This is a genomic window from Peribacillus alkalitolerans (assembly GCF_010882125.1).
Lineage (GTDB): Bacteria > Bacillota > Bacilli > Bacillales > DSM-1321 > Bacillus_BN > Bacillus_BN alkalitolerans.
This window is the reverse complement of the sequence record NZ_JAAGVZ010000004.1, coordinates 1-115,343: the sequence shown is the minus strand read 5'-3', so window position 1 is coordinate 115,343 and position 115,343 is coordinate 1. Positions and strand designations below refer to the sequence as shown.

The following is a 115,343-nucleotide window of genomic DNA, read 5'->3' as shown; positions in this document are numbered from 1 at the left end:
ATCCTAAAAGGTGGAGGATGTGAAAATAAAAACATTCAATACAGCCTTCCTTGCGAACTTGAAGGTCTTGGAAAAGCTGGCCGTGATTTAGATGGAATTCGTAAATGTATCATGCACTCTGTTTACCAAGCACAAGGGCAAGGGTGTAGTGCGGGCTTCATAGGTGTTGGAATCGGTGGTGACCGTTCTTCAGGATATGATTTAGCTAAAGAGCAATTGTTCAGAAGCAATGATGATGTTAATCCAAATGAAGACCTTCGCAAATTGGAAGAGTATGTTATGGAAAATGCCAACAAGCTAGGAATCGGTACAATGGGCTTTGGTGGTGAAACGACTTTATTAGGTTGTAAGGTTGGAGTCATGGACAGAATTCCTGCAAGCTTCTTCGTTTCTGTAGCTTATAATTGCTGGGCATTTCGTCGGCTAGGAGTTCAAGTGAATCCTGAAACAGGGGAAATCTCAGAGTGGATGTACCAAGAAGGAGACAAAATCGACTTTTCACAAGAAGCAGAACTTGAAACAGCAGCAGCTATAGATACTGAGTGCGATGAAATCATCCTTCAAGCTCCAATTACGGAAGAGCAAATCCGTGAGTTAAAAGTTGGAGATGTTGTTAAAATCTACGGTATGATGTACACAGGTCGTGACGCTATCCATAAATACTTGTCTGACAATGATTCACCAGTTGATTTAAACGGTCAAGTTATATATCATTGCGGTCCAGTTATGTTAAAAGACGAAGAAGGAAAGTGGCATGTGAAAGCTGCAGGGCCGACAACAAGTATTCGTGAGGAGCCTTACCAAGGTGACATCATGAAACGATTTGGCATTCGTGCGGTAATCGGAAAAGGTGGTATGGGACCTAAAACATTGGCTGCCTTACAAGAGCATGGAGGGGTGTACCTAAATGCGATTGGGGGAGCTGCCCAGTATTATGCTGATTGTATCAAATCAGTTGAAGGGGTAGACCTAATGCAATTCGGGATTCCTGAAGCAATGTGGCATTTAAAAGTGGAAGGCTTTAAAGCAGTGGTGACAATGGATTCTCACGGTAATAGCCTTCATAAAGACGTAGCGATGAGCTCACTGGAAAAGTTGGCGCAATTTAAAGAACCTGTTTTTAAATAAGTAATAAAAAAGAAGCTTGGGAAAACCAAGCTTCTTTTATTTTGGCTCATTTTGTATAGATTGTTGTGATTAGACTATAAAGTTTGTCCGTTGATTGCGGCGAGAGGTTTCTTTGCTATCTATTTATGAAAGATCCAACACCCCATCACATCTTTACCATCTAAATTTTCAATAAAAAGGACTTTATTACTGTTTTGCGAAAACGTTATCAAAATGCCCACACCGCTTTAGAACTCGTACATACATTGATAGTGAAAGGAGGGATTCTTAATGGACTTTAAAGCATTATTCCTTACGATTCTAGCTGGTTTTGCGTTAATTTATCTTCCTACTCTAACTGAATCATTAACTTATGTTTCTGCACTTACTCCAATTCTTACTACCGTAGGTTACTTCACTGTCGGTGTCTTTTCACTTGTAGTAGTTTATAGAGCAGTGCGATCATTATTAAATAAGTAATATATTTGAATAATTTCTCCTCCTATTGCTGTCCGTCCGTGTTTTACGGACGGTTTTATTATTGTTTAGACATAAAATTTGAGTTGTTTTTTCCTGATAATATGTAGAATTTATGTTCTTCAATATTTTCCCTGTTATGCTTTCCCTTAATTCTGGAAAAATAAGAAAAACACGAAAGTTTACAGGAGGGAAAACGTTGATTAGGAAAGCGACTTTTATAACGACATTATTATTTATATTCGTTACATATAGTAGTATTGCTTATATTCCCAATTCACCATATCACTGGGGATTTAATAAAAGTAAAAATGGCGAACCAGCTGATGCAGGCGCGAAATATGAAGAAATGATCGCCAAATACGATGCAGTTTATAAGGATAATTCAAACAAGAAAACGGTATATCTGACTTTTGATAATGGATATGAAAATGGGTATACAGATGAAATTTTGGATGTATTGAGAAAGCATCATGTCCAGGCTGCTTTTTTTATTACAGGACATTATTTACTATCTGCTGAGGATTTGGTAATACGAATGTCAAAAGAAGGGCATATCATCGGAAACCATTCATGGCATCATCCGGACATGACACAGGTAACAAACGAAAGGCTATTTAAGGAACTAGATAAAGTAAAGAAAAAGACCGAAGAAATAACAGGGAAAAAAGGAATGCAATATTTACGTCCTCCGAGGGGAATATTTAGTGAACGTACGATGGCTGCAGCGAAAGAAGCAGGTTATGTACATGTTTTTTGGTCGTTGGCTTTTAAGGATTGGAATGTGAATGCTCAACAAGGACCTGATTACGCTTATCAGCAAGTAATGGCTCAAATTCACCCAGGGGCGATCATACTATTGCACACGATTTCAAAGGATAATGCTGAAGCGCTTGAGCGAATAATCGTCGAGTTGAAGAGACAGGGATATACATTCAAAAGCCTGGATGATCTGTACATGAAGAAAGAAATGGGAGAAAAGATATTAAAAAGGTAACCTTCCGTACTAGCGGGAGGTTTATTTCTTTCGCTTACCAACGCTAACAAAGTCATCCCTAAAAATGATATAATACGGAAAATGTACTAATGGGGGAAAGACTGTGTGGAATGAAACCATTTCAATACAAGGACCATATAATTTTGAGCTTGTACTAGAACGTTTATCTCTTGATCCATTGCAATGTATAGAGATAGAAAATCGACTTGTGAAGGTTCCTCTAAATGTTAAAGGTAACCCTGAAGTGATATCCATTCAAGCGATTGGAACAACGGATACGCCAAAATTTATTGTTTTAGGAGAAAATGTGTCGACAAAGGGTGAAGTATTTTCTCGAATTAAAGAAATCTTTCACTGGCACATTCCGCTTGAAAACATACATCAACATTTTTCAGGAACTAAACTAAATACTATTTTTGAAGAACATAAAGGGACAGCGCTGATTTTAGATTTTGATTACTTCAGTTGTCTGGTAAAATGTATTATCCATCAACAACTAAATCTTTCATTTGCCCATACATTAACAGAACGGTTTGTACACACTTATGGTTTCGAAAAAGATGGAACATGGTTTTATCCATCCCCTGATCGTGTGGCAGCTATTCCTGTAGAAGAATTGAGGGACCTTCAATTCAGCACTAGGAAAGCTGAATATGTGATCGGATTAGCAACAGAAATTTCTGAAGGCAGACTAGACTTGGATTCCCTAAAGGAAAAATCAGATAATGAAGTAACACAAACATTAATCAAGTTAAGAGGCATTGGAAATTGGACAGCGGAAAATTTCCTCCTATTCGGTCTAGGCAGACCGAATTTATTTCCAAAAGCCGATATAGGAATACAAAATGCGTTGAAAAAATTACTGCAGCTTCCAGAAAAGCCAACCATAGAAGAAATGGAGGTCCTATCGACAGAATGGGCTCCTTACTTAAGCTATGCTTCCCTTTACCTGTGGCGCAGCATTGAAAAACGGAGTGTAAAATCATGAAAAAGCAGCATGAAAGTAATAGAACACAAACAGCGATAGCCCTACAAATAGGACAAACTTTTCCATTAACGATAAAAAGGCTAGGTATCAACGGGGAAGGTGTAGGCTACTTTAAAAGGGGCGTTGTTTTCGTTCAAGGGGCGTTGCCAGGAGAAGAAGTGGTAGCAGAAGCGACTAAAGTCCACCCTAAGTTTGCAGAAGCTAGAGTAAAAAAAATCCGCAAAAAGTCCACTGAACGTGTTGCACCACCATGCCCTGTATATGATCAATGTGGAGGGTGTCAGCTTCACCACCTATCCTATGAAGGACAATTAAAGGAAAAACGCGACATCGTTAGGCAGGCATTTGAAAGGTATCTTGGTAAAGAAACAGAGAAATTAGATATCCATGAAACAATAGGTATGGAAGATCCTTGGCATTATCGAAACAAAAGCCAATTTCAAGCTGGTATCCGTAATGGAAAAGTCATTGCAGGTTTATATGGTTTGAATTCTCACAATCTAATTGACATTCCTGTTTGTATAGTCCAACATCCAGAATGTAATAAGGTGACTGATGAGATAAAAAAAATGCTCGATGAATTAAATATCTCAATTTACGATGAGAAGAAACGAAGAGGATCGATACGTACGATAATGGTACGAGTTGGATTCGAGTCGGGTGAAGTACAAGTGGGCATTGTAACAGCTACAAAGGACTTGCCGAAAAAAGATCAACTTATACAGCTTATCCAACAAAGGCTACCACAGGTGAAATCGATAGTCCAAAACGTTAATGATCAAGAGACCTCCTTAGTATTTGGAGAAAAATCGATTCATCTTTCCGGGGAGAATGTAATTAAAGAAACACTCGGCGATCTTTCATATGAGCTCTCAGCACGAACATTCTTCCAGTTGAATCCTATTCAAACGGTTAAGTTATACGATGAAGTCAAAAAAGCGGCTAGCTTGACGGGTAAAGAGAATGTAGTTGATGCCTATTGTGGTGTCGGGACAATCGGTTTATGGTTATCCGACGATGCAAAAGAAGTGCGTGGAATGGATGTCATTAAAGATTCGATAAAAGACGCGAGAATGAATGCAAAAAGAAATGGGAAAACCAATACTCATTTCGAAACCGGTAAAGCGGAAAATGTCTTGCCAACTTGGATTAAAAAAGGTTGGAAGCCAGATGTATTGGTAGTAGATCCACCAAGAAGCGGATGTGATGAGCAGCTATTAGCTACTATCATAAAAGCCAAGCCAAAAAAGGTGGTATACGTATCATGTAATCCATCAACTCTTGCAAAAGACTTCCAACGTTTGAGCAAGCTATATAATATTCAATACATCCAACCTGTTGATATGTTTCCTCAGACAAGCCATGTGGAGTGTGTAGTGCAACTCATTTTAAAGTAAGGCAACTAAACCGAGATAATAAAAATAGGGGATTAATTAAAAAGGTGGTTCCTAGCCACTAAATTAAGAGGGATTCCTCTTATCAATAATAAGTTATAGAGTGGGTGGTTATATCCCACTCTTTTTTTGTTTTCAAAAATGAACACCACAATTACTTTAAGTGTTCATGTACTGTTAATAAAATAATCTTTAATTTGCAATATTTTACAACAATCGGGTAGATTGTTTTCTGAATTAAAATGTATGACTACCACTTATGGGCAAATGAAGTTATTTTAAATCGCTTAAAAGAACTACCGCAAGACATTTTCCATAAGGAAGTTAAGAGTGGTTTTTCTTCGGTGGCAAAAGTAATGACTCATATATACCTCACAGATTTAGCCTGGCTTGAGATTATTCTGGTAAAAGGGTGCTCTAAACCGAACACTTTTAGCCCGGCAGCCTGGTTAATTTTATAAAGAATCAAGGTCATAATTATGATGAATTCAAAGAATACTGGGATAAAGTTAAACGATTGGCATCCAACGTATTCACAGATGAGGAAATTCTTAAGTATCAAAAAAAGATGTTAGTAAAAGCTTAAGTTGCTGGCTGAACAGGTGCTATTGTAGGATAACACCCTTTATTTTTGATTAAATAAGGGATTCATGTTGTATTAACGGGGGCGTGTTAGTTGAAAATTGCAGAGTTGTTAATTCAGCTCTTGTTTTATTTACGGGAAGGATCGTTATTCAATCAATATCATACAATATATAGATAAATAATAAATAGGTATAGGAGTGAACAAATGGGAGATTTAGGATTCATTCTATTAGGATTTATCGTTTGGGGATTAATTACTTTTGGATTGATTCATCTGTTATGGGGGCTTTGGAAAAAATCTTGGATATCATTCCTATGGAGTGGAATTGCTTTATTACCAACACTATTTTATATTGGTGGAGAGAGTTGGTATAAGTTAATCGCACTAACTCCTCTGATTCCATTTGCACTTGCTTATTACACAAAAAGAGCAAAAATAAAGTAAAAATAATAATATTCCGTCTTCAACTAACGCATGCTTTAGTTGAAGACGGATCTGGTAAACAACAATGAAAAAACTCGCCAATGTGGCGAGTTTTGTTTTTATATGCCAATAGCTATGACAAAGCAATTGTCATTATCGGCTTAAAATCCATCGCAGGAATTGCATATTTTTAAATTAATTTAAAAAATAATTGAATTTTATTAAAGAATATATTAACATTATTAAAAAGATAAGGGGGGAAGAACATGAATCGTGAGGATGTACCAGCTTGGATTTTATCTTTAGATAAAGAATCCATTGAATTTATAAGAAAATTCATTATAAATTCTGGTTCTTTAAAGAATATAGCTAAAATTTATGATGTTTCCTATCCAACAGTTAGGGCTAAGTTGGATACTTTAATACAAAAAATTGAGCTGAACAGCAAAACGGAAGATGTTGAATTTGTTAATATGATTAAAAATTTAGTAATCGATGAACGGATTAGTTTAGAAACTGCAAAACTGATTATTGATAAATATAAAAGTGAAAGGGATGATAATTGATGTTAGAGGTGTATGGATGGTTAATTGCGATTGTGATTATTGGGATTCAGTTTTATTTATCTAGTAGAACAAATGTATACTGGGGGGCTATCTTACCTGGTTTATATTTAGTGTTTATAGTTAGCTGGTTTTTAAAGAAGTTCGGGGAAGTAGATACACTTTCTCTTATATTAGCTGCTATTGGAGGATTAGCTTTTTTATTGAGCATCTGGATTAATGGTAGAGAATCTCTTAAAAAGAAAAGAAAAAAAGAATTAGAAAAAATAGACATACAAAATATTCAATGATGGAAACTAAGTAGTTTTTCTTCTTCAACTACCAATAAGTTTCTTCAAGATTAGAAAAATGGCAATACTTATAAGACCCAACTCAATCGTTAAAAAAAAGAGGAGAGCGATAATAAATAAGTCTATGGATTAGGGTTGACTGGATTAAGGTCAATATCAGTATTGACACTTCCTAACCATTTTCATTCTTTGTGGTGCGGCACTGATTTTGTGCTGCATGGATGGCTAACGGGGGCGTTTCTTTAAGACTTATAACGAAATTAAGTTCTTGATATATCCCGTCAAGGACATATTATGAAACAGTGCTTTAATAAAGGAGTTGTATAAAATGAATGAAAATAAAGGTACAGAAATAAAACGCTTTTCAAAAGCAGAAAAAATTCTACCTCAGATCAATAGTAAAACTAAGCTAGGCGACTTACGAAAAATCGCGAAGGACATTAAAAAAGAACACGAACTAGCTATGGAACTTTGGTCAACCGAAGAGTTTTTGCCCAGACTATTAGCAATCTTAATTATGGACAAAAAACTTCTTTCACAAGATGTGCTAAATAAGCTTGATAAGGATATGCAGACTCACACTTTTGATGAGCGAAATAACTTAATGGATTGGTTAATGGCTAATCAGCTCACCAAAGACAAGAAAAAAATTGCATTGATGGAGTCATGGGAAAATAGTCCTTCTGCTCTTCAAAGGCGAGCTTTCTGGTATTTTCAAGGGCGATTGAGATGGACTGGACAAATACCGCCTGATAACACAGCATACTTGCTATCTGCATTAGAAGCTAATATTACGCAGGAAGAACCGGAAGTTCAATGGGCTATGAATTTCACCGCAGGCTGGATAGGCGTTTATGATGAAAAGAATCGTGCACGTTGTATTAAACTTGGTGAGAAAACGGGTCTTTACAAAGATGAAATAGTAGCAAAAGGATGTACTCCCAGCTATTTGCCGGAGTTCATTACAATTGAAGTTAACAAAAGACATAATAATTAGTTACCTCTGAAAAATTTATTAGGGTTTAATGCAAAAAATAAAGGAATTCAAGTCCTCAATATGAAAATTGAAATAGGTGCTAGAGTTGAGGTCAGTGGCTGTCAATATGGCAGCCTTTTCTTATTTGACTAATGGGGCAGGATAATACAATAAGAAGAATATGTCTTATGTCTCATCAGACGAATATTATTTATTAAGAAAGGGATGATTACGATGACAAAATTATCTTATAGTGGTTTAAAATATGGGGAAAGTGATGTGGAAGTAAAATTACTGGTGGATATACAAAATGATTGGTTTGAGATAACGCATACGAAGGAAGTGTCTCATGTAATGAATAAATCAACAGGTGAATATATCATAGTAAAACGAAACACCCTGAAATTTGAGGTTGTTTCATAGTACGATGAGATTGTGAAGTATTGTACTTAAAGTAACGGGGGCAATAGCTCAATATAAAATTATTAAACTAGTATAAATTATGCTTTTAAGGTGAATACTGCCAGTAAAAAGAACTGGGAGTTATTACAATGATTGTATCTGAAGCGTGGCAACTATATAAAGCAGATAAACAAATTCAAGGCTATTCTTCTCAAACATTAAAAGCGTATAGTGTTCAATTATCCTTATTAATCAATTATTTTGGTGATGTCAATATTACTGATTTTACGACTGAATCTATTAAACTATATCTTGGAAAAGTAGCTACAGGGTTGAAGGCTTCTAGTCTTTGTCATCGGATACGTTTTATAAAATCTTTGTTTAAATGGGCTCAAGATGAGAATTATGTTACAACCAATCCAGTATCATCTATTAAAGAGCCTAAGCTCGACAGTAGGATTCCTAAGTTTTTAACAGAAGAGGAAATTGAATTGCTACGTGAAGCGTGTGATACTACTTTTGAGAAAGCATTATTTGAGTTTATGTATTCAACTGGTTGCAGGATAGGAGAAGTTGTAAGCATAGATAGACATTCAATCAACTTCACAGAACAGTCCGTTATTGTGTTTGGAAAAGGAAAAAAAGAAAGAGAAGTGTATTTTAACACTAGATGTAGTATATGGTTAAAAAGATACTTAGAAGAAAGAACAGATGATCAACAAGCTCTGTTTGTTACAATAAGAGCACCACATCGGATGGGCATTGCACAAATGAGATACGTTATAAAACAAATATCCAAAAGAGCAGGAATCAAAAAGTGTATACATCCACATCAATTAAGACATAGTTATGCTACTACATTAATTAATAATGGAGCACCTTTAGAAGTTATACAAAATCTATTGGGACATGAAAAGAGCGAAACAACAAGAGTGTATGCTTATCTAAGTGGACAACTGAGGCGTGAATTATATAAAAAGTTCTTTTAATTATTCCAATGCTGCTATTGCAGCATTTTTTATTGAACTATCGGGGCAGCATTCCTGTAATGACTGAAAATGAGATTTGAACAAAAAAATAACCTCTTGGTAGAATGAGAGAGTCCTGAAGCTGGCCAGCGAAAAGGACATTACTCAAATACCAGGAGGCCTTTAAATGAATTATAACCAAAATGAAAAGATTGCTCAAATTACTTCTCAGACTCTTATTATAGGTGTTGATATTGCCAAGTTCAAGCATGTCGCACGCGCGCAGGACTATAGAGGAATGGAGTTCGGGTCCCCTTGTTATTTCGATAATACTAAGCAGGGATTTCAACTATTTCTCCAGTGGATTTATCATTTGAAGCAAGAACAGAACATGGGAAAAGTGATAGTAGGCATGGAGCCTACTGGCCATTATTGGCTTAATTTAGCTCACATTCTAAAAGAGAATGAGATTAAGTTGGTCGCTGTAAATCCGTTGCATGTTAAGAAAAGCAAGGAACTCGACGACAATTCACCGACCAAGAACGATGTGAAAGATGCTAGAGTCATTGCACAGTTGGTCAAAGATGGGAGATACGCCGAACCTAAGATTCCGCAAGGGGTTTATGCAGAACTCCGCGTGGCGAAAAAAATTCGTGATCTCTTAACTGATGACCTTCAAACGGTCCAGGGACAGATTCATAACTGGATAGATCGATATTTTCCAGAGTTCCTAAAAGTCTTTAAAAAATGGGAAGGGAAAGCAGCCTTGCAATTTTTAAGATTAGGAGTCTTACCGCATGAACTGATTGGTTTCTCTGACCAAGATTTATTGAATCATCTAAGAAAAGCAGTGAAGCGTAGTGTGGGACTGAACAAGATACATGAGTTGAAACAAGCAGCCAATGAGTCCATCGGACTTCGACAAGGAGCTACAATGGCCAAGCTAGAACTGACCACCCTGCTTGATAAATATGATCTAATCCAAATGAAATTCGAAGAATTAGATACACAAATAGACAAATTGATTGAACATATCCCAGGTGTCCAACAAATGTTGGCCATCAAGGGTGTAGGGAGAGATACTGTTGCCGGATTTTTCGCGGAAGTGGGAGATCTTGGAGACTACTCTCATCCTAGACAAATCATAAAATTGGCTGGATTGAGCTTGAAGGAGAATACTTCTGGTAAGCATAAGGGACAAACCAAGATTACTAAAAGAGGTAGGAAGAAGCTGAGGGCCCTTCTCTTCAGGGTTTGTATGATTATGGAGAACTCTGCATTTAAGGCCTTACACGCTTATTATACGCAACGTCCAGATAATCCACTAAAGTAAATGCAGTCTCTGATTGCATTGTGTAATAAGTTAATCCGGATTTTCTTTGCCATTGGGAAGAAACAATTCGAGTTTAGCGAAGAGAGAATGTTAAAGGATATCCCTCATATGAGAGAAAGAATGGAAGTAGAAATAGCCGCGTAATCTAGCGAAGAACAGTTGAGTAGCGAGTAGTTTTTTTGTGTCATACGTCACGTACATTTGAAGCACGGATTAGTCAGCAAAGCAACTAAACTTCGGGCAAGGACCCTGTGGGGCAGCATGACTGACATCCACCTCATGGTAAGGTTGGACGAAGGAATTTGAGAGCGAAGACTCTGTGAGACATGGGAGGGTTGACCTCCATGAGATATGTGGACATCCACCAGTGCGATCATAATTTTACTCATCCACCATTTTTTGTAAGTTTGTGGCTGTTGAGCTATGAATCTTTTTTCTTCAAAGGTCCAAATTTATCCTTTATAGATAAATCCAACCACATTAATGACATAAAACACCAAATTATCTAATTGTGAAATACTGAGAAAACCAGAAAAAACGGGCGATTTCGCTTTCTTTATTGAGGGAGGTTAGTGAAAGAAGGTAATAGTTTATTTAAGTAGAATTTGAATAATGGGTGTAAAAATGAGGAGGTTGCAAGATGAAACAAAAAGTAGTAATCATATTAATTTTTGCATTAACTGTGATTGGCATTTATCTAATATTTAACCCAATGATTGTCTTGGATTTATTAGATTAACAGCACAAGGCTAAAAGATTAGGGGCGCTGCGGCGTTCTTTTTGTTGAACTAAACGGGCAGGTTAGTTAAAGAAGGGAAAATTTCCAAAGTTGTAGAATAAACCTCTAAGATATTGAAGTTTCAGGAAAACGGAGGTTGTTGAATGGAGATTATTATTGGATTTGCTGGAATGTTATTTATTTTGTTCATCATTAATTCCTTTTTATCAATAGAGAAAGAATTAAGGAAACTAAATAGGACAAATGAAAAGATAGTTGAGATATTAAAAGAAATAAAGAAGGAGCCATTCAACTAAAGGGGCTCTAGTTTAAATATAAGAAGGATTATAGCAGCTAAGAATGGAATTTTATTAAACCACTGTGGAAGAAATTAAGAAGATTTTGGTGTAATTTTGAAATGAAAACAAGGTGAAAGGATGATCAAAGATTAATAAAAAAATAATAGGTGGGTTAATTGCATTTACTGTTTTGTTAATTGGAATTCCCTTAATAATTCTTTTTTCATATGAGGAATCAGAAAAATTCGAGGGGTTTCCAGTACCCAAAACTGCTGAAATGACAGCTAATAAGAGTAAACTAGAAGCTTATAACTGGGGCCCAGCTTCAGAAGAAAATGGTCTGCCTTTAAGGTACCGAGCAATCATTAAACTATGGGGTTGGGAGAAAAAAGAGCAAGAAGGTAGTTTAACCGTTTACGAAAAAGATGGACAAGAAGTAGATGTTATTTCACAGACAGACTATTTATCTCTTAGCACTTCTGAAAATTGAACTCAAAGCTTTTAATTATCTTTTAACCTTGTTTATTTTATTTTTTTATCAACAATAGGGGGCAATAGTTGAACATCAGAGTCATTGAGGTGGATTTTCTTATTCCACAAAAGGGGCAGGATTGTCGAAGAAGAATATTTATAATTCTAATTCCAATTTTTTCCTAATGTTGTATAATTAAATTAAAAAATATTTTGTTTCTGATTCGTCTGTAAGTCAAAGGTTCTTTGTTTTCTATTGTGTGTAGGAATTTCTAAATATCATTTCTAGGGGGATGGAGATGAATACAATTGATATAAAGAGAATGAGAAAAAAGCAAATACTTGTATCAAATGTACTATTAATAACTGTCCTTCCAATCTACTTTTTCATCTTAAACCTTATTAATATAACATTTTCAACTCATTTTTTAATACTTAGTATTATGATGTTTATACAGGCAATTGTAAATTTGGTGAAACGTTATTCAACAAAGTCATTCATTCCTGTTTATGAACAAGTAGCACATTATGAAAAGAGCAAAATGGGAAAAGAATGGATGAAACAAAGAAAAAGTGTTTGGATTTTGAATTTTGTTTTAAGTGTTTCATTCTTTATTCAATATTTGGTTAATCGTAATTCAAGTAATGTGTTAGAATTCGAGTTATTTTTTATGGGCAGGTTACTCTTTCTTCTATTAGTAATAATGAATATTAGTATGTTATTGCATATCAGTAAGGTTGATCGTGCAACATCAGAATCGGATTTCAAAGGATATACTTGGAAATGGCAAATAATTAGTATTGTTTTTGGAATTGTTTTGGCTTTCTTCATTATTATGTTTACTATTTTTTATCTCCTTGCAACGATTTGAAGGTAAAATCAATTCTCAACGATTATTTGGAAAAAATAACTTTAACTAAACTAACAATTGAAAGAGTTTGTGAAGAAATGCACTTAAACAAACGGATGCTTGAGTTGAAGAAGGAGTTGCAGGCGGCAGCTCTTTTTTCGTTGATCAACTAACGAAGCAGGGCAGTGGAAGAAAATAGAAGGATTAAAAGGAGAATAAAAAGAGGTGATTTCGTTGAAAAAGTTTATAGGAGTTTTCCTTTTGGTAATTATTTTTGTCTTTGCTGGAACTTTTATGTTTTCTAATGATTTTTCAAATATCACCAAGATAGAGTATGAAAAATATAATTATTCTGAAGGTAAGTTCGGTGAAGTAATAATAATTGAAAACAATCATTCTATTAGTCAATTAACAAAGATATTAAATAAGGCAAATCACCAAAATAATATGTATGAGAAAACAAAACATGAAGACTTTAAAATAACTTTATATTATGAAGATGACACATCTGAAATCATTAGGGTTTGGAAAGATTTTGGTCAGGATTATGATTTATTAGAAAGTGCTACAAGGGTAGGTACATATAAACTAAAAAACAAAAAATCAAGAAAAGCATTATATAATATATTAAATTTACAAGGGAAAGAGTAGAAGATCTAGCTGCCACTTGGGTAGCTTTTTTTATTAACTAAAGGGGCAGTTGTGCGGCCGAGCCTAGGTCGTATCATATAACGGGTGGGATTCCCGTCGAGCAAGAACTAGCCATTCACTCGTAGCGAGTCTTGGAGGGCTAAAGGTAACTTTAGTCTTTAAGCGTAGACAGTTAGGTGGCGGGCCGAAAGCCAGATAGTTGAAGGGATTGAGCTCCATAAACTTTAGTAAATCTAGAGGGCTGATGCCTTACCTGCGCGCAGAAAGCAACATTTTATCCATCGTTTATGGCAAGATGGATAAAACCTCACTGGAGTCAGAGACCTTGGCACGTTACACATTGATATGATACGGCAACTCGGGAGACCCTACCGGTCTTTTCTTTCTTTTGAAGAAGAGTATGGTGTACAAGCGATAATAAGTAAGGAAACCAAATGCCAAGTAGGGAGTCGGATAGCAGCGTAGTACCAATGAAGTTGGGTAATGCCGATGGAGGGAAGGCTAGCTACCAGTTATCACCCTTACTAGGGACACATTTACTACACGCAGAGGTAGGTTTAATAAATGGAAACAAAACTACTAAGGATAGCAGAATTAGCAAAATCTGAGCCTAAAATGACATTCACATCCCTTGCGCATTTATTAAATGAACAAGCACTCATTCAATGCCATCATGAATTACCTAATAAGAAGGCATCTGGTGTTAACGGGACAACTAAAGAACAATACAGTGAAAATCTAGAAGAAAACATAAGGGACTTAGTAAGTAAGCTTAAAAGCAAAAGTTATCGCCCTGTTCCAGTTAGACGAATGTATATCCCAAAGCTTAACTCAAACAAGAAGAGACCATTGGGAATACCGGAACATGAAGATAAAATTGTACAGAAAGGCATTGCTAAAATACTAAATGCAATCTATGAAAATGACTTTCTAGACTGTTCGTTTGGATTCCGTCCTAATAGAAGTTGCCATGATGCGTTGAAGATACTGAACCATTATATTGAAATGAGATCAGTAAGTTATGTAGTAGATGTAGATATCAAAGGCTTCTTTGACAACGTGGACCACAAATGGATGATGGAATTCTTGGAACTTCGAATCTCTGACCCTAACTTACTGAGAATAATCAGTAGGTTTCTGAAAGGTGGATACATGGAGGAAGGTAAGAAATACAAGACAGACAATGGTACACCGCAAGGTGGAGTAATATCTCCGATATTAGCCAATGTATATCCCCATTACGTTCTCGACTTATGGTTTGAGAAGGTGGTTAGGAAACAATGCAAAGGTCAGGCATACATAGTAAGATACGCAGATGATTTTGTCTGTTGCTTTCAAAATAAAAGTGAAGCACAGCAATTCTTCCATTCATTAAAGTCGAGATTAAAGAAATTTAACTTGGAAATAGCCGAGGATAAAACTAAAATTATTCCCTTCGGGAGGTTTGCGGAAAACAATGCAAAGCAAAAGGGGAATGGTAAACCAGCTTCCTTTGATTTCCTTGGGTTTACACACTATTGTGGGAAAAGTAAACAAGGGAAATTTAGAGTAAAGAGAAAATCGAGCAGAAAGAAAGTCCAAGGTAAACTCAAAGACTCTAAAGAATGGATAAAGAATAATAGAAATAATGATATTCATATCATTATGGATAGATTTAAACGCTCACTAATAGGCTATTACAACTATTATTGCATCACAGATAATATCCCAACTGTTAACAACTTCAAAGACAAAATCGAGTACTTACTATTTAAATGGCTGAACAGAAGAAGCCAAAGGAAATCCTTTACATGGGATAAATTCAGGCTCTTTCTTAATAAATATCCATTACCTTCACCAAGAATCAAAGTGAATATATATGAATTAAGAAAAGAGATTAGCTATATTCAGTAAAAGATAACTAGGAGGAGCCGTGTGCATTAATAGTGCAAGCACGGTTCTGTGAGGGGGGAGGAACACAATCTACCGAAGGTAGAGAGGTTCCCTTCTACTCGACTAGCTTATGAAAAAATTACTCAGATGTGTTTGAAACTTTTTTCCATTTCAAAGCGTATAAATATAAAATGGAAAAAGGTGGGATTGGTTAGTTGCAGAATACAAAGATGGATATTTACGATATATTTGCATATTACCAAGATGAGGGATTTTATTATAAATATATCCCTGAAAAAATGTTAAATTACATAAACAAAAAGTATGAGATACCCACTGAAGAATCTATAATTGCATTTTTACATTGTGGATTTAAAACTGGACTCTGCTTTACAGAGAAGGGTGTCTATTGGAAATTGTTTGGGCAAGGGAAAGGAAAAGGGAAAGGTAGTTTTTCTTGGGAGTTTTTAAAGAAAATAGACCATTTCAAAATTGAAAAAGATGAACTATATCTAAATAATGAGAAAGTTTTAATGATAGCAGGTACTTCATACCCTCCAAACGATTTAGTAAAACTGCTTGAAGAAATCAAGCGAAATTACATTGAACATCAAGATTTCTTAACTTTAAATACAAGTAATATATGTGATTTTTCAATAAATATTGAAAATGTGCTTCGTATATGTAGTACGTTTAAAGGTAATGAGGACTGCTTGTTGTGTACAATGTTAAACGTAGATATAAGAACTTCAGACTCTCTTTCAGATAAAACAAGAATTTCTCTAATGAAGAAAAATAACTTAGGAGAAGATGAAAAATTAATTGCTTATGTTAATACCTATATGGGCATAGGAACAAATGGAATCACAATTACTGAAAAAGGGGTTTTCTTTTCTAAGGAGTTCTTATCGATATATTTTCCTTGGCACGTTTTTAAGCAAATTAGTTTTGTATACAACAATGAGAATAAGGAACTTATAATTAATGATAGAATTGTTATGAATTTAAGTTGTTCAATTATAGAAGCTAATGATATATTTCTATTTCTTCAACAGTTACAGAAGCAATTGTACAATCCATAGCTTTTTAAATGAATGGGTAGCGAAATTAAACAATGCACTGCCTTGTTTTGTTTCATTAAGAAGAAGATTGTGAATTATTACACTTAAAGTAACGGGGGCTTGTGTTAAACAACGGAGGTAGTTGCAACACCTCTTTTTCTTGTTTAACAAACGGGGCTTACTTTTCACTAACGATAAGCTTTAGTTTAAGAACACGAGTTGCTACGGCAGCTCTTTTTTCTTATTTAAGTAACGGGGGAAGTTTTATTGAATAATGAAATGGAATATATTTAATAGATTTGAAAAGAAAAAATTAGTTTAAAAGGGGGCTAGGGAATGGTGAAAAAAAATAGTAAATCCATTGCTTCGTTAATATTAGGGATATTGTCAATAATCATACCTACTATTGGATTAATTTTTGGTGTTATTGGGATTATTATATCTAGGAAAAGCATCAAAGAAATTGATAACTCCAATGAAACAGGAAGAGGTTTAGCTATTTCAGGTAAGGTTTGTAGTATTGTTGGAATATGTATTCAGGTTCTTTTGACTATACTAGCAATTTTAGGGATATTGTCATACTTCGTGGTTGATGAAACAATTATTAAATAACGAACATTGCTTTTTTCTTATTCAAGTAATGATTGGCGATACTTCCACAAAGAGTATCGCTTTTTCCTTATGGTGCTCCCTCAGTAAGATACGATTATCTCTCAAATACTCACTTATTCGCAGGATATCAAAACACTTAGGAGATCAAAACAGGACGTATTGAATGAGTTTTAGACTTGTGGGCTTCATGAAGGCGTACTTAAATAAAGGAGGTAGTAATTAACTCCAACAATTTCCATTTAATGTACGCATTCTCCACGCCACCCTTGGAGGTTTTCACTCCCATGTCTCAACGGGTCAATTGCCCTTTCATTCCTTCGTCACACCTATCCAAGTGGTAGAGGCCGGTCTTTAATTGCTCTATTTCTGTCCTATAGACCTGTGATAACTCTGTTCTCAGTTCTTCCAGCGTCTCATTGGAGAACGGTAAAGCCGGAAGCTGTTCTTCCTACGTCCCGCACGAATAAGTGTACTTTTGGAGATCCCTCGCACCATAGTAATATTGAAATCTTTTTTAGAGAAATTCCCATAAACTCCTCTCTTTGATTGAAGTGGGTCTAGAAATAAATGAGCATTTATCGCAAACGGACATCAAGACAACCATAACATTTATGCACATTTGGCTATTTTGAAAGAAAAGGCCACCCAGGATATTATTCGAAGCTCTTAGCAAGTTTCAATTCTTCTTTTTTGCGGCCACCGGGCTTCATCAGAGGACGAAAACGTTGATTCATCAACGATTAAAATGGACAAGTTGAGCCCCCTTGGGCCCCAAGGGGATTCGTATGGTTACTTCCTAACGTTATGATTGATTTTGTTAACCTCACATGGATATGGTTACATAATTAATTAATATTAGATAGGTATGGACAAGCATACAAGCAAAACTAGTAAATTTTAATATATTTGATATTACTTCAAAAGAAAGGAGGTAATTCTTTTGTCAAAGTGTAAGGATCTTTGTTGTTCTACAACGTTTAATGAATCTCGATGTGTTGAAACCATGGCAAATATATTTCAAGGTAATATAGGTTTTACTACTTTTCTTTTTGATAAAAGTGGTGCTTTATATACTGGAACTATAAGTGAAGTAATTGATAATTCTGTTCTTCTCCTTAGAGAAGTAGTGAAATTCCCTTGTTTCTGTACCGACCCAACTCGGAGTATAAATTCCTTAAACAGGTATATTAGTATTTGTGAAATTAATGATTTTGATCTTACACCTCCTCCTACTGCGGACCTATCGTTGGTGAAAACAGATTTACCGGATCCAGTAACGGTGGGACAGGACTTAACCTATACGGTAACGGTTGCCAATGGTGGACCTGGCACCGCAACGAACGTAACGTTGACCGACATACTGCCTAGTTCTGTGATCTACGGTTCTTCCAGTCCCTCCCAGGGATCATGCTCGTTTGCTGCAGGCACTCTCACCTGCACCCTTGGCACCTTAGCGAGTGGAGGAACGGCGACCGTTAATATTGTTGTCACCCCCACCGCAGATTCAGTCCCAACCATCTCTAACGAGGTCATGGTTATCGGTGATGAGATCGATCCTAATCCAGCCAACAATTCGGACACGGAAACCACTACGGTTAATCCTGTAACAGCGGACCTATCGGTGGTGAAAATAGATTCACCGGATCCAGTAACGGTGGGACAGGACTTAACCTATACGGTAACGGTTGCCAATGGTGGACCTGACACGGCAACGGACGTAACGTTGACCGACATACTGCCTAGTTCTGTGATCTACGTTTCTTCCAGTCCCTCCCAGGGATCATGCTCGTTTGCTGCAGGCACTCTCACCTGCTCCCTTGGCACCTTAGCGAGTGGAGGAACGGCGACCGTTAATATCGTTGTCACCCCCACCGCAGATTCAGTCCAAACCATCTCCAACGTGGCCATGGTTACCGGCAATGAGATCGATCCTAATCCAGCCAACAATTCGGACACCGAAACCACTACGGTTAATGATTCTTGAAATATATTTAAGAATAAAAAAAGCAATTGTGCATGAGAACGGATTTCGGTATTGATTGACGTATTAATTACAAGGACCGTATCATCTAAATCATTTAAATCGTATGCAAAAAGAGGGTTCTTAAGGAGAACCCTCTTTTAATTGACTAAAGAAACTAACTTATTATGTTCACTATTAAATGCTATATTATGTAAAAAAAGGAAGTGTGATTTTTGTTAAGAATCCATTTTCTCTATCCTGCAATATCAATCACAGTAATATGGCAAATTTTAAAGGCTGTTAACATTCTTTTTATTAAAAAGAAATTCGAGTTAAAAAGAGAAGTAGTAAATCTGCTTTATTACATAAGTGTGATGGGTGTAATTGGACCCTCAGATGAAGTAACTATTTCAAGTGGAAAAAGTGTTAGCCAAAACAAATAAACTAAGATTTTCTTGTTGAAATTAGAGAAGCTCCAGCTGCCATTTGGTGGCTTTTTTTTTTGAACTAAAGGGGCAGTTTAGGTCAATAAGATTAAGAGATTTAATTGGTGAAATTTGGTATAATGTAAAATGAGTAAAGGAGGGACTTATGAAAAAAATTACAATGCACTTTATAATATTAATGTTTTTATTGTTAAGTTTAACAAGTTGTAGAATAGATAAAGATTCCAGTAAAGATATTTTTCAATATAAGGAGTCTTATATCGGTAATAACAGTGCGGTAGGAGGTATTATAGATCAATTACCTCATAGTAAAGAATTCAAACAAATGACACTTCAAACTAAAAAAAAGCCTTATGGAATGGTTATAGAATATAATAATTCAGCTGGTGACACTAAAAGTATTGCAATAAATAATGCAACTTTTTTATTTGCTTTAGTTAAAAATTTAGATTGGATTACCTTTGGTTTTCCTGATGAAAAATATACTTTGGAAAGAGATCAATTACAACAATGGTATGGAAAAGATTTAAGTGATTATACGAATGAAAAAGACTTAAAGAATCTCATTCAAACTAATTTAAAAGATAAAACAAAAGTAAATCAGTTATTTATATAATAACGTTTTACTATACAACTATCGCATGCGTTAGTTTAAGATCATGAGCTGCCGTTAAGGTGGCTTTTTTACTTATTGAACAAAAGGGGCAGGTTAGTTCCAGAAGGAGAAAGGATAATTTAGATAAGAAATTGGGGTGTATAAATTGAATAATGAACATGAATCAATCGTAACTATTGATATAAGTAATGTCCAAACTACAAATGATTTACATTTGCTTCTTAAAGATAAGCTCGAGTTTCCTGACTTCTATGGTGAAAACTGGGATGCTTTTTGGGATGCTATAACAGGGCTTATTAGTATGCCCGATAAACTTGTACTTATCGGTTGGTCTGAATTTGAAAAAAGCTTGCCCTCAGATGCAAAAATAATGAAAGAACTTCTTTACAAACACAATGATGAATATCCTACTTGGAAATGTGAGTACTTCTTCAATTAATGAGGGCGATTATCCAGAAGGATTATCGCTCTTATTTATTGAATAAAGCTTACATACTGTTATGTTGCTAAAGGGGCAGTTTAGTTAAATAAGAAGTGTCAAAACGGGGATACTATTTCCAAAAAATCAGTTTGAATTGGGGTATTAATAAGATGGCACTTCTTTTTCGTCTATTACTCATCATAATCCTTTTAGTTAGTAGTCCAATGTTAAGTATGGCTAAAGGGATAAAGTATAACCACAATAGCGAAACCATACCAGAAATAAAGAAAAAAGTTGATTTTACCATTTTGACTCCAAGAAAGATTCCTGACTATTGGACATTAGATACTAAAACTTCCCCTTGGATAATGCTGCATTATATGGATAGTAAGGATACAAAGCTGATGGTCTCTATTGATTTGAGAAGAGGATTCCCATTATCCGATGAAGACTTTCCTCATTCTCAGAAAGTTGATATTAATGGAAACAAAGGTTATTTTCAGGAATGGATTGATAGTGGTAATGTTGATAAAAATGGAGAAACCATAGCTGGGGGTTTACTTAATTGGGTACAAGATGGTACTTATATAGAAATGAATAGTTCAAGGTTACCGAAAGAAAGAATGTTAGAAATTGCGAGGTCAATGAAATAACAGTTTTCAACTAATGGAAGCGATTCTTCAATAGTGAAGGCTCGCTTTTTCATCTTCAAGTAACGGGGCAGGTTTGTGGAAGAAGGATATTTATGTGATTGAATGTTTTTTTTAGTTATCTTATTTGAAGAGAAGTGATTTATATATGAAATTTAAACAAAAAGATTTTACTGACGAACTGATGGGGAAAATTAATAAAACTGAATTGACTTTAAAAAGCAACATCGAGAGATTGTTGACTAAATATAAACCTGTATTTGCGAAGAAAAATTTAGATTTTGATGCTAGATTCGAAAAAGATGGCAAAGACCCTTTTATGCCTGGATACAGTTCCTCAATTTCAATTGGAATTGCCGATAAAAATGAAGAACCAATTGATTTCCATTCCATTAAAATATGGGAATGTGAACGTTCTTTCATAGGAATCCCCACTTCAAAGAAGATTCCTGGTAGCAAAATTATAGGGGAATTACTTGATGAAACTTTTGAAGAGATTCAGGAGGAATTGAAGGAATATATTGAAGAATTTTTAGCAGAGTAACTTAAGAACTTCTTCAACGGATAATCCAGGAGGGATTAGAGCTCCATATAATTGAAATCCTTACTGTGCTAAAGGGGCAGTTTAGTTGAAGAAGGAAACTTATATAGAGAGATCGAATTTTTACTAGCAGACTAAAGATTATACAGAATTTATATAAGGAGTAATTCCAATGAAGGAAAAAATTTTTAGGTACATAGACAGTAATTTTCCTAGCCTAACAAGTGAAGTACATCTAAGGTTTGAACTAGGTGAACCATATGAAAACGGAACTAATGATAGAATTAATCAAGTTGTTACAAGAGTGACTACATTGTTTGAAGAAGTGTTCAAGCCTGATGATTTTATATATGTTTATATAAAAGATTGGGAAGTAACAGAGGATATTATGTTTGGAAATACCACTCCAGAATACATATATGGTTTATTATGTAACCAAAATATAGAAGAGGAAACTTTGTTCGATATAGATGAGGATTATGATGATATAACGGGTCAAACAATAGAAATAAAGAATGAATACAAAGTGAAAATTGTATACTCACAATTAAAGTCTATTATCTACAAGGATATACTTGAAGGTATAGGAAATTATGAACAAGGAAGAGAACCTTCTATTGGACAATCTGTTTACTTTATTAGCACCGAAAAGGACATAATATTTCATATGTATGATGATAGAGGTTGTATAATTCATTCTAATGAAGTTGAGAAATTAATACATTTATATCATAAATATAATAATTGGTTGGTTGATTATTGGCGTGATGATATTGATAGCATTTTCAAAAAATCATAATCTTTCTTAATGAATTAACGGGGCGTTAGTTGAAGATCAGAGCTGTCATAAAAGGCAGCTTTTCTTATTCCACTAAAGGGGCAGGTTACTTATAAATATCCTAGATGAAAAATTAGTTCTAATGAATAGAAGGAATCCATGGAGGACTCAAAATAGTGGGAAATGGAAAAGTTGTAATATCGTTAATAAGTTTGGTGGTTTTAGCATTACTTTCTAGTTGTTCTAAAGTTGATAACGTAAGAGATCCTATTTCTATTTATGATATTGATTTAGAATACTTAGAAAATAACTCTGACTCTTCCATAGAAGCATTTATGGTTAAAGCAGATGATTCAGTAATTGGTAAAAAGGTTGATATGTTACTCCACGGAGACTATACTTGGTTTTTGAATTTACTCCAAAAAAACAAATCTGAGATTTTTGAAAATCAAGAACCCAACTCCTATTCTGTAAATATTGTATTTACAGAATTGAACAGGAGTATCGACTATCTGCCTGGTAGGTATAATGGAAAAAAAGTTTCTTTTTATATTAGTAAAGAATTAACAGACAAATTTATAAAAATATTTATAAACAAGAATCCAGTTAATACAATTCTGAAGAATAATACTATTTCTTCTAATGGGAAATTAGAAGGGGTAGTAACGGTTAGTGCAGGTAAACGTTCAATTGTTTTAGATAGGATTACATTGGAAATGGAATTGCCAGAAGAAGAAACTCCTATTACATGGCTAATAACAAATAATATTGAAGTCTTACCAAATCAGGTAAAGAAATTCCCCTTTACATTTAAACTTCCAAAGATTACACGATCTCAGGAAAGTCAAGATCCAATATTTTTAGAAACAGTAGTTGAACCCTTTGAACTTTATATCAATGACTATGAGCAATTGGAATTTGTGAAATAATTTTATTTAAGCTTTAAAAATACATTGGTTAGGAACAAAAGCTATTGGATCTCCTAATTTTATTGAAATCCAAATAGAGATAGGGGTTGTTTCTATACCAAGACAACTCCCTTTTTAGTTCCATTTATATAGATGATTGTGAAATGATTCACTTAAACAAAAGGGGGCGTTGATCTAAGAAGGATTAATGCTCTTTTTTGTTGAAATTCTTATTGAGCTAAAGGGGCAGGATAGTTGAACAAGGGTTGGGGATAATATGGCTAAAAAAGGGTGTAAAGATAGTGAAAAGAACATTATGTATTTTTATAATCTTATTAACCTCTGCTAGTATTAGTGAAATAACATATGCCGAATCGAATGATATACCGAACCAATATGAGGATTTCTATCTTGGAATAGGTTATCAATCATCTGAGAAAGCATTAAAAGCCTTTGAGAACCATTTAAAGCAAGATGTGAAATTACCCCTCCGTTTACCCTCGATCGCTTTTACTCACCAATTCGGTAGGTTTATTAATTTAGAAGGGGACGTTAACGACTCATTTGAAGTTAAATACATAAATGATAAATTACCTGAAAATCATTATAAAATTGATATTCGACTAGTAGAAAATGGATTTCAATTAAGGGACCACAACATCTTAAACACCTATGAATTAAGGGATGGTAATAAAGCCTCGTATCTAAAAATTTTCGGATTTAATTTACTAGTCTTCAACAAAGATAATTTTCAGTATGTGTTGAGTATTGATAAAAGAATCGAGAACGAAGTAACTCCTGAAAATTTGGTTGAGATTGCTAATTCTATGGATTATTCTCATAATAAAATAAAGTAGTTCTTTAACTTAGGGGCGTTAATCTGAAAATGATTAGCGCTCTTATTTATTTAATTAATCATATGCTGCTATGGTAGAAACGGGGCAAGTTTGTTAAACAAGGAGTTATATATGAAAAAATCGAATATAATAATTCAACTACTAAGATTTGTTTTAGGAGGGAAATTTTGAACAATAAATACAATTGGTTTTATATTCCTATTACTGTCATTTCGATTATTGTATTAATGTTACAAAAGGCTGGACCGTTTACGGGAAGATTAACTTATGTTGCATTTGCTTTATTCACTATACTATGTGTAGTCTTAACTATTGAAAATAAAGACTCAAAAGGTAAAATGTTTGGGGTTATCCTATTTTTTCTTTTTATGTTTGTTGTTCTTTTAAATTAGCTTTAACATTAATAGCTTTTACAGTGTCAATTCCACTGAAAAGATCTAGTGTTTTGGAGTGATGGAGTTTAGGGAAATCAGGGTGTAAATACATAGAAAGGTGGTGTTTAGAGTTGCAAAAATGTGAAAACTGCAACACTCAATTTAGCTGGTACAAAATCTTTAAATCTAATGTATGGTCCTATAAACCTATTGAATGTGACAGATGTGGTTCTGAACATAAGATTACCTTTCTAGGTAGGGTGACATTTGTTAGTTTAACTATTATACCTATGATGATTTTCATTAACTTCCTTTCGCCCTTCAATAATATTATAGTGAGCTTTTTTATAGGAATCTCTATATTACTAATCGGTTCTTTGCTGGCACCATTTTTAGTGAAATATAAAAAGTGTGAGATAATACCTTAATCAAACTTTGGCGATGATCCAGAAGGATTATCGCTATTTTATATGAAGTAAGTAATATGCTTCTGTGGAAGTAAAGGGGCAGTTTACTTTCATAAGCAGGAGGATTTTTTATTAGCGTTGAATACAGTATGAGTGATAAATTTTGTTATTTGAACTTCTTAGCTGTAAAAATAGATGTATAAAATATTAATACTGAATTGAAAAAATATTATGTCTTAAGTTTCAAGGAGTGTTTTTATGTCTAATAAGGAACAGATTAATCGTTTAAAAGAATTAGTAAATGGATTAGCAAATTATGAGTTTGAGACCGAAGAAATATTAGATAGATGTACAGACATAAAAGAAATTACTAAGAACGTATGGGATCAAAGCTTTTCTGAAATCATTAGTAGCCTTACTGGATTAAGTAACAACAAGGATGATTATTATTTTAAAGGGGATTATCAATTATATTGGCTAGATTGTTTAGGTTTTCCCAATGAATTACTAAAACTTAAAGATAAAAATGGAAAGATAATAGATAGAATAGCATATCATTATGGCTCATTGCCTTCTGATTTCAATATGAATCATTCATTTGATGATTCATTTATTGAAAAGATTAGCTTAGAAGAAAACAATGTAACTAACCTTATTATTGATATTAAATTAGATTCACAAGAGTATAGCTTTGCTAGGGTAAATTTTAAGAACGTGAAATTGTTACTGCTTGATAGAGAGAATGATGATGATTTTAATAAGACTGTAAAAAGAAATGAAATGATTGATTATCAATCATTGATAGGTGTAGAAATCATATGTGCTTCTGAAATTCCTGCTATTGATTACTTTTTAATGGGTTATGACCTAGAAAAAGAGGATGAATTGAAACAATGCAGAGTATTTAATTTTTCTGTTTATTACAGGAATGATAATCGACAAAGGTATGGTAATTTATATGTTTTTAGTAGGAGTTGGGAAATTGATAAAGGTAACTCATTGGATCTCAAATAGATTTCCTTATTTAGCTAACGGGGGCAAGAGTTAAAGATTGTGATCGCTGCGGCGGTCTTTTTGTTTGACTAAAGGGGCAGGTTAGTTGAAGAAGATTTTTTAATTAAAACTAAATCATTTGAAGTTATGATTGAAAAGGGAGGGTCAATAATGAAGAATCTTATAGGTAATGTCATTTATGTTCTTATATTTCTTATTATTTATTTTGTCTATTTCAAAATTACTCAATATATATACAATGCATTCATTCCCTTTAATCCTACTTCAAGTCTATTTTCAATATTAATTTTAATTTTTGTTTTACCCCCCTTATCTTTTATCTCAACTGCAATAATATTAAAAATCATAAAGGAATCTTCTTAAGATAACGTGGGCATTAGTTTAAGATCAGGAGCTGCTGTAGGGTGACTTTTTTACTAATTGAACAAAAGGGGCAGGTTAGTTCAAAAAGAACAAAAAAATAATTCCTCGGATTATCGCATAGAGAAGAAAGAGCGATGCAGAAATTCTTTTTTAATCCATTTCCTAATTTCCTTTGAATGCTGTTTAGTATTAAACCTACAATCAAAATTACAATGAAATTACCTTCTCCATTAAATTAAACAGATAGCAACTGAAACAAGTTGCAATGGTCAGAAGGAACTTCTTCTACTAATGAGTCAGGTTAATTGAATAAAAAATTGTTTAAATTTTTTTGCAGTTTACTCTAATTGTGATGGAGTGTATTTTGGGGAAACCAAGAAGTAGTGTGTAATTTTCTACTTCTTGAAATATGTTTTAATTATTTACCCAAATAAATTTTACATTTAGGTCTTGTTTATTTTCTGAAAAAGTCTTATTGAATTCACCATTCTCGATTATGGTCTTAAATGCAAATCTCATACTATCTATCCATTGATTTATATTTTCATCATCTTCTTTGGCATAGATAGAAGGGAAAGTTTTGTTCAATCTAATAAGATCTTCCTTATCAAAATGATGGCTGAAATTGTACTCGGAGGATTCTGAGGATGACTTTAAAAGTAATGGTGAAATATTAATTTGTTTATTTTTTCGATAAAAAGAAAGGACATTTTTCTTTCCTGAGGTAATATTATCAATCTCAATAACAACTTCTTTAACTTGCATTACTATCTCTCCTTTACTATTAGATAAATATTAACAAACGAATGGGGAAATGGTACAGAAATTGTAAAACTATTTAATTTGAAGATTTCAGGATATGTTAATAAACAACAAAAGGGGCAGGATAGTTTAATAGTCTTAAAATCCTCTTGATCTTGCGAAGAATAACTTCTTTAATCTTCTTGTTTATTCTTCTTATTAATAGAATCAAGTGAGTTTATTATTACATACCAAAACAATGCCAGAATAAGAAGATTATTATAATCTGGGTTTCCTAAGAAAGGGATAAACCAAGGTGTGATGTAGGCTAGGATAAAGCAAGCAACAATCATTATAATTACTGTAATGATCTTCAAACCATTTTTCCTCCTTTATATCTTATTGTTATTTATATTATAAAGATAAAAGTATAAATGTGGGTAAATTATCCATTTGGTTTTGAGACCTTTTTTGTTAAACAAACGGGGCAGGTTACTTATAAATATCCTAGATGAAAAATTAGTTCTAATGAATAGAAGGAATCCATGGAGGACTCAAAATAGTGGGAAATGGAAAAGTTGTAATATCGTTAATAAGTTTGGTGGTTTTAGCATTACTTTCTAGTTGTTCTAAAGTTGATAACGTAAGAGATCCTATTTCTATTTATGATATTGATTTAGAATACTTAGAAAATAACTCTGACTCTTCCATAGAAGCATTTATGGTTAAAGCAGATGATTCAGTAATTGGTAAAAAGGTTGATATGTTACTCCACGGAGACTATACTTGGTTTTTGAATTTACTCCAAAAAAACAAATCTGAGATTTTTGAAAATCAAGAACCCAACTCCTATTCTGTAAATATTGTATTTACAGAATTGAACAGGAGTATCGACTATCTGCCTGGTAGGTATAATGGAAAAAAAGTTTCTTTTTATATTAGTAAAAAATTAAGAGACAAATTTATAAAAATATTTATAAACAAGAATCCAGTTAATACAATTCTGAAGAATAATACTATTTCTTCTAATGGGAAATTAGAAGGGGTAGTAACGGTTAGTGCAGGTAAACGTTCAATTGTTTTAGATAGGATTACATTGGAAATGGAATTGCCAGAAGAAGAAACTCCTATTACATGGCTAATAACAAATAATATTGAAGTCTTACCAAATCAGGTAAAGAAATTCCCCTTTACATTTAAACTTCCAAAGATTACACGATCTCAGGAAAGTCAAGATCCAATATTTTTAGAAACAGTAGTTGAACCCTTTGAACTTTATATCAATGACTATGAGCAATTGGAATTTGTGAAATAATTTTATTTAAGCTTTAAAAATACATTGGTTAGGAACAAAAGCTATTGGATCTCCTAATTTTATTGAAATCCAAATAGAGATAGGGGTTGTTTCTATACCAAGACAACTCCCTTTTTAGTTCCATTTATATAGATGATTGTGAAATGATTCACTTAAACAAAAGGGGGCGTTAGTTTAAGATCAGGAGCTGCCGTTAAGGTGGCTTTTTTGCTTACTGCACTACCATGAAAATTAACTTCTATAACTGGGGTTAAAAGGTAATACTTAAATAGACGCAGCTCATTCATTTTTTAAAAAGAGGAGCGCCTGATCAAGGTGTTTATGGACGGATATACTAGATTACGAGGCTTCGGTAATGGTGACGGTATAACCTAAATAATATAAAAACAATGGTTCACCCTAGACAAAAGGGAATTAGACTTTATATTGAACTTGAAACCACGGACCATCCTTTAGCAGTGGAATGTAGAAACAGAGTTACAATTGAACGGGTACAAGAGATAGCTAAGAACTGTGTGTGAATAAAGATAATCAAGAAAAAGAGCATTTGATTTTATATCAACGCTCTTTTTTCTACGATTTAAAGTGTTAATTTGGTGCTAATTATAATGATATAAATCTAATTTAAATTAGCTTTCCCTCCGAAAAGAGAAACCGTTAGATAATTTTAAATGGAGATTCTGAACCCACCAAATGCAGTTAAACATGGGTCCAATCTTTGAAAGATCTCTTTGAAGAGAACCAAATCAATGTTTTTATTTGGAACGGACTTCATTAGTATAAATAAACTAAATGACCATTTAATTGAATAAGGGATTAATATTAATTTTGTAGAATTATTAATTTATTTAAAATAAGGTTTGTGTAATATTGATGAAAAAACAAAAAATCAGCATCGAATGTTAGTAAGTTTCGGATATAAATTCCTTGTAGTTTGTCCAAATTGTAAATGAAGACCGCGTCCTATAATACATTAAAGCACATAGCGGGGAGTCAAGCTAAGTTCAACAGTGAGGTTACCAGGTTGACTGGAAAAAACCTGAATACTATCAAAATTATTAATCGTAAATGCAAAGGCTTCATTTTCCTGAAGTGGCTCAGAAGCGAAAAATGTATCCAAACCTAATCGGAAAGTAACGGTAACTTCTGCGTTCGGAAGCTGAACATTAATTAATTTTATATACCCTGTTGCAGTAACCGGCAAATTTGCAATATAAATTGTTTCTCTGTCATTTATACTAGTTATTGTTCTAGTAATTGGCAAACAGACTTTGTCTTGGACAGTGTCGACCTTACAAGCATCGTTCGCAAATCCAGCATGCACATTTCCAAAACATGACATAAACAAACAACTCCTTTCATTTTATTCTGATGGGTGAATACAATCTAAGTTTGTCTTCATATATATTCTATGAAACTACCATTTAGTTGGTATGGTCTAGCGTGGAATAGGTCGTCTTAAAATCTAGCAGATATTATATTTGATCTTAATAGTTACGGTAGTAGCCTTTTTTTGGATAAATAGACAACTATGGAGGGCAAAACAAATGGAATTAAAAGAAGACGATTTTGCTTTTGGATATTTTTGCTTTGAAATTCATAGTGAATAATCGGTTCTTCAACTAAAGTGGGCAAGAGTTAATGAGGGTGATCGCTGTGGCGGTCTTTTTGTTTGTTCGACTAAAGGGGCAGGATAGTGAGCATTCGAGAGATATTCGTATTAATCTGAGGAAGTTGAATCATTCTATATGATTGAATATCTATTATTCTTAAACTCTATTAAAAAAGGCGATTTTATTATATCTACTGATTTAAATTCACATAAGATACTAAGGAGATATTATCTCAAAAAAATATTATTTGGAAAGTAGATGATTGGTATGCCTTCAAATGGAAGACCAGATTTTTTTGTTCCAAGTGGGATTATTGTTATGTGGAGCGGATCTATTAACAATATTCCGCAGGGTTGGCTATTATGCGATGGTACCAATGGTACTCCAGACTTAAGAGACAGATTTGTAATGGGTACTGTCTCCGATCCAGAAATTGGAGACATAGGTGGAAGCAACAGCATTACTTTAAATGTACCTCAATTACCTTCACATTCACATGGTGGTGTTACAGATATCGCTGGAAATCACAATCATACGGCAACTACCGATCTCGCCGGAAGTCACACTCATACGGGAACCACCGATATAGAAGAAGCTCACGCGCATGTCTATGGTATATCTAGATTTGTAACTGAAGGTATTGCGGGTTTTACTGATGGTGATCGATTGTATGCAAACGAACTTAGTTTTAGTGTAGCTACCTCATTTGCCGGAAGACATGCCCATTCTGTCACAACCGATAGTAGTGGTAATCACGTTCATACTGTCACTGTCGCGAACGCGGGATTACATGACCACAGCTTTAATACAAATAATACGGGGAATGGAGCCCCAATTGACATAACAAATCCATTTTACAAATTAGCTTTTATTATGAAAACATAGCTTCTACTGTGTTGTAAGTGGAAATGTATTACAGCTTAGGTGTACAAATATGTTACGATATTCAGCCAATGGAAGTTTTTGAGAGAATCAAAATTCGAGCTTAATAATTAGCTTATTGGGGTCCCGGTAGCAAAAAGCGGAAAAAATACGCTAATCTATCGCGGACCAGAAAAAATCCTTATTTTTCTACTCTTAAAAAAATAAGGATTTCATCATTTAAATAATTAATGGTCTCAACGAACCCAAATTAGTGGTTTTGTTAATATCAAAGGAGTACTCCCCCAGGAAATTGATATGTTCCTAACCCAAAGGTGAAATATAAATGGAATTAGGGGTGTGTCTATGAAAAATAAGTTTATTATGTTTGCTTCAATATCCATTTTAAGTTTATTTTCTATTTTTCTATTTTCATCAAACATATTTTCCAAGAGTCCTGAAGTGAAGATAAGGGAAGCATTCTATATTTACGATGTTACGGATAAGAAGAAACTAGTAGGAAACAGTGAACATTTATTTATAGCTAAGGAATTAAGCAAGTAGGAACTGAATCGCCTCGAAAGATTCAACCACATACCCAATTAGAAGTCGAAGTAATCAGGAATAAACGGGGGCTTTAGTTGAACAACAAATAGAAATAGAGGATGATCATTAGTCGATCATCCTCTATTTCACTTTATGGCAGGTTAGTTCAAAAAGCTGCAATCCAGATTTATTAGGTTTTGACGCTTTTTTACATTTTATAAAAATTAATTAGAATCAACAACAGCACTTTTTTTATAGAAAAAGAACATCTTCTTGCAGCCCATTATCTTCCAATTTCAAACCAGCTATCACACTTGTCAAATGTATCTCCATAGCCTTTTCAGCTTCTAGTTTATCTCTTGATTCAAGGGCTTTTACTATAGTAATATGCTCTTCAATGGATGGGTTTATTTTTAATGTTTCCAGAGGATCAAATAATACAACGTAGATAGTAGTTCTGCTAACAATATCTTTAACATATTCGAACAATAGTTTATTTTGTGACGCTTCAGCTATGATGAAGTGGAAAGAGTCATTCATTTTATAATAGCTATCCGTATCTCGATGATCAAATGTTCGTTTCTCTTCATCTATTAAATTATAAAGCTTTTCAATATCTTCTTTGCTAATCCGCTCAGCTGCTAGTCCAGCGGATTGCTTTTCTAGAAGTAACCTAACTGAATAGGCATCTTTCATCTCTTCTGCAGTTGGTTTAATGACAAAAGCTCCCCTATTTGGGGTAACTTGCACATATCCTTCATGCTCTAATTTTTTTATAGCCGCTCTTACAGGCGTCCTGCTAACATTTAGCTTTTTTGCAATTGCCGCTTCCACAAGCTGACTCCCTGGCCGGATGAAGCGGTTATAGATTGATAATTTAATCTTTGTGTAAACCAATTCCTCCATATTTGATTTTTGAATACTGTCCTGACTCATATTGTAACCACCTAACGGATAGGAATAATTAATTCATTATTTCTTTACATTATATTATTTTTCCCTCTCATTTCCAACCAAGTAGAGGACAACCCCCTTAAATTAAAATTATGTTTTCATTTGAAAACCATAAGCTTATTAGGTTATTTCCATATAAAGAAATTTCAAATTTGAATAATCAGAATATTTTAATATCAATTGTATACTAATTTTGTATACCATGTTATCATTGTTTTTAAGTAATTTACCATTCTTCATTTTTTTAGAAATATTATTCGATAGGGGGGATTCAGCGGAATAGGTATTATAATCCAATAGCCATTTGTCATTATTTTTTCATTATGAAGACAAAACTTGCCGGTATAAAGATTGATCATGAGGATTCCAACTAGCTTTTTTATTTATTTTCTTAATTTTAATTAGTTTATAAAAAGTGAGGTTATGATATATGGAACATAAAGTTCACCCGGAGTTAAGACAATCGTACACGTTACCATCACGTCTATACACAGATGAGGCGGCATTGAAAATCGAACAAGAGAAAATTTTTGAAAAATCATGGTTATTTGCTGGTCACGTAAGCCAGGTAAAACATAACGGCGACTTTTTTACGAAAGATATTGCTGGACATTCAATTTTAATTGCCAAAGGAAACGATGGATTCATTCGAGCATTTTATAACGTTTGTACTCATCGTGCATCTAAACTAGAAGAAAGAGAATGCGGTAATAAGAAGATGCTCCAATGCCCTTATCACGCTTGGACATTTACACTAGATGGTCACTTAAATCGAGCACCAAATATGAAGGGACTCCAATTTGATGCAGAGGATTTTTGTTTAAAACAACCAAAACTTGAAATTGTGGCAAGTTTTATTTATATAAACTTAGATGAAAACGCTTCCTCCATGTCTGAAGTATTTGGTAATTTGTTTGACGGGTTAAAAGATTATCCTCTTGAGGAATTAAAAATTGCTCGTGTGCAAGAAGATATTGTGAAATGTAATTGGAAAGTAACTATAGATAATTATTTGGAATGTGACCACTGTCCAACTATTCATAAAGGATTTGTGAACACTCTGGATATGGACAATTATGAAATTAGGACATTTGATAACTACTCTTATCAAGGTGTTCCATTGCGCTCTGGTACTAATGAACCGGATAAATTAGGTCAAAGTGCAAAATATTACTTCCTATATCCGAATATGTGGATTAGCGTGAATCCAGGACTTCCTAACGTTTCTATTAATCAATCAATTCCAATTGATCACGAAACTACTAAATTAATTTATACGACATATTTCTTAGATTTAAACGACTTAGATGCACAAAAAAAATTCTATGCATTTCTAGATCAAGTTCGGGAAGAAGATTTTGTAATATGTGAAACCGTTCAAAAAGGACTTCAATCAAAAGGCTATACACAAGGACGTTTTTCATTAACGGAAAATTGTGTTCATCATTTCCATTTGTTAGTACAACATGCACTTGAAAGTGAGCAAGCTTATGTTCCATTAACAATAGGGGTGAAGTAAATGGAGAAGCAACAGTTAAAACGAGTATTAAAAACGCGCCATCTATCGATGATCTCGATGGGAGGAGTAATTGGAACTGGGTTATTTTTAGGGTCAGGTTTAACTATTAATAGTGCAGGCGCTGGAGGAGCGATTGTAGCCTATCTGATTGGTGGGTTTATGACGTATCTCGTAATGCTTTGCCTTGGGGAACTTGCAGTTGCCATGCCAGTTACAGGATCTTTCCAAGCCTATGCAACGAAATACATTGGTCCATCGACAGGTTTCATGGTCGGAATTGTTTATTGGATGAGTTGGGCGACTACAGTCGGTCTTGAATTTACAGCGGCAGGTTTGTTAATGAAGCGATGGTTTCCTGATATGCCGACTTGGATTTGGTGCTTATTTTTTATCGTTTTACTGTTCGGAATAAACGCGTTAACCACAAAAGGTTTTGCTGAAACAGAATATTATTTTGCTGGAATTAAAATTGTGGCGATTATTTTATTTATTATCATTGGAGGATGTGCCGTTTTAGGCATTATCTCTTTGAAAGGCGGTCAAGCGGCCCCATTCTTCTCCAACTTATACAATGACGGAGGTTGGTTCCCAAAAGGGTTTACTCCAATTTTAATAACAATGATATCTGTACTTTATGGATTCCAAGGAACAGAACTGTTGGGGGTTACAGCTGGTGAATCCGAAAATCCAAAACGTGACATTCCAAAAGCAACAAAAAATATTATTTTCCGCGTCCTTCTATTTTATGTGACAAGCATTATCATCGTAAGTGCTATGGTCCCATGGAGAAACGCAGGACTTGTAGAAAGCCCATTTGTAATGATGTTTGACAAAGTAGGGATTCCATATGCAGCAGACATCATGAATTTTGTTATTTTAACCGCTGTTTTGTCAGTGGGGAATTCGGGTTTATACCTTTGCTCACGTATGTTTTTCGCAATGAGTGAAAGTGGTCAGGTTCCAAAAGCATTCGGAAAATTAAACAAACGACAAATTCCTATGAACGCACTATTAGTTAGTTTGGCATTTGCCCTTTTATCATTGTTAACTAGCGTAATAGCAGCTAACACCTTATTTGTTGTATTGTTAGCAATATCAGGAATCGGAACGACTATTGCCTGGGCTGTCATTGCTCTTTCACACATAAACTTTAGACGTGCTTACATAAAAAATGGAGGTAAATTAGAAGATTTGGCATTTCGAGTGAAATGGTATCCATTTGTTCCAATCGCTTCGTTTATTATGTGCGTAGGGATCATACTATCACTTGTATTAGATCCAGACCAACGCGCATCGTTCTATTGGGCAACTGGATTTGTAGTTTCCTGTTATGTATATTATCTAGTACGATTTAAATGGTTTAATAATGTTATACCAATACAAGCAACTAAGATAGAAGAACATTTGTAATTAGTCTTATTACACTAGACTAGGTATTCTTAAATCCCAAAAATGGCATCAGAAGGACATGAAATTTATCTTATGGGGTAGACACTTGAAAAAGGTCACTTCTATAGACTCACTAAAAAATTCATTTGCTGTAAAAGAAATAAAAAAACGAACCGTTGTATTTCTTTGAAATTACAAAGGATGAGTTTATCTATGTAGATAAACGAATAAAAAAGTTATTACGTTCAGATAAATAGGTCATGGGGGAGGGCTGGTACCAAAAAAGTCTAGCAGAAATAATCTGCTAGACTCTTCTTTGTCCAAATTTATTAGAATTACATAGTTGTGTTACCCGAAATCTATTGTCTTCCCTCTGTTAACGGAATAGATTCATATACCTCTGGGTCAATATCATATACTGAACCATCAGTTACTCCATTAATTATACCGTATAAGCCTCTTTCAACAGCCTTAACGAGTTGTCCTTTTTTCTTTTGGCCCATGCTATGAGTTTGACCTCTCACTTCAAATAACACAGTTCCACTTCCGTTAAGTGCAAAGGATGCTAATGCTGTGCCAGGTAGGTTTTGACCTTGAGGATAAAGCGTAATATTTTTAAATGGTGAATCTCCGTATTCTTGTAATGCGTTATAAATTGCAACATTTAACTGTCGTGAAAAATCATATTTATAGTTTTCTGCATATGTTGCATATTTGCTTCCTGCATCCGTACTTGGATCTGGAACAAATTGACCACTGATTGAAAACGTTACTAAATCGTCAGTGCCGTCAACTTCATAATATGGTGCTTGATGGTGCAAATCTATGAAAACCTCTACCTTACCATACTCTTCTACGAGAGATTTATAGACATCACGAACTGTTTGCGATTCTGGTGTTATGAACCACCCTGGCTCAGAAGATTTTGCAGGGAAGTCTTTTGGTTGTGGCACATAATCTAGATTAGGGTTAAAGTCGCGATTCACATCAAAACCAGGCTGTGACTTATAATCAAAATTTGAATCTTTGTATGTATAGTAATTCCATGATGGAGCAGCATTTTCAAGCTGAGGAAAAGCCTTCACAACCTCTTGCCAAGTCATATTATTTCCGCGACGACTTAATTCAGATGCATCCGGATTCATCTTAGGTAATGCTACTAGTGTTATTTCTTCTCGTATTTTCTCAGCTTCTGGAGAGTTTCCACCTAGATACTGTAAAATACTTAATAACGCTTCAGTTCCAGTTGGTTCATTTCCGTGGATTTCACTTTGAATTAGGATTACTTTTTTACCAGTACCTACCGTAGCTTTCCAAATTTCTCTACCTTTATTCGAAAATCCCGCTACTTCAACAGCAACTTTCCCATGGCTGTTTTGTACAATTTGCTCAAGTTTTTTTCCCAACTGAGCATGGTTCGTAAATCCTTCTACAGATAAAACTTGTTGATCGGGTGTACCCGGTGAAGTTTGACCTGCAGCAAATGTTGGTGTTACTAGACTAGCAGTTAGGACAATTGCTCCTATAGTTGTAATAACTTTCCTTTTTTTCATTTAACAAAACTCCTTTGTATTATTTTGCAGAACTTACCCCTCCAATTAAGTACCTTTAGAAATTGCTTCTTTACTAACCGACTAAACTATTACTCATCTCCAATCCATTCCTAATAAAGTAGTTTTAATCTTATGAATTTTCACTACAATGTAAAGTATAGGAGAGTTAATAGAATTAGTTAATAGGAGTAAGCTCTTATTATTTCGCAAAGCTAAATATCTACCTATTAAGAGGAAAAAAATTGTCGAAATTAGAAAATGAATCACATTATGGAGAGAAAACAATTTATGAATAAATAGAGGGACTTTATTAAGAATTATTGGTTGTAAATACCAATAATAATGATTTTGACAAAATCTATTTTGACTGACTAAGAAGAAAAATCGAAAGGTCGATTTGTGTCGAAAAGAAAAAGAAAAGGTTACTACTATTTCATTTCTACCAATCTGTTAGTAGGATTTTCCATGAAGAAGGTCCTGGGATTATAGGGTAAATGCAATCGCTCATTTTTCGGGGAGTAATTGTGCGCTACTAAAGTCGCGGGAAGGAAACGAAAGGATAGTAATATGAATGCATGGCTATTCTGACTAATGCAGCAAGACAAAAAAAACTCCGAGTAAGGGTTTTGGTGTCCTTTACTCGGAGTAAAGTTCAGAATGTAGTGTCTTTACTAGTCATTGTTTGGCTCATTATGGTCGCGAGGATTTACTAAATGATGAACAAAAAAAGAACTTAGATCAACTTTAAAAAGAATCATACTTTTATAGAAAAGTTTAATCATCTTCAAGATGACCATGGTAATCAATTTTCATAACTTATTACCTGCTTTTATCCATTTTAGGTTTCTAACCATAGCATCTTTAGACCAATCAGCGGGCATTTCTTGATCAGTAATAACACAATCAATTGATGAGAATGACCCTATATGAAAAAGAGCCTTCTGATTAATTTTAGAAGAATCAGTTACAACATAAACACTTCTTGATCTTTTCATCATAATAGTAGATGCAGTTGCTTCATCAATATCGAAATCACATATTCCTTCTTTGCTTATTCCTCCACATGAAATAAACGCTTTATCAAAATAAAAGTGTTCTAATAAATGATTTGTTAATGGTCCACTGATTGAACGTTGTAGTGGATTAGTTGTTCCTCCAAGTACGATTACTTTGCCATCAAATAGTTGGTTTTCTAATCGATTATTTAAGATTTCGGCTGCTGCTAATGAGTTGGTCACAATCGTGATATTTTTTACATTTTTAATTGAACTCGCAATATGTAAGGTTGTTGATCCAACATCTAGTGCAATTGTTTCTCCATCCATAATGAAAGTTGCGGCAGCTTCCCCTATCATTTTTTTTTGATGATGAGAGATGCCGATTTTTTTATTAAAATGAGGTTCTTTAATCAAACCAAAATATTGAATAGCCCCGCCGTGAATTCTGCGTAATTTCTTTTTCTCCTCAAGCGCGCTTAAATCTTTTCGAATCGTTTCTGGTGTTACGTTTAATTTTATTGCTAAATCTACTACATTGATTTTATTTTTTAGCTCAAGTTCTCTAATTATTACTCTATACCTATCTGTAATTAAATACTTATCCATATAATCTTCTCAAAGCCTCCATCATTTTGATTTGTTTTGTTTTCACAAATTATAAGAAATGAAAATAAAAATATGACTAAGAAAAAATTAAGTTTTGTAAATTATTCAAAAATGGAAAGTAAAACAAAATCAAAAAGCATCTTTTTCATCTATCTTATCTACTATAAATTGAAACTTCACTCATTAGGGAACTTCTCGTTAATCTGCGATAAATAATCTAAATGTTTTCTTAGAAAGGCTTTTTGTGTCGTTTGCTTTGGTTTATTTGTTTTCTGTTTTTTCTTTGTTTTTTTTACATACCTTTCTAGTATGATTAATAATCTATCAATATTTTTATTCTATGATGTAAAGGTAGATTACGGGGATAATGGCGGCAGTTCTTAAATTATGATTGCTTGTACTTGAAACTGTATATTGCTTTTCCCCTATTTTTACTCTTTTCGATTGCTGGGCTCTATTAATTTTTAATAATTTGGAGGTAATTTTTATGAGTAATCAGGATCTAAACAAAGGGTTAGACAGAAGGAGTTTTATAAAAATAGGAGGAATGAGTACGCTTGCGTTAACACTTGCGTCAACTGGTTTGCCGGGAGATTTTTTTACTAACAATGTACATGCTGAAGAATTTGAAAATGCTAAGCTTCAATTTAACTCAGATGGAAAGTTTAAAGTTGTACAATTTAACGACACTCAAGATGATGAACGAATTGATCGCAGGACAATTGAACTTATGGAGAAAGTTCTTGACTCAGAGAAGCCGGATTTTGTTGTTCTTAACGGTGACAATATTACAGGCGGCTGTGATACGGAACTAGAGATGAAACAAGCCTTAAATAATGTAGCTCAACCAATGGAAAAAAGAGGAATTAAATGGGCAGTTACCTTTGGAAATCATGATGAAGATTCTTCTTCCAAGAGTGGAATGTTTGAGAATGACATGCTGAATTTCTATATGAAGTACAAAAATAATATGAATGAACCTGGAGAAAAGGGCATTACTGGAACAGGAAACATGAACCTCTTAATAAGAAAATCAAAAGGCAATAAAGCCGCATTTAACCTCTGGCTACTTGATAGCGGTAGATATGCACCAGCACAAATAGCTGGGCAAGATTTTAAAGGATACCCTACTTGGGACTGGCTTCGTTTTAATCAAGTTAATTGGTATTATGAGAAATCCAAAAAACTTGAGAAGCAGTACGGTTATAAAGTACCTTCACTCGTGTTCATTCATATTCCTCTTTGGGAACATCGTTTTATGTGGTATGGAAGTGTTGATAGCAGAACACAAGCTAACCATGATCTTGCAGCGACGAAACATAATATAGTAGGAGAAAGAAATGAAGATGAATGTCCAGGACCGGTTAACGGAGGTTTGTTTTCAGCCATGTTAGAGAGAGGCGACGTTAAGGGTGTTTTCTGTGGGCATGATCATATAAACACCTATTGTGGCAACTATTATGGAATTTTGCTTGGGTATGCTGGTAACACAGGTTTTGGAACGTACGGTCTTTCTGGTGCTGAAAGAAACAGACTTCGTGGAGCGAGAGTTTTCAATTTGGATGAAAATAAAGAAGGTGTTCTTGTAGAAACCCATATGGTTTTCGCTAAGGACTATGGAATTGATTTAACTGCGAACGATCAAAGTATGGATCCTTTACCATTAAATAATGAAGAAAAGGAAAAAGCAGTGAAAGGATAAATACAGTTCATCTTATCTGTCACAATCGTATAAAACTATTTTTAATGGAGGTAACAACATGTTACAAAACATAGGAGTACCTGGCCTGATTTTAATATTAATTATTGCTCTAATCATATTTGGGCCATCTAAGTTACCTGAAATTGGGCGTGCATTTGGTAATACATTAAGAGAATTTAAAAGCTCAGCAAAGGATTTACTGTCAGAGGAAAAAGATAGTGGTCATTCTAAGTAAGCGTATCGAAGATGTAAGTTCAAAGCTTACATCTTCCTCTTATTTCTAAAAGGAAGAAGGAAGAGCCTTATATGAAAAATCAAGAGTTAACGTTTGTGAATCACCTTGGGGAATTAAGGAAGCGATTAATCATAACATTACTCGCTTTTATCGTTTTTTTATTTGGATCATTCATGTTTGTGCAGGAAATTTATGAGTGGCTTATCCGAGATCTTAATCGTGATTTAGCAGTATTAGGACCATCTGAAATTCTATGGGTTTATTTTATGATTTCAGGAGTGAGTGCGTTCGCACTTACCATCCCAATTGCTGCACATCAAACGTGGTTATTTGTAAAACCAGGACTAACGAAAAAAGAACGAAAAATAACATTAGCCTACATTCCTGGATTGTTTACTTTGTTTATAACAGGGCTTTCATTCGGTTATTTTGTCGTGTATCCAATTGTTCTTAACTTTTTATTATCCTTATCTAAAGGCACGTTTGAAACCATGTTTACAGCCGAAAAGTATTTTAAATTCATGATAAACTTAACACTGCCGTTTGGATTATTATTTGAAATACCACTCATTGCCATGTTCCTTACCTCAATTGGTGTCATTAATCCAATACTTCTATCTAAAGCTAGAAAGATGTCTTACTTTTTACTAACCCTTATAGCTATTTTCATAACTCCACCTGATATTATGTCGGATATATTGGTTATCGTACCACTATTCGTTTTATATGAATTTAGTGTAACATTGTCTAAAATCGTATATCGAAAAAAAATCAAAAAACAACAATCAGATAATAATATTATTCCGCTGAAAAAAACATCATAAACAATTAAAAAGACAGCCGGTATTTCAAGAATGTCAGCGGTATTTACAGCTTATAGCTGCTAGAGTATGCGGGGTATAGTTATAAGTCAGTTTTGCCGAAGGGCAAGGGAAGACTCCTTTTCAATTAAAATGTCGGTGATGTTGGTGGGTTTATAGTTAATGTGTGCAGGTGTTGAGTTCAACTCTGTCATTTTTGTAGTTAACAAAGTGGTATAGATTCTTTTAATTTTTTGGAGAGGTTTAAAAACTTCTCTTTTTTTTATTGTAGGGTGCTCTGCCCGAGCAAGGAAACTGTATTTTTTGGTCTTAAGTGTGTTTATTTCTGAATAAGCTTTCCTAAAGGGAAGGCGGACAAATTTGGATATAGAAGTATTATTTTGGATTTTGCTTTGGGTTTTCATTCAGGTGTTTCCTAGTTCTCGAGATTGGGATCTTAAGCATACTAAGTCGCCTAATCCTGTTCGTATAACGATTAACCATAATCTTTTGTTTGCCGTTATATTTGGACTATCATTTTTGTGGATAATTTTTTGGGGCGATTCTAAAGTTAAACCGATAGCGGTTGGTTACGGGCTTGGTACATTAATATATGGTGTACCGCTATTGTCTTTCCCTTCTCAAGAGACGTTTAAACAATGAACCACGGAATTTGGGTGCTAAGAAGAAATATAAAAGAAATAAGAGAAATACAAGATATATGAAAAAGAAATGATAGTTTTGGTGGGAGGAGAATGGACCTGAACTTCTTTTTATGGTTTGTGGTAATGGTCTGTATTCACTGTCTATTAAGTATACGAATTTGGATAGTTAATTGTAAAAATGAACGAAATCCCTATGAAAAATTTGATAGGCATCTTCTGTGGATGATAGGTATTTTTGGCGTGCTCGCTATCTATATCTATGTACGTACAGACGGCACTGTAGGTTTAGCATATTGCTATGGAGCAGGGGCATTAATTGATTTTATTATTTTAATAGTCTTTCGGAAATATCGAACGAGGAGACCGAAATGGAGAAGAAGAACAAAGAGAAGAAAAAATTGATTTTTATGGGCATGTTAAGTGTGTTTCGCAACAAATATTAAAGAAAGGCAACTACCTTTTGGAAGTTGCCTTTTTTCGAATCTTGTAACCAATAAACAAAGAGTCATGTATTTCGACAATCACATTCTTCGGCCTTACTTGTTTTAACTCCCCAAAAACTATTCCACAAAACTAATTAAGATTTTTCATTCAAGATTATGATAATATAAGAAAAATCAGACACAGAAAAGCAGGGGATACCATCATGCTAGCGGGGAAGATTATTAAATTCTATCGAGAACAAAAAAATTTCAAGCAAAAGGATTTAGGGGAAGGGATATGTTCCAGTACCCATATTAGCAAAATTGAAAGGGGGCTTACAGAGGTCTCCGATGAAACGATGAACTTTTTGTCTCAGCGATTAGGGATTGATATGGAAGAGGAAATTTCTAATTACAAGAGGGTAGAATTATTATTAAAAGACTGGCATGATTCCATCGTAAAGAAACAACAGAAAAAGGCGGAGGATATCAAGAAGCAACTGGATGGAATAGACCTTTTACATATTACAGATTTTTATCACTCTTACAAGCTTGTCCTCACCAGATATTACTTGTCTGTTGGTGAAAATGAATTGGCCCAAGGTCTATTAAAGGAGATTGGTGTTTGGACTGATTTGTCTAAGTATGAGGAAAATATGTTATTGCACATAAAGGGAATCTTTCATCTTGCCGTGAAATATGACTATATGGGTGCGATATCGTTTTTGGGACAAATCAACATGGAGCATTACACCAATCAGGAATATTTTTATGATCTGGCTACTGCTTATTTTTATCTCAATTCCCCAGTACTTGCATTCTTTAATGCCAATAAGGCATTGGAGTTCTTCACAAATACACGCTGTTTCTCCCGTATTATCGATGCGGAAATGATTATGCTGATTCAACGAGAGCAAACGGAGGATTTTGCATTTATTAATAATGAATATCATAGGTTAATAGATATGACATGGGATTATGGGCAGGAACATCAAAGGGCAATCCTTCATCATAACCTAGCTTATCTCAATCTACAGCACGGCTATTACAAAGAGGCAAGCGAATTTTATAAAAAATCGATGGATGCACGAGATTCCGACGATCCAAAGTACTTGGGTTCATTGGAAGGGTATATTAACTCTTTGACAAAAGAGGGGAAGACATCTAAAAAACAACTATTAAAGCTGGTAGATGAAGGGATGACTCTATGTAAGAATTTGAAAGACAAGACATTCCATCACCTCTTTACCATGCACTATCATTCCATATTAGGTGAAGAAAAGGCGTACTACAAGTATCTCGAGACAAAGGCATTCCCTCATTTTGAAAAAATGGGATATCGATTGACGGAGGAGTATTATGCGGTCAAGCTTTTTGATTATTATATGTCCAAAAATGATACGGAAAATGCCAATCACTATGCAGGAATTATCATAAGAAAAATCCCTCGAAAAAATCTATTTGTATAGCAATAATGACTAAAAAAGATGCCCCTAATAAGCGAGCATCTTTTTTAGTGAATTATTTCAACCCGTATGCTTTGATGATCTCTTGAGAGATTTTGTTCCCTTTATCATCCCAAGCGCTTGCTTTGAGTGAAACGGATTTTGCAGATTTAGGATTTTCGATGGTAGCTTCGAAATTTTCTCCATTTCGTTTAAGTTCCACTGTTTTCCATGTCGTACCCTCATCGAAGGACACTTTTAACGAAGCACCTTCCACATTTCCATATCCAATAGCATTCTTAACCTTTCCTACTGATAGCTCAAGGTTGGTAGGGCCATCTGCTTTAACGTTTCCTTTTACATCTGTGTCCACTTGGTAATCCAGAGTAAGGAATGGAAGACTTGTTTCCCAAGCTTCTTTATTTTCTTCAGTCCAGAAGGTCCACTCGGTATGTGTACGGACCGACGTATTCCAGCGATTTTCATTACGTTTTGCATCCGTAACAAAGCGGAATTGTGTACGTTCTTTTGGAAGGCCACTAAATACATTTAGCGCCTGTCCGTTTCCTTTTTTCAGTAAGGTTTCTCCTAGGTACAATTCTGATGTTTGATTCTTTACAGATACATCATATTCGGTACCACCGGTGTTTCCTTTTCCAGCATCGGCCCATGCAGGGACATTAATCTGGAGGTTCTGGTAGATGCCACTACCTTGACGTTTTGGAGCCCAATAGCCTTCACCCAAGGTTGGACGGACGACAGGGGAGAACCAGTTCTCTGTTTTATTTTGTCCTTTTGTATAAGTGGCCAATGGCTGACGGATTTGCCATGTTGCATCTAACACTTGTGCCTGATGATACCATCTTGAATCCTCTGTTACCGAGACATATTCAGTTCGAGCAGAAGGATAGGCTATTTTGTACATGAAACCTACTGCTCCACGTGTGTGCGGGCGCAAGTCATATCGGAACTCTCCGCCTGCTGTTTCAATATGTGAATTATAACGACTGTCGATAGTCGCTAAATCGTTATTCTTTGGTGCATAAGCCAAATCGGTTGGAATAGATCCCTTATGGGCATCTACAAGGTCATAAACATAAGGAGAATTGGTATTTCCCTCAACCTGTAGCATTACATTTCCAGACCGTGCAGCTTGTACGAGCTTGTCACCTTCTTTTTTGCTGATGGCTGCTACTGCAATAGGATTGTCTGTGAATTCTGGAGTACCTGCATACTTACTAAATTCTTTATCTTCATTGTTGGCGATGATCAGTAGTTTGGCTCCAGCAGCTGTAGCAGCAGTTGCTTGTTCGGAAGGAGTCACTTCATCATTTCGCTCGACAACCACAGCTTTACCTTGCACATCCAATGCTGCCAAGTCTGCGGAACTACCCTTACCTGCATAGACGGTAGGTAAGTTATACTTTCCATCTAACATTGTACTTCCAGACAATGGAATATCATCCAGTTCCGTGCCATTAAATTTCATGGTCAGATATGGTTTTGTGAGGCGCCAGCGAGTGAGTTGCTCAAAATATCCAGTTTCAACTTCTTCTGTTGGGACTGCATACATCTTATCAACCCAAACCGGCAACAAATAACCACTGTTCAGTTTCTGGTCACCAAGGGTACGATAATATTCTAATCTTTGGTAGGTCGGTTCTACATCCTTAGGTACATCAACAGTTATCTCATTTGCTTTCCTAGCATCAAGCTCTACCGTTGTTGGACCGTTCAATTTCACTTCTGGATCTCCTACAAGGGCGACACCAGCGTGGTCAGTGTCAGCATCCACATCCATAACGGACATTGCGGAATAGGTGCCTGGTGGTAGTCGAAGCTCCAACGTACCATTAACAGCATAGACCCAAGGTTGCATATTCTCACTGAATAACACGACATATGCCAGTCCTGGAGTACCGTCACGGTCTGTTGCTTTTAATGTGAGCGGATATCTTTCTTCTTCCTTAACCATTCCCATGGTAGTACGTACAGCCGTTTCTCCATTAACCTTTGCAGTTAAATAGCCTTGATAACGGGATCCGGTTTCGCCCAATTTAGAATCGAGCGTCACTTTTACGTCTTTACTTCCTCCTGCTGGAACTGTGATTGTCTTTTCAGAAAGGGCCAACATCCCTGGTTTAGCTTCTGCGCCTTGGGCATTCTTAAATGTTGCTTCCAGCTCAATTGTCATATCTTGTTCACTATCATTTGTATACGTAACGACTTTTTCACCTGGAGTTGCTTGATCATGCGGCCATTTGAAGAAACCGAATGAGATTGAACCAGTTGCTCGTAACTGTGTGTTCAAAGCAGCAGTTACGTCCACTCGTCCAGTTCCTACATGAAAAGGCTCATACCCATCAAGCTTCTTTGTCGTGTTCATCAGGGCTTGTTTGATGGCATTTCCATCCCATTCAGGATGCTTTTGTGCTATGATAGCAGCAGCACCTGCGACATGAGGAGTAGCCATGGATGTTCCATTTAAACTTTTGTAAGATCCTGTGCCAGGAGAATATTGGGAGCGCGCTGCCACAATTCCTACGCCAGGAGCTGATAAATCAGGTTTTACACTCATATCTCCATAGCGAGGTCCCTTTGAAGAGAAGTAAGCAAGCTGATCAGATTTATCTACAGCTCCGACAGTTAATGCAGAATCAGCCGCACCAGGTGAACCGATCGTACCTTCTCCTCCGCTATTTCCTGCTGCGATAACAAATAGAGTCCCATTTTCTTCGCTAAGTTTATTTACTGCTTGAGCCATAGGGTCTGTACCATCACTTGGCTCACTGCTTCCAAGACTCATATTTACAACCTTGGCATTCTCGGATGCCCATTCCATCCCATCAATGATCCATGAGTCTAGTCCAAATCCTTCATTGCTTAATACTTTCCCTACAAGTAAACGTGCATCAGGAGCGACGCCCTTGTATTTAGTATCAGCTGCGCCTGTACCAAGCACCGTAGAGGCAACGTGGGTTCCGTGTCCATTTACGTCTTTTACATCTTCACCTGGCACAAAACTAACCGCTTCATCTATTTGATTGGCGATGTCAGGGTGCCCAGCGTCAATCCCGGTATCAAGGACAGCAACTTTTACACCTTTACCTGTGTAGCCTGCTTCCCAAGCTTTATCAGCATTAATTTGCGGAACACTTTTATCTAGGGATGCCTCTACACGGCCATCTAGCCAGATCTTTTCTACACCATACTCAAAGAGGGATGCTTTTTCAGGTTCATTACTGGTGCTTTCGACAGTAACATCTTCCCAGAATGTTTCCGCCTGTTTTTTCTCTGCTGAAAGTGCAGCACCATTAATGCTTTCTAAATCGCGAACCTTTTTAGATCCTTTTGGAGCTACGGCTTTGGAGAAGGTTCTTGCCTTTGATTCTCCATATTCTACGATAACAGGTAAAGATTCTAGATTCTTGTCATCATACCCATATTCCATCAATTTTGTAATATTAAATAGATCCTGATCCAGTTTTCCAGCCGCAAGATAAGGCATTGTAGAGTTCGGGAAAACAAATGTGTCCTCCCCGATGGTCATTACCCTAACACCTTCACCATTCTTTTGAGCGGGTTCCACGGTAATAATTTGTTTTCCGTTATCCAGGGTAGAAACTTTCACTACATCACCAGTGATGAGCGTAATGACCTGACTACCTTTTATATTATTATTCATTGCAACCGTAGGTTTTTCCAATTCCGCTCCATTCGTATTTGTCTCATAGGCATTTACTTGAAAAATGGACCCTGAAAGCATAATAGAAGCTAAGGAACCAGCTAGAAGCGTTTTCTTAGTTAGCTTTTTCATTGACATTCTCCTATTCCATAAAGTTTTAATAAATTACGAAGGTGAGAGTCTTGATGAAAATAAATGAAGAAAATATGTAGTTCAAAAAGGTCTCTAAAAATAGAATACTAGATTCAGAATTGTCACCACCTCTCAAAAACGGATAGAATGCATGTTGTTCTTTTTCTAAGGATGTAAAAATTGCGGAAGGATCTCTCTGTGAGGTAAGGTTAAACTGAGAAATTTAAAAGGTTAGTTGAATTGTAAAACCCATTGAATATGATTGACAAATGGGGTTTTTTTGGGGGGCTAAAGAACTGTATAGGGGAGAGTGAAACTGCAGATTTTATCTAAAATCAGTAAGTAAATACATCAAAAATACTAAAAATACGGGTAGGGATTTGGGGTTTTAAAGAAGCCGAACCCCTCATTGGAACCTTGAGATAATATAAAACGTAGGATAAGTATTAATATTAACAGGTGGATGAAAGGGAAATGGGAGTTAGTGATTATTTGTTAAATGAGTAATAAGTCATTATGGAACGAAAAAGATCAGAAGTGATTATGTTTTTACGAACATCTTACTTTTGATGGAAGGATTTTAGAAAGGCTGTAGAGTATAGATGGTAGGGTACATTCTATAAAATACATGGTTTAGATAATTTTTCTAATGATATAAAAAATGGCAAGTCTATTGTAAGATAAGCATTAATATTTTAATAAAGTAATTATTTCAAATTTGCTAGATATTAATATTAAAATTCTAAAAGATAAAAACCTCTTTAAGGAACAAGAATTATGGAAGGTAATTGGAATAACAAAAATGTAAAGGGTGTGCAAATATGCAAAATTTAAGATCTTCACTTATTCTGAACGAATCGCCTGATGGGAATTTGACCTTTACGTATGAAATCAAAAATGTAGGAAGTGAAATGGCTATTTTACATTTTAATACGAGCCAAATATATGAATATGAAATTTTTAACAAAGATCATGGAAGGGTATACCGGTATTCAGATGGAAAGTACTTTTTACAAGTATTAAAAGAAATCAGGATATTGCCAAGTGAATCTTTGTCATATGATATCAAGATCCCACCATTAGAAAAGGGTGAATTTACCTTTACAATCTGGTTAGTTGCACAAGATGGATATCAGTTGAAGCAAAGTCAAAGATTTAACGTTCGATAAAAGAAGATCTAAAACTTGGATACCGATTTTTTAGTATAGTAGAAACGTTTTTAAGATTGACTTATCTTTTAACAATACAGAGGGAAAGCGGTTAGGGGCGCTAAAAATACACAAAGTCACTCTGAATGGAACAGATTGGCTTTATACTGGAAACGGTTTTTTTATTAGCAGTCTCGTCAATAATGGCAATTTTTAAAAAATGGCCTTTCTATCAGGAGTGTCTGTATATATAAATTCACATACAGACGAAATAATTTCTTAATTTAATCCTCACCCAGGTGGTGAATGTTCAAAAATAGGTAGGTAGGCATTGTAGGATTTAAAAATGTTTATGTATTATTTTCAGAAAATTAAGTTAATTTAAATCACCTGCCTTTTCTACATGCATATTATGTAGAAAAGGGGTGATTATTAATGGACTTTGCACTTTCTGACTGGATGCTCTATACCATGTGGGGCGTATTAGGACTTATGTTTCTTGATTTTCTTATAGCATTTTTCCGATCGTTTTGGAAAGGCTCTTTCAATACAGCGTTTGTACTCGAATATTTGAAAGATGTTTTATACTTCGTAATACCATTGAACATTATTGTTTCCATGATACCAATGGATCCTACTGGATGGATTCTTGTGATATTTTATTTTGCTGGAGGAATCGCAGTAATTATCAAGTATATCGTTGATATTAAAGGTAAATTGATTAATAAATAAGTAGTTTGAGGGTCCTTCATTATTGGGGACCTTTTTTATCTTATAAAATAGGTTTCAATGTAAGCATCAATAATATATTACAAATTTATTAAATAAGGATGTCCTTTTTGAGAGATGCCCACTTTTCTAGGTAACATTAAGATGAATTCCTCATAAAATATTCAAAATATTCAGAAAGGATAGTGTTGTCATGAGGAAATTTCAGTGGATTAAGTGGCGGAAATTAATACTTTGGATAGCAGCACTAGTCTTCATTGGAACGTTGGTATGGAGAGGAGGACCAACATACTGGAAGGCTACATTCACAATTGTTGGATTTTTGTTTCAACTGCTTTTCGCTATGATGTTTATGATTATTCAGTTTGTAGCACTCTTTTGGTTCTTGGCACGGGGACGCACGTATTGGATTCTACCAGGCGAAACTGGGTCTACTTGGGACGATTATAGGGGTAACCCAGAAATCGTCGAAAATGCCAAGCGGATCGTAACCCTGCTTAGAGGTGTCAAGGAGTTCAAAGAGATGGGGGGAGAGGCAATCCGTGGACTACTTCTTTGTGGACCACCTGGTACAGGGAAGTCTTATCTTGCTCAAGTAATCGCGAACGAAGCCCAGGTGCCCTTCGCTTATGCCTCAGCACCTAGCTTTCAAAATATGTTCTTTGGTGTCGGAAACCTAAAGGTGATGGGCATCTATAAAAAAGCACGTAAACTAGCAAAAGATTACGGAGCATGCATCATATTTATCGATGAAATTGACGCCATCGGCATGAGTCGACAGGCTGGCGGTGGTGGAGGAGGTCTGTTTGGTATGGGGGGAGGTTCTGGACTTCTAAACGAACTTCTATTACAGATGGACCCGCCAAACATCGATAATTCTAAAATTGCTAAATTCCTTCGCTCATTAGGCCTTCGACGTAAAAAGGCAGAGCGTCCTGCAGTTTTAACTATAGCAGCTACAAACCTGCCAGACGTTCTTGACCCTGCACTCCTTCGTCCAGGGCGATTTGACCGAAAACTTTGGGTAGATTCCCCTGACTATGATGGACGCTTGGATGTCTTCCTCTACTACCTCCGAAAGGTAAAAAGTGACTCTTCTTTAACTCCAGAACGCGCTGCACTTGACACCATCGGTTATAGTCCTGCACAAATTAAGCATATCGTTAATGAGTCGGTAGTAATCGCCCATCAGCGGGGTGCAGACGTTACTACTTATGAAGACTTCCGTGACGCTATGGAGACCTATGAGTGGGGACTAAAACAGCCTCTTCGTTCAATGAGCGAAGACGAAAAAAGGAACGTTGCTTATCATGAAGCGGGCCATGCGGTAGCACAATACTTGCTAAAACCACATGATCGTGTCTGGAAGGTGACTATTATTCGACGGGGCGGTGCACTTGGTCTCGCTGCAACTAAACCAACGAAAGAACGGTATAACCGTAGTGACAGTGAAATCCTAGCAGCCATACAAGTTAGTCTGGCTGCAAGAGCAGTGGAAGAAGAGTTCCTGGGTAAGAAATTAAACGGTGTTACCTCTGACTTGAGGAATGCCACATTATTAGCCGGTGCATACCTTGGAATGGTAGGGATGGGTGATGAGCTATTCAGTTGGCTTTCTTTGGGCTCACAGGCTGAAGCGCTCAAGTCACTTCGACCAAAAATAAATGAATTACTAAAGGACCAGATGCTCCAAGTGAAGGCGCTAGTTACAAAACATGCCGATTTTGTCCACGCAATTGCGGGGGAGTTACTAAACAGGGGAGATTTAACTGGAGAGGAAATCGAAGAAATCTATCTGCAATTATATGGTCATAGTCGGCCAGAGCCGCCTGTTGTAAAAGCTAGGGTATTTATAGAAACAAATAGCCAGGAGGATATTTCAGGTAAGAAAAATTAATAATAAAACGAGTCAATTGACTATTTCTAATAGGTAAATACCTAGTTTTATTAATCAAGATGGATCCCAAAGAATTTAGATGTAGAATCGAGATACGTGCCGTTGGTATTTATCTCTTTTTTGCATTTAAAATGTACTTTTTTAGTTCCATTTATAATAGCATATTACTAAGCTCAAAATATGGGGTGTGAACCATTCACTGAAGAATGAACACAGCTTTCAAGTATGACTTAAGAGTTTCCAAAAATGGTTGCGCTTACATATTGTTTTTCTAAGATTTAGTGTTATGATTTAGGTAATAGTTAAATATGTTCACATGTTACTGATACGATCAGGCATGGTGGTAATAATAAAAGGTTTTTTCCTTTTTATTGTTTCCCCATGCCTTTTTTGTTGTCTTACTAGCATTTTTTAAGGAGGTGCATGGCTAAAAGGAAAATTTCTGATAATAAAGCCAAGTACTTATGCTGATAAGGAATTATTCTCAATTAGTATGCAATTTTATTTCATTCATTTATTTACAAACAAGAAAAACTGGATAAGACAGTAACTTTTTACAGGAGGAATAAAAGATGATGAAATATCTACAAAGAATTGGCCGTTCATTGATGCTGCCAGTAGCAGTATTACCTGCTGCAGCCATTTTGATGGGGATTGGTTATTGGATTGATCCAACTGGTTGGGGTGCAGGAAGCCCAATAGCAGCTTTCCTAATCAAGGCTGGGGGTTCCATTATTGACAATATGGCAATCCTGTTTGCTGTAGGGGTAGCATTAGGTATGGCTAAAGAAAAGGACGGCTCATCTGCATTGAGTGGATTGGTCGCATATTTAGTAGTAACAACATTACTTTCAACTGGCTCAGTGGCAATGCTTCAAGGGATTGACGTAGCTGAAGTGAATCCAGCATCTGCAAAAATCGGAAATCAATTTATCGGAATTCTTTCAGGGCTTGTAGCAGCATCCATGTACAATCGATTCAGTCATGTACAATTGCCAGATGCATTAGCTTTCTTTAGTGGGAAAAGACTTGTACCAATTATGACATCTGTTGCAATGCTAGTAGTTTCTTTAGTGTTATTCTTTGTATGGCCAGTAATCTTTACAGGATTAGTATCATTCGGTGAAGGAATTAGTAAACTAGGTGCTGCCGGAGCAGGACTATATGGGTTCTTCAACAGATTATTAATTCCAACAGGTCTACACCATGCATTAAATTCTGTGTTCTGGTTTGATGTTGCTGGAATAAACGATATCGGAAACTTCTGGTCTAGTAAAGGAGAAAAGGGAATCACAGGAATGTACCAAGCTGGATTCTTCCCAGTCATGATGTTTGGATTACCAGCAGCAGCATTAGCAATGTACCATACAGCAAAAACGAAAAAGAAAAAACAAGTGGCAGCCTTAATGATGGCAGCAGGTGTGGCTTCATTCTTTACTGGGGTTACTGAACCATTAGAGTTTTCATTTATGTTTGTTGCTCCATTACTTTATGTGGTCCATGCAGCATTAACAGGTATCTCTTTGGCTATTGCTGCAACATTTCAATGGACAGCAGGATTTGGCTTTAGTGCAGGACTTGTAGACTTTGTATTAAGTTTGCGGATCCCGATAGCGAACCAACCGTACATGTTAATCGTTCAAGGTTTAATTTTTGCAGTCATTTACTATTTCTTATTCCGCTTCATCATTACAAAATTTAACTTAATGACACCTGGTAGAGAAGACGATGATGAAGTTGAGGTTGAAGCAAAGGGAGCTTCTGGGAAAAATTTTGCTGTGTTGGCAGGTAAAATATATGATGGACTAGGCGGAGACGCTAATGTGACATCCATTGATAATTGTACGACTCGACTAAGAATTGAAGTCAAAGATATGAATAAGGTTGATCAAAACAAAATTAAATCAACAGGTGTGCCGGGTATAAATATTGTAGGCCCTCAAAGTATTCAAGTGATTGTTGGAACAAATGTTCAATTTGTAGCAGACGAAATGGTCAAATTACACAAATAATAATGAATTGAAAAACGCTTGGATAATTGTTATCCAAGCGTTTTTATTTTATTTATACTACATTGCTTACTTTTTTCTTATTCTTTCGATATGTAGTGTAAGGTATCCAAGTTCCTCTTCAGGAAGTTGAATTCCATACTTATCTAAAAGGTTAGTAGCAACTGATTTTGAACATTTAAAGGAAATGGGGAACTTCTTTTTTATCATCTTTAACATTTCATCGTCCATAGTATGTAGCTCGGAATTTTTGATTCTGGAAACTGTGAATCGTAGATGTGATATTAATCGATGGTAAGAAAGATCATCTTCTTCTATTGAAATATCGAGATAATCCCTAATCATTTGAATCATGTCACTAATGATTGCTGTTTGTCTTAGTGTTTGCTTCATATTGTTACTTTGAGGTTTTGAAGTATGGATATGCAGAGCAATATAAGCAGCTTCGTCAATTGGCATTTTTACTTGTAATTTATGTTCAATATGTTTTAATGCCCACATACCAATCTCAAATTCTTTTTTATATAGAACCTTTATCTCATTAAAAAGTTTATTTTCCAGTTGAATACCTTCCCGTACTCTTTCAATGGCAAAAGATAAGTGATCAGTTAGCGTTATATGTACATGGTCGTTTAATTTTAGGTCAAGATACTCTTCAGCATAGCTGATAATTTCCTCAGATAAGGAGAAATGCTCTTCAGGTATTTTCAGAAGAAGCTGCTGGAATTTCTCATTTTCTTTTAAAACAAATATCTTTTCTATATTATTTGTATTAATAATGTCATTTTTCTTTTTTTGAAAAGCAATTCCTGAACCGATTGCTATCTTCTCTTCATTGTTATCTAATATCACTACAGCATTATTATTTAAGATTTTTTTAATCTTCACTTAAAGCCCAGCTCCTTGCTTCTCCTTCATGATAGATAAAAATTGAGGATAATTAAAATATTATTATGGCGAATTTATATACTCTTGAAAACATTTATTTTATTTTTAGAAAATTTTGACACTTATTTTTTTCTCCTGCTTTTAACAATAATCTAAATAATAAGCTCTTATGTTTTGTATAAACTAACTAAATATGTAAAAAAAGGCACTCATTTGAGTGCCTTTCAATTAATACTAGGACCAACTATAGTTATTAATATATTTTTCTTTGTGGGATAATATTTCGTCTCTTAGCATTTGTAACTGAATAATTCGCTCATTAATTTCCTCGATTTTCTGATCAGCAAAATCAATGATTCTTTTTTTCTCAACTTCTCCTTCAGGGTTGGATTCGTAAAGCTTAATCATTTCTTTAATTTCTTGTAGGCTAAAGCCAAGCTTTTTTCCACGAAGAATCAGCTTTAATCTTCTTCGTTCTTTATGGGTATAGATGCGTTGCTGAGTTAGGCTTTGGCGATTCTCTGAAACTAGCATTCCAATTTCTTCGTAATACCGGATTGTTCTTGAGCTGATATCAAACATAGAAGCTAATTCACTGATTGAAAATAGACGTTCTTCTAACATATGTTTTTCCTCCAAGTTGACGTTAACGTATACTTAGCTTTATAATAATTCTGAATATTTAGATTTGTCAATAGAAATGAAGGAGGATTACTATGAACCTAGCTTCCCAAGAGACTGAAACAAGAGGGGAAAATTCATACACATTCGATGAATTTATCACAAAAAGAGAGCAGATGGACTGGTATCGAGATGATTCTTTTTTACAAAATGCAACGAAATATTTTCTTGGTTCTGAATTTGAGCAAGTCCATGAAAATGTATTATCTTTTTCTCCAACCGTTTCTTTTAAATGGAACAAACTAGCAGAACGGATCGCTAGGCCAGAAGTCCGTCCATACATGCTTCACTATGATGCTTATAATCACCGAATTGATCGTATTGTGCGACCTATGGAAGTGCACCAATTAGAGCAAGAAGTATTTGGAGAAGGTTTATTTTCTAGTAAAATGGCACCTTGGGAAAGCTTTGTCAAACGAATGTTGACTCATCAATTAGGTGAAGCAGGGGTTGCTTGTCCTTTAACTTGCACACACGGTCTGATTGGAATTATAGATCAATTTCCTAACGAAGAAATTCCAGAACTACAAGAGATCCTTGAACACACAAAGGAAGGGTTAAACGGAGTGTTTGCCATTGGAGCACAATTTATGTCGGAAATCCAAGGCGGTTCCGATCTCCCTGCTAATTTACTAGAAGCAGTTCCAGACGGAAAAAATTATCGCTTATATGGAAACAAATTCTTCTGCTCTGTTGCCCATGCAGATTATTCAGTTGTAACTGCAAAAATTACAGGCTCAAACAAAGTCTCAACCTTTATTGTGCCTTCATGGTTACCAGGGAATAAAGAGAAGGAAAAAAGAAATGGATATGAAATAAACAGAATTAAATGGAAGCTTGGAACTGCAGAATTACCTACTGGTGAAATTAATTACAAGGGTGCACTTGCATACCCAGTTGGTCCAAAGGATAAAGGGATTGCAGTAGCGGCAGGAATTGTTCTTACCTTATCAAGACTGGAAATTGGGATTGCTTGTGCAGGATTCATGCTCCGTGCATCCAGAGAAGCAAATCTGTATAGTGATTTTCGGACGGTGTTTGGTAAAAAGGTTAAGGATTTCCCACTTGCAGCAAGCAAGTTGAATTTCATTGAAAATGCTGCACAACGTACAACTGCAGGCGCTTTTAAAATCTATGATGCATTCTTAAAACTAGAAAGACCGTTGAATCCAGGTTTAGACTCGGATTACCCGATTGAAATAAGAAAACAGCTATTTCACCTTCGTGAATTGGTTTTATTACAAAAGATATGTACGACTAATGAGGGAGTAAGAGTATTAAATGAGGCAATGTCGATCTTTGCCGGACATGGAGTAATGGAGGAATTTTCTTCTCTTCCTCGAATATTCCGGGATGTTGTTGTAAACGAGCAATGGGAGGGACCTCGTAATCTTTTACTAACACAAATCTATAGGGATATTCAAAGAGTTTCTGATTGGTACTCACCATCAGAATTCGTTGCGGGTGTACTTAAGGGAGCGGCAACAGAAACGATAAAGGATTTCTCATTACAGCTTGAAGATTTATTACAGAGACCAGTCCTTGGGGAAGTTAATGAATCCTCTATGGAAGCAGCTACAAATTGGGATTCGTTTTGTGGTTCATTCTTTAAAGCTTATCAAGATGTTGCTTTAAAGGAGATAGAATCTAAATCTAAAGCTAACTTACTCTGAAAAATCCTTTCTTTGGCACCGTAATTGATGCCTTAAGGAAGTAGGAATTTGGATAAGAGAACCAAAACCTCATGCATCTATAAAAAGGCTATGTGAGAGCTCATTTTTGAAATGGCACTTTGTTGATTGGAGGGCCTCTCATTGCAATCAACAGGCTTACATAGCCGATCAAATCAAGCAGAAGAAAGGATAGATCTTTTCTTCTGCTTTTTTGCTTTTTTTAATAGAAGGAAGTATTGTGACAATGTATCATTGAATAGGACTAAAGCTTAGGAGAGAGAAAATGAACGAAGAGTATTATGATACATTACTCAATATAAAAACAGCAGGAAACCAAAAGGGGTTTAATAATTCATTACATTATCATCGTTATGAACCAACCCCATACCATGCACTAGACCTATTATTTCAACAATATGAACTCAAAAGTAGCGATCATGTGGTGGATTTTGGTTGTGGTAAAGGTAGACTTGTCTTCTATATCAATCATCGATTTAATGCTTCAGCTGTAGGAATTGATATGAATGAGACATTATATCAACAAGCGATGGAAAACCGTATCAATTATTTAAAGAAAACTAAAAAGGATTTAAACCAAGTACATTTTCTTATGTGCTTTGCAGAAGAATACGAAATTGATCCATCAGACAACAGATTCTATTTTTTTAATCCCTTTTCCATCCAAGTGTTTATAAATATTATCAATAAAATATTAGTTTCAGTGGAGAATGTAAAGAGGGAAGTTGAACTGGTCTTATACTATCCATCAGAGGATTATATTTTCTTCTTAGAAAACCAGACTCTTTTTGAGTTGAAAATGGAGATCAAGCTTTCAGGTAAATTTGCAAACAATCCTAATGAAAGATTCCTAATATATCAATTGAGCTATTAAGATCTATTGAAGCCTATTTATGTACAAACATTAGTTTATATGTATTACGAAAGCCATAATAACGAATCCTATACATAGACAGTAAAAAGGGGACGGTTAATTAATGGTTGCAGTGGCATATTCAATTCTTTGGATATTAGCAGTATGGAAGTGGGGCGACTGGGAAAACTGGAAGAAATATTATCCCACTATGCTTTTTGCGATCGTTGGTAATTTGTTATATGAAGTCATTTGCTTCAATTATCCAATGTGGGCTATGGAACCAAATGGGCTTCCCAATCAAACAATCCCAATCCTATTACTTGTGCTCGTTGGTATGCCACTTTCTGTATTTGTTTTTTTATCCCATTTTCCTGATAACGAATCCAAAATAAGGCAGGCATTGTATATTCTTTTGTTTGTCTGTATTTTTGTAGTGCTTGAATATGTGTCTGTGCAATTAGGATCCATTACCTATCATAATGGTTGGAATCTAGCTTGGTCATCTTTGTTCAATGTGATTATGTTCAGTATAATACGGATTCATTATAAGAAACCCATACTAGCTTTAATACTTTCTGCAATATTTATTGGCATATTATCAACTATTTTTGATGTAAGCCTTGATAAGATGAAATGAATAAAAGAGAATCAATAAAAAATGAGCATCCATGCAGGTATTAAAGGGATGCCCATGGATAATTGTTATTCATTTTCAATATCAGTATATTTAGCTTGTAATGCTTCGAGTCGATATTGCAGTTCACTTACGTGGTTTTGCAATTCTTCTTCCCTTTGATTAGCATTATATAAATCCGAGTTCAACCTGCTGACTCGGACTAATAAATTATGATAATACTCTTCTTCATTAGCCAACTTATCAGCTAATTCTTCGTTTTGACGTAGTAATTCTGCTTTCTCATCCTGAAAGGATTTCATTTTTTTCAATACTTTTTTCCACTGTTTTTCTTTCTTTTCGTACTCTGCAATTTTTTCTTGATAGTGTGTAATTAAAGAGTTAACCTCATCCTTTTGGAGTCTATCATCCTCTTCAATTCCAACACTTTTTTCAATTTCAGCCTTATGTTCCTTCAAGTTTTCGTGTACCACAGACTCAGTTTGAAGTAGTGTTTCGTTTACTACTGTCTCAGTTTTTAGTTGATTTTCATTTACTACTGTCTCAGTTTGTAGGTGATTTTCGTTTACCACTGTTTCAGTTTGAGGTTGTTTTTCATAATTATTGACAAATTCATTTAGCTTTTTATTTTCCTCAATTAATTTTTCCACTCTGCTAAATTGATAGCTTTCCCGAAAATCTTTCACTAAAGATTTATATTTAGAAAGCTCCGAGCTAAGGTGGATAATTTTCTGTTTAAGCATCACTTCACTGTACCGTTCAAATTGAGATGGGCTAGATTTTTCCATGAAAAGGGCCTCCTTCATCACAGCATCACAAATAAATTGATTTGTTACTTATCTATATGTAGGCAGATTCCTTTAGGTTACAATCCTAGAAAAAGCTTGTTAGAAAAGGATCTGGCAGCACATAAGAGCGGTATTGAAGTGAAAAGAACGGTAATGGAAATAGATGAGATCACAGAGGTAACCTTCCGAAATATTTATCAGCAATATGAGATACAAATTGAAATGGTTGATGCTTTACTTGAGATATATGAAAAGAAAAATGATAACGATACAATATCTTAAATAAATGAGGGTGGCTCCATAGCTTGGGCCACCCTCAAAAACTATATTTTTATTTGAACTCTCGTAATAGGTTCGCCATTTCGATCGCCGCAACAGCAGACTCATAGCCTTTGTTGCCAGCTTTTGTACCTGCTCGTTCAATAGCCTGTTCAATACTTTCAGTTGTGAGTACACCGAAGATCACAGGAATTTCACTTTGTAGGGATACTGCAGCAACACCTTTGGCTACTTCATTACATACATAATCATAATGGGTTGTCGCTCCACGAATTACCGTGCCTAGTGTTACGATTGCGTCATAATCGCCGGTTGCCATTTTTTTCGCGACTACTGGGATTTCAAAAGCACCTGGTACCCAAGCCACATCGATATCTGATTCTTGTACTCCATGGCGAACTAGTGCATCCATTGCTCCGCCTAATAATTTGCTCGTAATAAACTCATTAAATCTTCCAACAACAATTCCAACGCGTAACCCTGTTCCAACTAATTTTCCTTCAAATTTCATGATGATTTCCCCCTAAAATTGTAGTAAATGATTTAGTTTTGCTTTTTTAGTTTTTGGCTCTGTTAAACTTGCCAGTTGATTTCCGTTCCAGACGCTTGCTTTCCAGGGGGCGTTCGCCGAGCCTCCTCGTCGCTAGCGCTCCTGTGGGTCTCGCCTGTAACGCTAATCCCCCAGGAGTCAAGCGTCTTCCACTTCAATCAACATATAGCTTAAAATCAACGATGGACTTTAACACAGCCTAGTTTTTAAATAGTTTTCATTATCTTTTCTTGTTTCAAGCTTTGACGGTATGCAATTAAATCTTGAATCGTTACCATCTTTATCTGATGGTGATTGGCAATTTCGACTAAATCGGGGACTCGTGCCATCGTTCCATCCTCATTCATAATTTCACAAATCACACCGATTTCTTCACTATTCGTTAGCCGTGCGAAATCAAGGGCTGCTTCTGTATGTCCAGCTCTTTGAAGCACTCCACCATCCTTCGCAATCAAAGGAAAAATATGTCCTGGTCTACGGAAATGGGAGCCATTACTATTAGGACTCATCATTTCAAGAATGGTGTGGGAACGCTCGTAAGCGGAAATCCCAGTCGTTGAATCTTGATGATCTATACTTACTGTAAAGGCAGTTCCATGTTTATCTGTATTATTTGTAACCATGAGAGGTAAGTCTAACTTTTTAGCAAGCTTCTCTGAAACAGGTACACATATTAAACCACGTCCCCAGGTTGCCATGAAGTTTATATTATCTGGTGTTGCATGCTCTCCTAAAACGAAAAAGTCACCTTCATTTTCACGATCTTCATCATCGCAAATAATTATTATTTTTCCTTGGACTAAATCTTGCAAAGCATCTTCAATTCTTGAAAACATAGGACGTACCCCCTTAAAGAAATCCGTTATCGGCTAAAAATTGTGATGATATTTTATGGTCAGTTCCCTTAAAACTAAGTAGTCGTTCCACATGCTTTCCTAATAAATCAAATTCCACATTGACTTTGTTACCAATATGTTTACTGCCTATAACCGTATTGGCTCGTGTATGTGGAATAAGGGAGACTGTAATTATATCGTTCTGTACATCAAATATTGTTAAACTCGTTCCATCAATCGTGATGCTTCCTTTTACGTAACAATATTTGCAGCCCGCAAGTGGAATCTTTATTTGGTATAGCTGTGCATTTTCATTTTGAATAATACGGATAATTTCTCCTAAGCCATCCACATGACCTGAGACGAAGTGACCCCCGAAACGGTTATTGGCCATCATGGCTCTCTCAAGATTGGCAATTGAACCATTTTTTAAAAATCTTAGATTGGTAGCATTAAATGTTTCAGGCATAACGTCTGCAGTAAAAATGTCTTTCGTGTATTTCGTTACCGTAAGACAAACTCCATTTACGGCTATGCTATCTCCTAGTGCTACATCTTCAAGTATTTGACTTGCTCCAATCGTCAAGACTAAGCTCTTACCCTTTGAAGCGATACTCTTAATCGTTCCAACTTCCTCTATGATCCCAGTGAACATGGGACCACCTCATTTCTTATGACAATACGGTTATCATCCCGGATTTGTTCAAAAAAATTGACCTTAAGAGACAAAACATTTTTCATGTTCTCAAACTTCCTTTCAAATAAAATGAAAAAAGTCCCTTAGAAAATAATATTCCTAAGGGACTGTTTGGTAGTTTGATAGAAAAGCAACACAAATAAACATAGGCATAGTCCATTTTTTATGGAGATATCCTGTGTTTCAGAATAAAAAAGTGTGTCATGTATCAGAAAAAGGGCAGACTATCCCTAGAGATAGCTTCTATCATTTTTTGATACAATGCTTTTCATCCTTCTCCCATCCAGACTATACTGTCGGCTCTAGATTCTAACTAGATCAGCAAACATATGAAAATATGAAGCTCACGGGCTTAGTATTTTTCTGAGAAATACATCACCGCCGGTTGGGACTTTCACCCGACCCCGAAGGATAACACAATATAAAGTTTGTTCTTATTATGGGTGCAGATTTAATAAATGTAAAGTATTTATATATTGGAAATAGATAATGGATTTTTCAGGAAAATTTATATACAGTATTATTTAAAAATTTAAAATATTTAATAATTTAATTAGTAAGGACTAGCATAGTTGCTTTAGTTTTGGTTTCTGTTAATTATTGAAATGGCTTACCCGGTATCATTTTCATGACATTCACTGAGAGTAAAATCCTTATGCCACATGCTTTTCCACTTAGTTTGGTTTGCATATGAAAAAATAATTCGTAAAGAAATTAATATACCTATCCTTTTGAACTGAAAAAATAATACTGGGACGTAGGATCTGACACTTATTTGATGTTAGATCCCTTTTTAATATTTTTTTAAATAACCATTGACACAATTACTTACATTAAATAAAATCTAAATGACACTGATAATCATTTTCATTGAGAAATATATAAGACTATATATTTAAATTTCAAAGAATAGGAGGGATAATATGGCCAGACTTTTTACGGAGAATTTGAGAATTGGTTATGGTGAAATTGACATTGTAAAGAATTTGAATATTGAAATACCAGATGGCAAAATCACTACGATTATTGGTCCAAATGGGTGTGGAAAATCAACGGTCCTTAAAACGATGTCACGGATTTTGAATGCTAAATCAGGTTCGGTTTATCTTGATGGGAAAGAGATATTTAAAGAATCCACCAAGAAAATTGCACAGAAATTGGCGATACTACCTCAATCTCCTGATGCTCCTGAGGGTTTAACGGTAGCAGAGTTGGTTTCATACGGAAGGTTTCCTTATCAAAAAGGACTTGGAAAGTTAAAAGACGAGGATAAGGAAGTCATTGAATGGGCTCTAGAAGTAACGGGGATTGCACCTTTTAAGGATCGTGCAGTCGATGCCCTATCAGGAGGACAAAGACAGCGGGTATGGATAGCTATGGCCTTAGCTCAGGAAACGGACATTATTCTTTTAGATGAGCCTACAACTTATCTAGACCTTTCACACCAATTAGAAGTCTTAGAATTACTGCATCATTTAAATGTTGCAGAGAACCGTACCATTGTAATGGTGCTTCATGATTTGAATCAAGCTGCACGCTTTGCTCACCATATCATTGCCATGAAAGATGGGGAGATCATCAAAAAAGGCAAGGCAGAGGAAATTATGACCCCTCAAGTCTTACGAAGCGTTTTCAATATAGATGCAGAGATTGGAATTGACCCAAGGACGAGAAAGCCAGTTTGTCTCTCCTATGATTTAATTAAAAGATATCATGTAGTTGAAGGTTTGGCTTAGTCCGCTAATTGCGGTTTTTTTTTGAGAGTAATTGAGAATGATTTTTATTATCGATAAAAATGGAGATGAATACAATGAAAAAAAATATTTTGCTAGGGTTTATTGCCATACTGTTAGTTGGATTATTGGCTGCTTGTGGTCAGTCAACAGAAACAACTAAAGATAAAAGTTCAACTGCTGATTCTGAACCAAAAACACGTATATATAAAGGTGAAAATGGAGATGTTGAAATCCCAGCGAATCCGAAGAGAATTGCAATGCTAGGTGCTACATATGCAGGGAACTTGCTTGAATTGGGGATTACGCCAATCGCAGTTAATGAGTGGCCTAAAGGAAACAAGTTCTATGAAGGCAAGCTTGATGATGTTGAGGTTGTTACAGAAGATTCATTAGAGAAGCTAATCTCTCTGAATCCTGATTTGATTGTTACGTATTCAACTGATAAAAATATTAAAAAGTACGAAGAAATCGCTCCTACAATCGCATTAACATATGAAAAATATAACTATCTAGATCAACATATTGAAATTGGTAAAATCGTTGGTAAAGAAGAAGAAGCTAAGCAATGGGTAGAAGAATGGAAAGAGAAATCTGACGCTGCAAGCAAGAAGGTAAAAGAAGCAATTGGTGAAGATAAGACTTTTATGGTATTTGAATCATTCGGTAAGGATTTGTATGTATATGGTAACAACTGGGGACGTGGGACAGAGGTCATTTATCAAGCGCTTGGCTTAAAGGCACCTGAGAAATTAGAGCAAGATGTATTTGCTACAGGTTGGAAAGCTATTTCTGCTGAAGTCATTCCACAATACGCTGGGGATTACATCTTTGTAGGTGACGGTGGAGGAAATGCTGCCAATAACTCATTTATGGAAACAGATGTGTGGAAAGGCATACCTGCTGTTCAAAAAAATCAAGTGATTCAATTTGACTCAGCTTCATTCTATTTCAATGATCCAATTTCACTTGAAAAAGAGCTTGATTTCATTGTAGAAAACCTAACTAAAGGGAAGTAAAGGACTTAGCCCATGTTCAAAACCAAACAGGGACAAGAAAATGAAATCTATTCAAGGCCGGCAGTGGGGACATCAATATTAACATTAGGGTTTGTTCTTCTTATAGGAAGTATCGTTCTTGCCATTTCAGTAGGTGCCGCCAACATTGATTTTCTTACTGTCTGGAGATCGATATTTAACTATGACTCTAGTAACTCAGCAGATCAAATTATTCGCAGTATCCGGCTTCCTAGGGAGTTGGGTGCTGCTCTAGTTGGAGCAGCCTTTGCTGTTAGTGGTGCCATCATGCAAGGCATGACAAGAAATCCTCTTGCCGATCCAGGTTTGCTCGGTTTAAATGCCGGAGCAAGTCTGGCTCTTGCATGTGTTTTTGCTTTTCATGCAAGTCCTACCTATTTAACCGTCATGATTATATCTTTTATTGGTGCTGGAATCGGGGCAGGGATGGTATTTGGATTAGGATCGTTAAGTAGAAATGGAATGACTCCTCTCCGGATAACTTTGGCTGGAGCTGCCGTTTCAGCATTATTAGCCTCATTAGGAGAAGGAGTTGCACTTTACTTCAAACTTTCACAAGACCTAGCATTTTGGACGGCTGGTGGTGTGTCTGGAACAAACTGGCAACAACTGAAGCTCATCACCCCTGTAGTTATAGGGGGAGTTTTAGTAGCAATTATATTTTCAAAGGGATTAACCATCTTAAGCTTTGGTGAGGAAATGGCAAAAGGATTAGGACAGCGTACAGCCTTAACTAAAACAATACTAATGATAGTCGTTCTGTTGCTTGCAGGGACAGCCGTTTCTTTAGTTGGTTCGATTGCCTTTGTCGGTTTGATGTTGCCACATATTGTCCGATTTCTGGTTGGAACAGATTACCGTTGGATTATCCCATGTTCAGCAATGTTTGGAAGTGTATTGATGGTCCTAGCTGATACAACAGCTAGGATGATTAACCCTCCTTTTGAAACACCGATGGGAGCCATTATTTCCTTAATTGGTGTACCTTTCTTCCTGTATCTTGCTAGAAAGGGAGGAAGAAAATAGCATGATTAATTCCAAGCAACAAAAAAAAGTACGTCTAACGTTGATCGTAGCCTTCGCTCTATTAATATTTTCTTTTGTCATAAGCGTTGGAACGGGATATGTTTCGCTTTCACCAGCGCAACTTTGGCACACAATAATAGGGCAGGGGACAGCTAAGGAAAATTTAATATTATTTGATTTTCGACTTCCAAGAATCGTTATTTCCATATTGGCTGGAATGGGCTTAGCTATTTCAGGAGCTATACTCCAGAGCGTCACGAGGAACCCTCTTTCTGATCCAGGGATTCTAGGAATAAATGCAGGTTCAGGTCTTATGGTTGTTTTCTATGTTTTATTTTTTGGAAATGCTAATAATTTCTTATACGTTTTACCCTTATTTGCTTTAATTGGAGGATTAATTACTGCAGCCTTTATCTACCTTATGGCTTATAAAAAAGGTGAGGGAGCAGATCCTACAAGACTAGTGTTAGTGGGTGTCGGAATGGCAGCAGCTATGTACGGGGCAACCTTAACACTCGCAAGCCATTTTGACCAAGAGCAATATGCATTTATTGCAAGTTGGACGGCAGGGAAAATATGGGGAGATAACTGGACGTTTGTCTTGGCCTTACTTCCATGGATCCTTATCTTACTGCCTCTCGTTTTTATCAAATCTAACGTCCTGAATACATTGAATTTACATGAGAACGTCGCCATAGGGGTTGGCGTTCATGTTGAGAAAGAAAGAAGAATTCTGATCATTATTGCAGTTGCTCTCGCTTCAGCCTCTGTATCGGTTAGTGGTGGAATTGGATTTGTAGGGCTAATGGCTCCACATATCGCTAGAAGTCTAGTAGGTCCCCGTCATCAAGGATTCTTGCCTTTAGCAGCCATTATTGGTGCCATCTTGCTTCTTGTGGCGGATACAATCGGAAGAGTCTTATTAGACCCAAGTGGTATACCGGCTGGAATTGTGGTAACTGTCATTGGGGCACCTTATTTTATGTATTTATTGGCGAGAAAGTAGAATCAAATAATCGTTAAACTGTAGATTTACTAATCAATATTTTATCTGAAGAATTAAGAATAACCTTCTTGATATTGTATAAATGACTTATAACCCCCTTCGTAAATAAAGAGGGTGTCTCTAAGAGTTTGATCCACAGTTAACGGTGTAGAATCAGACCCAAATGAGTCACCCTCAATTTCATTTTGGCAGTTTAATTCACTTCTATCGAATCTTGTTGATGTTCATGAATATGATTTTTCTTGACATGGACTTTTACCTTATAGGTTCCTGGAGTAGGGAATAAGTTATTCACCTTATACCTTCCATCCGAACCCTCTACTGCATCAATGAAGAAAGGTTTCTTTTGATCTTTTTTCAAAATTTCAAAAGTAACAGTTGCACCTTCAAGAGGTTGTCCCTCATTTAGCACTTTTGCAGAAAGCGTTACATCTTTATTGGCTTTAATTGCAGTAGTAGGTTGGAAGTCAATGGATACTTGGCTGCTGTGCTCATGTTGATGCGTATGAGTTGCATTGGATTGGGTATTTTTATCAACTGAGGTTGCAACAACTTCTTTCTTTGGCATTGCATGCATATTTCTTGCAGTAACATGAGCGACAATGAAATATTTTCCATCCTCTTTAAAAATTGTTTCCGAAGAATAAATGCCTTTACCGAGAGGTCTACCATCTAGCATCTGGCGCTTATCTTGACCTGACTTCCATATTTCGAAAAGAACTTCACTAGCGTCGTTTACATTTTTATTGGCGAATGTAACTAGTGCCTCGATCTTAACCTTTTCATTTGTTTGTACGGTAGTGGGAGTTTGAATGGTTACATCGATCATTTCTACCGCTTTACTTGTTGGAACTACATCTTCTTTTGTTTGTGTACAACCAACCATCATTAGTAAGAATACGAATAATAGAATACTAAATTTTTTCATTTTTTCTCCTCTTTCTTTAATCTATAAATATTCTTTAAAGAGTCTTGACAGATTCTGAAAAATTTATAACTAAGAATAATAACATGGGTAATAAGAAAGGCCATTAAATTCCCTTTTGTATTAATGGTTGTAAAACTAGAGATTTAGTAATATATTTTAATTAAATGATAATGATAATCAATATTATTTAAATGAGGAGCGAGTGATTTTGACTATGCCTGATATTTACGATGTGACAATAATTGGAGGAGGGCCAGCAGGACTTTACTCTGCTTTTTATAGTGGACTTAGGGAAATGAAAACGAAAATTATTGAGTATCAACCAAAATTAGGCGGGAAAATTCATGTTTATCCTGAGAAAATGATTTGGGACGTAGGGGGTCATGCACCTCTCCCAGGAGCAAAGTTAATTGAGCAATTAGTAGAACAGGGATTAACCTTTAATCCTGAAGTAGTGTTAAATGAAAAAGTAGAATCGATAGAACGTAATGAGGACAAAATTTTTATACTTAAAACAGCATCAGGTCAACATCACTTTTCTAAAACAGTAATTGTAGCTGTGGGTAGTGGCATTTTAAACCCTCAAAAGTTGAACATAGAAGGTGCTGAGCGGTTTGAAGTGTCTAATTTAAATTACACAGTAAAATCAATTAAACATTTCAAAGATAAAACAGTGATCATTTCAGGTGGAGGTAATACTGCTATCGATTGGGCAAATGAGTTAGTACCCATTGCCAAACAGGTTTACCTAACGTATAGAAAAGATGCCCTATCAGGTCACGAAGCACAAGTGAAGCAACTAATGAATAGTTCTGCAGTTTGTATGTTTAATACTTCTATTACTAAATTAATCGCAGGTATGAATAATGAGTATATTGATATAGTAGAATTGACAAATAATGAAACTAATAAGATTGAATATTTGTCAGTTGATGAAGTGATTATCAATCATGGATATGAACAAGATGCGAGTTTATTAGCCAACAGTAAATTGAACCTTGAAATTTTGGATAATTTTTATATTGCTGGTAATGTAAATAGTGAGTCCTCAATCCCAGGACTCTACGCAGCAGGGGATATTCTAAAACACGATGGCAAATTGAACTTGATCGCCGGAACTTTCCAAGATGCAGCAAATGCCGTTAATAAAGCAAAACAATTTATTCAACCTGATGCAAGTGAAATTGCGATGGTCTCATCTCATAATGAGGTTTTTAAAGAACGTAATAGAGAATTGGTTAAACAATTGGTTCGATAACAATAAGGCATCCTGAATTGGCTGATTCGGGATGTCTTTTTTACAATATAGTAAAAGTTATAGGTTAATATTGGCTTATTTAAAATGCTGAAAGGAGAGGGATTGAGATGGAACAACTAGATGGAAGCCGTATCTATTTGAGAATTCTAGATGTCGATGATGCAGAGGATCTGTTGGATCTCATCATTAAAAATAAATATTTTTGGAGTTTATCCGAACCTGAACGAGATGAAAAATATTATTCTTTGGATACCCATATAGAGAATATACAGCTTGATTTACTTAGTACACATGCAGGGAAAAGCTATTCATGGGGAGTTTTTCTTAAAGAAACAGGTGAATTGATAGGAGACTTTTCTTTATATGGTGTAAAATCTTTTCCTTTTTATTCAGCTTCCATCGGGTATTCGATCGATCATGATCAACTTGGGAAAGGCTATGCAACCGAAGCATTACGTTTAGCAGTTGCATTTGCTTTCCAGAAATTACATTTACATAGATTAGAAGCTGGAGTGTTCCCTGGCAATCTTGCTTCTATTAAGGTATTAGAGAAATTAGGCTTTCAAAGAGAAGGACTTGCGAGGAAGAATATATTGATTAATGGAGAATGGAAGGACCATTTTCAATATGCTCTTTTAAAAAGTGATTGGATTATTGAATGAAAAAGGGATCGTATTTTAACATTCATCATGAAATTCTATACTTCTCTGGAATGGATGTTATCGAACCTTTTATAGTGCCATCTGGAGTTAGTGAACAGGAAAGAAAGGATTTTATAGAGTTATTAAGTGAAAGGATGGAAAGACTGGAGTTTTTGCCTAGAATTTCCTTTCATTCATTAGAAGATTACGAGAATGGACAATTGAAAGAAAATAGGATTGAATCCGAAATTAGCCGTTAAACTTAACCCGAAAGTAAAGTGGTCTTTAAATTTAGAGGAAGTGCCCTAACCTATAGATAGAAGCAGCTGAGGTATTGATTAAAAATAAGAAGGTTGTGTTTATAGAATATAGGGATAAAAGGATCAAAGCACGTGGGGAAATAGTATTGTTGGTCACAAAATAAAGACAGTTAAACCACCATAACCGGTGGTTTTTTTGCCATTCAATTATGGGTAAATCCCTATTTTTTTATGAAAAAGGGACTTGTACAAACCTTTTATATGCCATTGTCATAATGTAACTAGATGAACAATAGAAAATAAAGGACGTGTATAAATGGATACAAAAGGGCAGCATTCCATTATTGATGCATTTGAATGTAATCCTGAAATTCTTAATGATGCACCCAAATTAAAAGAATTAATGACTCAAGCAGTTACAGATTTAGAAATGGAAATCTTATCAACATTTTTTCATTCATTTTCACCTGAAGGGGTAGCTGGGGTATTAGTTCTTTCAACTTCACATATTTCTATTCACACATGGCCAGAACATGGTTATGCAGCGTTGGATTTATATACATGCGGGAATCAACAACTATGGCCTGTCTTAAGAGTGATGTTGGAAAAAATGGAGGTTAGAAGAGTAGTCATTCACGAGCTATCACGTGGCTTTGAATCTATTCCCACACCCATTATGAAAAAAATGAATTTAGTAACAGCAGATAGTGAAATAAATACGCCATTTATGGTTAGAGAAGATCTAGGGAACGACAAGGACTTAAAGCAGTTTAAAGAACTAATGACTGGAAATCATAATATACTTTATAATGGATCGAGTCATTTCCAGGACATTGTATTAGTTGAAGCTAAAGATCTTCGCTTGTATATTGGACAAGAGTTACAGTTTTCCTCTTTAGATGAAAGTTATTACCATGAAGCACTAATATTCCCTGCTATGGAGTTGACTGGTTCACCAGAACGAGTGCTCATTCTAGGAGGCGGTGATGGACTAGGTCTACGTGAAGTGTTGAAATATTCAACAGTAAAGCAAGTGGATCTTGTTGATATCGATTCTACTATCATTAATTTGGCCAAAACAAATCCCTCTCTTTTAGCTCAAAATAGTCGTTCTTTTTTAGACGATAGAGTTCAGATTCATATTGAGGACGCAAAGAGCTTTATTACGAATGACTTGCAACCCTATGATGTGATTATCATTGACTTTCCAGATCCTGTCGACGCAATCATCAGCTCCTTATATACAAAGGAACTATTTAGTCAAGTAGCAACTCTTTTATCTTCGGAAGGTGTATTAGTGTGCCAATCCAATTCTCCAGAAGATGCGCCGATTGCATATTGGAGCATTGGTGAGACTATTAAATCATCAGGATTAAATACGCTTCCCTATAATGTGATTGTACCTTCCTTTGGATTATGGGGATACCATTTGGGTGCTCATAAAGAATTGACAAAAAAACTTCCGGATGTGACTGTTCCTCATAAAACATTTTCATCCGAGAAAGACAAACTATTTCAAATACCTTCTTCTATCAAAGCTCTACGAAAACTAGCAATCGTTAATACCTATGACGAACTTAAGCTACATGAAATATATAAAGAAGAAATGGAAAATATGATATGATAGGTTATTGCCTATGAAATGCCTCCTAACCCTAGGAGGTTATTTTATGTTTCTTTATTATAATTTTGATTGAGGACAAAATCATTTAGCTTTACAGTGTGGTCTAATAAAATGACTAATTCACAAAAATAGGGCATTAAAAATTTCACCTTATTCCGATGGCATTTGTTCCATTGTTATCAAAGTTTGGACTTTTACATATTCTCCATATTAAAGCAGTGATCGTAAAATAGATGGTACAAAAAACCAGGAGGTTTAGGTTCTCCTGGTTTTTTGATTACTTCATTGGTTTTAATGCATTATAACGATCCATTGCTTTTTGATCGTCCGTTTTATCCATCTTATAATTGTATATTGCCGCTTCCCAATCACCGTACATTGGGTTTGGCAGCTGAATATATTTAGTACCGAGTTCGCTGGCAATTTTATCCACATTATCTTTTCGTGTTTTTAAGTCTGCTTTATAGAAGATGTCAGAAAGGTCATTTGCATTATCTCCGATAAGCATTACGATATCATTTGTTTTAGCGATTTCAGCTTGCCTAGGGCCTTTTTGGGACGTTGTTGTTTTCAATAACAAATGTTTATCATCCACATTAGGAAGTCCATGAAGTTTTAAGTTTTTCATCGTCGCCTCTTTTTCCGCAACAGTACGATTGGAGACATAAAAAATTTCTGCGCCCATCTTATCAGCTGCAAGCAAGAAATCTTTTGCCCCAGGGATGAGTTCTGCATTTGCCATATTTACCCATTCTTCCCAGCCAGCAGGATAAGCAGCGTTATTCTTAATTGCCCATGCAGTGTGTGGGGAATTGTCTAGAACAGTCTCATCAATGTCCAGAACTACGGCAGGAGGTAATCCCTTCTTTTTAGCTTGCTTGTCCTTCTTTTTCTTTTCTTCAATAATTTCAGCCAACTCTTCTTTTGCTTGGTTATAGGTTTGAATTTGTAATGCCTTGTTTTCCGCAGACGTTTGGAACCAATTCGTTGCCGCGACCAGATGCTCTTGTGTACTTTTCGCTACCTCTGCTTTACCAATACTAATACCAGCCAATGAACCGACCGTTAGAGTCGTAACAAATGCAGTTGCTAAGATTGATTTTTTCATGATTCTCTCCTTTGTGTAATAGATTGTTTTTGGTACTCTAGATTGAAAGATACAAAAAAACTGAACCTAAACATGATTAGGATAAGCTTTTGATATAAAAATATTCGTGAAGTGATTGTTATCATAAAGAATTAGTACATATTTCAAGCGAAAATATTCGAATTTTTAAGGGGAATTATATGGATATCAATAGTACTAGTGTTCATCTTAATGAGGTAAAGCATGAAGAGAGAATTCGATATATGGCTTACCTACTTATGGCTGATGAGAGTGAGGAAGTCATCACATTATATATAGATGAAGGAGAGTTGTATGCCATCCATAACGAAGGGGAATTTATTGGTGTTATTTTATTTATCTTTGAATCCTCAGAAGTAGTGGAGATAAAAAATATGGCTTTAATTCCAGAAGCAAGAGGAAAGGGATTAGGAAAAGAGGTCATAAAAAAGGCATTTCATCTATTTAGAGAAAAACAATATAAATTCATGAGTGTAGGAACTGCAAATTCTAGTATTGCAAATTTAGCTTTCTATCAAAAAGCAGGATTCCGAATGACGGATATCAAAAAAGACTTCTTCAAAAAATATCCGGAGCCAATATTTGAAGATGGAATCCGAGCACTCGATATGGTGATGTTTAGTAAGGAATTATAAGAACTATGAGCAAAATATAATAACTACTAAATACAAACTTGGAATTAGATCTGGAAATATAATGAAAAAAATCATAACTAAAAGAGATTCAATGAATCTTTATTCTCAATAAATAGGGTGCCTCAAAATCAAGGCACCCAGGGTAATAATTATTTATTTTGCATTTCATATCCATTAGCAAAGTATTCAAGTGTCTCGATTTCATCTTCGGTTAGTGGTCGTTCCACATAGGTTTCGAAGGCCTCTTTCATTTGAATAAAGTCTCCTTGGAACGTTTCAGTGATTTTTGCGACTGTTCTTAATAAATGAGCTTCCACTTCAAACTCTTCTTTTGAAATAGGCTTCCAATGGGAGAGGATATAGGTATTTGCGTCAAATGTTTCTAGTAAGGTTAATAAGGAAAGTGTGTTTTTTATTGTATAGTTTCTTTTTTCATTATAAATGTCAGGATAAATACTATCTGCCAAGAATAAGATTTTCTCCTCTTTTACATAAACCACTACAGAGTCATAGGAGTGGTCACCTCCTACGTGTTGTAAAATGCATGTCACTCCACCAAGGTCAATTTCAAGTCGATTTTTAAATGTAATGGTAGGTAACGAAATTTGGATGTCACGGTTATTTCCAAATTCCTTCTTTATTGCAGTTGAGCAAAATTCAATTTCTATTCCATCTTTTACCCGATCGTCCAAAGCCTCATCAGTCCACAAATAAGGAATCATTTTCTCCATTTCTATTTTTGTATGTATTGAAGAAATTGATGGCATTTTAAGAGCTGACAATCCAAATATATGGTCCCAATGCCAATGAGTGATGGCAACTAAATTTGGTATTGGAATGTTGCGTTCAGATAGTTCCTCTAAAAAATATTTCGCATGAGCTTCTGAGTTTCCAGCATCAATCATTAAAGTTTGTTTATCTCCCACTACAACTCCAAGAATGGGACGATCGGTTTCAGATACTGGAGTTTGAAACCAAAATTTATCTGAAATTCTCTCTAAAGTTTGCAAAAGACTTCCTCCTAAAAATAAACTAATTTCTCATTCTAAAATAGGTTACAATGTTCCTCTTAATAAAAGAGCAAGTTTCAATGATTTAATGTTACTATAATTTCAAACGCATAGTGTAGGTGAACAAATATGTTTTTAAAAAGGATCACCCTTGAACGAGAAAAGATAACATCATTTAACTACTATCCATTATCCATTCCTTCAATTAAAAACCTTGATCAAATTAATTTAAAAAGTCCTGTAACATTCTTTGTTGGAGAGAATGGTTCTGGTAAATCCACTCTCTTAGAGGCCATTGCAGATAAATGCGAGTTTAATACAGCTGGAGGGGGACGTAATAATAAATATGACGTACATGCTTCAGAGTCGTCCCTTGGGGAATTTATCAGACTTTCTTGGCTACCCAAAATTAGTAATGGTTTTTTTCTACGTGCCGAGTCTTTTTATCATTTTGCATCTCATATTGATGAGATTGATAATCGTGGATTTAAGGATTATGGTGGTCGTTCGCTCCATCAACAATCCCATGGGGAAGCATTTTTATCACTTTTTTTAAATCGTTTTAAAGGCAAATCGATTTACTTATTGGATGAGCCAGAGGCTGCATTATCCCCTCAAAGACAGCTGGCATTTATTAGAATTATCCATGATTTGGTAAATGGTGGCAATTGTCAATTCATTATAGCTACACATTCTCCAATTCTATTGGGTTATCCAGATGCGACCATTTTGAACTTTGACGATGGTGAAATATCAGAGATTGATTATGAAAAAACGGATCACTATCAAATTACAAAATATTTTCTTGATCAGAGGGAGCGGTTTCTAAAAGAGATATTAAAAGATAATTAATACATAGGGGCTTCTAAGTGACTTGAAAAAACGTCATCTGAGGAGCTCTTTATTTATTTCGTGATTTATCTTAGAAGTATATTTACAAAATTTATAAAATATCGATTTAATAACAAGAGTTATTGCCATCTACGACTAAAGACGTAATCTCATTTCAGTCAACGTTCTGATTTAGCTCCTCAATGCTTGAATTAAACTAAGGATATAAATAAAAACCTTAAAGGAGAGGGAAATGATGAAAAATGCTAAATTATTTGAGACTCATGTGAAGACGAAGAACCTAGAGGAGGCAGTGGCATTTTATCAAAATCTAGATTTGGAATTAGCCCACCTCATTGAAAAGCGCAGGGTGGCTTTCTTTTGGCTAGGGAATTCTTCTATTAAAGAACAGATGCTAGGAGTATGGGAAGTTTCAGCAGAACAATTTGTGTCTTCACATTTTGCTTTTTACGTTTCTTATGAAGAATTATTACAAGTACCTGAATATTTAACAAAAAAAGGGATTAACTTAAGACCTGACTTTGGTCTAGACACAAGTGAGCCAATTGTGCATGCTTGGATGCCTTCAGCAAGCTATTATTTTAGAGACCCAGACGGGAATTCTTTAGAATATATTACAGCATTGAATGGGGAACAGAAACCTGAATTAGGATCAATCCATCTCAGTACTTGGAAAAAAGCTAATAATATGTCTTAAAACATGTGCTTGAAGAAATAACAAGCAAATAAAGATTTAAGTAAGGTCAGCATAAGCATATGCTGGCTTTTATAGTTATCAAGAACTTTAAGATGAAGATAGTTTCAGCAAATGTTTATGGAAAGGATATTATTGGATGTTTAGAGAATATGATAAAAATATCTATATAAGTTAGGTAAGGAGGTCAATATGGAAATCTGGGATATTTATAATATTAATAGAGAAAAGACTGGTAAGACGATCGTGCGAGGAGAGAAACTGGAAGTAGGGGAATATCACCTTGTCGTTCATATTTGGATTATGAATAGCAGGGGAGAGTTCTTGATTCAAAAGCGGGCATCCACTATGCAGTTGCGTCCGAATATGTGGGCCATGACAGGAGGATCTGCTGTAGCAGGCGACGATAGTCATATTGCATGCGCCCGTGAAATGTATGAAGAAATTGGGATTCAAGCAGATATGGCAAATGCAGAAGTTGCTTTTACAGTTACAAGAAAAGATAACATTTGTGATGTATGGCTGATAAAGCAGGATTTTGAGATTAGCGAGTGCACTATGCAAGTTGAAGAAGTCAGTGATTTAAAATGGGCAACCATTCAGGAAATTAAAGATATGGTTAAACAGAAGATATTTATTAACTATTTTTATCTGAATGACTTGTTTAGATTTATTGATAGTAAAGATTCATAAAATATATCTATTATTTTGCTGTATGGCGATTGCTATACTGCTTTTTTATTTCCTTGACACTTTTCTGACACACTTTCCAAGTCTTAAATTTATGATGAGTGTGTTAAAGAAAGCCCCAAATATTGTTTTGAAAAATTGGTATAAAATACACGTTCTATTTTGACTAATATTCATTTAAAGTTTACTAAAGAAACCATGCTATGAATGTTGAAGAAAAAGATAGAGGTGAACAAATCTGTGGATATAGAATATCGAATTGTATGGTATGCAACAGTAGAAGATGGTAGTACACTTACTGGCAGAAGTTTACTTCATGCAAAAAATGAAGAGGAAGCTATTCAAAAACTTGTTTCACAAAAAGCTCAAGAGTATCGGGTAAAGCCTCAATGGGTTCAAGTTGAATCTGTCTATCCATTGAGTAAGAATAAATCATGATCAATATTTTACACACTCAAAATGGTGTGTATTTTTTTTTGCACTCGTGTTGTCCATAACAAGCTCGACATTAATAGCGTTTTTTTTTTGCACTACTAACAAGTTATTAACAGGTTTATCCACATGTTAAGTGTTAACAGACCAAACTTTTGGAAATTTATTAACATTTTTTATGGGTTGTGTGGATAACTGTTGGAAATAACCTGTGGATAAAAAGTAGTTCATATGACTTAATTTATCTAAATTATTCACATAATTCACATAATTGTGGATAAAATCTGTTGATAACTTCTGTGAAAATAGTCTCATATGTGGATAGGATGACTGTATTCCTATAAAAAATGAAATTTTATAGAACAGAATGAATTAATATCATTTCAAAAATCATATGTGAAAACATTGTGAAGTCCGTTGCAACAAGGGATACTTGGGAGTATGATGAAAGTGTAGAGGAGATAGAAAAAGAATCCATGCAGTTCATACTGTAACAGTTCATTCTATTTTCACTAATACAGATAGCTATCATTAAAGAAATTAGAAATTTTTTTATCTTTGTTTGTGAATTTATTCACAAATTATCTTCTTATTTTATATACCATAGGAGATGAGTGTAATGGGCACAAGTTGGAAGAATGGACCGATTGCTGGTGTGATTTGGACAGTATTAAGAGTTTGGTTAGGGATTGAATGGCTAAAGGCTGGGTGGGGGAAAGCTACTGGTGAATTTGATGCGGGAGGATTTATGAAAGGTGCGATTGCTAAGGCGACGGGTGAACATCCTGCAGTTCAAGGATGGTATGCTACTTTTTTAGAAAACTTTGCATTACCTAACGCAGATTTCTTCAGCTTTTTAGTGACATGGGGTGAAGTGCTCGTCGGTATGGGACTTATACTAGGGATTGCTACTATTCCAGCATTAATAGCTGGTGCGTTCATGAATCTGAATTTCTTGTTAGCAGGTACAACGAGTACGAATCCTATCCTTTACACTATTGCGGTAATTTTATTATTCGCAGGAACAGGTGCTTATCAATATGGATTAGATCGATGGACAGTTCCATTTTTGAAGAACCGTTTCGTAAAAAGAGACAACAGTTTGGAGCGATTGGTATGATGTAATAAAAACAAGGGCCGTTCATGTGAGCGGCCCTTGTTTTTATTTACGTCTTCTCGCTCTTTCGTCTGCAGCTTTAGAGCGGGCTTGTGCCTCTAAGTCGTCTTGATCGGCTAATTCTGCTGAATATTCCACATCGATACCGTCGCTTTTAAAATTCTCTGCGGCATGTGTTTTAAAAGTTTTATTCTTTTCCACTGTACTCACCTCAGTATGATATTTGGAAGAGCTAGGCTTCCTTATATAGTTTCTACGGAGAGGGTAAGTGCTATGTATGAAACGAGTAATCTTACCTTATTGTCTTTTTAGAATAACCACCAGCACGATCTGCCATTTTGAATTCATGTTGATAAGTGACCTCTTGAGTACTTGTAAGTGTACGTTTCATTTTTTCTGCTTTTTTCTTTTCCATGTTTATCACTCCTTCATCAGAACTACTATCCATTTTTTCCATGAAGATGAAAAACATACTTAGAAATTTTAATTAGGTTAAGAGATCGGCTAATGCCTCTTTTAATATTGGATGTTTATAAATGAAGGATTGTTGAATTAACTTCTCTGGAATGACCTTTTGACCTTCTAGCACTAGTATGCTCATCTCTCCTAAGACAGATCTTAATAATATCCTAGGTGTTGGAAACCAATGAGGTCTATGAAGTACATCTCCCAGGGTCCTGCCAAATTCGTCCATCTTAACTGGTTTTGGACCACTGATGTTTACAGGTCCTTTTAGCTCCTTAGTTAAAATAGAAAACTCTATTGCCCGAGCCACATCTTCAAGGTGAATCCAACTCATCCATTGATTGCCTTGTCCTATTGGCCCACCTGCGAACATTTTATATGGAAGCACCATTTTAGGTAGGGCACCTTCATCTTTACCTAAAATGATTCCGAAGCGCATGAGGGCAACACGAATCCCATAAGCTTCAGCTTTTTTTGCTTCTTCTTCCCAAAGATTTACGGTATTTGCTAGAAAATCGTCACCAGGAGTGGGATGAAGTTCTGTAAATGTCCCAATAGTAGACGTTCCATACCAACCAATAGCACTTGCGTTAATTAACACATCTGGCTTCTTTACCAGTGATTGAATGATTCTATTGATTTCAGCCGTAGTAGAAATCCTACTGTCAAGAATACGTTTTTTTCTTTCTTGATTCCATCTACCACTGTTAATCGACTCCCCAGCTAGGTTGACAATTGCATCTACTCCTTCAAGGTGTACTTCAGGAAGAGAATCAGTACTGAGCCATTTTACAAACTTGACATTAGGTTTGTTAGAATTTGTTTGCTTGCGTGTCAATATAATCACTTGATGATTTTGAGAAGTAAGAAGCTTTGTCAGCTCTTTACCGACAAATCCACTCCCACCCGCAATGGCAATTTTCATTGGAAGATTTCCTCCTTGAATCTTTATTATTTACCTAGTTCGATATCGTTAGGAAAGAACCCTTTTCTAAAATGTGCTACAGTATTAATTGAGGTGAGACTATTGGCAATCATCACAAAAATAGCCGTCCAGAAAAAATTAAAAGATCGATACAATATATATATTGATAAAGGTAACGGAGAAGAATATGGGTTTAGTGTAAGTGAAGATACACTAATTAAACTTGGTTTGAAAAAAGGAATGGAAGTTGATGAATTTGAATTAAGTGAAATAAGTTATCGAGAAAGTATTCAAAAGGCTTATACCCAAGCTGTTCATTATTTATCCATCCGGATGCGCTCAGAACAGGAGATTCGTCACTATCTTAGGGAAAAGGAAGCGGAATCACATGTAATTCAGGAAGTGATCCACAAATTGGCTGGACAAGGTTATTTAAATGACCTTGAATTTGCTTTAGCATACGTCCGAACACAAATAAATACGACGAAAAAAGGTCCAGTTGTCATCAAAAATGAATTACAAGAAAAAGGGATTAAAGGTGAGATGTTAGAACAGGCTTTAGAGCAATATACACCCGATCTTCAATTACACCATGCTATAGACCTTTTGGAAAAAGCGAACAAAAAACCTAATAAACAATCTATTATTCAATATCGGATGAAGGTCGAGCAGCAACTAACGCTTAAAGGATACCAGCGTTCCATTATCCAAAAAGCATTAGAAGAGAGTTTTCCAGAAGAAAATGAAAATCAAGAGTGGGGAAGCCTTGTATTTCAGGGAGAAAAGTTATCAAAGAAATACTCAAAATACGAAGGATTCGAGTATTTGCAAAAAATGAAGACTGCATTGTATCGTAAAGGGTTTTCCATAGATATGATTCAAAAATATTTAGAAGAAGATGAAAAATGACAGAGGGAAACCCCTTTGTCATTTATTTGATTCTATTATGATTTCATTGGTGGACTTGTATTGATGTGCGATAATTTCAGCGATTTCTTGGGGAGAACGCAATCTTGATTTATCCGAAATGTGTTCGGATTCGTCCCAGAATGGAGTGTTCATCCCCCCCATGTAGACATTGACAACTCTAACATTAGTACCTTCCAATTCCTTTTGCAAGCTCTCGGAAAAACCACGAACAGCAAATTTACTTGCGCAATAGACCGATTCATTCACTTTTCCACGTAATCCAGCAGTCGAGATCACCTGAATAATGGTGGATTTCTTTTTCTTTAAAAGTGGAAGAAAGGTTTTTGTCATAAGGATGGTCCCTAAAACATTTGTATCCAGCATTGAGCTAATCTGTACGTCTTCGATTTCTTCGATTGGACCAAAGAAACCCACTCCTGCATTATTAACCAATATTTCTAACTCAAAGTCTTTCGCGACAACGTTCATAAGTGAGACTATCTCTTTTGGATTTCGAATATCACAATTATGAATGGAAGACTTTCCTCCAAATGCTGAAACTTCTTGTCGTACTAATTCAAGTTTGTCCTCACTTCTCCCAGTTAGAATGACATGGTATCCATGCTTAGCAAATAGTAGCGCAAGTTCTTTTCCTAGTCCAGAACCGCCACCTGTAATTAATGCAGCTTTCATTTTCATCCTCCTCTTGATGTTAATCTGCCAAAAATTTTGTTATGCTATTAATCGTACACATAAAATCGAGGTGCAGTAAAGAATGGAAAAACGATATAGTCAAATGAGTTCATATGAGTTGCAACAAGAAATTGCTACTCTTCACGAAAAAGCCCGTAAAGCAGAACAAATGGGAATGGTAAACGAATTTGCAGTTTTAGAGCGTAAAGCCATCATGGCTAAATCATATTTAATTAACCCAGATGATTTTGAAAAAGGTGAAATCTATCCAATCGAAGGTGCACCTGGTTCATATTTTAAGGTAGACTATTTAAACGGTGTTTTCGCATGGGGTTATAGACTTGGTGGAGACGGTACGGAAGAGGCTCTTCCAATTTCTATGCTTAAATTAAAGGAGCAGAAATAAGACCCGGGAATTTTCCCCGAGTCTTTCAGCTAAATTAGGATCGTTTGCGGATGTAGTCATTAAGTTTAATAAGCGATTGGGATTGCTTCTCTTGCCCATTTACAAGGTCCTTTGCATGACTAGAATTGGTCCCTGCTTGGGTAAATGGATTAGAGGACCCAATAGCATGTTTTTTGCTTATCATTCCACTCCGCCTTTGAATAATAAAAACTGCAAAATGAGAAGTATTTTAAAGGCTATCTGATTCCCGTTGGCTCGAAGCTCTCATTCGTTCTTGTGGATGAGTATTGATGGTGCCATTAGCGCGTTTTGAAGCATATTCTGCTTTCGCTCTTGGTTCACCTTCGAATTTATTACCATGTTGCTTAGGGATTTTGTCTGCCAATTTAATTTCCTCCTCAAACGAATTGATTGGGTACGCGGTATGTGCGCGTACAATTATTATGATTCAAAACACAAAGAACTAATTAGATTAAATAATGGCAAGGAAGGTGGATTTCATGAAAGATATTTTTGAACCACTAGCACAGCTTTTAACTGAAAAAAATAAGCACATTACATTTGAAAAAGCACTTACTTGGGTTGAATTGCTTTGGGAGGATTTTGAGTCGACGTATGCCAAAGCTGGGTATGAATATGGCGGTCCAGAACGTACAGAAAAAGTCGTGAGGCAATGGATAGAAAATTATGGTCCATCCCTACATGAATTTGCAGGCAATAACCCAAAATATAAACATTTTTTAAATGAAGGTACTAAAGAATAAAAAAGGGAAATGGATCGAGCTCCATTTCCCTTTTTAATTTCAGCATTAATTGGACGTTATTAATTTTAGTTTTTTCTTTAATTTGTCTTCGCTGAAAATCCAGCCTGTATAGGAAGTGGTAATGTTTAGATTGGCATCGAGCTGTACTACTGCCACGAATGGATAGAAACCATTACTGCGGTAACGCAAATCGATAAAGCGGACCTCATAATGATTTTCATTCTCTGCGATTTCCCATCGATAAACGGGTGAGAAGGAAAGGAAAGCCGCGAGATTTTTATCATGTTTTGCGATATCCAATACCTCGTTATCAGGAAGCGGCACCCTTTCAAACTTATCTAATATGGTTATGTGATGTCCCGATGCCTTTGCAACATAGAAAAAGTTTTCGGTTGTGACAGCAATCCTCCATCTATCGAATTTCATAGTAGGTGAAAGGATGATCTTTCTTGCATCTGGAATTTTTCTTAAAACGGCATCCTTTACCAATCTACGTTCTCTAAAGCGGATCAAATAATAGAAAAACATTGTTATATATACCCCAATAAATGTGTAGCCAGGTGGCGCGCCAAATCCCCAAAGAATCAATCCTGCGACATGAATACCGAAAATAAACGCATCAAACGTGTTTATAACCCCTAAAGCGACCCATTTCGGGGAAATCGGACGTAATGCCTGTGTCCCATAAGCATTGAATATGTCGACAAAAACATGGAGGAAAACTGCTAAAAATGTCCAAATCCATAAATGTAGGATATTCGATTCCTGATGGAATACAAAAAGAACTGCTGTAATGAAAATGGGCCAAAGTAAAACAGCGGGAATGGAATGGGTTATTCCTCTATGATGGCGGATGTATACCGCATTATTTCTTAATTTTAAAATAGTATCAATATCTGGTGCCTGTGAACCAATGATTGTTCCAAGCATAACTGCTTGAGCCGTTACTGGATTTTGACCAATTACCGGATCCAAAGTCGCCAAAGCACCTAGACCTATCCCCATGACTAAATGTGTACCAGTATCCAACGCTCCACCTCCTTCCTTATATTCATGATAAGAAGTATTTTAGTTTTAGTGTGCCCAAAAGAACGGATAGCTTTGAATACTATATTTTGCTTTTATATATACACATATTACAATGGAGGAAAACCGTAAATGAATAAACAAATTAGGATTTATGTGGAATATAAAATTGAAGAATCTGCAATTCCACAATATCATATGCTTATTGATCAAATTGTTAATACTTTAGAACGGTTTGATGCAAAATCCATTGAATGTTGCAAAACTGAAGATCGGTATATGGAAATTTTCACCGTCCCGACTGAATCTCATTTTCATGCAATAAAAAAAATCCACAAAAATAAGAATCATTCTATTTTTGGTAAATTACATCAAATCGTTAATGGTGGGGCTGATCGGATATCATACCGGGCGCTTGTGCTTTGTGAGCAATCGTAATATTATATTCCCTTAATTAACGGTCCATTAACATCTTGGAGGCACAGCAGTGGAAAAATTTCAAATAGAAGCTTTGAATGAAATAGATAGAACCATATTTCAAAATGACTTATTGGAATGGTTTGGAAAAGAACAACGCGATTTACCTTGGAGAAAAGATCAAGATCCTTATAAAGTATGGGTATCTGAAATCATGCTCCAACAAACCCGTGTAGACACTGTTATCCCATATTTTGAAAGATTCATGTCATGGTTCCCGACAATGGAAGCTTTTTCATTAGCTGAAGAAGATAAGATATTGAAGGCATGGGAGGGACTTGGTTATTATTCTAGAGTAAGAAACCTACACTCAGCGGTAAAGGAAGTACAAGAAATCTACGGAGGAAAAGTCCCGGACACACTAGAAGTGATTTCGAAATTAAAGGGAGTTGGACCATATACTGCCGGTGCCATTTTGAGCATTGCATATGGGAAGCCTGAACCAGCTGTCGATGGGAATGTCATGAGGGTCCTCTCAAGAATCCTCCTAATTAAAGAAGATATTGCTAAGCCAAAAACGAGAAAAATATTTGAATATGCAGTGCGAGAATTGATTGCAAAACATAATACGTCCCATTTTAACCAAGCCTTAATGGAACTCGGAGCCTTAATCTGCACTCCAGGTACACCTTCTTGCCTTCTTTGTCCGGTTAGAGAGCATTGTTCGGCATTTAATGAAGGAGTTCAGTCTGAACTCCCCATTAAAAATCAGAAAAAATCATCTAAGACTGTTCATATGATATCTGCAATTCTAACCAACAAAGAAGGGAAGATTCTTATTAGAAAACGACCTTCAAACGGGCTATTGGCTAACTTATGGGAGTTTCCAAATTTCTCATATAATACGAAAATTTTATCTAATAGGGACTATTATATGGATGAGTTTAAAAAAGAATTTAATGTTGATCTTGAATTAGGCTTGCCTCTTTCAAAAATTGAACATGTTTTTTCTCATCTGCTATGGAAAGCAGACATTTATAGTGGAATTGTAGTGGATAATATCAATAATGAAGTGTTAAAGGAAAAGAGATTGAAATGGGTGGACCAAAAAGAAATCGAGGAATTAGCGTTTCCTGTTCCGTTCCAGAAAATGTACTCGGCATATTTGGAAGTAAAGCAAGGATGACCCATAGAAACAGGTCATCCTTTTGACGTATCAATACTTAGGCTAATCTAATCTTATATCGGTTCCATGAGTATAATTTGCCTCATTTCTATTCAATCCGCCACGACTTTCGATTTCTTCAATGATTTCTTGATGGATGGACTGTCCTTCTGAGTTCAAATAAGGTACCATTTGTTGAAGAGAGTGGTGGAAGAAAGCTAATTCGCTATCCTTCCATTTGTTCTTGGGAGTCATGGAAAGTTCAGTCATGTCTCTACCTACATACATAGTTAGCCCTCCTAAGGGAACTGCACCTAATCGAAGGTGCTCAGGATTTTATCCCGCATTAACGGGCAGTAAGATCCCCGTTTCAGAAGTTCAAGGAAACGAGAAATTAAGAATAGGGATAACTGCCCGTAAAAGCCCGATTGGTGAGATACAGTGAAACTTACCTCCTAGGGTTTTCAGGAGGTATAGTTGAACCAATCGGGTTCGTACTGTTGAATGATCGACGCGTTAGCAGAGATCTTAGCGACAGTAGAACGGGACTAACCATCAGTGGGGAATGAAAAAACTCCCACTGATGGAAGTCTCACTTTATTATTTTTCTTTTAGAATCAAAACCTTATTCATACAGAGAAAGGAAGAAAATTATGAGTCAAAAAGTAGCTTTAGTAACAGGGAGCAGTAGAGGAATTGGTAGGGCAACTGCTATTCGATTGGCTAAAGAAGGATACGATCTTGTTATAAACTATGCAAGAAGCAGGACAGCTGCAGCAGAGGTAGCTGCTGAAATCGAAGCGTTAGGCAGAAAAGTATTGCTTGTCAAAGCAAATGTGGGAGATGTCAGCAAAATAAAATCCATGTTTGAACAAATCAAGGAATACTATGGTCGTCTAGATGTATTTGTTAGTAATGCTGCATCTGGAGTACTTCGTCCAGCTATGGAGCTAGAGGAATCCCACTGGGAATGGACGATGGGAATCAACAGCAAAGCATTCTTATTTTGTGCTCAAGAAGCCGCGAAACTAATGGAAGCATCAGGTGGGGGCAAGATGGTAAGTATTAGTTCTCTTGGATCCATCCGTTATCTTGAAAATTACACAACTGTGGGAGTATCAAAAGCTGCTTTGGAGTCCTTAACTCGTTATCTTGCTGTCGAGCTGGCACCTAAAAACATCACAGTCAACGCTGTTTCTGGTGGAGCCGTTGATACAGATGCATTAAAGCATTTCCCTAATAGGGAAGAGCTGCTCGCGAGTGCCGCAAACCAAACTCCTGCAGGTAGAATGGTGGAAATAGAAGACATGGTAAACACTATCATGTTCTTAATTTCAGAACAGTCTAGCATGATAAGGGGACAAACGATCATCGTAGATGGTGGGATATCATTGTTAGTATAAGGTTTTTCGCTTGGTAAAAATTTCTTTTGTAATTTATAGGATAATAAAACGCCTCCTGGTTAAATTAATATTCGTGGAGGTGATTATCAATGGCAAACAACAACAACCCAACACAAGCTGGTACAAATGTTCAAAAAGTGAAGCAACAAAACGCTGCTTCAGCTTCAGCTGCAGGTCAATTTGGTACTGAGTTCGCAAGTGAAACAGATGTACAAGCAGTAAAACAAGCTAACCAACAAGCAGAGGCTCGTAAATCTCAAGCTTCTGGACAATTTGGTGCTCAAAGCAACCAACAACAATAATAATGTATTAATGTAAAAAGGCGCCCATTTCGCGAATAGGGCGTCTTTTTACTATAGAAAAAGGATTCGACAAAACTTCTATTAAGTCTACATTATTAGTCAAAGGATTCGGAATCGGAAACGCGAATTTGATTAGTAGAGTAAACCTAACCGGAGGAGGCATTTCTATGAACGAATTCAATTTGCTTGTTGGAGAACAATTGAAGACGATGGACAAGCTTTTGTTTTTACAATCGGAAATTGAACGATGCCAAGAAATAGAGAGTCAGTTAAATGCATTGAAAGAACAAAGTGAATTGCTCTCTGTCCAAGAAGAAATAACTAAAATGAAAGAAGAACTCATGGATATCCAACGATTGTTCGAGAAGCAGACCGAAGAAGTAATTCGTTCCTATCAGTCGCAGCTTCCTGCGACAGTTTAAAGTTGAGGGGAATTAAACTTAAAACTGATAGTTAGTTCAGGTACTTCCTTCAAGGAAATGAATAGTACACGATACGACGAGGCCGCTCATAAGAGGGTCTTTTTTTATGTTATTTTTACGTTAGCAGACTTTGAGGGCAGTCGATCCATTGACCAATACGGGAATATAGAATGAGTCCTAGCAAGACTCTTACTTAGCCTTAAGGCTCGATAAAACGAAAATTTTCTATCTTGTAACCAGTTATATATAGGCGAATTTAGGAGAAAGCTATGATTTTCCATCTCTTTTGTTTTAAATTTTCTTTTTAATCGCTATAATAAGGTAATATACAAACAAAACCAATTTAAAAAATTATGATCTTGACAAGTGTGGTATTTAATTACCGCATTTGTACTTTGAATCGTGTATAGCTTCTACACCTAGCCCAGATGCATAGGATATGTTATTACCAACGTTTCCATAGAACGTAAACTTGGTCGGTCGAATGTCTTAGCAACCCGCTACGGAGTCAGTAGTCTACTTGGTAGCCATCTTATGTCTGTCAGGTCTATGAATAGGAGGATACGCTTTTCGTTGAAAGTAGGGGAGAAGAATGGGTATTCCCATCGAAGGAGAAAGAATACAAATCCATAGTTATAAGCATAACGGCCATATCCATCGAATCTGGGAAGAAACCACCGTATTAAAAGGAACCCAAAACCTTGTAATTGCCGCCAATGATCGAACGATGGTGACAGAGTCCGATGGAAGGACTTGGATTACAAGAGAACCTGCCATTTGTTATTTTCATTCACAGTATTGGTTTAATATTATCGGTATGCTACGTGAGGACGGAGTCTATTATTACTGCAACATCAGTTCTCCGTTTGTGTATGACAATGAAGCACTGAAGTATATTGATTATGATCTAGACATCAAGGTATATCCAGATATGACATTTACCTTATTGGATGAAGATGAATATGAAAGGCATCGGAAAGAGATGAACTATCCAGAAGTGATTGATAAGATTCTACAAAAAAATGTGGACAAGCTTATTTTCTGGATTAGACAACGTAAAGGACCCTTTTCTGCGGAGTTTATTGATTCTTGGTATGAACGATACTTGACGTATCGAAGATGAAAGTGAATTGAAAGGCCTGTTGTGTCAACAACAGGTTTTTGTATTGAAAAAGGGTATGGTCCTTAAACCATTTTGGGGATATCCCAATATTCTGGATGAAGATTAGAGGCGAAAAAGTGAGTAGTATTAAGCGATATATGACGTTCGTCAAACCATATAAATGGCAAATTATTGGAACTATCATCATCGGTGTCATTAAGTTTGCCATTCCTCTCATGATTCCATTACTGATTAAATATGTTATTGATGATGTAGTAGGTAATGACAATTTAACCTCTGGAGATAAGAAAGAAAAGCTTGTGCAGGTAATGGCAATCATGTTAGTGGTGTTTGTTATTCTACGACCACCGATAGAATATTACCGTCAATATTTTGCGCAATGGACTGGCAGTAAAATCCTTTATGACATTCGGGATCAGCTTTTTTCACATATTCAAAAGCTTAGCTTCCGTTATTATGCGAACACAAGAGCTGGTGAAGTGATTTCTAGGGTCATCAATGACGTTGAGCAGACCAAGAACTTTGTGATATCTGGATTAATGAATCTTTGGCTTGATATAGCGACAATTATCATAGCTATTATAGTCATGGCAACAATGAATGTGAAGCTTACAATCGTTTCGCTAATTCTTTTCCCATTTTATGCATTTTCCGTCCGGTACTTTTTCGGTAAGCTTCGTAAGTTAACAAGAGAAAGATCGCAGGCGCTGGCGGAAGTCCAAAGCTATTTGCACGAAAGAGTACAGGGTATGCCGGTAATAAAGAGCTTTGCCATAGAACATCATGAGCAGAAGCGCTTCGACCATCAAAACAAAAACTTTCTTGTCAAAGCCTTGGAACATACCCGATGGAATGCGAAATCATTTGCTGTCGTAAACACCATTACAGATATTGCTCCTCTCTTAGTAATTGGTTATTCAGCATTCTTGGTGATAGAAAGGAACATGTCTGTCGGAACGATGATTGCTTTCATTGCTTACATTGATCGACTCTATAACCCATTGAGGAGATTGGTGAATTCATCCACAACGATGACACAGTCTATCGCTTCAATGGATCGGGTGTTTGAGTTCATCGATGAAAAGTATGATATTGAGGATAAACCAAATGCCAAGGAATGCAAGGATGTAAAAGGAGATATCACTTTTGATCATATAAGCTTTTCCTATAATGAAGGAGAAGAGAATGTTTTAAAGAATGTCTACCTGGATGTAAAACAAGGAGAAACAATCGCTTTAGTTGGTATGAGTGGGGGAGGAAAATCCTCACTAGTCAGTTTGATCCCTCGTTTCTACGATGTGACTGAAGGCAGAATTCTTCTGGATGGTACAGATATCCGGGATTTCAAGGTTCGAACACTTCGAGATAAAATCGGGATGGTTCTCCAGGATAATATATTATTCAGTGATTCAGTTAAAGAAAATATACTTTTGGGTAAACCTGATGCGAGTATGGAAGAAGTGCGTGCGGCTGCAGAAGCAGCCAACGCTCATGATTTTATCATGAATTTACCAGAGGGATATGATACAAAGGTTGGAGAACGAGGAGTAAAATTGTCTGGAGGTCAAAAACAAAGAGTTGCCATCGCACGAGTGTTTTTGAAAAACCCTCCCATCTTAGTTTTGGATGAAGCGACTTCCGCTTTGGATTTAGAAAGTGAGCACCTTATCCAAGAAGCTTTAGAAAAATTGGCGAAGGACCGTACGACCTTTATCGTAGCTCATCGTCTATCGACCATCACTCATGCAGACCGAATCGTCCATATTGAAAATGGAGAAATTACAGAAATCGGTTCACATGAAGAATTGATGAAGCAGCAAGGCCACTATTATAGGTTATTCCAAGTACAACAATTGGAAAGTTAATGTAACGGGTTCAAGACAAAAATGGTCTTGAACCTTTTTTTATTGGCTATAACCCATTCACTACTCCATTATGTATTTTCATCTTCAGTTCTGCCTTAAATCCTAATATCCTGTATGAAATTTAATTGTTTATTAGAAGGAAACCCATTTCTTTAATCGAAACTGAAGATTTAATATCGAAACTGGAAAAATACATTCGAACCAGGAAAAATAAAATCGAAACGGCAAAAATACAATCGAAAATCACAAAATATCGATTTTTCGACAATTCCAACCCAAAACCTAAACAAAAATTCACCCATGAGTTAAATCAATTTTAGTGAGGTTAAAGGTGTCAGGTACATTTAGAAGTGCCTGACATTCTAATAACTGACACTTATCTATGATATTTGGGGGCATTTTTAGGGTAGCCTTTTAAGGAAAAAACGTTTTTTCAATATTTTAAACAGTAGATAGAAAATGGAAATAAGTAGGTATAAAATCCTAATTCTATCGGCTCTTTGAATTAATGAAAACGTTCTGAAAATAATTTTGATATTCGAAGTTTGGTGATGGCAAATACCACGAATTAAAAAGAAATTCATATACTTATTATGTTGGAAAAAGGAATTGCAAAAGAAAAGGTTAATAACACTAATTAAACAGCGAATCTTCTCTATCTTTAAATAATTCAGAAAAATAAGTAGACTTATAGAATAGTTTTTTATAGAATAATAAAAGATATTATTCAAGTTTTTTTATCTCGTATCATACAATGTAAAACTATTAAAAAATAGTAATGGAACTTGGGACAAGCTAAAGGTGATAGTTAGCAAGTAACTTTTATCATCAAATAGTCTTACATAACGAATATAGATTGAAAGGAGTAAAGAGATTGAGTCAAGCTCCGGTTTTAGATGTTAAAGAATTAAAAACTACATTTATCTCATCAGATGGAGATATTCCTGCAGTTGACGAAGTTAGTTTTTCTGTTAATAAAGGTGAAATACTCGGGATTGTTGGCGAATCAGGGTGTGGAAAGAGTGTCACATCTCTATCCATCATGAAATTGATTCCACAGCCACCAGGGAAAATTGCTGGTGGAGAGATTTTACTTAACGGGGAAAACCTTGTGGATGCCTCAGAAAAAAGAATGAGGCAAATTCGTGGAAATGAAGTAGCGATGATTTTCCAAGAACCAATGACTTCATTGAACCCACTATTTACAATCGGTGATCAATTAACCGAAGCAATACAAATACATAAGAAAATGACTAAGAAAGAAGTCTTCCAACAAGCGGTTGAAATGTTAAAGCTAGTTGGTCTACCTAGAGCTGAGGCAATCATGAAGGAATATCCTCATCAGTTATCAGGAGGAATGAGACAGCGTGTCATGATTGCGATGGCATTATCGTGTCACCCGAAACTATTGATTGCGGATGAGCCGACCACTGCTTTAGACGTAACCATTCAAGCGCAAATCCTATCTTTGATGAAAGAACTGAATGAAAAGCTAGATACCGCAATTATCATGATTACCCATGACCTTGGCGTTGTTGCTGAACTATGCCAACGAGTCATCGTCATGTATGCAGGTAAGGTTGTAGAGGAAGCCACAGTTGAAACGATTTTCAAAGATCCGAAGCATCCCTACACTGTCGGGCTACTTCGTTCAGTCCCTGACATCCGAGATAAGAAGGAAAGGCTGTATTCAATACCAGGGAATGTACCGAAGCCAGGTTCCATTCAAACAGGTTGCAGATTTGCAGCACGTTGTGAACACGTACATGAACGTTGCTTAAGTGAAAGTCCTGATCTTTTCCAAAGTGGTGAGGAAGGGCATTATGTCCGTTGCTTCTTGCATCAAGAGAAGGAGGCGGTAGTATGACAGAAGTATTGCTGAAAGTTGATAATCTTAAAAAATACTTCCCGATTAACGCTGGTGTATTAGGAAAAAAAGTCGGTGATGTAAAAGCAGTTGATGATGTCAGTTTCTTCGTCAAAAAAGGAGAGACTCTTGGTTTAGTGGGAGAATCAGGCTGTGGAAAATCCACTACAGGTCGTATGTTAATGAGATTGATAGAACCGACTGAAGGACAGGTTGAATTTGAAGGAAAAGTCTTAACCTCTCTTTCTAGTGGGGAGATGAGGAAAGTACGTAAGGATGTGCAAATGGTTTTCCAAGATCCATATGCATCACTCAATCCCCGCCATACTGTTGAGAAAATTTTAGAAGAGCCATTGATTGTTCATGGAATCGGTAATGCGAAAGAAAGAAAGAAAATGGTCCATGAAATGTTAGAGACTGTCGGTCTGAGTAGTTATCATGCAAAACGTTATCCTCATCAGTTCAGTGGCGGTCAACGACAAAGGATTGGAATCGCACGCGCGCTGATGACAAAGCCTAAGTTAATCATTGCCGATGAGCCAGTTTCTGCACTTGATGTATCCATCCAATCCCAGGTTCTAAATCTATTGGAAGATTTACAAAAGGAATTTGGACTAACCTATTTATTTATCGCACATGATTTAGGGGTAGTCCGGCATATAAGTGATAGAGTAGGAGTCATGTACCTAGGCCGTCTAGTAGAAATCACGGATGCGGAAAAACTTTATGAAAAGCCGCTCCATCCATATACAGAAGCTTTATTGGCAGCTGTTCCTATTCCAGATCCAACGATTAAAAAAGAAAGACAGTTGTTAACAGGTGATATTCCAAGCCCGGCCAATCCGCCACTTGGATGTGCTTTCCACACTCGTTGTAAGTCTTGTATGGACATTTGTACTACTACTAGACCAGAGCTTAAAGAAGTTGAACCAGGTCATTATGCTGCTTGCCATTTATATACATAACCCTTAACTAGAATGGGGGTAAGCCAGTATTGACAATATAGTTGGCAGTTTCTGCCGAAAACAGATAAAGGGGGATAAGCATGAAAAAGCGCACTTGGATGTTGCTGATGTCCATTGTCATGGTCCTATCACTTGCTTTGGTAGGCTGTAGCAAAGACACAGCAGGAGAAAAATCTGATGGAAAATCAGATGGAAAAACAGAAGAAAAAGCTACAGGCGGTACGTTAGTATTTGGTCGTGGTGGAGACTCCACTTCACTAGACCCAGCTGCTACCACTGAAGGGGAAGCATTCAAAGTTACTAAGAACATCTACGAAACTCTAATTGAGTTCGGTCCTCAAGATACAGAATTACACCCAGGTTTGGCTACTGAGTGGAATGCAAGCGAAGACGGATTAACGTATACGCTTACACTTCGTGAAGGGGTAAAATTCCACGATGGTACAGATTTCAATGCTGACGCTGTTGTATTCAACTTCGAGCGTTGGAAAGCAGGAAACAAAGAGCAGTTCTATTACTATAACTCCCAATTCGGAGATCGTATTGATTCCGTAACGGCAGTTGACGCAAAAACAGTAGAATTTAAGCTTAACACTCCACTTGCACCATTCTTTAAAAACTTAGCAATGTCTCCATTCGCGATTGCAAGCCCTGCAGCAATCGAAAAGCACGGTGACAAATTTGCTGAAAATCCAGTAGGTACTGGTCCATTCGTATTCAAAGAATGGAAACGTAACGAAAAAGTTACACTTGTGAAAAATGAAAATTATTGGGAAAAAGGTCTTCCTAAGTTAGATGGCCTAATTTTCACAGTAATTCCTGAGAATTCCGCTCGTCTAAATGCGTTAAACGCTGGAGAAGTTGATCTAATCGATGGAGTAAACTTCAGTGATGTTCCTGGAATTGAAGCTAATGCAAATCTTCAAGTATTCAACCGTCCTTCATTAAACGTTGGATACCTTGGTTTAACTAGTACACGTGGTCCTCTTAAGGAAAAATTAGTTCGTCAAGCATTAAACCATGCAGTCGATAAGCAAGCTCTTATCGATACATTCTATGCAGGAAAAGCAACAGCAGCGAAAAACCCTATGCCTCCTGTAGTAGCAGGATACAATGATGACGTTCAAGATTACGATTACAACCCAGAGAAAGCAAAAGAATTGTTAGCGCAAGCTGGATACGCTGATGGTTTTGAAATGGAACTTTGGGCAATGCCAGTTGCTAGACCTTATATGCCAGATGGTAAAAAAGTGGCTGAAGCAATTCAAGCTAACTTTGCGGCTATCGGCGTAAAAGCTAAAATCGTTTCTTATGAGTGGGGTACTTACCTAGATAAAGCTCGTATGGGAGAAGCAGATTCATTCTTACTTGGTTGGACTGGTGACAATGGGGATGCTGACAACTTCTTATACGTTCTTCTTGATCAAGATAGCATCGAAAGCAATAACTATTCTTACTACAAAAACCAAGAAGTTCATGATTTGTTAGTAAAAGCTCAAGCTACAGTTGATGAAGCTGAGCGTGACAAGCTTTACAAGGAAGCTCAACTTATCATCAAGGATGACGCTCCATGGATTCCACTTGTTCACTCTGAACCAGCATTGGCAGGTAGTGCTAAAGTTAAGAACTTCCTTCCACATCCAACTGGATCAGATATTTTCTTAAATGTAGAAATTAAATAGCAAATAATTGGAAAGGGAGGTCAATTTTGACTTCCCTTTCCATTCAAATGGAAGTGTACAAGCTTTTAAGGTAGGTGGATAATGTGCTCGCATATACAATCAGAAGGATTTTACATTTAGTACCGGTTTTATTTGGACTTTCGTTGATCGTCTTTTTCATGATTCGTGCAATCCCTGGAGATCCTGCACAAATCATTCTAGGCCAGCTTGCGACAAAAGAAGCAATTGCTGACATGACTAAAGCGCTTGGGCTTGACCAACCATGGTATACACAATACATAAAATATGTCGGAGGATTACTAAGTGGTGACTTAGGAGAATCGCTTCGTACATCATCTCCTATCAGTGGAGAGATTTGGCCATACTTGGCAGCTACACTTGAGTTGTCATTATGTGCTATGCTAATCGCCATTTTCATTGGGGTTAATGCTGGGATTATCAGTGCTTGGTACCAAAATTCCTGGTTTGATTACGTTGCAATGATTTTTGCGTTAATTGGGGTATCCATGCCAATCTTTTGGCTAGGATTGATGGAACAGTGGGTATTTGCCATTAACCTTGATTGGCTGCCAACATCTGGACGTGATGAAGTTAGGAATCCAGTAGAGGCGATTACAAATCTGTATATTATCGATACTTTGTTACAAGGCAGAATGGATCAATTTGTAGAAGTTGTTAAACATCTAGTATTACCTAGCGTTGCCCTAGCTACAATCCCAATGGCAATCATCGCCCGTATTACACGTTCTACGATGTTAGAGGTGATGCGTTCTGATTTTATCCGTACAGCTCGCGCCAAAGGATTAAGAATGTTCTGGGTAGTATATAAACACTCATTAAAGAATGCAGTTATTCCTGTATTAACGGTAATCGGTTTACAAATGGGTCTACTGCTCGGTGGAGCGATCTTGACTGAAACAATTTTCAGTTGGCCTGGAATCGGTCGTTACATTTATGAAGCAATCAATTATCGTGATTATCCTGTAATTCAATCAGGAGTTCTAATTGTTGCTCTCATATTTGTATTGATCAATCTAGTGGTCGATTTATTGTATGCAGCCATTGATCCAAGAATCAAATACCGTTAAGAAGGGAGGATTTTCATACTATGGAATTATCAACAAATCCTAAATATCAAGCACCGATTATAGAAAAAGAAGAAAAAGTAGTTTCTCCATGGGTAGAAGCTTGGAGAAGCTTTCGGAAAAATAAGCTGGCATTAGTGGGTACCGTCATCGTTTTATTTTTTGTTATTTTAGCGATATTTGCACCGTTCATTGCACCTGAAGGGATGAATGATCAAAAATTGACTCAAGCCCTTCAATCACCATCTAGCGAGCATTGGTTTGGAACGGACGATTTTGGTCGTGATGTTTTATCTCGTGTCATTTATGGTGCTAGAATTTCATTATGGGTTGGTACCTTCTCGGTAGTTGGTTCGATTGTAGTCGGATGTCTATTAGGAATTATAGCCGGTTACTATGGGAAGTGGGCAGATGCACTAATTTCTCGTGTATTTGACATCATGCTTGCGTTTCCAAGTATTTTGCTTGCAATCGCCATTGTAGCGGTATTAGGTCCTTCTCTAAAAAATGCCTTGATCGCAATCGCAATCATTAATATTCCAACCTTCGGACGTTTGATTCGTTCCCGTGTTTTGAGTATTAAAGAAGAAGAATACATCGTAGCTGCTAAAGCAATAGGTATGAGTAATGCTAGAATACTATTCCATCACGTATTACCAAATAGTTTGGCTCCGATTATAGTTCAAGGAACATTAGCGATTGCCACTGCAATCATCGAATGTGCTGCGCTTGGTTTCCTAGGTCTAGGAGCAGAAGTGCCTTTCCCTGAATGGGGGAAAATGCTTTCGGATGCAAAGCAGTTCCTAATCCAAGCTCCATGGACAATGGTATTCCCAGGTCTGGCGATTATGCTTACAGTCCTTGGTTTCAACCTAATGGGTGACGGATTACGCGATGCATTAGACCCTCGTATGAAGAGTTAAAAGATACAGCTGAACTGATTCAGCTGTATTTTTTTCTTTAGGAAAGTATAATTTGGCAGTATAAAAGCAGGTTGACTAAGAAATCATTTTTAGAATGAAGTCCCTAAACAAAGAAAAGGAACATACCTTGTTTTGTATTCAAAAGACAAAGCAGGCAATATATCCAAGACAATAACAGTGCGTGTGCAATAAGAAAAAGCCATCGATTAAAGAATCGATGGCTTTTTTGCTAAAATGGTCAAATCATTTTTTAATTTGAACCTTCACTCATTATTCATCCACTCGAGGAGTGGGGATGGATACTTCGTTTTCATCTTTATGATAGTTTTGAAAGCTGGACACAAGTTTGTATAGATGCTCGATTTCATCCTCATATTCAATGATAGCAGCGACTAATGGCATCATATGATACAAGCAAGCTTCATTGTCGCCATTTATACACTCTGGTTGTTTAAGGAACATGTCTAGCAATTCTTTTTTACTTACAGTCGTACTCTCATGATAGTCTACAGTCGTTTTAATTTTTCCAATAAACTTTAGTAATAGTTGTTCATGTTGGAAGACAAGACAATCTAATTGTTCTTGTATTTGATTTTGAAAATCAGAAGGCATAAGGTGAAATTCATTTTCGAAACGATTTAAACGTCTTAAAACATCCAATGAACGCTTTAAAGTCGAAATCATTTGGCGATAAACCACCAGTTTTCTAGATTTTGCATAGCTGTCCTTCTTAAAGTACTCACGTTCTTCCTTAAACATTAAGTACAATTGTTCTAATTTAATGACATGTTCTTTAAGTTGGTTTACGTCATTTTTCAATAAAGAATGATCAGAAGCATGGCGTGTACTGATCCGAATCCATTTGAAAACATCTTCAGCAACTATAGATATTTTATGGTATAGCTTTGTTTCGTACTTTGGGGGTAGAAATACCAAATTAACGATAAATGCAGACAAAATCCCTAGCATAATGGTAGAAAACCTGATTAGAGCGAATTGTAGAAATTCACCATCCTGGTTCTCCATGATGGCAATGACCGTTACTAAGGATAGGATGATAGTATTGCCTGAATTTAATTTAAGATTGATAATGATGACGATTATGGCTGCCAGCCCAACGATAAAAATCTGATTGCCAAATACCAAAACAAATAGTATTGCGACAGCGGCTCCAATCAGGTTGGCCTGTAACTGCTCCAGAACCGAAAGATAAGAGCGATAAATTGTAGGCTGGATGGCAAATATAGCTGCAATTCCAGCGAACACTGGGGCAGGTAAATTCAACAGTTGTGATAAATATAAAGCCAAAATAATGGCGATTCCCGTTTTTAATATGCGGGCACCAAGCTTCATGAGAAAATAAGTCCTTTCTGAACATTCTATGGATGGATTAAGTTTACTTTACACCATCCCGTTATTTATTAAACAATAATGTAATATACAGGGTTTATGGAGTAAGTGCAAGGGAATCTTATATTCTAGCTTCTGATTTGCCTCAATTAGACTATGTATCTTAAATAAGTTTAGTTAATCCATTTTTTATTACTGTTAAAAATCAATAAAATATTCCTAGCAAGATTGTCCATCCAAAAGCATATACATAAATCCATCAAGTCGTTTCTGGATAAATTTGATATGGGGCAGATAAAAATGATATTAGGATTATTGATAATTTTCTTTCTTGTTTTGATCTTGCCGCTAACTTTAAATGTGGTGGAGAGGAATCTCGAATTATTTTTATTTGTAATGGGGTTAATTGCAGCACTAATAAGTGGGGTTTTAACTAGCTCTTTATTTGTTAGAGCTGCAAGTGATCCCATAAAAATTACGATTGCTGTATTTGTAGCTGGAGTATTGTTTAAGTGGTTACAGACACCTTTGGAAAGAACGATAACAGGATTTAGCCGAATTATTCCTTATAGATTGTTCATTGCACTTACTGTCATATTCATAGGCTTAATTTCAAGTTTGATAACTGCTATTATTGCAGCACTCGTTCTAGTAGTGGTAGTGACTGCTCTTAGACTTGATCGGATATCAGAGATTCGTTTTGTGGTGTTAACGTGCTTTTCGATAGGACTTGGTGCAGCGTTATCACCAATAGGCGAGCCACTTTCGACAATTGCCATAAGTAAACTTGATAAAGACTTTTTCTACTTAATGAGGTTGATTGGATCAGAAGTTATCATGTCTCTTGTTATTTTTGGAGTATTTGCAGCACTGCTAGTAAGACAGCCGAAGCGAGGAGAAGGATTGATAAGTAAAGAGACAAGCAGTGAAAGTTATGAGGAAATCCTAACTAGAGCTCTTAAAATATATTTTTTCATTATGGGATTAACATTTTTAGGTGGAGCATTTGAACCGGTAATCAATCTTTATTTTCTTGGGGTTGCTCCTTCGTTGCTCTACTGGATTAATATCATTTCTGCTATATTAGACAATGCTACACTCGCTGCTGCAGAGATTAGTCCGATTATGGACGATATTACGATCCGCTCTATTCTTTTAGGTTTGCTAATTAGTGGAGGAATGTTAATTCCGGGCAATATCCCGAACATTATCACAGCCGGAAAGTTGCAGATAACTAGTAAAGAGTGGGCTCAATTTGGTGTTCCCCTAGGCTTATTAATTATGATTGCATACTATATTGCAGTTTTTATCTTTTAAACATAAAAGGGTAACTAAGCTGACCGAATTGCGTCAAAATGAGTTACCCTTTTTAAAATAATAGGATTTATATTTTTCTTGTTTGATACTTTTTAACTGGGCGGTCTAGCTTTTCAATCACTCTGTAGATACAGCTGGGTCAGCTTGTTCTTTTACTGGAACAATTTGAACAAAATGATCTTTCACATTGCATAACAGAGTTTCTAGTTCCGATGCTTCTTCGGGTTGTTGTCTCTTTAACAGTTGTGTATACTTTCCTAAAAGTTCTTGAACATCGTGTATTCCTTTTTCTGAAAGTGACTGGACAGAAACTTTTGCGCCTTTTGCCATCCGGCTAACGATGGCATCTTTCGTATATCCTAATTCTGGTTGAATACGAACATAGATGACGCCACCTGTCATACCTGCACATGCCCATGGCCCAATATCCCCAAGCACTAATCCTCTTCCATTTGTCATATATTCAAACGCAAAACCTTTAATATTAGAATGGACACCAACATTTCCAGTTTCCACTTCTGGAATATTTCGTTTTAATTTACCACCAATAATCATATCCGCTCCAGACAAACGAATGCCTGCACGTGCGTCCGCATCTCCTTGGGCAATAAGTAAGCCTTTTTGGGCTCCATATCCAAATCCTTTTCCTACAGAACCATTATAAAACTTTCCATCTTTACCTTTAGATTTGAAAATCAAGATTTGACCACCAAAGGAAGTTTTACCGATTCCATCCTGGGCGCCACCATTTACTTCAATATCAATCCCACTACTATTGTAAGCCCCTAATCCGTTTCCTGGGATTGAACCATTTTTATAAGATAGTTTAACAGGAGTAAGAGAAGTGTACGATCCATCCAGGCGTCCTCTAACCCTATGACACGAAACGCGGCTGCCAAGCACTCGTTGTTCTGAGGTGATGGCATTATATTCTCTCGATTGCTGTAATTCATCTACGCTAGAGTCTAAATACTCCGCTCCGACTGCCACTTGCAGGGAATTTCCATCAATTGTAGCTGCCGCTTCTTTATGAGTGAATTGTCCAATTTCTAAAGTTTTAAGTAAATAAGTTAGATCCATTTGATCTTGCCCTTTTACTTGTTGAAGTAAATCTGATCGGCCTACTAGATCTTGCAAATTCTTTGCTCCTAAAGAAGCCGTTAAAACTTTCAATTCATTACCGAAAGCGGTGAATAGATTCTTAAGTCCGAGAACGGCAGAATCAAATTTCCTTGGAACGAAGCGACGTAAGCCATGTTCTTTCGCTTGGGATTCTGTTTCGATTTGGGTAGCGATGCCAACATGACATGTATCCAAATGACATCCGCGACAAGTTGTACAGCCAACTGCAATCATCGATAACGTTCCAAATCCAACCCGATTGGCTCCTAGAAGCATTATTTTCATGACGTCCAGAGCACTCTTCATACCGCCGTCTGCCCATAGTTCTACTCCGTCGCGAAGACCAGCTTCAAGTAGTGCATTGTGGGCTGCTTTCACACCGATTTCTACAGGAAGGCCAACGTGCTGTAGGGCGTGAATTCTAGCAGCACCGGTGCCGCCATCAAAACCAGAAAGGGTGATGATGTCTGCTCCTGCTTTGGCGATGCCCACCGCAATCGTACCGATGTTTGGAACGATTGGAACTTTTACGGCTACTTTTGCTTTGTCGTTGGCTGTTTTTAACTCATGGATCATTTGAGCTAAATCTTCAATTGAATAAATATCATGGTTATTGGAAGGGGAGATTAGGTCAGAACCAATCGTGGCGTTACGAGCCTCTGCAATTTTGGCTGTTACTTTAGATCCAGGTAAATGTCCACCTTCTCCTGGCTTCGCTCCTTGGCCTATCTTGATTTCTAATAGATTAGAAGAATTCAATAGTTCAGCATTGACACCGAAACGGCCAGATGCTACCTGCTGTCCACGTGTACGAGGATACCTCCCTAGCATGTCTTTGATTTCTCCACCCTCACCATTTAGGCTTATCATGTTCAATTGATCAGCTGCCTCGGCATAAGCTCGGAATGCAATTTCGTTTTGTGAACCAAACGACATGGAAGCGATGATGAATGGAAGTGCATGTTCGCCAACACCGATAGAAACCTCTTTTGTTGAAATGGCATTGCTTGCTGTTTTCAAAGAAGTTAAATGACGGATAGTTGTCGGATTACCTTGTTCCTGTTCTGAAATTTTCTCTTTATATGCAGTATAATCGCCTGTGGTTGCAACCTCTCCAATTGCTTTCCAAATACGAGGGAACAAGTGGAATGTCTTCCCGACGCGTTCTTTTTCATTTTGAAAATCAATAATCCTTTGTTTCGCGTCTTCCTTCATTGCTTCAAACCCATTCGTTAAATTCTCTGAGCCGAAGAAATTCACAATCTTTAAATAGGAAGCCACTTCTTCGTTCAACCCAATGCTTGAAAACAATCGTCCATAACCTCTTAATTCATGGATCCCGATGGTTGATATCACTTTCTCTAAGCCTTTAGTTAAGGCGTTATAAAGATTTACCACAGGTTCGATAGATGTTTCAGACACGGATAAGAACATATAGTATGGACTGATAATGTCTGCGCCAAGTCCGTAAGCAGTAATCAAATCATGCAATGAACGAATGGCTGCTGAACGAAGTAGCAGGGAGCCATCCCGACGTAAGCCAGCTTCAACCAAGCCTTGATCAATAGTAGAGATAACCACATGTGGATCAATCCATAGGTGGTTTTCTTGGTGAGCTTTCGCATCATCAAGAACGAGTAGTGTTTTGCCATTCTGTATGGCTTCAACGGCTTCATTAGATAATCTTTTTAATGCATCCGTAATGTTTTCGTTATCTCTACATGTCGTATCAATAAAATGAACTAATTGTTTATCTTGAAAGTGATGGACAAGTTGATCATAGCTTACTTGATTCAGAGATTTTGAGCATTCAAAGCCAACATGACCTTCTACTAGGATAGGTGATAATAGTTCAACCACTTGCGAAGTTTCTTCTTTTAAGAGGAGAGATGGCCGTTTCCCAATGATGACCCTAGTTGAAAAATGTTCAGTTTCTCGATCTCGATCGATTGCCGGATTCGTTACAACGGCTACACTTTCTTTGATGAAATCAGCAACGTTCTTCCGCTCGGGATTCAGTGCCGCAAGTGGAGCATCATGCCCAAGGGAACGAATTGGCTCTACTCCTTTTTCAGCCATTTGCTCCACTAATTGAACATGATCTCTTTCCCAACCGAACGCTTTATATTGACCAGTGTGAATTTTAGCAGGATGTGTTACAGTAACCATCTTACCTAATGTAAGAGGATTTAATCGGTCATGGACTTGGTCCAAATCATATCTTTCTTTGAATCTACTATATACAACTTCCTGGTATCGACTGTAATCGTAAAGTTGGATTTCTTCTCCATTCCATTTCAAGCCGATTTTTTCTCCAGGACCAAGAGGTTTCGGATCTCCAGTATAATCTGAAGAAGGGATGATGCCTGGTTCAGATGAGAATAAATAGGAAGTCTCGATATCTAGTTTCCATAAAGGACGTAAACCAAGCGCATCGACTGAAAATACCGCTTCATCTCCAAAACGCGAGATGATACCTGCAGGTCCTTGAGCGAAATGTCCCCAAGCTTCACGAATCAAGGTGTATACATCTTTTAGATGATCAGGATAAAGCTTTATTTCATTAATAATTGGCGGGAACACAACATCCATTGCCTCGAATAGTGAAAAACCATGTCTACAAATTAAAGTTTCAATAGTACGGCTTAAATCCTGTGAGTCACTACCGCCTTTTACAAGAGGCACCCCAATTAGTTTTGCTTCATCACGGAGTTTAGAAATGGTGTTAATCTCACCATTATGTCCAAGGACACTAAAAGGTTGCACACGGAAAAAAGAAGAAAGGGTATTCGTAGAATAACGATTATGCCCAAGAGTCATCGTCGAAGCAACAAGTGGGTCTGCTAAATCCTTATAGTACTTCGGTAAAATATCACCAGCCCCCATGACTTTGTATACCGCATGATATTGGCTTAAAGAAGCGACATGGATAAAGTCATTTTCTTCAATAGTATGAATCGAGTCAAAAACTATTTTAGACAATGATTCTTGATTCGGTTCGTTACCAATAAGAGCGATTTGCCAAAACAAAGGATTCTCCTGGAAGGCAATCGGACCAAGGGCATTTGGATTATGGACAGAGTCATTTTCGTAAAGAAGCGAGAATCCTTTTTGTTGAAGAATGTCTTTAATGTATGTTTGTAACTTCTTCGGATCTTCTTTTCTACTTAAGAAGAAATGACCTACGACAAATTGTGGATGGATAACTTTTTCAGAATCTATGCCTTTAGCATGGAGTTTCTTTTTCCACAGTTCATTTGGAATGTCGATATGGATTCCTACTCCATCTCCTTCACCATTAATGAAGCCTGCACGGTGGTTCATCTTCACAAGCGCATCAATGCAGGAATAAATATTTTCACGAGTTGGGACTTTCCTCTTTTCTATGCAAGCGACAATACCACAAGCATCATGTTCTTGTCTGTGAAACTCTTTAAATAAACTTGGGCTCCATTGTTGACTCATTATATTGGCATAATAGGTGGTTACCTATATCTGCCTTCACCTCCTAGGAAAATATCAAAAAGAAGAAATGAAAAATACATAATAACGTGGACATTAATCGATCATTTTATGAGTTTGCTTTGGGGAGAACTAATAGGCTCTAAGCAAAAATATACCAAGGTAACGCTGTGAAGAAATAAAGAGTTAGGATAGAAATATCCTAAGAAAATAAAACGGGGTGAAATAAGTGAAAAATTATAATTATTTGACTAATAGAATCATCTTACCATCTAAAAATTCAGAAATCAATTATTTATACAATAATATGGATAAATGTACTAGAGTGATAATTGAGTAAAAAGCCTTATTGAAAGCGTTTTCATGAAAGAATCGCAAGAAAAAACCCCGAAGAATAGTCTCGGGGATGAATAAAAAATGTATAAAAATTTATTTTTGAAGTTGTGAAAAGGCGAAATCGACGGCGGATAATGTTTCGTTGATATCATCTTCCGTATGTGCAACAGTTAGGAACCATGCTTCATATTTCGATGGAGCTAAATTAATTCCTTGTTGAAGCATCAGCTTGAAGAACTTGGCGAACATTTCACCGTCCGTGTTTTCAGCTTGCTCATAGTTTTCCACTTTCTCTGTCGTGAAATAAAGGGTTAATGCACCTTTTAAACGATTTATCGAGATAGGCATGTTATATTTCTGAGCTGATTCTATGATTCCTTTTTCAAGAACCTCACCTAGTCGATCTAGTTCCTCATATACCCCTTCTTGTTTCAAAACCTCTAGGCAGGCAATTCCAGATAGAATTGATGCTGGGTTACCCGCCATTGTTCCAGCTTGATAGGCGGGTCCAAGTGGTGCTACTTTTTCCATGATTTCTTTCTTTCCACCATATGCGCCAATTGGTAGTCCTCCACCGATGATTTTTCCTAGTGCAGTTAAATCAGGAGTTATACCAAGTAGATCTTGAGCACCACCATACATGAAGCGGAAAGCGGTGATAACCTCGTCATATATGACTAAAGCACCTGCTTGATGAGTCAATTCGTTGATAGCTTCAAGGAAACCAGGCTTCGGCTCGACAATTCCAAAATTGCCAACAATCGGTTCAACGAGTACAGCAGCCACTTCATGTCCCCATTTATCCAAAGCCTCTCTGAAGGGTTCAATGTCATTGAAAGGAACCGTGATCACTTCGTTGGCAATACTCTTTGGAACACCAGCAGAATCAGGGATGCCAAGGGTGGATGGACCTGATCCCGCAGCTACCAACACTAAGTCTGAATGACCATGATAGCATCCTGCAAACTTGATGATTTTGTCACGCCCTGTATAGGCACGGGCAACACGAATCGTTGTCATTACTGCTTCTGTTCCTGAGTTGACAAACCGAACCTTGTCCAGTGAGTGGATTGCCTCTTTTAACATTTTGGCAAATTTCACTTCATGTGGGGTTGGTGTCCCATATAGAACTCCATTTTCAGCAGCTGTCGTAATCGCTTCAGTAATGTGTGGGTGTGCATGTCCAGTGATAATGGGTCCGTATGCAGCTAGATAATCTATGTATTGATTGCCATCAACATCCCAGAAATATGCACCTTTCGCTCGTTCCATCGTAACTGGGGCTCCTCCACCCACTGCCTTAAAGGAACGTGAAGGACTGTTCACTCCCCCGACAATATGCTCAAGAGCTTCTGAGTGCAAAGCTTCTGATTTTGAAAAATTCATTTATAAATGCCTCCTATATTGTGTTGCTTTAACTGCATCTATTCTAGCACTAAACCCCAAAAAACTAAAAAATAAATGTGGGTTACCCCATAAAAGAAATAGATTACTCAAAGAATATACAAAATAAATAGAGAACCATCACTTTCAATACGGTTGTATATTAATGTCGAGCTCTTTCAGTTGTTTTAGGGATAGGGAACAGATACACTATTTGCTTGGGTAGTTGAGAGAAAAGAGGGGTTATTGATTTGGAAACAACTGCAATAGAAGTTCAGCATTTGAAGAAGGAATTTAAGGCGTTTTCAAGCCGTTCCGGTTTAAAAGGTGCTTTTCGAGATTTGTTTACTCGTAATTACAAAATCGTTCCGGCGGTCAATGATATTAGTTTTACAGTCAAAAAAGGCGAAATGGTTGCCTATATTGGAGAAAATGGAGCTGGTAAGTCGACAACCATTAAAATGCTTACAGGCATTTTAACTCCAACTGAAGGGTATGTAAAAGTGAATGGAATGAACCCGCATAAGGAAAGAGAAAGATTCACCAGTACTATTGGAGTTGTCTTTGGTCAACGTTCCCAGTTATGGTGGGATATCGCTGTACAAGAATCGTTTAGATTGCTGAAAAAAGTCTATAAAGTTTCTGATGAGCAGTATGAAGAGCATATGAACTACATTATTGAGACGCTAGATTTAGCTCCTCTTTTGGACAAACCTGTGCGCAAGCTTTCATTAGGGCAAAGAATGCGTTGCGAGCTAGCAGCGGCATTGATCCATAATCCACCACTTTTATTCTTGGATGAGCCGACCATAGGTCTCGACGTATTGGTAAAAATGAAAATTAGACAATTTTTAAAGGAAATCAATGAAAAATACCAGACTACTATCCTTTTGACGACTCATGATTTAGGGGATATCGAGGCATTGTGTGAACGTGTCATCATGTTAGATGAAGGAAAAATCATCTATGATGGCTCCTTGCAAAGTCTGAAAAGCCATTGGGCGGATGAAAAGGAAATTCACGTGCAATTTGTAAAGCCTACGACAATACAACAACTTCAAAGCATACCTGTTCCATTTAAGGTCCGTTGGGAAGAGGATGAAAAAAATCAAGGCTTTATCGCTTATATGGCCGATCGGGAAGACCATATTTCCATGTTCATATCGGCCCTTGTAACCGCTCATCAAATCAAAGATATCAAAATACAAGAAACGGCGACTGAAGAAATCATTCGAAACATCTATGAAAAAGGGATGAGCTAGAAGATGGATAAATATATGGAAATGGTCAGGATACGGTTTTTGATGATGCTTGCCTACCGGACGAATTATTACACAGGAATCCTAATTTATAGTATCAACATTGGCGCGTATTATTTTCTTTGGAATGCCATTTATGGTGGGAAAGAAACGATAGAAGGGTTAACTGCAGTCCAAATGACCACGTATGTGGCAGTCGGTTGGATGGCCCGTGCCTTTTACTTCAATAATATCGATAGAGAAATGGCTGCTGAGATCAAGCAGGGGAAAGTCGCTATAGAATTAATCAGGCCTTATAGTTATTTAGGGATGAAAACGATGCAAGGATTAGGAGAGGGGATTTTCCGATTATTTTTCTTCTCGGTTCCTGGAATGGTGATAGTTTCGCTCCTATTTCCTATTCAGCTTTCTGCGAACCCCTCTACTTGGGGATTGTTCGCTTTATCGATCACTTTAAGCTTTTTGATTAATACAGAAATCAACTTGCTTATGGGGATTACGACTTTCTTCTTCTATAATAACGATGGTATCATTCGTGCGAAACGAGTACTAATTGATTTATTTTCAGGTCTTTTGTTACCGCTCAGTCTGTTTCCAATCTGGGCCCAAGACATCATGAAGTACCTTCCTTTCCAAGGCATCTCCTATATTCCGAGTATGATTTTCACAGATGGGTTTTCTGGAAATGAAATGACTCAAGCTTTACTTCAGCAAGGGATATGGGCCGTGGTACTTTGGATTCCGATACAAGTGCTCTGGATATACGCGAAAAAACAGCTTGTCATCCAGGGAGGCTAACCATGTTTTATGTAACTATGTTTTTTCAATATGTAAGCCAATATTTAAAAACACGTTTGCAGTATCGGACGGACTTGTTTGTAAAATTCTTGTCTGATTTGTTATTCCAAGCAGTAAATCTGATTTTCATTCTATTAGTATTCGGTCATACCGATATGCTAAATGGGTGGAACCGAGACGAAATTATCTTTATCTATGGATTCTTTATGATTCCGTTTGCGTTGTTTTCCGCCTTCTTTAACATTTGGAACTTTAACGAACAGTATATCGTGAATGGTGAAATGGACCGAATTTTAACTCGACCGATTCACAGCTTGTTTCAAATCATTTTAGAGCGTATGGAATTGGAATCTCTGTTTGGGCTTGTTACAGGTTTTATTATCATTTTTTATTCTGGCAGCCGTTTGAATCTTGATATCGAGTGGTATGATCCCCTTTTATTTTTCGTATTTTCAATTGGAGGGGCTCTAGTCTATGCTTCTATTTTTATAGGCATAGCGACCATAGGTTTTTTCTCGGATTCCCGAACATCGATCATGCCGATGATGTACAATGTTGGAAACTACGGGAGATACCCAGTGGATATTTATAACAAAGCCATCCGTTTTGTTTTAACTTGGGTTCTTCCATTCGCGTTTGTTGGCGTCTATCCATCTGCATACTTCCTTGGCAAAACAGAATGGTATTCGTATTCATTCGCCACACCTGTTGTAGGTCTTGTGTTCTTTTCTATTGCAGTTTGGTTATGGAACCAAGGTGTTAAGAAATATCGTGGGGCAGGGAATTAACATGTAACCCTCTTGATCCATTCAGGAGGGTTTTTTGTATCATTAGAATTTATAACATTCATATCTATTAGTTGTTCAAAGTATGAGACACAAGTAGGTTGATAGTATAGTTAAGTAGAAAATCACCAACGAAAAGAGCATTGAGATAACCTAGTTTAATATATAAATAATCTTGTAGTTTTATCTCCATGGGTAGATAATGGATGTCATTAGGAGGGGATGATATGTTTGGAATATCTAATTTTGAATGGTTTTTAATCTCCAGTATTCTACTTAACATTACTCCAGGAGCAGACACCATGTATATTGTGAGCAAAAGTATTTCTCAAGGGAAAAGAGCAGGGATTTATTCGGCACTTGGTATAAGCTCAGGGGCTATAGTTCACACTCTATTAGCTGCTTTTGGTTTGTCTGTCATTCTAATGAAATCGGTCATGCTCTTTAACGTGGTTAAAATACTAGGTGCGGGTTATCTAATTTATTTAGGTATTAGAATGCTTTTGGAAAAGAAAAATAAGGTTAGTGATCAAGGAAGCTTAGACAAAATGACTAATAAAAAGATATTTCTGCAGGGCTTGATTACAAATGTGACCAATCCTAAAGTGGCATTATTTTTTCTTGCTTTCATACCTCAGTTCATTGATCCTGGAAGTTCAAGCCCTATTCCATTCCTTATGTTAGGTCTAACTTTTACAATGACTGGTGGGGTGTGGTGTACACTTATTGCCCTTTTTTCATCATTAGTGACTAAGGGTTTAAGAGATAGCTCCAATGTGCAATTTCTGTTAAATAAATTAACCAGTATTGTATTTATTGCTATGGGGATTAAATTATTTAAAACAAAAGCCACAGCGTAAGTTAATAGTAAATATAAAAACACCTCTCAACTCCAAATTAGAATCGAGAGGTGTTTTTATATAGATTTAATCATTAATACCATTTACAGTTTTCCATTATTGCGAATCTTAATGCACCAAAAGGGACTCCATCGACATAACATATAATAATCTTTTCTTTTCCGTCTTTGAAAGCTTTCTGAATCAAAGAAATAGGTTCGTTTAGAGCGCTCGATGGGACTTCCAGATGACGATATTCTTAGAAGGATTCGATCATCAATTGATGGACAGTTTTGACATCTTTTTCGTTACCTACTTTTATTTCAATCAGCATTATTCATTGGTCCTTTCTGTTTATAGATCTAAGCCTAGCTAATTTTAAAGTCGACGGCGTTTTTAACAAAAATGTAATTCCAAGAAGGAGTTTATATACTTATCAAAATTTTCTGTTAAAATATATTATAGGATTCTTTTCCAAAAAATTCGAATCCTTTTAGGGCAGTTTTGATTGTATTATAGGAGGAAGATTGATTGAATTTAGAACAATTAGGTTGGAATAACCACTTAGAGGAAGAGTTTGCACCATTTAATGGTAGTGGTTATTCAGTTGGTAGAGTCGCACTAGAGCATAAGCATATGTACCGTATTCTTACAGAGCAAGGTGAGTTGTTAGGTGAGGTGTCTGGGAAATTCAGGCATGAGTCATTCGAGAAAAGCCAATTTCCTGCAGTCGGTGACTGGGTGGTTATATCTGCACGACCAGATGAGAAAAAAGCCACGATTCATAAAGTGTTACCTCGATTTAGTAAATTTTCCAGAAACTCTGCAGGTTTGGTAACAGAAGAACAACTCGTTGCAGCAAATATTAATACTGTGTTTCTAGTGACAGGGTTAAATAATGATTTTAATATAAGACGAATAGAGAGATATCTTGTAACCGCTTGGGATAGTGGTGCAAATCCAGTCGTCATTTTAAGTAAATGTGATCTTTGTGACGATATCCCAGCAAAAATTGCAGAGGTCGAATCAGTCGCGTTTGGCGTGCCGATATATGCGATTAGTGCAACAAATGGAATAGGTATGGATCAATTGGATAAATATCTGTCCGAGGGACAAACGGTAGCTTTGCTTGGTTCGTCAGGAGCAGGGAAATCAACACTTTGCAATACATTGCTTGGGCAAATAAAACAACAGGTGAAGGAAGTTCGTGAAGGTGACGATAAAGGAAAACACACCACCACCCATCGTGAATTAATGTTGATCCCAGGTGGGGGAATCCTTATTGATACACCAGGTATGAGAGAATTGCAACTTTGGGAAGTTGATGGCGGTATGAGCCATGGTTTCTCGGATATAGAGGATTTGGCACAACAATGTTTATTTAATGATTGCCAACACAAGAATGAGCCTTCTTGTCAAGTGAAGTTAGCTATAGAAGAAGGGGTATTAGATCAGAAACGATATGATAATTATGTGAAGTTCCAAAAGGAACTAGCATTTCTAGAACGAAAGAATAATAAGCGAACTCAATTAGAGGAAAAAGCAAAGTGGAAAAAGATTTCAGGTGACCGTACAAGGGTCCATAAAAAGTAATAGATTTAAAGGGGTGTTCAAAAAGTTGTTCTTTCAACAACTTTTTGAATGCCTTTATTGTTTTATTGACCCCACTTAGTAATAGTTTAAAAACCATTCATAAGCCTGAAGGACAAGGAGTACATTGTTAGAAGTAGTCCTAAAGGAGAAGGTGTGGAATGGGATTTTATATTTTAGTTTCAGCGATTGTTTTCTGCATGTTTATGAGCATAAGGGCGCTGTTTGCTCCATCAGACATGACCAATCAAAAAATCTCGTTAAACGATTTGCTTTGGCTTGCCTTTTTGTACGGTACCATTTGTGTTGGATTTGGTGCCCTATATCTTCTGTTTGAACTGAAGAACATTATAGTAATATTAGAAAATGGACATAACCTTCAGGGTTCCTTTTTTTATAAGCTAGAATCATCTCTATATTTCAGCGGAATGACCATGTTTTCGGTTGGTTATGGAGATCTAGTTCCGGTAGGGTTAGGTAGGCCTATCTCCGCTATCCAAGCTTTCATTGGTTACACATTGCCTGCGGCTTTTGTTGTAAGAACCGTAATCGATTACGAGCATGTACAGAAATAAAAAGAACCATCTAAAAAGTTGTATTGCAAAAGAGATTTGGGTACGCTTACGATAAGACTTTTTAGAATGGAGGACTTTCATTGAATGCAGTAATCGGCAAAAAAGCACCTGATTTTTCTTTACCTGCTAGTAATGGTGAAAATATTAGTTTAACTGACTTTAAAGGGAAAAATGTTGTACTTTACTTTTATCCGAAAGACATGACACCGGGATGTACGACTCAAGCCTGTGATTTCAAGGAGCTTCATGAATCCTTTTCCGAGCTTGATGCCGTAATTCTAGGAGTAAGTCCTGATCCTCTTAAACGTCATGGGAAATTTATTGAGAAGTATGGCTTGCCATTCCTGCTGTTAGCGGATGAAAATCACCTAGTTGCTGAAGCTTATGGTGTGTGGACATTAAAAAAGAACTTTGGTAAGGAATATATGGGTATTGAACGCTCTACCTTCATAATCGATAAAGATGGCAACCTCATAAAAGAATGGAGAAAAGTTAAAGTAAAGGGCCATGTAGAAGAAGCGCTTGCATTTATTAAAGAGGAAATGGCTTAAACAATAATAAGCCTATTTTCTAACTAAAAGGCTTTTGTCCAATTCAGAAATCAACGATTTGAATACTATTATATAGAGAATACCTCCTCAGATGTTTTCCGAAATGGAAGCGGGTAACCAGTCATGGTTTACCCGTATTTTTTTTGTTTTCGTAAATATAAAGGCAGCATTGAGAACAAATCACTCAATTTCTATGTAATTCCTAGCTTTTGATTCTAATGTCAGGTTATCCATTTTCATGTAATTTATTGAACGGTGATGGTATGATGATTTTAGGATAAAGCATCGAAAGAGGGGATTGTAATATGGAGGCGTACTTTTCATTCATACCGCCAACGGATTTGCAAGAAAGGTTATCAAAGGAGTTTCCGGCTATCCGTTTTTCATATCGTAAAGGGATACATATAGAAGAAAATGATTTAAAGACTTCGGAGATTCTTGTTACTTATGGGGAAGATGTAACAAAAGAGATCATTTACGCAGCAAAGTCTTTAAAATGGATTATGGTCGTTTCAGCAGGTTTGGAAAAAATGCCATTAGCGCTAATCGGGGAAAAGGGCATACTGGTCACTAATGCAAAGGGGATACACAAAATCCCGATGGCGGAATATACGATAGGTATGCTACTTCAGTATGAAAAGAATCTTGCCCAGTTTTATGAAAATGCTAAGAATGCTACTTGGGATCGAAGAATGAAAATGGGTGAGTTGAATGGGAAAGAAATTACTATTTTAGGTGCAGGTGCAATAGGTAGTGAAATAGCTCGACTTTCAAAAGCATTTGGAATGAAGACGGTGGGAATAAATACATCTGGGAATGAAGTGGAATATTTTGACCACATGCATAAACTTGACGAATTAAAAGCTGTCCTGCCAACTGCAGATTATATTGTCTCTATTCTACCAAGTACGAATGATACGAAAAACCTTCTGAATAACGAACATTTTCAGTTGATGAAGTCTTCTGCGGTATTTATGAATATCGGAAGAGGTGATTTGTTTGAGGATCACGTCCTACTGAAGGCATTAGAGGAAGGACAAATCGAACATGCTATCCTCGATGTTTTCCATGAAGAGCCATTACCAGTGAATCATCCATATTGGAAAATGGAAAATGTAACGATGACACCACACACTTCAAGTGTTACGAAAAACTATTTGCCAAAGTCGTTCGAAATTTTCTCGCATAATCTTCATACTTATATTAAAAGGGAAACTGATTTTATCAATTTAATTGATGTGAACAGGGGGTACTAAGATGAAAATTTATACAAAAACTGGGGACAAGGGTACAACATCGCTTATTTATGGGCAACGTGTAAAGAAGTCGGATATTAGGGTAGAAGCTTATGGAACTTGCGATGAAGCTAATTCAATGATTGGTTTGGCTTTAAGTTATATAAACAATGATATGAAAGAAAAGGAATCTATCGATAAAATTTTTCATAAAATACAAACAGAACTTTTCCATGTAGGAGCAGAACTGGCTACTCCTTCAGGCAAGGAAGTAAAATGGAAGGTCGAGCAAGAAGACATAACAATGTTGGAAGAAACAATTGATCAGTGGGAAAAACATCTTCCTGCACTTACTAATTTCATTTTACCAGGAGGACATCCTGCAGGAGCTGCCCTTCATACAGCACGTACTATTGTTCGTAGAGCCGAGAGATGCGCAAGTGAAATGGTGGATGAAGTGAACCCTTTAGTTCTATCATATTTGAACCGTTTATCAGATTTTCTGTTTGTTGCTGCTAGATATATTAACCATTTATGTGGGGCAGCCGAAAAAAACCTCCACTCCTAAAAACAATGAATAAACTATACTTAATTGACAAATAAATAGTGTAAAGCTTACACTATTTATAAATATTATAAAGTAATAATTCATTCTAAATAATAATTGGAAAAGAGGTGCATGACGGTGGCTCATGATCAACTGAAAGAGGCTTTGGATTCGCTGAAGGAAACAGGAGTGAGGATTACACCGCAACGTCATGCGATTTTGGAATACCTAATTAATGCAATGTCTCATCCAACTGCCGATGAAATATATAAAGCTTTGGAAGGTAAATTTCCAAATATGAGCGTGGCTACAGTGTACAATAACTTAAGGGTCTTTAAGGAAGTAGGTCTCGTTAAAGAATTGACATACGGAGATTCTTCAAGTCGATTCGATTATGTCACTACAGATCATTACCATGTTATTTGTCAAAAATGTGGTGCAATCGTAGATTTCCATTATCCTGGACTAGATGAAGTAGAGCACCTTGCATCACATGTAACAGGATTTAAAGTACATCAACATCGTATGGAAGTGTACGGAGAATGTCCAACGTGCGTTGCAAAAGCGGCACATTAAAAAACTGGTTATCACAAGCCAGTTTTTTATTTTTGTAAAAAAAGCCTAGCGCGTGGCCAGGCTTCTAATTTTTCGCTTTTTTATTATATTTTTCGTCGAATTCTTTACCTTCAAGATCTCTATCTAGTGTAAGTGGCTCGTTGCAGTGCATGCACATATCAACTCTACCAAGTATTTTTGTCGATTTTCCACAATTCGGGCAAACTACTTGAACAGTTTTAGTGGATAACATTCCAATCCAGAAATAAACCCCTGTACTAGCAAGAATGCATAATAGACCTAATACCATGAAGACGGTCATAAGAATAGCAGAGCTTCTAAAGAAGATACCTCCATACATGATAAGGAATCCGATAAATATCAAACTTAGTGCGAAAGTACGTATTTTATTAATTTTATTTGAATATTTAGCCATGTCCTACCTCCTGATTCTAACTATATCATAACATTATTCACTTATTTAAATATATAACATGGTAGGAACATTGTCGAAAATTGTTGCCGTTACAAGAAGGAAATTCAATCTTAATGTCGAAAGTTATAGCACAACAACGATTTGGAGGAATTAAAATGGAGGATATTCTACGTCCCATTTACCAAGAACGAGCAGGCTCACCTTCCACACTCGGAATTCTATTGCTTGAAAAAGGTGCAAAACCAAGTACTTTAACAGATACCTTTGATTACGTATTACTTGTTATTACAAAGGATGCTGAACAACCAGTATTTATTAAACATTATACATATAAGGATAAAAAAGCTGCACTCCATATAGTAGAAGAAGAGCAATTACAGGAATGGCTATTATTAGGTACAAATCGAAAAATCATAGAATGGATTTATAATGGGAAAGTGTTATTTGATCGAAATGAGTATCTTTCTGAATTGAAACAAGAATTAAGAGAGTTCCCTTTTTACGGACGTAAAATTAAAATGGGGATGGAATTTGCAAAGCTTATTAGAAGATATATGGATGGTAAGGCATTTTTTGAAAATGGTCATTTTTTAGATGCTTATAATCATATTGTGCATTCTTTGCACCATCTTGCAAGATTGGAAATTATTGAACAAGGTTTTTTCCCAGAAGTCACAGTTTGGAATCAAGTTAAACATATAGAGCCACAAATTTTCAAACTATATGAAGAACTGATTACTAGCGAAGAGTCACTCGCAAAAAGATTGGAATTGTTATTCCTAGCAAGTGAATTTCTTATTTTCTCGAGAACGGACAGTGGTACTCAACATTTTAGAGACGTAATGGAAACAAAAAAAGAAAAATGGACTATACATGATCTAATGAGTGCGCAGGAGTTAAAATACTATTCAATAGATTTGGGTGTACTTTTGGAGTACCTTATCGAAAAGAAACTTGTTTCTGTCGTGCAAGAGGAAACGAAGGGGCATGATGTCTTCCATAGATATTATAAAGTTAATAAATAAAAGTTAATTTTATTATCGTGAAAAATTAATTTTAGGGTTGACCTATCGGTAAAAGAGATGGTATATTAATAAACGTCGCTGATACAAGCGGTTTAAAAGATAACATTGATTGAAACTGAAAGAAAAAACATTTTTAAAAAAGTATTGACTTCAGGGTTGAGAAAATGTTATATTAATAAAGTCGCTCACGAGCGATTGGAAAAGAAATTGCTCTTTGAAAACTAAACAAAACAATACGTCAACGTTAAATTTTAAGTCTTTTAAATAAGACATTTTATGAGCAAGTCAAACACTTTTTGGAGAGTTTGATCCTGGCTCAGGACGAACGCTGGCGGCGTGCCTAATACATGCAAGTCGAGCGAACATCTTAAAAGCTTGCTTTTGTAGATGTTAGCGGCGGACGGGTGAGTAACACGTGGGCAACCTGCCTGTAAGACTGGGATAACTCCGGGAAACCGGGG

Annotated in this window: 114 protein-coding genes, 1 rRNA gene, 3 pseudogenes and 1 riboswitch (1 of these 119 running past the window's edge); of the genes and pseudogenes, 90 read left to right on the top strand and 28 right to left on the bottom strand. The window is 36.2% G+C overall.

Going from position 1 to position 115,343, the window contains the following annotated elements; genetic code table 11:
* From G3O09_RS06705 to G3O09_RS06555, 31 genes and pseudogenes are all read left to right on the top strand, one after another.
* Window positions 1-1,128 carry the 3' portion of a fumarate hydratase gene (locus tag G3O09_RS06705; protein WP_163100724.1) on the top strand. 420 nt of this gene lie to the left of the window's left edge, so the window shows 1,128 of its 1,548 coding nt (coding positions 421-1,548); its start codon lies beyond the left edge, outside the window; it ends in the stop codon at window positions 1,126-1,128.
* A 270-nt stretch (window positions 1,129-1,398) separates the two neighbouring features.
* Window positions 1,399-1,587: a hypothetical protein gene (locus G3O09_RS06700; protein WP_163100723.1), complete on the top strand. Its 189-nt coding sequence runs from the start codon at window positions 1,399-1,401 to the stop codon at window positions 1,585-1,587.
* Between the two features lie 199 nt (window positions 1,588-1,786).
* Complete coding sequence (gene pdaA, locus G3O09_RS06695) at window positions 1,787-2,581, top strand: delta-lactam-biosynthetic de-N-acetylase (protein ID WP_163100856.1); 795 nt, start codon at window positions 1,787-1,789, stop codon at window positions 2,579-2,581.
* A 103-nt stretch (window positions 2,582-2,684) separates the two neighbouring features.
* The gene (locus tag G3O09_RS06690) at window positions 2,685-3,569 is read left to right on the top strand and encodes a DNA-3-methyladenine glycosylase family protein (protein WP_163100722.1); all 885 of its coding nucleotides are present in this window, start codon (window positions 2,685-2,687) and stop codon (window positions 3,567-3,569) included.
* Window positions 3,566-4,966 carry a 23S rRNA (uracil(1939)-C(5))-methyltransferase RlmD gene (gene rlmD, locus G3O09_RS06685; RefSeq protein ID WP_163100721.1) on the top strand — a complete coding sequence of 467 codons (1,401 nt, stop codon included), beginning with the start codon at window positions 3,566-3,568 and terminating at the stop codon, window positions 4,964-4,966. Before G3O09_RS06690 ends, rlmD begins: the two co-directional genes overlap by 4 nt.
* Before the next feature lie 239 nt (window positions 4,967-5,205).
* Window positions 5,206-5,382: pseudogene (locus G3O09_RS06680) on the top strand (DinB family protein); the annotation flags it as partial.
* Between the two features lie 371 nt (window positions 5,383-5,753).
* On the top strand, window positions 5,754-5,993 hold the full coding sequence (locus G3O09_RS06675; protein WP_163100720.1) for a hypothetical protein: 240 nt from the start codon (window positions 5,754-5,756) through the stop codon (window positions 5,991-5,993).
* Between the two features lie 245 nt (window positions 5,994-6,238).
* Complete coding sequence (locus tag G3O09_RS06670; protein WP_163100719.1) at window positions 6,239-6,538, top strand: DUF2089 family protein; 300 nt, start codon at window positions 6,239-6,241, stop codon at window positions 6,536-6,538.
* Window positions 6,538-6,825, top strand: a complete 288-nt coding sequence (locus G3O09_RS06665) for a hypothetical protein (protein ID WP_163100718.1) — start codon at window positions 6,538-6,540, stop codon at window positions 6,823-6,825. The genes G3O09_RS06670 and G3O09_RS06665 overlap by 1 nt, the downstream gene beginning before the upstream one ends.
* Before the next feature lie 328 nt (window positions 6,826-7,153).
* Window positions 7,154-7,822, top strand: a complete 669-nt coding sequence (locus G3O09_RS06660) for a DNA alkylation repair protein (RefSeq protein ID WP_163100717.1) — start codon at window positions 7,154-7,156, stop codon at window positions 7,820-7,822.
* A gap of 213 nt (window positions 7,823-8,035) precedes the next feature.
* Window positions 8,036-8,224, top strand: a complete 189-nt coding sequence (locus G3O09_RS06655) for a hypothetical protein (RefSeq protein ID WP_163100716.1) — start codon at window positions 8,036-8,038, stop codon at window positions 8,222-8,224.
* A gap of 128 nt (window positions 8,225-8,352) precedes the next feature.
* Complete coding sequence (locus G3O09_RS06650; RefSeq protein ID WP_163100715.1) at window positions 8,353-9,192, top strand: tyrosine-type recombinase/integrase; 840 nt, start codon at window positions 8,353-8,355, stop codon at window positions 9,190-9,192.
* 166 nt (window positions 9,193-9,358) lie between these two features.
* Window positions 9,359-10,648: pseudogene (locus G3O09_RS06645) on the top strand (IS110 family RNA-guided transposase).
* Between the two features lie 738 nt (window positions 10,649-11,386).
* On the top strand, window positions 11,387-11,539 hold the full coding sequence (locus G3O09_RS06640; RefSeq protein ID WP_163100714.1) for a hypothetical protein: 153 nt from the start codon (window positions 11,387-11,389) through the stop codon (window positions 11,537-11,539).
* 172 nt (window positions 11,540-11,711) lie between these two features.
* Entirely contained in the window at window positions 11,712-12,011 is a 300-nt protein-coding gene (locus G3O09_RS06635) for a hypothetical protein (protein ID WP_163100713.1), read from the top strand.
* A 280-nt stretch (window positions 12,012-12,291) separates the two neighbouring features.
* Window positions 12,292-12,864: a hypothetical protein gene (locus G3O09_RS06630; protein WP_163100712.1), complete on the top strand. Its 573-nt coding sequence runs from the start codon at window positions 12,292-12,294 to the stop codon at window positions 12,862-12,864.
* A 213-nt stretch (window positions 12,865-13,077) separates the two neighbouring features.
* Window positions 13,078-13,494 (top strand): ABC transporter permease, encoded by a 417-nt coding sequence (locus tag G3O09_RS06625; RefSeq protein WP_163100711.1) that lies wholly within the window; start codon window positions 13,078-13,080, stop codon window positions 13,492-13,494.
* Between the two features lie 564 nt (window positions 13,495-14,058).
* Window positions 14,059-15,387 (top strand): group II intron reverse transcriptase/maturase, encoded by a 1,329-nt coding sequence (gene ltrA, locus G3O09_RS06620; protein WP_163100710.1) that lies wholly within the window; start codon window positions 14,059-14,061, stop codon window positions 15,385-15,387.
* A 194-nt stretch (window positions 15,388-15,581) separates the two neighbouring features.
* Window positions 15,582-16,448, top strand: coding sequence for a hypothetical protein (locus tag G3O09_RS06615; RefSeq protein WP_163100709.1), 867 nt, complete (start codon window positions 15,582-15,584; stop codon window positions 16,446-16,448).
* 315 nt (window positions 16,449-16,763) lie between these two features.
* Entirely contained in the window at window positions 16,764-17,039 is a 276-nt protein-coding gene (locus G3O09_RS06610; protein ID WP_163100708.1) for a DUF4190 domain-containing protein, read from the top strand.
* A gap of 940 nt (window positions 17,040-17,979) precedes the next feature.
* Window positions 17,980-19,023, top strand: coding sequence for a DUF11 domain-containing protein (locus G3O09_RS06605; RefSeq protein ID WP_163100707.1), 1,044 nt, complete (start codon window positions 17,980-17,982; stop codon window positions 19,021-19,023).
* 570 nt (window positions 19,024-19,593) lie between these two features.
* The gene (locus G3O09_RS06600; protein ID WP_163100706.1) at window positions 19,594-20,064 is read left to right on the top strand and encodes a DUF4825 domain-containing protein; all 471 of its coding nucleotides are present in this window, start codon (window positions 19,594-19,596) and stop codon (window positions 20,062-20,064) included.
* Window positions 20,065-20,209: 145 nt separating this feature from the next.
* Window positions 20,210-20,503, top strand: coding sequence for a barstar family protein (locus G3O09_RS06595; RefSeq protein ID WP_163100705.1), 294 nt, complete (start codon window positions 20,210-20,212; stop codon window positions 20,501-20,503).
* Between the two features lie 152 nt (window positions 20,504-20,655).
* Window positions 20,656-21,138, top strand: coding sequence for a DUF4367 domain-containing protein (locus G3O09_RS06590; RefSeq protein ID WP_163100704.1), 483 nt, complete (start codon window positions 20,656-20,658; stop codon window positions 21,136-21,138).
* Between the two features lie 145 nt (window positions 21,139-21,283).
* Complete coding sequence (locus G3O09_RS06585; protein WP_163100703.1) at window positions 21,284-21,679, top strand: hypothetical protein; 396 nt, start codon at window positions 21,284-21,286, stop codon at window positions 21,677-21,679.
* A gap of 169 nt (window positions 21,680-21,848) precedes the next feature.
* On the top strand, window positions 21,849-22,475 hold the full coding sequence (locus tag G3O09_RS06580) for a DUF3885 domain-containing protein (RefSeq protein WP_163100702.1): 627 nt from the start codon (window positions 21,849-21,851) through the stop codon (window positions 22,473-22,475).
* 155 nt (window positions 22,476-22,630) lie between these two features.
* On the top strand, window positions 22,631-23,383 hold the full coding sequence (locus tag G3O09_RS06575) for a sporulation protein (protein ID WP_163100701.1): 753 nt from the start codon (window positions 22,631-22,633) through the stop codon (window positions 23,381-23,383).
* Between the two features lie 281 nt (window positions 23,384-23,664).
* A complete protein-coding gene (locus G3O09_RS06570; RefSeq protein WP_240338360.1) occupies window positions 23,665-24,219 on the top strand; it encodes a hypothetical protein in 555 nt (184 codons plus the stop codon).
* Window positions 24,220-24,386: 167 nt separating this feature from the next.
* Window positions 24,387-24,611: a hypothetical protein gene (locus G3O09_RS06565; protein ID WP_163100700.1), complete on the top strand. Its 225-nt coding sequence runs from the start codon at window positions 24,387-24,389 to the stop codon at window positions 24,609-24,611.
* Window positions 24,612-24,724: 113 nt separating this feature from the next.
* Entirely contained in the window at window positions 24,725-25,021 is a 297-nt protein-coding gene (locus G3O09_RS22990) for a TIGR04104 family putative zinc finger protein (RefSeq protein WP_163100699.1), read from the top strand.
* A 237-nt stretch (window positions 25,022-25,258) separates the two neighbouring features.
* Window positions 25,259-26,014: a hypothetical protein gene (locus G3O09_RS06555; protein ID WP_163100698.1), complete on the top strand. Its 756-nt coding sequence runs from the start codon at window positions 25,259-25,261 to the stop codon at window positions 26,012-26,014.
* A 777-nt stretch (window positions 26,015-26,791) separates the two neighbouring features.
* On the opposite strand, the gene G3O09_RS06550 is transcribed toward G3O09_RS06555, so the two are convergent.
* Together G3O09_RS06550 and G3O09_RS06545 are read right to left on the bottom strand one after the other, a co-directional pair.
* On the bottom strand, window positions 26,792-27,142 hold the full coding sequence (locus tag G3O09_RS06550; RefSeq protein WP_163100697.1) for a hypothetical protein: 351 nt from the start codon (window positions 27,140-27,142) through the stop codon (window positions 26,792-26,794).
* Between the two features lie 170 nt (window positions 27,143-27,312).
* On the bottom strand, window positions 27,313-27,495 hold the full coding sequence (locus G3O09_RS06545; RefSeq protein WP_163100696.1) for a hypothetical protein: 183 nt from the start codon (window positions 27,493-27,495) through the stop codon (window positions 27,313-27,315).
* A 185-nt stretch (window positions 27,496-27,680) separates the two neighbouring features.
* Here G3O09_RS06545 and G3O09_RS06540 point away from each other — a divergent pair, with 185 nt between their 5' ends.
* The gene (locus tag G3O09_RS06540) at window positions 27,681-28,433 is read left to right on the top strand and encodes a sporulation protein (RefSeq protein WP_163100695.1); all 753 of its coding nucleotides are present in this window, start codon (window positions 27,681-27,683) and stop codon (window positions 28,431-28,433) included.
* A gap of 973 nt (window positions 28,434-29,406) precedes the next feature.
* Here G3O09_RS06540 and G3O09_RS06535 read toward each other — a convergent pair.
* Entirely contained in the window at window positions 29,407-29,775 is a 369-nt protein-coding gene (locus G3O09_RS06535; protein ID WP_163100694.1) for an S-Ena type endospore appendage, read from the bottom strand.
* A 529-nt stretch (window positions 29,776-30,304) separates the two neighbouring features.
* On the opposite strand from G3O09_RS06535, the gene G3O09_RS06530 reads away from it, so the two are divergent.
* Window positions 30,305-30,931: a hypothetical protein gene (locus G3O09_RS06530; protein ID WP_205439616.1), complete on the top strand. Its 627-nt coding sequence runs from the start codon at window positions 30,305-30,307 to the stop codon at window positions 30,929-30,931.
* Between the two features lie 342 nt (window positions 30,932-31,273).
* Complete coding sequence (locus G3O09_RS06525; RefSeq protein ID WP_163100692.1) at window positions 31,274-31,471, top strand: hypothetical protein; 198 nt, start codon at window positions 31,274-31,276, stop codon at window positions 31,469-31,471.
* A 234-nt stretch (window positions 31,472-31,705) separates the two neighbouring features.
* Here the strand turns inward: G3O09_RS06525 and G3O09_RS06520 are convergent, their stop codons facing one another.
* The gene (locus G3O09_RS06520) at window positions 31,706-32,389 is read right to left on the bottom strand and encodes a GntR family transcriptional regulator (RefSeq protein WP_163100691.1); all 684 of its coding nucleotides are present in this window, start codon (window positions 32,387-32,389) and stop codon (window positions 31,706-31,708) included.
* A gap of 448 nt (window positions 32,390-32,837) precedes the next feature.
* On the opposite strand from G3O09_RS06520, the gene G3O09_RS22730 reads away from it, so the two are divergent.
* Entirely contained in the window at window positions 32,838-33,926 is a 1,089-nt protein-coding gene (locus G3O09_RS22730; RefSeq protein WP_163100690.1) for an aromatic ring-hydroxylating oxygenase subunit alpha, read from the top strand.
* Window positions 33,927-35,336, top strand: coding sequence for an amino acid permease (locus G3O09_RS06510; protein WP_163100689.1), 1,410 nt, complete (start codon window positions 33,927-33,929; stop codon window positions 35,334-35,336). It abuts the gene before it with no gap.
* A gap of 338 nt (window positions 35,337-35,674) precedes the next feature.
* On the opposite strand, the gene G3O09_RS06505 is transcribed toward G3O09_RS06510, so the two are convergent.
* Window positions 35,675-36,868, bottom strand: coding sequence for a M14 family zinc carboxypeptidase (locus tag G3O09_RS06505; RefSeq protein ID WP_163100688.1), 1,194 nt, complete (start codon window positions 36,866-36,868; stop codon window positions 35,675-35,677).
* 809 nt (window positions 36,869-37,677) lie between these two features.
* The gene (locus tag G3O09_RS06500; RefSeq protein WP_163100687.1) at window positions 37,678-38,472 is read right to left on the bottom strand and encodes a DeoR/GlpR family DNA-binding transcription regulator; all 795 of its coding nucleotides are present in this window, start codon (window positions 38,470-38,472) and stop codon (window positions 37,678-37,680) included.
* Between the two features lie 487 nt (window positions 38,473-38,959).
* Between G3O09_RS06500 and G3O09_RS06495 the strand changes: the two genes are divergently transcribed.
* The 4 genes from G3O09_RS06495 (at window position 38,960) to G3O09_RS06480 (ending at window position 43,765) form a co-directional block, all read left to right on the top strand.
* Entirely contained in the window at window positions 38,960-40,174 is a 1,215-nt protein-coding gene (locus G3O09_RS06495) for a metallophosphoesterase family protein (protein WP_163100686.1), read from the top strand.
* Between the two features lie 58 nt (window positions 40,175-40,232).
* Window positions 40,233-40,409, top strand: a complete 177-nt coding sequence (gene tatA, locus G3O09_RS06490) for a twin-arginine translocase TatA/TatE family subunit (protein WP_163100685.1) — start codon at window positions 40,233-40,235, stop codon at window positions 40,407-40,409.
* A gap of 71 nt (window positions 40,410-40,480) precedes the next feature.
* Complete coding sequence (tatC, locus tag G3O09_RS06485; RefSeq protein ID WP_163100684.1) at window positions 40,481-41,233, top strand: twin-arginine translocase subunit TatC; 753 nt, start codon at window positions 40,481-40,483, stop codon at window positions 41,231-41,233.
* A gap of 1,287 nt (window positions 41,234-42,520) precedes the next feature.
* Window positions 42,521-43,765 carry a helix-turn-helix domain-containing protein gene (locus G3O09_RS06480; RefSeq protein WP_163100683.1) on the top strand — a complete coding sequence of 415 codons (1,245 nt, stop codon included), beginning with the start codon at window positions 42,521-42,523 and terminating at the stop codon, window positions 43,763-43,765.
* Between the two features lie 52 nt (window positions 43,766-43,817).
* Here G3O09_RS06480 and G3O09_RS06475 read toward each other — a convergent pair whose 3' ends face one another.
* Window positions 43,818-47,558 (bottom strand): S8 family serine peptidase, encoded by a 3,741-nt coding sequence (locus tag G3O09_RS06475; protein WP_163100682.1) that lies wholly within the window; start codon window positions 47,556-47,558, stop codon window positions 43,818-43,820.
* A gap of 821 nt (window positions 47,559-48,379) precedes the next feature.
* Here G3O09_RS06475 and G3O09_RS06470 point away from each other — a divergent pair.
* From G3O09_RS06470 to nagE, 4 genes are all read left to right on the top strand, one after another.
* Window positions 48,380-48,727 carry a BsuPI-related putative proteinase inhibitor gene (locus G3O09_RS06470; RefSeq protein WP_163100681.1) on the top strand — a complete coding sequence of 116 codons (348 nt, stop codon included), beginning with the start codon at window positions 48,380-48,382 and terminating at the stop codon, window positions 48,725-48,727.
* A gap of 414 nt (window positions 48,728-49,141) precedes the next feature.
* Window positions 49,142-49,438 carry a hypothetical protein gene (locus tag G3O09_RS06465; protein ID WP_163100680.1) on the top strand — a complete coding sequence of 99 codons (297 nt, stop codon included), beginning with the start codon at window positions 49,142-49,144 and terminating at the stop codon, window positions 49,436-49,438.
* A gap of 190 nt (window positions 49,439-49,628) precedes the next feature.
* Window positions 49,629-51,332, top strand: coding sequence for an AAA family ATPase (locus G3O09_RS06460; protein ID WP_163100679.1), 1,704 nt, complete (start codon window positions 49,629-49,631; stop codon window positions 51,330-51,332).
* Window positions 51,333-51,904: 572 nt separating this feature from the next.
* Complete coding sequence (nagE, locus tag G3O09_RS06455) at window positions 51,905-53,344, top strand: N-acetylglucosamine-specific PTS transporter subunit IIBC (protein ID WP_163100678.1); 1,440 nt, start codon at window positions 51,905-51,907, stop codon at window positions 53,342-53,344.
* Between the two features lie 66 nt (window positions 53,345-53,410).
* Here the strand turns inward: nagE and G3O09_RS06450 are convergent, their stop codons facing one another.
* Together G3O09_RS06450 and G3O09_RS06445 are read right to left on the bottom strand one after the other, a co-directional pair.
* Window positions 53,411-54,229 carry a PRD domain-containing protein gene (locus G3O09_RS06450; RefSeq protein WP_163100677.1) on the bottom strand — a complete coding sequence of 273 codons (819 nt, stop codon included), beginning with the start codon at window positions 54,227-54,229 and terminating at the stop codon, window positions 53,411-53,413.
* A gap of 234 nt (window positions 54,230-54,463) precedes the next feature.
* Window positions 54,464-54,853: a MerR family DNA-binding protein gene (locus tag G3O09_RS06445; protein WP_163100676.1), complete on the bottom strand. Its 390-nt coding sequence runs from the start codon at window positions 54,851-54,853 to the stop codon at window positions 54,464-54,466.
* 92 nt (window positions 54,854-54,945) lie between these two features.
* Here G3O09_RS06445 and G3O09_RS06440 point away from each other — a divergent pair, with 92 nt between their 5' ends.
* From G3O09_RS06440 to G3O09_RS06430, 3 genes are all read left to right on the top strand, one after another.
* Entirely contained in the window at window positions 54,946-56,583 is a 1,638-nt protein-coding gene (locus G3O09_RS06440) for an acyl-CoA dehydrogenase family protein (protein WP_163100675.1), read from the top strand.
* Window positions 56,584-56,866: 283 nt separating this feature from the next.
* Window positions 56,867-57,475: a methyltransferase domain-containing protein gene (locus G3O09_RS06435; RefSeq protein WP_163100674.1), complete on the top strand. Its 609-nt coding sequence runs from the start codon at window positions 56,867-56,869 to the stop codon at window positions 57,473-57,475.
* A gap of 103 nt (window positions 57,476-57,578) precedes the next feature.
* Window positions 57,579-58,094, top strand: a complete 516-nt coding sequence (locus G3O09_RS06430; protein WP_163100673.1) for a CBO0543 family protein — start codon at window positions 57,579-57,581, stop codon at window positions 58,092-58,094.
* Window positions 58,095-58,159: 65 nt separating this feature from the next.
* Here G3O09_RS06430 and G3O09_RS06425 read toward each other — a convergent pair whose 3' ends face one another.
* Window positions 58,160-58,879, bottom strand: a complete 720-nt coding sequence (locus tag G3O09_RS06425; RefSeq protein WP_163100672.1) for a hypothetical protein — start codon at window positions 58,877-58,879, stop codon at window positions 58,160-58,162.
* A gap of 138 nt (window positions 58,880-59,017) precedes the next feature.
* On the opposite strand from G3O09_RS06425, the gene G3O09_RS06420 reads away from it, so the two are divergent.
* A complete protein-coding gene (locus G3O09_RS06420; protein WP_163100671.1) occupies window positions 59,018-59,161 on the top strand; it encodes a hypothetical protein in 144 nt (47 codons plus the stop codon).
* A 49-nt stretch (window positions 59,162-59,210) separates the two neighbouring features.
* Here the strand turns inward: G3O09_RS06420 and ribH are convergent, their stop codons facing one another.
* From ribH to ribE, 3 genes and pseudogenes are all read right to left on the bottom strand, one after another.
* Window positions 59,211-59,669 (bottom strand): 6,7-dimethyl-8-ribityllumazine synthase, encoded by a 459-nt coding sequence (gene ribH, locus G3O09_RS06415; RefSeq protein WP_163100670.1) that lies wholly within the window; start codon window positions 59,667-59,669, stop codon window positions 59,211-59,213.
* A 254-nt stretch (window positions 59,670-59,923) separates the two neighbouring features.
* Window positions 59,924-60,544: pseudogene (ribB, locus tag G3O09_RS06410) on the bottom strand (3,4-dihydroxy-2-butanone-4-phosphate synthase); the annotation flags it as partial.
* Between the two features lie 13 nt (window positions 60,545-60,557).
* Window positions 60,558-61,199, bottom strand: coding sequence for a riboflavin synthase (ribE, locus tag G3O09_RS06405; protein ID WP_163100668.1), 642 nt, complete (start codon window positions 61,197-61,199; stop codon window positions 60,558-60,560).
* A gap of 309 nt (window positions 61,200-61,508) precedes the next feature.
* Window positions 61,509-61,657, bottom strand: a riboswitch (FMN riboswitch).
* A gap of 507 nt (window positions 61,658-62,164) precedes the next feature.
* Between ribE and G3O09_RS06400 the strand changes: the two genes are divergently transcribed.
* The 4 genes from G3O09_RS06400 (at window position 62,165) to G3O09_RS06385 (ending at window position 66,043) form a co-directional block, all read left to right on the top strand.
* The gene (locus tag G3O09_RS06400) at window positions 62,165-62,977 is read left to right on the top strand and encodes an ABC transporter ATP-binding protein (protein WP_163100667.1); all 813 of its coding nucleotides are present in this window, start codon (window positions 62,165-62,167) and stop codon (window positions 62,975-62,977) included.
* Window positions 62,978-63,051: 74 nt separating this feature from the next.
* A complete protein-coding gene (locus G3O09_RS06395; protein WP_163100666.1) occupies window positions 63,052-63,993 on the top strand; it encodes an iron-hydroxamate ABC transporter substrate-binding protein in 942 nt (313 codons plus the stop codon).
* 12 nt (window positions 63,994-64,005) lie between these two features.
* Window positions 64,006-65,037, top strand: coding sequence for a FecCD family ABC transporter permease (locus G3O09_RS06390; RefSeq protein ID WP_163100665.1), 1,032 nt, complete (start codon window positions 64,006-64,008; stop codon window positions 65,035-65,037).
* A 1-nt stretch (window position 65,038) separates the two neighbouring features.
* Window positions 65,039-66,043, top strand: coding sequence for a FecCD family ABC transporter permease (locus tag G3O09_RS06385; RefSeq protein WP_163100664.1), 1,005 nt, complete (start codon window positions 65,039-65,041; stop codon window positions 66,041-66,043).
* A 193-nt stretch (window positions 66,044-66,236) separates the two neighbouring features.
* Here G3O09_RS06385 and G3O09_RS06380 read toward each other — a convergent pair whose 3' ends face one another.
* Entirely contained in the window at window positions 66,237-66,971 is a 735-nt protein-coding gene (locus tag G3O09_RS06380) for a FixH family protein (protein ID WP_163100663.1), read from the bottom strand.
* Between the two features lie 214 nt (window positions 66,972-67,185).
* Between G3O09_RS06380 and G3O09_RS06375 the strand changes: the two genes are divergently transcribed.
* The 4 genes from G3O09_RS06375 to speD all read left to right on the top strand — a co-directional run bounded on the left by G3O09_RS06375 (window position 67,186) and on the right by speD (window position 70,754).
* The gene (locus tag G3O09_RS06375) at window positions 67,186-68,229 is read left to right on the top strand and encodes an NAD(P)/FAD-dependent oxidoreductase (RefSeq protein ID WP_420850333.1); all 1,044 of its coding nucleotides are present in this window, start codon (window positions 67,186-67,188) and stop codon (window positions 68,227-68,229) included.
* 107 nt (window positions 68,230-68,336) lie between these two features.
* Window positions 68,337-68,891: a GNAT family N-acetyltransferase gene (locus G3O09_RS06370; RefSeq protein WP_163100661.1), complete on the top strand. Its 555-nt coding sequence runs from the start codon at window positions 68,337-68,339 to the stop codon at window positions 68,889-68,891.
* The gene (locus G3O09_RS06365; protein ID WP_163100660.1) at window positions 68,888-69,130 is read left to right on the top strand and encodes a hypothetical protein; all 243 of its coding nucleotides are present in this window, start codon (window positions 68,888-68,890) and stop codon (window positions 69,128-69,130) included. The genes G3O09_RS06370 and G3O09_RS06365 overlap by 4 nt, the downstream gene beginning before the upstream one ends.
* Window positions 69,131-69,446: 316 nt before the next feature.
* Window positions 69,447-70,754, top strand: a complete 1,308-nt coding sequence (gene speD / locus G3O09_RS06360) for an adenosylmethionine decarboxylase (protein WP_163100659.1) — start codon at window positions 69,447-69,449, stop codon at window positions 70,752-70,754.
* Window positions 70,755-71,031: 277 nt separating this feature from the next.
* Here speD and G3O09_RS06355 read toward each other — a convergent pair whose 3' ends face one another.
* Window positions 71,032-71,862, bottom strand: a complete 831-nt coding sequence (locus G3O09_RS06355) for a 5'-nucleotidase, lipoprotein e(P4) family (protein WP_163100658.1) — start codon at window positions 71,860-71,862, stop codon at window positions 71,032-71,034.
* Between the two features lie 179 nt (window positions 71,863-72,041).
* Here G3O09_RS06355 and G3O09_RS06350 point away from each other — a divergent pair, with 179 nt between their 5' ends.
* Entirely contained in the window at window positions 72,042-72,515 is a 474-nt protein-coding gene (locus tag G3O09_RS06350) for a GNAT family N-acetyltransferase (RefSeq protein ID WP_163100657.1), read from the top strand.
* A gap of 149 nt (window positions 72,516-72,664) precedes the next feature.
* Here the strand turns inward: G3O09_RS06350 and G3O09_RS06345 are convergent, their stop codons facing one another.
* Window positions 72,665-73,525 carry an MBL fold metallo-hydrolase gene (locus tag G3O09_RS06345; protein WP_163100656.1) on the bottom strand — a complete coding sequence of 287 codons (861 nt, stop codon included), beginning with the start codon at window positions 73,523-73,525 and terminating at the stop codon, window positions 72,665-72,667.
* Window positions 73,526-73,654: 129 nt separating this feature from the next.
* Between G3O09_RS06345 and G3O09_RS06340 the strand changes: the two genes are divergently transcribed.
* The 5 genes from G3O09_RS06340 to G3O09_RS06320 all read left to right on the top strand — a co-directional run bounded on the left by G3O09_RS06340 (window position 73,655) and on the right by G3O09_RS06320 (window position 77,313).
* Window positions 73,655-74,377, top strand: coding sequence for an AAA family ATPase (locus tag G3O09_RS06340; RefSeq protein WP_163100655.1), 723 nt, complete (start codon window positions 73,655-73,657; stop codon window positions 74,375-74,377).
* A gap of 235 nt (window positions 74,378-74,612) precedes the next feature.
* Complete coding sequence (locus tag G3O09_RS06335) at window positions 74,613-75,074, top strand: VOC family protein (RefSeq protein ID WP_163100854.1); 462 nt, start codon at window positions 74,613-74,615, stop codon at window positions 75,072-75,074.
* Between the two features lie 189 nt (window positions 75,075-75,263).
* On the top strand, window positions 75,264-75,764 hold the full coding sequence (locus G3O09_RS06330) for an NUDIX hydrolase (protein WP_163100654.1): 501 nt from the start codon (window positions 75,264-75,266) through the stop codon (window positions 75,762-75,764).
* A 237-nt stretch (window positions 75,765-76,001) separates the two neighbouring features.
* A complete protein-coding gene (locus G3O09_RS06325) occupies window positions 76,002-76,199 on the top strand; it encodes a hypothetical protein (RefSeq protein WP_163100653.1) in 198 nt (65 codons plus the stop codon).
* A gap of 613 nt (window positions 76,200-76,812) precedes the next feature.
* Window positions 76,813-77,313: a DoxX family protein gene (locus tag G3O09_RS06320; RefSeq protein ID WP_163100652.1), complete on the top strand. Its 501-nt coding sequence runs from the start codon at window positions 76,813-76,815 to the stop codon at window positions 77,311-77,313.
* Window positions 77,314-77,355: 42 nt separating this feature from the next.
* On the opposite strand, the gene G3O09_RS06315 is transcribed toward G3O09_RS06320, so the two are convergent.
* From G3O09_RS06315 to G3O09_RS06305, 3 genes are all read right to left on the bottom strand, one after another.
* A complete protein-coding gene (locus G3O09_RS06315; protein ID WP_163100651.1) occupies window positions 77,356-77,520 on the bottom strand; it encodes a YfhD family protein in 165 nt (54 codons plus the stop codon).
* Between the two features lie 82 nt (window positions 77,521-77,602).
* A complete protein-coding gene (locus G3O09_RS06310) occupies window positions 77,603-77,725 on the bottom strand; it encodes a YfhE family protein (protein ID WP_163100650.1) in 123 nt (40 codons plus the stop codon).
* A gap of 72 nt (window positions 77,726-77,797) precedes the next feature.
* A complete protein-coding gene (locus tag G3O09_RS06305; RefSeq protein ID WP_163100649.1) occupies window positions 77,798-78,700 on the bottom strand; it encodes a TIGR01777 family oxidoreductase in 903 nt (300 codons plus the stop codon).
* A 102-nt stretch (window positions 78,701-78,802) separates the two neighbouring features.
* On the opposite strand from G3O09_RS06305, the gene recX reads away from it, so the two are divergent.
* Window positions 78,803-79,609 carry a recombination regulator RecX gene (gene recX, locus G3O09_RS06300; RefSeq protein WP_163100648.1) on the top strand — a complete coding sequence of 269 codons (807 nt, stop codon included), beginning with the start codon at window positions 78,803-78,805 and terminating at the stop codon, window positions 79,607-79,609.
* An 18-nt stretch (window positions 79,610-79,627) separates the two neighbouring features.
* Here the strand turns inward: recX and G3O09_RS06295 are convergent, their stop codons facing one another.
* Complete coding sequence (locus G3O09_RS06295) at window positions 79,628-80,302, bottom strand: SDR family oxidoreductase (protein WP_163100647.1); 675 nt, start codon at window positions 80,300-80,302, stop codon at window positions 79,628-79,630.
* 82 nt (window positions 80,303-80,384) lie between these two features.
* Here G3O09_RS06295 and G3O09_RS06290 point away from each other — a divergent pair, with 82 nt between their 5' ends.
* Window positions 80,385-80,708: a YfhH family protein gene (locus G3O09_RS06290; RefSeq protein WP_163100646.1), complete on the top strand. Its 324-nt coding sequence runs from the start codon at window positions 80,385-80,387 to the stop codon at window positions 80,706-80,708.
* Window positions 80,709-80,742: 34 nt separating this feature from the next.
* Here the strand turns inward: G3O09_RS06290 and G3O09_RS06285 are convergent, their stop codons facing one another.
* Window positions 80,743-80,892, bottom strand: a complete 150-nt coding sequence (locus G3O09_RS06285) for a YpzG family protein (RefSeq protein WP_163100645.1) — start codon at window positions 80,890-80,892, stop codon at window positions 80,743-80,745.
* 45 nt (window positions 80,893-80,937) lie between these two features.
* Window positions 80,938-81,093 (bottom strand): small, acid-soluble spore protein K, encoded by a 156-nt coding sequence (locus G3O09_RS06280; protein WP_275898301.1) that lies wholly within the window; start codon window positions 81,091-81,093, stop codon window positions 80,938-80,940.
* Window positions 81,094-81,208: 115 nt separating this feature from the next.
* Here G3O09_RS06280 and G3O09_RS06275 point away from each other — a divergent pair, with 115 nt between their 5' ends.
* Window positions 81,209-81,472 (top strand): YfhJ family protein, encoded by a 264-nt coding sequence (locus tag G3O09_RS06275; protein ID WP_163100644.1) that lies wholly within the window; start codon window positions 81,209-81,211, stop codon window positions 81,470-81,472.
* A 45-nt stretch (window positions 81,473-81,517) separates the two neighbouring features.
* Here the strand turns inward: G3O09_RS06275 and G3O09_RS06270 are convergent, their stop codons facing one another.
* Window positions 81,518-82,501: a metal-dependent hydrolase gene (locus tag G3O09_RS06270; protein WP_163100643.1), complete on the bottom strand. Its 984-nt coding sequence runs from the start codon at window positions 82,499-82,501 to the stop codon at window positions 81,518-81,520.
* A 129-nt stretch (window positions 82,502-82,630) separates the two neighbouring features.
* Between G3O09_RS06270 and G3O09_RS06265 the strand changes: the two genes are divergently transcribed.
* Entirely contained in the window at window positions 82,631-82,936 is a 306-nt protein-coding gene (locus G3O09_RS06265) for a hypothetical protein (RefSeq protein WP_163100642.1), read from the top strand.
* A 49-nt stretch (window positions 82,937-82,985) separates the two neighbouring features.
* Window positions 82,986-84,101, top strand: coding sequence for an A/G-specific adenine glycosylase (gene mutY, locus G3O09_RS06260; protein WP_163100641.1), 1,116 nt, complete (start codon window positions 82,986-82,988; stop codon window positions 84,099-84,101).
* A gap of 42 nt (window positions 84,102-84,143) precedes the next feature.
* On the opposite strand, the gene G3O09_RS06255 is transcribed toward mutY, so the two are convergent.
* A complete protein-coding gene (locus G3O09_RS06255) occupies window positions 84,144-84,368 on the bottom strand; it encodes a hypothetical protein (RefSeq protein WP_163100640.1) in 225 nt (74 codons plus the stop codon).
* A gap of 365 nt (window positions 84,369-84,733) precedes the next feature.
* On the opposite strand from G3O09_RS06255, the gene fabL reads away from it, so the two are divergent.
* The 10 genes from fabL (at window position 84,734) to G3O09_RS06205 (ending at window position 95,717) form a co-directional block, all read left to right on the top strand.
* Window positions 84,734-85,483, top strand: a complete 750-nt coding sequence (gene fabL, locus G3O09_RS06250; RefSeq protein WP_163100639.1) for an enoyl-[acyl-carrier-protein] reductase FabL — start codon at window positions 84,734-84,736, stop codon at window positions 85,481-85,483.
* Between the two features lie 89 nt (window positions 85,484-85,572).
* Window positions 85,573-85,785, top strand: coding sequence for a gamma-type small acid-soluble spore protein (locus tag G3O09_RS06245; RefSeq protein WP_163100638.1), 213 nt, complete (start codon window positions 85,573-85,575; stop codon window positions 85,783-85,785).
* Window positions 85,786-85,952: 167 nt separating this feature from the next.
* Entirely contained in the window at window positions 85,953-86,207 is a 255-nt protein-coding gene (locus G3O09_RS06240) for a YgaB family protein (protein WP_163100637.1), read from the top strand.
* A 592-nt stretch (window positions 86,208-86,799) separates the two neighbouring features.
* Window positions 86,800-87,330, top strand: a complete 531-nt coding sequence (gene ntdP / locus G3O09_RS06235) for a nucleoside tri-diphosphate phosphatase (protein ID WP_163100636.1) — start codon at window positions 86,800-86,802, stop codon at window positions 87,328-87,330.
* Window positions 87,331-87,446: 116 nt separating this feature from the next.
* On the top strand, window positions 87,447-89,195 hold the full coding sequence (locus tag G3O09_RS06230) for an ABC transporter ATP-binding protein (protein ID WP_163100635.1): 1,749 nt from the start codon (window positions 87,447-87,449) through the stop codon (window positions 89,193-89,195).
* An 874-nt stretch (window positions 89,196-90,069) separates the two neighbouring features.
* A complete protein-coding gene (locus tag G3O09_RS06225) occupies window positions 90,070-91,062 on the top strand; it encodes an ABC transporter ATP-binding protein (RefSeq protein WP_163100634.1) in 993 nt (330 codons plus the stop codon).
* Window positions 91,059-92,027 carry an ABC transporter ATP-binding protein gene (locus G3O09_RS06220; RefSeq protein WP_163100633.1) on the top strand — a complete coding sequence of 323 codons (969 nt, stop codon included), beginning with the start codon at window positions 91,059-91,061 and terminating at the stop codon, window positions 92,025-92,027. The genes G3O09_RS06225 and G3O09_RS06220 overlap by 4 nt, the downstream gene beginning before the upstream one ends.
* Before the next feature lie 80 nt (window positions 92,028-92,107).
* On the top strand, window positions 92,108-93,709 hold the full coding sequence (locus G3O09_RS06215; RefSeq protein ID WP_163100632.1) for an ABC transporter substrate-binding protein: 1,602 nt from the start codon (window positions 92,108-92,110) through the stop codon (window positions 93,707-93,709).
* A gap of 83 nt (window positions 93,710-93,792) precedes the next feature.
* Entirely contained in the window at window positions 93,793-94,797 is a 1,005-nt protein-coding gene (locus tag G3O09_RS06210; RefSeq protein ID WP_163100631.1) for an ABC transporter permease, read from the top strand.
* Window positions 94,798-94,817: 20 nt separating this feature from the next.
* Window positions 94,818-95,717, top strand: coding sequence for an ABC transporter permease (locus G3O09_RS06205; protein WP_163100630.1), 900 nt, complete (start codon window positions 94,818-94,820; stop codon window positions 95,715-95,717).
* Between the two features lie 270 nt (window positions 95,718-95,987).
* Here the strand turns inward: G3O09_RS06205 and G3O09_RS06200 are convergent, their stop codons facing one another.
* On the bottom strand, window positions 95,988-97,070 hold the full coding sequence (locus G3O09_RS06200; protein WP_163100629.1) for an FUSC family protein: 1,083 nt from the start codon (window positions 97,068-97,070) through the stop codon (window positions 95,988-95,990).
* A 297-nt stretch (window positions 97,071-97,367) separates the two neighbouring features.
* On the opposite strand from G3O09_RS06200, the gene G3O09_RS06195 reads away from it, so the two are divergent.
* Entirely contained in the window at window positions 97,368-98,384 is a 1,017-nt protein-coding gene (locus tag G3O09_RS06195; RefSeq protein ID WP_163100628.1) for a DUF1646 family protein, read from the top strand.
* 117 nt (window positions 98,385-98,501) lie between these two features.
* On the opposite strand, the gene G3O09_RS06190 is transcribed toward G3O09_RS06195, so the two are convergent.
* Together G3O09_RS06190 and G3O09_RS06185 are read right to left on the bottom strand one after the other, a co-directional pair.
* Window positions 98,502-102,971 (bottom strand): glutamate synthase-related protein, encoded by a 4,470-nt coding sequence (locus G3O09_RS06190; protein ID WP_163100627.1) that lies wholly within the window; start codon window positions 102,969-102,971, stop codon window positions 98,502-98,504.
* A 426-nt stretch (window positions 102,972-103,397) separates the two neighbouring features.
* Complete coding sequence (locus G3O09_RS06185; protein WP_163100626.1) at window positions 103,398-104,690, bottom strand: glutamate-1-semialdehyde 2,1-aminomutase; 1,293 nt, start codon at window positions 104,688-104,690, stop codon at window positions 103,398-103,400.
* Between the two features lie 248 nt (window positions 104,691-104,938).
* Here G3O09_RS06185 and G3O09_RS06180 point away from each other — a divergent pair, with 248 nt between their 5' ends.
* The 10 genes from G3O09_RS06180 (at window position 104,939) to perR (ending at window position 113,442) form a co-directional block, all read left to right on the top strand.
* On the top strand, window positions 104,939-105,949 hold the full coding sequence (locus G3O09_RS06180; protein ID WP_163100625.1) for an ABC transporter ATP-binding protein: 1,011 nt from the start codon (window positions 104,939-104,941) through the stop codon (window positions 105,947-105,949).
* Between the two features lie 3 nt (window positions 105,950-105,952).
* Window positions 105,953-106,744, top strand: coding sequence for an ABC transporter permease (locus G3O09_RS06175; protein ID WP_163100624.1), 792 nt, complete (start codon window positions 105,953-105,955; stop codon window positions 106,742-106,744).
* Between the two features lie 2 nt (window positions 106,745-106,746).
* Complete coding sequence (locus tag G3O09_RS06170) at window positions 106,747-107,532, top strand: ABC transporter permease (RefSeq protein WP_163100623.1); 786 nt, start codon at window positions 106,747-106,749, stop codon at window positions 107,530-107,532.
* A 224-nt stretch (window positions 107,533-107,756) separates the two neighbouring features.
* Complete coding sequence (locus G3O09_RS06165) at window positions 107,757-108,389, top strand: LysE family translocator (protein WP_163100622.1); 633 nt, start codon at window positions 107,757-107,759, stop codon at window positions 108,387-108,389.
* Between the two features lie 510 nt (window positions 108,390-108,899).
* Complete coding sequence (gene rsgA / locus G3O09_RS06160) at window positions 108,900-109,961, top strand: ribosome small subunit-dependent GTPase A (protein ID WP_163100621.1); 1,062 nt, start codon at window positions 108,900-108,902, stop codon at window positions 109,959-109,961.
* Between the two features lie 158 nt (window positions 109,962-110,119).
* A complete protein-coding gene (locus tag G3O09_RS06155) occupies window positions 110,120-110,533 on the top strand; it encodes a potassium channel family protein (RefSeq protein WP_163100620.1) in 414 nt (137 codons plus the stop codon).
* An 80-nt stretch (window positions 110,534-110,613) separates the two neighbouring features.
* Window positions 110,614-111,084, top strand: a complete 471-nt coding sequence (gene bcp / locus G3O09_RS06150; protein WP_163100619.1) for a thioredoxin-dependent thiol peroxidase — start codon at window positions 110,614-110,616, stop codon at window positions 111,082-111,084.
* A gap of 305 nt (window positions 111,085-111,389) precedes the next feature.
* Complete coding sequence (locus G3O09_RS06145; RefSeq protein WP_163100618.1) at window positions 111,390-112,340, top strand: D-2-hydroxyacid dehydrogenase; 951 nt, start codon at window positions 111,390-111,392, stop codon at window positions 112,338-112,340.
* Between the two features lies 1 nt (window position 112,341).
* Window positions 112,342-112,887, top strand: a complete 546-nt coding sequence (locus G3O09_RS06140; RefSeq protein ID WP_163100617.1) for a cob(I)yrinic acid a,c-diamide adenosyltransferase — start codon at window positions 112,342-112,344, stop codon at window positions 112,885-112,887.
* A 117-nt stretch (window positions 112,888-113,004) separates the two neighbouring features.
* Window positions 113,005-113,442, top strand: a complete 438-nt coding sequence (perR, locus tag G3O09_RS06135) for a peroxide-responsive transcriptional repressor PerR (protein ID WP_163100616.1) — start codon at window positions 113,005-113,007, stop codon at window positions 113,440-113,442.
* Window positions 113,443-113,506: 64 nt separating this feature from the next.
* Here perR and G3O09_RS06130 read toward each other — a convergent pair whose 3' ends face one another.
* Window positions 113,507-113,857 (bottom strand): YgzB family protein, encoded by a 351-nt coding sequence (locus G3O09_RS06130; RefSeq protein WP_163100615.1) that lies wholly within the window; start codon window positions 113,855-113,857, stop codon window positions 113,507-113,509.
* Between the two features lie 155 nt (window positions 113,858-114,012).
* Between G3O09_RS06130 and G3O09_RS06125 the strand changes: the two genes are divergently transcribed.
* Together G3O09_RS06125 and G3O09_RS06120 are read left to right on the top strand one after the other, a co-directional pair.
* Window positions 114,013-114,882 (top strand): nucleotidyltransferase-like protein, encoded by an 870-nt coding sequence (locus G3O09_RS06125; protein WP_163100614.1) that lies wholly within the window; start codon window positions 114,013-114,015, stop codon window positions 114,880-114,882.
* A 293-nt stretch (window positions 114,883-115,175) separates the two neighbouring features.
* Window positions 115,176-115,343 (top strand): 16S ribosomal RNA (locus tag G3O09_RS06120); the annotation flags it as partial.

Excerpts from the sequence above, each read along its gene's own strand:
- G3O09_RS06700 (WP_163100723.1), top strand. The coding sequence starts at position 1,399 with ATGGACTTTAAAGCATTATTCCTTACGATTCTAGCTGGTTTTGCGTTA.
- rlmD (WP_163100721.1), top strand. The coding sequence starts at position 3,566 with ATGAAAAAGCAGCATGAAAGTAATAGAACACAAACAGCGATAGCCCTA.
- G3O09_RS06675 (WP_163100720.1), top strand. The coding sequence starts at position 5,754 with ATGGGAGATTTAGGATTCATTCTATTAGGATTTATCGTTTGGGGATTA.
- G3O09_RS06670 (WP_163100719.1), top strand. The coding sequence starts at position 6,239 with ATGAATCGTGAGGATGTACCAGCTTGGATTTTATCTTTAGATAAAGAA.
- G3O09_RS06665 (WP_163100718.1), top strand. The coding sequence starts at position 6,538 with ATGTTAGAGGTGTATGGATGGTTAATTGCGATTGTGATTATTGGGATT.
- G3O09_RS06660 (WP_163100717.1), top strand. The coding sequence starts at position 7,154 with ATGAATGAAAATAAAGGTACAGAAATAAAACGCTTTTCAAAAGCAGAA.
- G3O09_RS06655 (WP_163100716.1), top strand. The coding sequence starts at position 8,036 with ATGACAAAATTATCTTATAGTGGTTTAAAATATGGGGAAAGTGATGTG.
- G3O09_RS06650 (WP_163100715.1), top strand. The coding sequence starts at position 8,353 with ATGATTGTATCTGAAGCGTGGCAACTATATAAAGCAGATAAACAAATT.
- G3O09_RS06640 (WP_163100714.1), top strand. The coding sequence starts at position 11,387 with ATGGAGATTATTATTGGATTTGCTGGAATGTTATTTATTTTGTTCATC.
- G3O09_RS06630 (WP_163100712.1), top strand. The coding sequence starts at position 12,292 with ATGAATACAATTGATATAAAGAGAATGAGAAAAAAGCAAATACTTGTA.
- ltrA (WP_163100710.1), top strand. The coding sequence starts at position 14,059 with ATGGAAACAAAACTACTAAGGATAGCAGAATTAGCAAAATCTGAGCCT.
- G3O09_RS06610 (WP_163100708.1), top strand. The coding sequence starts at position 16,764 with ATGGTGAAAAAAAATAGTAAATCCATTGCTTCGTTAATATTAGGGATA.
- G3O09_RS06600 (WP_163100706.1), top strand. The coding sequence starts at position 19,594 with ATGAAAAAAATTACAATGCACTTTATAATATTAATGTTTTTATTGTTA.
- G3O09_RS06590 (WP_163100704.1), top strand. The coding sequence starts at position 20,656 with ATGGCACTTCTTTTTCGTCTATTACTCATCATAATCCTTTTAGTTAGT.
- G3O09_RS06585 (WP_163100703.1), top strand. The coding sequence starts at position 21,284 with ATGAAATTTAAACAAAAAGATTTTACTGACGAACTGATGGGGAAAATT.
- G3O09_RS06580 (WP_163100702.1), top strand. The coding sequence starts at position 21,849 with ATGAAGGAAAAAATTTTTAGGTACATAGACAGTAATTTTCCTAGCCTA.
- G3O09_RS06555 (WP_163100698.1), top strand. The coding sequence starts at position 25,259 with ATGTCTAATAAGGAACAGATTAATCGTTTAAAAGAATTAGTAAATGGA.
- G3O09_RS06550 (WP_163100697.1), bottom strand. The coding sequence starts at position 27,142 with ATGCAAGTTAAAGAAGTTGTTATTGAGATTGATAATATTACCTCAGGA.
- G3O09_RS06535 (WP_163100694.1), bottom strand. The coding sequence starts at position 29,775 with ATGTCATGTTTTGGAAATGTGCATGCTGGATTTGCGAACGATGCTTGT.
- G3O09_RS06530 (WP_205439616.1), top strand. The coding sequence starts at position 30,305 with ATGATTGGTATGCCTTCAAATGGAAGACCAGATTTTTTTGTTCCAAGT.
- G3O09_RS06525 (WP_163100692.1), top strand. The coding sequence starts at position 31,274 with ATGAAAAATAAGTTTATTATGTTTGCTTCAATATCCATTTTAAGTTTA.
- G3O09_RS06520 (WP_163100691.1), bottom strand. The coding sequence starts at position 32,389 with ATGAGTCAGGACAGTATTCAAAAATCAAATATGGAGGAATTGGTTTAC.
- G3O09_RS22730 (WP_163100690.1), top strand. The coding sequence starts at position 32,838 with ATGGAACATAAAGTTCACCCGGAGTTAAGACAATCGTACACGTTACCA.
- G3O09_RS06510 (WP_163100689.1), top strand. The coding sequence starts at position 33,927 with ATGGAGAAGCAACAGTTAAAACGAGTATTAAAAACGCGCCATCTATCG.
- G3O09_RS06505 (WP_163100688.1), bottom strand. The coding sequence starts at position 36,868 with ATGAAAAAAAGGAAAGTTATTACAACTATAGGAGCAATTGTCCTAACT.
- G3O09_RS06500 (WP_163100687.1), bottom strand. The coding sequence starts at position 38,472 with ATGGATAAGTATTTAATTACAGATAGGTATAGAGTAATAATTAGAGAA.
- G3O09_RS06495 (WP_163100686.1), top strand. The coding sequence starts at position 38,960 with ATGAGTAATCAGGATCTAAACAAAGGGTTAGACAGAAGGAGTTTTATA.
- tatA (WP_163100685.1), top strand. The coding sequence starts at position 40,233 with ATGTTACAAAACATAGGAGTACCTGGCCTGATTTTAATATTAATTATT.
- tatC (WP_163100684.1), top strand. The coding sequence starts at position 40,481 with ATGAAAAATCAAGAGTTAACGTTTGTGAATCACCTTGGGGAATTAAGG.
- G3O09_RS06480 (WP_163100683.1), top strand. The coding sequence starts at position 42,521 with ATGCTAGCGGGGAAGATTATTAAATTCTATCGAGAACAAAAAAATTTC.
- G3O09_RS06475 (WP_163100682.1), bottom strand. The coding sequence starts at position 47,558 with ATGAAAAAGCTAACTAAGAAAACGCTTCTAGCTGGTTCCTTAGCTTCT.
- G3O09_RS06470 (WP_163100681.1), top strand. The coding sequence starts at position 48,380 with ATGCAAAATTTAAGATCTTCACTTATTCTGAACGAATCGCCTGATGGG.
- G3O09_RS06465 (WP_163100680.1), top strand. The coding sequence starts at position 49,142 with ATGGACTTTGCACTTTCTGACTGGATGCTCTATACCATGTGGGGCGTA.
- G3O09_RS06460 (WP_163100679.1), top strand. The coding sequence starts at position 49,629 with ATGAGGAAATTTCAGTGGATTAAGTGGCGGAAATTAATACTTTGGATA.
- nagE (WP_163100678.1), top strand. The coding sequence starts at position 51,905 with ATGATGAAATATCTACAAAGAATTGGCCGTTCATTGATGCTGCCAGTA.
- G3O09_RS06445 (WP_163100676.1), bottom strand. The coding sequence starts at position 54,853 with ATGTTAGAAGAACGTCTATTTTCAATCAGTGAATTAGCTTCTATGTTT.
- G3O09_RS06440 (WP_163100675.1), top strand. The coding sequence starts at position 54,946 with ATGAACCTAGCTTCCCAAGAGACTGAAACAAGAGGGGAAAATTCATAC.
- G3O09_RS06435 (WP_163100674.1), top strand. The coding sequence starts at position 56,867 with ATGAACGAAGAGTATTATGATACATTACTCAATATAAAAACAGCAGGA.
- G3O09_RS06430 (WP_163100673.1), top strand. The coding sequence starts at position 57,579 with ATGGTTGCAGTGGCATATTCAATTCTTTGGATATTAGCAGTATGGAAG.
- G3O09_RS06425 (WP_163100672.1), bottom strand. The coding sequence starts at position 58,879 with ATGGAAAAATCTAGCCCATCTCAATTTGAACGGTACAGTGAAGTGATG.
- ribH (WP_163100670.1), bottom strand. The coding sequence starts at position 59,669 with ATGAAATTTGAAGGAAAATTAGTTGGAACAGGGTTACGCGTTGGAATT.
- ribE (WP_163100668.1), bottom strand. The coding sequence starts at position 61,199 with ATGTTCACTGGGATCATAGAGGAAGTTGGAACGATTAAGAGTATCGCT.
- G3O09_RS06400 (WP_163100667.1), top strand. The coding sequence starts at position 62,165 with ATGGCCAGACTTTTTACGGAGAATTTGAGAATTGGTTATGGTGAAATT.
- G3O09_RS06395 (WP_163100666.1), top strand. The coding sequence starts at position 63,052 with ATGAAAAAAAATATTTTGCTAGGGTTTATTGCCATACTGTTAGTTGGA.
- G3O09_RS06390 (WP_163100665.1), top strand. The coding sequence starts at position 64,006 with ATGTTCAAAACCAAACAGGGACAAGAAAATGAAATCTATTCAAGGCCG.
- G3O09_RS06385 (WP_163100664.1), top strand. The coding sequence starts at position 65,039 with ATGATTAATTCCAAGCAACAAAAAAAAGTACGTCTAACGTTGATCGTA.
- G3O09_RS06380 (WP_163100663.1), bottom strand. The coding sequence starts at position 66,971 with ATGAAAAAATTTAGTATTCTATTATTCGTATTCTTACTAATGATGGTT.
- G3O09_RS06375 (WP_420850333.1), top strand. The coding sequence starts at position 67,186 with ATGCCTGATATTTACGATGTGACAATAATTGGAGGAGGGCCAGCAGGA.
- G3O09_RS06370 (WP_163100661.1), top strand. The coding sequence starts at position 68,337 with ATGGAACAACTAGATGGAAGCCGTATCTATTTGAGAATTCTAGATGTC.
- G3O09_RS06365 (WP_163100660.1), top strand. The coding sequence starts at position 68,888 with ATGAAAAAGGGATCGTATTTTAACATTCATCATGAAATTCTATACTTC.
- speD (WP_163100659.1), top strand. The coding sequence starts at position 69,447 with ATGGATACAAAAGGGCAGCATTCCATTATTGATGCATTTGAATGTAAT.
- G3O09_RS06355 (WP_163100658.1), bottom strand. The coding sequence starts at position 71,862 with ATGAAAAAATCAATCTTAGCAACTGCATTTGTTACGACTCTAACGGTC.
- G3O09_RS06350 (WP_163100657.1), top strand. The coding sequence starts at position 72,042 with ATGGATATCAATAGTACTAGTGTTCATCTTAATGAGGTAAAGCATGAA.
- G3O09_RS06340 (WP_163100655.1), top strand. The coding sequence starts at position 73,655 with ATGTTTTTAAAAAGGATCACCCTTGAACGAGAAAAGATAACATCATTT.
- G3O09_RS06335 (WP_163100854.1), top strand. The coding sequence starts at position 74,613 with ATGAAAAATGCTAAATTATTTGAGACTCATGTGAAGACGAAGAACCTA.
- G3O09_RS06330 (WP_163100654.1), top strand. The coding sequence starts at position 75,264 with ATGGAAATCTGGGATATTTATAATATTAATAGAGAAAAGACTGGTAAG.
- G3O09_RS06320 (WP_163100652.1), top strand. The coding sequence starts at position 76,813 with ATGGGCACAAGTTGGAAGAATGGACCGATTGCTGGTGTGATTTGGACA.
- G3O09_RS06310 (WP_163100650.1), bottom strand. The coding sequence starts at position 77,725 with ATGGAAAAGAAAAAAGCAGAAAAAATGAAACGTACACTTACAAGTACT.
- G3O09_RS06305 (WP_163100649.1), bottom strand. The coding sequence starts at position 78,700 with ATGAAAATTGCCATTGCGGGTGGGAGTGGATTTGTCGGTAAAGAGCTG.
- G3O09_RS06295 (WP_163100647.1), bottom strand. The coding sequence starts at position 80,302 with ATGAAAGCTGCATTAATTACAGGTGGCGGTTCTGGACTAGGAAAAGAA.
- G3O09_RS06290 (WP_163100646.1), top strand. The coding sequence starts at position 80,385 with ATGGAAAAACGATATAGTCAAATGAGTTCATATGAGTTGCAACAAGAA.
- G3O09_RS06285 (WP_163100645.1), bottom strand. The coding sequence starts at position 80,892 with ATGATAAGCAAAAAACATGCTATTGGGTCCTCTAATCCATTTACCCAA.
- G3O09_RS06275 (WP_163100644.1), top strand. The coding sequence starts at position 81,209 with ATGAAAGATATTTTTGAACCACTAGCACAGCTTTTAACTGAAAAAAAT.
- G3O09_RS06265 (WP_163100642.1), top strand. The coding sequence starts at position 82,631 with ATGAATAAACAAATTAGGATTTATGTGGAATATAAAATTGAAGAATCT.
- G3O09_RS06255 (WP_163100640.1), bottom strand. The coding sequence starts at position 84,368 with ATGTATGTAGGTAGAGACATGACTGAACTTTCCATGACTCCCAAGAAC.
- fabL (WP_163100639.1), top strand. The coding sequence starts at position 84,734 with ATGAGTCAAAAAGTAGCTTTAGTAACAGGGAGCAGTAGAGGAATTGGT.
- G3O09_RS06245 (WP_163100638.1), top strand. The coding sequence starts at position 85,573 with ATGGCAAACAACAACAACCCAACACAAGCTGGTACAAATGTTCAAAAA.
- G3O09_RS06240 (WP_163100637.1), top strand. The coding sequence starts at position 85,953 with ATGAACGAATTCAATTTGCTTGTTGGAGAACAATTGAAGACGATGGAC.
- ntdP (WP_163100636.1), top strand. The coding sequence starts at position 86,800 with ATGGGTATTCCCATCGAAGGAGAAAGAATACAAATCCATAGTTATAAG.
- G3O09_RS06220 (WP_163100633.1), top strand. The coding sequence starts at position 91,059 with ATGACAGAAGTATTGCTGAAAGTTGATAATCTTAAAAAATACTTCCCG.
- G3O09_RS06215 (WP_163100632.1), top strand. The coding sequence starts at position 92,108 with ATGAAAAAGCGCACTTGGATGTTGCTGATGTCCATTGTCATGGTCCTA.
- G3O09_RS06205 (WP_163100630.1), top strand. The coding sequence starts at position 94,818 with ATGGAATTATCAACAAATCCTAAATATCAAGCACCGATTATAGAAAAA.
- G3O09_RS06200 (WP_163100629.1), bottom strand. The coding sequence starts at position 97,070 with ATGAAGCTTGGTGCCCGCATATTAAAAACGGGAATCGCCATTATTTTG.
- G3O09_RS06195 (WP_163100628.1), top strand. The coding sequence starts at position 97,368 with ATGATATTAGGATTATTGATAATTTTCTTTCTTGTTTTGATCTTGCCG.
- G3O09_RS06190 (WP_163100627.1), bottom strand. The coding sequence starts at position 102,971 with ATGAGTCAACAATGGAGCCCAAGTTTATTTAAAGAGTTTCACAGACAA.
- G3O09_RS06185 (WP_163100626.1), bottom strand. The coding sequence starts at position 104,690 with ATGAATTTTTCAAAATCAGAAGCTTTGCACTCAGAAGCTCTTGAGCAT.
- G3O09_RS06175 (WP_163100624.1), top strand. The coding sequence starts at position 105,953 with ATGGATAAATATATGGAAATGGTCAGGATACGGTTTTTGATGATGCTT.
- G3O09_RS06170 (WP_163100623.1), top strand. The coding sequence starts at position 106,747 with ATGTTTTATGTAACTATGTTTTTTCAATATGTAAGCCAATATTTAAAA.
- G3O09_RS06165 (WP_163100622.1), top strand. The coding sequence starts at position 107,757 with ATGTTTGGAATATCTAATTTTGAATGGTTTTTAATCTCCAGTATTCTA.
- G3O09_RS06155 (WP_163100620.1), top strand. The coding sequence starts at position 110,120 with ATGGGATTTTATATTTTAGTTTCAGCGATTGTTTTCTGCATGTTTATG.
- G3O09_RS06145 (WP_163100618.1), top strand. The coding sequence starts at position 111,390 with ATGGAGGCGTACTTTTCATTCATACCGCCAACGGATTTGCAAGAAAGG.
- G3O09_RS06140 (WP_163100617.1), top strand. The coding sequence starts at position 112,342 with ATGAAAATTTATACAAAAACTGGGGACAAGGGTACAACATCGCTTATT.
- G3O09_RS06130 (WP_163100615.1), bottom strand. The coding sequence starts at position 113,857 with ATGGCTAAATATTCAAATAAAATTAATAAAATACGTACTTTCGCACTA.
- G3O09_RS06125 (WP_163100614.1), top strand. The coding sequence starts at position 114,013 with ATGGAGGATATTCTACGTCCCATTTACCAAGAACGAGCAGGCTCACCT.